Origin of the sequence: Streptomyces sp. NPDC004667 (assembly GCF_040609475.1) — a bacterium.
GTDB lineage: Bacteria > Actinomycetota > Actinomycetes > Streptomycetales > Streptomycetaceae > Streptomyces.
Map to the genome: position 1 here is coordinate 1 of NZ_JBEXKC010000027.1, position 97,592 is coordinate 97,592.

89 protein-coding genes, 3 tRNA genes and 2 pseudogenes are annotated in these 97,592 nt (G+C 71.8%); 51 read left to right on the plus strand and 43 right to left on the minus strand.

Annotation, left to right across the window (positions count from 1 at the left end; all coding sequences use genetic code 11):
• Positions 1 to 137: 137 nt before the first annotated feature.
• Positions 138 to 1,598, minus strand: coding sequence for a CCA tRNA nucleotidyltransferase (locus ABZW32_RS17240; RefSeq protein ID WP_356216579.1), 1,461 nt, complete (start codon positions 1,596 to 1,598; stop codon positions 138 to 140).
• Positions 1,599 to 1,784: 186 nt separating this feature from the next.
• Here ABZW32_RS17240 and ABZW32_RS17245 point away from each other — a divergent pair, with 186 nt between their 5' ends.
• The 7 genes from ABZW32_RS17245 (at position 1,785) to trxA (ending at position 11,350) form a co-directional block, all read left to right on the plus strand.
• The gene (locus ABZW32_RS17245; protein WP_356216582.1) at positions 1,785 to 4,052 is read left to right on the plus strand and encodes a DUF6049 family protein; all 2,268 of its coding nucleotides are present in this window, start codon (positions 1,785 to 1,787) and stop codon (positions 4,050 to 4,052) included.
• 46 nt (positions 4,053 to 4,098) lie between these two features.
• Positions 4,099 to 6,273 carry a murein biosynthesis integral membrane protein MurJ gene (gene murJ / locus ABZW32_RS17250; RefSeq protein ID WP_356216584.1) on the plus strand — a complete coding sequence of 725 codons (2,175 nt, stop codon included), beginning with the start codon at positions 4,099 to 4,101 and terminating at the stop codon, positions 6,271 to 6,273.
• Between the two features lie 126 nt (positions 6,274 to 6,399).
• The gene (locus ABZW32_RS17255) at positions 6,400 to 8,121 is read left to right on the plus strand and encodes a protein kinase family protein (protein WP_356216587.1); all 1,722 of its coding nucleotides are present in this window, start codon (positions 6,400 to 6,402) and stop codon (positions 8,119 to 8,121) included.
• Positions 8,122 to 8,147: 26 nt separating this feature from the next.
• Entirely contained in the window at positions 8,148 to 8,858 is a 711-nt protein-coding gene (gene sigM, locus ABZW32_RS17260; RefSeq protein WP_356216590.1) for an RNA polymerase sigma factor SigM, read from the plus strand.
• A complete protein-coding gene (locus ABZW32_RS17265; RefSeq protein ID WP_356216592.1) occupies positions 8,855 to 9,859 on the plus strand; it encodes a zf-HC2 domain-containing protein in 1,005 nt (334 codons plus the stop codon). Before sigM ends, ABZW32_RS17265 begins: the two co-directional genes overlap by 4 nt.
• Before the next feature lie 146 nt (positions 9,860 to 10,005).
• A complete protein-coding gene (gene trxB, locus ABZW32_RS17270; protein WP_356216595.1) occupies positions 10,006 to 10,965 on the plus strand; it encodes a thioredoxin-disulfide reductase in 960 nt (319 codons plus the stop codon).
• A gap of 49 nt (positions 10,966 to 11,014) precedes the next feature.
• Positions 11,015 to 11,350 (plus strand): thioredoxin, encoded by a 336-nt coding sequence (gene trxA, locus ABZW32_RS17275; protein ID WP_030225203.1) that lies wholly within the window; start codon positions 11,015 to 11,017, stop codon positions 11,348 to 11,350.
• Between the two features lie 89 nt (positions 11,351 to 11,439).
• On the opposite strand, the gene ABZW32_RS17280 is transcribed toward trxA, so the two are convergent.
• The 9 genes and pseudogenes from ABZW32_RS17280 to rpmH all read right to left on the minus strand — a co-directional run bounded on the left by ABZW32_RS17280 (position 11,440) and on the right by rpmH (position 17,885).
• Positions 11,440 to 12,063, minus strand: a complete 624-nt coding sequence (locus ABZW32_RS17280; protein ID WP_266840317.1) for a GNAT family N-acetyltransferase — start codon at positions 12,061 to 12,063, stop codon at positions 11,440 to 11,442.
• 78 nt (positions 12,064 to 12,141) lie between these two features.
• A complete protein-coding gene (locus ABZW32_RS17285) occupies positions 12,142 to 13,236 on the minus strand; it encodes a ParB/RepB/Spo0J family partition protein (protein WP_356216599.1) in 1,095 nt (364 codons plus the stop codon).
• Positions 13,233 to 14,360 carry a ParA family protein gene (locus tag ABZW32_RS17290; RefSeq protein ID WP_356216601.1) on the minus strand — a complete coding sequence of 376 codons (1,128 nt, stop codon included), beginning with the start codon at positions 14,358 to 14,360 and terminating at the stop codon, positions 13,233 to 13,235. Before ABZW32_RS17290 ends, ABZW32_RS17285 begins: the two co-directional genes overlap by 4 nt.
• A 243-nt stretch (positions 14,361 to 14,603) precedes the next feature.
• Positions 14,604 to 15,320 (minus strand): 16S rRNA (guanine(527)-N(7))-methyltransferase RsmG, encoded by a 717-nt coding sequence (gene rsmG / locus ABZW32_RS17295; protein ID WP_356216604.1) that lies wholly within the window; start codon positions 15,318 to 15,320, stop codon positions 14,604 to 14,606.
• Between the two features lie 115 nt (positions 15,321 to 15,435).
• On the minus strand, positions 15,436 to 15,948 hold the full coding sequence (locus ABZW32_RS17300) for a R3H domain-containing nucleic acid-binding protein (RefSeq protein WP_030225194.1): 513 nt from the start codon (positions 15,946 to 15,948) through the stop codon (positions 15,436 to 15,438).
• Positions 15,949 to 15,963: 15 nt separating this feature from the next.
• Positions 15,964 to 17,070, minus strand: a complete 1,107-nt coding sequence (gene yidC, locus ABZW32_RS17305; RefSeq protein ID WP_356216607.1) for a membrane protein insertase YidC — start codon at positions 17,068 to 17,070, stop codon at positions 15,964 to 15,966.
• A gap of 30 nt (positions 17,071 to 17,100) precedes the next feature.
• Positions 17,101 to 17,355: pseudogene (gene yidD / locus ABZW32_RS17310) on the minus strand (membrane protein insertion efficiency factor YidD); the annotation flags it as partial.
• A complete protein-coding gene (gene rnpA / locus ABZW32_RS17315) occupies positions 17,352 to 17,726 on the minus strand; it encodes a ribonuclease P protein component (protein WP_356216610.1) in 375 nt (124 codons plus the stop codon). The gene rnpA and the pseudogene yidD, both read right to left, overlap by 4 nt.
• A gap of 21 nt (positions 17,727 to 17,747) precedes the next feature.
• The gene (gene rpmH / locus ABZW32_RS17320) at positions 17,748 to 17,885 is read right to left on the minus strand and encodes a 50S ribosomal protein L34 (protein ID WP_018547628.1); all 138 of its coding nucleotides are present in this window, start codon (positions 17,883 to 17,885) and stop codon (positions 17,748 to 17,750) included.
• Positions 17,886 to 18,244: 359 nt separating this feature from the next.
• On the opposite strand from rpmH, the gene dnaA reads away from it, so the two are divergent.
• From dnaA to ABZW32_RS17375, 11 genes are all read left to right on the plus strand, one after another.
• Entirely contained in the window at positions 18,245 to 20,050 is a 1,806-nt protein-coding gene (dnaA, locus tag ABZW32_RS17325) for a chromosomal replication initiator protein DnaA (protein WP_356216613.1), read from the plus strand.
• Between the two features lie 876 nt (positions 20,051 to 20,926).
• Positions 20,927 to 22,057: a DNA polymerase III subunit beta gene (gene dnaN, locus ABZW32_RS17330; RefSeq protein WP_030225190.1), complete on the plus strand. Its 1,131-nt coding sequence runs from the start codon at positions 20,927 to 20,929 to the stop codon at positions 22,055 to 22,057.
• Between the two features lie 176 nt (positions 22,058 to 22,233).
• Positions 22,234 to 23,109, plus strand: a complete 876-nt coding sequence (gnd, locus tag ABZW32_RS17335; RefSeq protein ID WP_356216616.1) for a phosphogluconate dehydrogenase (NAD(+)-dependent, decarboxylating) — start codon at positions 22,234 to 22,236, stop codon at positions 23,107 to 23,109.
• Positions 23,110 to 23,194: 85 nt separating this feature from the next.
• A complete protein-coding gene (gene recF / locus ABZW32_RS17340) occupies positions 23,195 to 24,331 on the plus strand; it encodes a DNA replication/repair protein RecF (protein WP_356216618.1) in 1,137 nt (378 codons plus the stop codon).
• On the plus strand, positions 24,328 to 24,861 hold the full coding sequence (locus ABZW32_RS17345) for a DUF721 domain-containing protein (protein WP_356216621.1): 534 nt from the start codon (positions 24,328 to 24,330) through the stop codon (positions 24,859 to 24,861). Before recF ends, ABZW32_RS17345 begins: the two co-directional genes overlap by 4 nt.
• Positions 24,862 to 25,422: 561 nt before the next feature.
• Positions 25,423 to 27,444: a DNA topoisomerase (ATP-hydrolyzing) subunit B gene (gyrB, locus tag ABZW32_RS17350; RefSeq protein WP_356216777.1), complete on the plus strand. Its 2,022-nt coding sequence runs from the start codon at positions 25,423 to 25,425 to the stop codon at positions 27,442 to 27,444.
• A gap of 40 nt (positions 27,445 to 27,484) precedes the next feature.
• Positions 27,485 to 30,097, plus strand: coding sequence for a DNA gyrase subunit A (gene gyrA / locus ABZW32_RS17355; protein ID WP_356216624.1), 2,613 nt, complete (start codon positions 27,485 to 27,487; stop codon positions 30,095 to 30,097).
• A gap of 2 nt (positions 30,098 to 30,099) precedes the next feature.
• On the plus strand, positions 30,100 to 30,768 hold the full coding sequence (locus tag ABZW32_RS17360; protein WP_356216627.1) for a DUF3566 domain-containing protein: 669 nt from the start codon (positions 30,100 to 30,102) through the stop codon (positions 30,766 to 30,768).
• 83 nt (positions 30,769 to 30,851) lie between these two features.
• A tRNA-Ile gene (locus ABZW32_RS17365) sits at positions 30,852 to 30,925 on the plus strand.
• A 144-nt stretch (positions 30,926 to 31,069) separates the two neighbouring features.
• Positions 31,070 to 31,204, plus strand: a complete 135-nt coding sequence (locus ABZW32_RS17370; RefSeq protein ID WP_208809277.1) for a DLW-39 family protein — start codon at positions 31,070 to 31,072, stop codon at positions 31,202 to 31,204.
• A 173-nt stretch (positions 31,205 to 31,377) separates the two neighbouring features.
• The gene (locus ABZW32_RS17375; protein WP_356216629.1) at positions 31,378 to 32,721 is read left to right on the plus strand and encodes a hypothetical protein; all 1,344 of its coding nucleotides are present in this window, start codon (positions 31,378 to 31,380) and stop codon (positions 32,719 to 32,721) included.
• 49 nt (positions 32,722 to 32,770) lie between these two features.
• Here the strand turns inward: ABZW32_RS17375 and ABZW32_RS17380 are convergent, their stop codons facing one another.
• Complete coding sequence (locus tag ABZW32_RS17380) at positions 32,771 to 33,985, minus strand: serine/threonine-protein kinase (protein ID WP_356216632.1); 1,215 nt, start codon at positions 33,983 to 33,985, stop codon at positions 32,771 to 32,773.
• 38 nt (positions 33,986 to 34,023) lie between these two features.
• On the minus strand, positions 34,024 to 34,572 hold the full coding sequence (locus ABZW32_RS17385) for a transcriptional regulator (RefSeq protein ID WP_030225168.1): 549 nt from the start codon (positions 34,570 to 34,572) through the stop codon (positions 34,024 to 34,026).
• Positions 34,573 to 34,733: 161 nt separating this feature from the next.
• Between ABZW32_RS17385 and ABZW32_RS17390 the strand changes: the two genes are divergently transcribed.
• Positions 34,734 to 34,806, plus strand: a tRNA-Ala gene (locus tag ABZW32_RS17390).
• Positions 34,807 to 34,866: 60 nt separating this feature from the next.
• Here the strand turns inward: ABZW32_RS17390 and ABZW32_RS17395 are convergent.
• Positions 34,867 to 36,342, minus strand: a complete 1,476-nt coding sequence (locus ABZW32_RS17395) for an MFS transporter (protein ID WP_356216635.1) — start codon at positions 36,340 to 36,342, stop codon at positions 34,867 to 34,869.
• 115 nt (positions 36,343 to 36,457) lie between these two features.
• Here ABZW32_RS17395 and ABZW32_RS17400 point away from each other — a divergent pair, with 115 nt between their 5' ends.
• Both ABZW32_RS17400 and ABZW32_RS17405 read left to right on the plus strand, forming a co-directional pair.
• Complete coding sequence (locus ABZW32_RS17400) at positions 36,458 to 36,940, plus strand: MarR family winged helix-turn-helix transcriptional regulator (RefSeq protein WP_356216638.1); 483 nt, start codon at positions 36,458 to 36,460, stop codon at positions 36,938 to 36,940.
• 150 nt (positions 36,941 to 37,090) lie between these two features.
• Complete coding sequence (locus ABZW32_RS17405) at positions 37,091 to 37,672, plus strand: LysM peptidoglycan-binding domain-containing protein (RefSeq protein WP_356216640.1); 582 nt, start codon at positions 37,091 to 37,093, stop codon at positions 37,670 to 37,672.
• Positions 37,673 to 37,765: 93 nt separating this feature from the next.
• On the opposite strand, the gene ABZW32_RS17410 is transcribed toward ABZW32_RS17405, so the two are convergent.
• Entirely contained in the window at positions 37,766 to 38,470 is a 705-nt protein-coding gene (locus tag ABZW32_RS17410; RefSeq protein ID WP_356216643.1) for a DUF5324 family protein, read from the minus strand.
• A gap of 174 nt (positions 38,471 to 38,644) precedes the next feature.
• On the opposite strand from ABZW32_RS17410, the gene ABZW32_RS17415 reads away from it, so the two are divergent.
• Entirely contained in the window at positions 38,645 to 39,172 is a 528-nt protein-coding gene (locus ABZW32_RS17415; RefSeq protein ID WP_356216780.1) for a peptidylprolyl isomerase, read from the plus strand.
• 146 nt (positions 39,173 to 39,318) lie between these two features.
• On the plus strand, positions 39,319 to 40,194 hold the full coding sequence (locus ABZW32_RS17420; RefSeq protein ID WP_356216646.1) for a rhomboid family intramembrane serine protease: 876 nt from the start codon (positions 39,319 to 39,321) through the stop codon (positions 40,192 to 40,194).
• A 117-nt stretch (positions 40,195 to 40,311) separates the two neighbouring features.
• On the opposite strand, the gene crgA is transcribed toward ABZW32_RS17420, so the two are convergent.
• On the minus strand, positions 40,312 to 40,566 hold the full coding sequence (gene crgA, locus ABZW32_RS17425; RefSeq protein ID WP_030225155.1) for a cell division protein CrgA: 255 nt from the start codon (positions 40,564 to 40,566) through the stop codon (positions 40,312 to 40,314).
• 92 nt (positions 40,567 to 40,658) lie between these two features.
• On the opposite strand from crgA, the gene ABZW32_RS17430 reads away from it, so the two are divergent.
• From ABZW32_RS17430 to ABZW32_RS17455, 6 genes and pseudogenes are all read left to right on the plus strand, one after another.
• Positions 40,659 to 41,435, plus strand: a complete 777-nt coding sequence (locus tag ABZW32_RS17430) for a DUF881 domain-containing protein (protein WP_356216649.1) — start codon at positions 40,659 to 40,661, stop codon at positions 41,433 to 41,435.
• Positions 41,404 to 42,144: a class E sortase gene (locus ABZW32_RS17435; RefSeq protein WP_356216651.1), complete on the plus strand. Its 741-nt coding sequence runs from the start codon at positions 41,404 to 41,406 to the stop codon at positions 42,142 to 42,144. The genes ABZW32_RS17430 and ABZW32_RS17435 overlap by 32 nt, the downstream gene beginning before the upstream one ends.
• A gap of 112 nt (positions 42,145 to 42,256) precedes the next feature.
• Positions 42,257 to 42,433 (plus strand): hypothetical protein, encoded by a 177-nt coding sequence (locus tag ABZW32_RS17440; RefSeq protein WP_030225149.1) that lies wholly within the window; start codon positions 42,257 to 42,259, stop codon positions 42,431 to 42,433.
• The gene (locus ABZW32_RS17445) at positions 42,430 to 43,068 is read left to right on the plus strand and encodes an aminodeoxychorismate/anthranilate synthase component II (protein WP_356216654.1); all 639 of its coding nucleotides are present in this window, start codon (positions 42,430 to 42,432) and stop codon (positions 43,066 to 43,068) included. Before ABZW32_RS17440 ends, ABZW32_RS17445 begins: the two co-directional genes overlap by 4 nt.
• Before the next feature lie 140 nt (positions 43,069 to 43,208).
• A pseudogene (locus ABZW32_RS17450) lies at positions 43,209 to 43,898 on the plus strand (class E sortase); the annotation flags it as partial.
• Between the two features lie 78 nt (positions 43,899 to 43,976).
• On the plus strand, positions 43,977 to 44,663 hold the full coding sequence (locus tag ABZW32_RS17455) for a class E sortase (RefSeq protein ID WP_356216657.1): 687 nt from the start codon (positions 43,977 to 43,979) through the stop codon (positions 44,661 to 44,663).
• A 90-nt stretch (positions 44,664 to 44,753) separates the two neighbouring features.
• Here the strand turns inward: ABZW32_RS17455 and pknB are convergent, their stop codons facing one another.
• From pknB to ABZW32_RS17485, 6 genes are all read right to left on the minus strand, one after another.
• On the minus strand, positions 44,754 to 46,790 hold the full coding sequence (gene pknB, locus ABZW32_RS17460; RefSeq protein ID WP_356216660.1) for a Stk1 family PASTA domain-containing Ser/Thr kinase: 2,037 nt from the start codon (positions 46,788 to 46,790) through the stop codon (positions 44,754 to 44,756).
• A 157-nt stretch (positions 46,791 to 46,947) separates the two neighbouring features.
• A complete protein-coding gene (locus ABZW32_RS17465; RefSeq protein ID WP_356216662.1) occupies positions 46,948 to 48,411 on the minus strand; it encodes a penicillin-binding protein 2 in 1,464 nt (487 codons plus the stop codon).
• Positions 48,408 to 49,832, minus strand: coding sequence for an FtsW/RodA/SpoVE family cell cycle protein (locus ABZW32_RS17470; protein ID WP_356216665.1), 1,425 nt, complete (start codon positions 49,830 to 49,832; stop codon positions 48,408 to 48,410). Before ABZW32_RS17470 ends, ABZW32_RS17465 begins: the two co-directional genes overlap by 4 nt.
• 31 nt (positions 49,833 to 49,863) lie before the next feature.
• A complete protein-coding gene (locus ABZW32_RS17475) occupies positions 49,864 to 51,324 on the minus strand; it encodes a PP2C family serine/threonine-protein phosphatase (RefSeq protein WP_356216667.1) in 1,461 nt (486 codons plus the stop codon).
• 147 nt (positions 51,325 to 51,471) lie between these two features.
• The gene (locus tag ABZW32_RS17480; protein ID WP_356216670.1) at positions 51,472 to 51,969 is read right to left on the minus strand and encodes an FHA domain-containing protein; all 498 of its coding nucleotides are present in this window, start codon (positions 51,967 to 51,969) and stop codon (positions 51,472 to 51,474) included.
• A gap of 10 nt (positions 51,970 to 51,979) precedes the next feature.
• Positions 51,980 to 52,789: a DUF3662 and FHA domain-containing protein gene (locus tag ABZW32_RS17485; protein ID WP_356216673.1), complete on the minus strand. Its 810-nt coding sequence runs from the start codon at positions 52,787 to 52,789 to the stop codon at positions 51,980 to 51,982.
• A 294-nt stretch (positions 52,790 to 53,083) separates the two neighbouring features.
• Here ABZW32_RS17485 and ABZW32_RS17490 point away from each other — a divergent pair.
• The 6 genes from ABZW32_RS17490 to ABZW32_RS17515 all read left to right on the plus strand — a co-directional run bounded on the left by ABZW32_RS17490 (position 53,084) and on the right by ABZW32_RS17515 (position 58,634).
• A tRNA-Leu gene (locus ABZW32_RS17490) sits at positions 53,084 to 53,166 on the plus strand.
• Between the two features lie 174 nt (positions 53,167 to 53,340).
• Positions 53,341 to 55,035, plus strand: coding sequence for a sensor histidine kinase (locus ABZW32_RS17495; RefSeq protein ID WP_356216675.1), 1,695 nt, complete (start codon positions 53,341 to 53,343; stop codon positions 55,033 to 55,035).
• Positions 55,036 to 55,055: 20 nt separating this feature from the next.
• Complete coding sequence (locus ABZW32_RS17500) at positions 55,056 to 55,703, plus strand: response regulator transcription factor (RefSeq protein ID WP_356216783.1); 648 nt, start codon at positions 55,056 to 55,058, stop codon at positions 55,701 to 55,703.
• 68 nt (positions 55,704 to 55,771) lie between these two features.
• Positions 55,772 to 57,244 (plus strand): DUF2252 domain-containing protein, encoded by a 1,473-nt coding sequence (locus ABZW32_RS17505; protein ID WP_356216678.1) that lies wholly within the window; start codon positions 55,772 to 55,774, stop codon positions 57,242 to 57,244.
• A gap of 155 nt (positions 57,245 to 57,399) precedes the next feature.
• Positions 57,400 to 58,230, plus strand: a complete 831-nt coding sequence (locus ABZW32_RS17510) for a hypothetical protein (protein WP_356216681.1) — start codon at positions 57,400 to 57,402, stop codon at positions 58,228 to 58,230.
• 59 nt (positions 58,231 to 58,289) lie between these two features.
• Positions 58,290 to 58,634 carry a rhodanese-like domain-containing protein gene (locus ABZW32_RS17515; RefSeq protein ID WP_356216684.1) on the plus strand — a complete coding sequence of 115 codons (345 nt, stop codon included), beginning with the start codon at positions 58,290 to 58,292 and terminating at the stop codon, positions 58,632 to 58,634.
• A gap of 19 nt (positions 58,635 to 58,653) precedes the next feature.
• Here the strand turns inward: ABZW32_RS17515 and ABZW32_RS17520 are convergent, their stop codons facing one another.
• The 6 genes from ABZW32_RS17520 to paaA form a co-directional block, all read right to left on the minus strand.
• Positions 58,654 to 59,796, minus strand: a complete 1,143-nt coding sequence (locus ABZW32_RS17520) for an acyl-CoA dehydrogenase family protein (RefSeq protein WP_356216687.1) — start codon at positions 59,794 to 59,796, stop codon at positions 58,654 to 58,656.
• A 126-nt stretch (positions 59,797 to 59,922) separates the two neighbouring features.
• Positions 59,923 to 61,059 (minus strand): 2Fe-2S iron-sulfur cluster-binding protein, encoded by a 1,137-nt coding sequence (locus ABZW32_RS17525; RefSeq protein ID WP_356216690.1) that lies wholly within the window; start codon positions 61,057 to 61,059, stop codon positions 59,923 to 59,925.
• On the minus strand, positions 61,060 to 61,560 hold the full coding sequence (paaD, locus tag ABZW32_RS17530) for a 1,2-phenylacetyl-CoA epoxidase subunit PaaD (RefSeq protein ID WP_356216786.1): 501 nt from the start codon (positions 61,558 to 61,560) through the stop codon (positions 61,060 to 61,062).
• On the minus strand, positions 61,557 to 62,291 hold the full coding sequence (gene paaC, locus ABZW32_RS17535; protein ID WP_356216693.1) for a 1,2-phenylacetyl-CoA epoxidase subunit PaaC: 735 nt from the start codon (positions 62,289 to 62,291) through the stop codon (positions 61,557 to 61,559). The genes paaD and paaC overlap by 4 nt, the downstream gene beginning before the upstream one ends.
• Positions 62,288 to 62,572, minus strand: coding sequence for a 1,2-phenylacetyl-CoA epoxidase subunit PaaB (paaB, locus tag ABZW32_RS17540; protein ID WP_030225109.1), 285 nt, complete (start codon positions 62,570 to 62,572; stop codon positions 62,288 to 62,290). Before paaB ends, paaC begins: the two co-directional genes overlap by 4 nt.
• Positions 62,569 to 63,573 carry a 1,2-phenylacetyl-CoA epoxidase subunit PaaA gene (gene paaA / locus ABZW32_RS17545; protein ID WP_356216697.1) on the minus strand — a complete coding sequence of 335 codons (1,005 nt, stop codon included), beginning with the start codon at positions 63,571 to 63,573 and terminating at the stop codon, positions 62,569 to 62,571. The genes paaB and paaA overlap by 4 nt, the downstream gene beginning before the upstream one ends.
• A 135-nt stretch (positions 63,574 to 63,708) precedes the next feature.
• Here paaA and ABZW32_RS17550 point away from each other — a divergent pair, with 135 nt between their 5' ends.
• The 5 genes from ABZW32_RS17550 to ABZW32_RS17570 all read left to right on the plus strand — a co-directional run bounded on the left by ABZW32_RS17550 (position 63,709) and on the right by ABZW32_RS17570 (position 67,975).
• Positions 63,709 to 64,383, plus strand: coding sequence for a DUF5819 family protein (locus ABZW32_RS17550; protein WP_356216700.1), 675 nt, complete (start codon positions 63,709 to 63,711; stop codon positions 64,381 to 64,383).
• Positions 64,371 to 65,600, plus strand: a complete 1,230-nt coding sequence (locus tag ABZW32_RS17555) for an HTTM domain-containing protein (protein WP_356216702.1) — start codon at positions 64,371 to 64,373, stop codon at positions 65,598 to 65,600. The genes ABZW32_RS17550 and ABZW32_RS17555 overlap by 13 nt, the downstream gene beginning before the upstream one ends.
• A gap of 10 nt (positions 65,601 to 65,610) precedes the next feature.
• Positions 65,611 to 66,381, plus strand: a complete 771-nt coding sequence (locus ABZW32_RS17560; RefSeq protein WP_356216704.1) for a TrmH family RNA methyltransferase — start codon at positions 65,611 to 65,613, stop codon at positions 66,379 to 66,381.
• 557 nt (positions 66,382 to 66,938) lie between these two features.
• Positions 66,939 to 67,229, plus strand: a complete 291-nt coding sequence (locus tag ABZW32_RS17565) for a hypothetical protein (protein WP_356216707.1) — start codon at positions 66,939 to 66,941, stop codon at positions 67,227 to 67,229.
• The gene (locus tag ABZW32_RS17570) at positions 67,226 to 67,975 is read left to right on the plus strand and encodes a Crp/Fnr family transcriptional regulator (protein WP_356216710.1); all 750 of its coding nucleotides are present in this window, start codon (positions 67,226 to 67,228) and stop codon (positions 67,973 to 67,975) included. The genes ABZW32_RS17565 and ABZW32_RS17570 overlap by 4 nt, the downstream gene beginning before the upstream one ends.
• A gap of 82 nt (positions 67,976 to 68,057) precedes the next feature.
• Here ABZW32_RS17570 and paaN read toward each other — a convergent pair whose 3' ends face one another.
• Positions 68,058 to 69,740: a phenylacetic acid degradation protein PaaN gene (gene paaN / locus ABZW32_RS17575; protein WP_356216713.1), complete on the minus strand. Its 1,683-nt coding sequence runs from the start codon at positions 69,738 to 69,740 to the stop codon at positions 68,058 to 68,060.
• A gap of 168 nt (positions 69,741 to 69,908) precedes the next feature.
• On the opposite strand from paaN, the gene ABZW32_RS17580 reads away from it, so the two are divergent.
• From ABZW32_RS17580 to ABZW32_RS17590, 3 genes are read left to right on the plus strand one after another with little or no spacing between them, the layout of a single operon-like run.
• Positions 69,909 to 71,447, plus strand: a complete 1,539-nt coding sequence (locus ABZW32_RS17580) for a 3-hydroxyacyl-CoA dehydrogenase (RefSeq protein WP_356216716.1) — start codon at positions 69,909 to 69,911, stop codon at positions 71,445 to 71,447.
• Complete coding sequence (locus ABZW32_RS17585; protein ID WP_356216719.1) at positions 71,444 to 72,031, plus strand: TetR/AcrR family transcriptional regulator; 588 nt, start codon at positions 71,444 to 71,446, stop codon at positions 72,029 to 72,031. The genes ABZW32_RS17580 and ABZW32_RS17585 overlap by 4 nt, the downstream gene beginning before the upstream one ends.
• Positions 72,032 to 72,073: 42 nt before the next feature.
• Positions 72,074 to 72,709, plus strand: a complete 636-nt coding sequence (locus ABZW32_RS17590) for a barstar family protein (RefSeq protein WP_356216721.1) — start codon at positions 72,074 to 72,076, stop codon at positions 72,707 to 72,709.
• On the opposite strand, the gene ABZW32_RS17595 is transcribed toward ABZW32_RS17590, so the two are convergent.
• Positions 72,696 to 73,283, minus strand: a complete 588-nt coding sequence (locus ABZW32_RS17595; RefSeq protein ID WP_356216723.1) for an Lrp/AsnC family transcriptional regulator — start codon at positions 73,281 to 73,283, stop codon at positions 72,696 to 72,698. The genes ABZW32_RS17590 and ABZW32_RS17595 overlap by 14 nt on opposite strands.
• Positions 73,284 to 73,460: 177 nt before the next feature.
• Here ABZW32_RS17595 and pdhA (ABZW32_RS17600) point away from each other — a divergent pair, with 177 nt between their 5' ends.
• The 3 genes from pdhA (ABZW32_RS17600) to ABZW32_RS17610 are packed head-to-tail and all read left to right on the plus strand — an operon-like array spanning position 73,461 to position 76,899.
• Positions 73,461 to 74,597 carry a pyruvate dehydrogenase (acetyl-transferring) E1 component subunit alpha gene (gene pdhA / locus ABZW32_RS17600; RefSeq protein ID WP_356216789.1) on the plus strand — a complete coding sequence of 379 codons (1,137 nt, stop codon included), beginning with the start codon at positions 73,461 to 73,463 and terminating at the stop codon, positions 74,595 to 74,597.
• Positions 74,594 to 75,601, plus strand: coding sequence for an alpha-ketoacid dehydrogenase subunit beta (locus ABZW32_RS17605; protein ID WP_356216725.1), 1,008 nt, complete (start codon positions 74,594 to 74,596; stop codon positions 75,599 to 75,601). The genes pdhA (ABZW32_RS17600) and ABZW32_RS17605 overlap by 4 nt, the downstream gene beginning before the upstream one ends.
• Positions 75,601 to 76,899, plus strand: a complete 1,299-nt coding sequence (locus tag ABZW32_RS17610; protein ID WP_356216726.1) for a dihydrolipoamide acetyltransferase family protein — start codon at positions 75,601 to 75,603, stop codon at positions 76,897 to 76,899. The genes ABZW32_RS17605 and ABZW32_RS17610 overlap by 1 nt, the downstream gene beginning before the upstream one ends.
• 68 nt (positions 76,900 to 76,967) lie before the next feature.
• Here ABZW32_RS17610 and ABZW32_RS17615 read toward each other — a convergent pair whose 3' ends face one another.
• The gene (locus tag ABZW32_RS17615; protein ID WP_356216729.1) at positions 76,968 to 78,086 is read right to left on the minus strand and encodes an FAD-dependent monooxygenase; all 1,119 of its coding nucleotides are present in this window, start codon (positions 78,084 to 78,086) and stop codon (positions 76,968 to 76,970) included.
• A gap of 84 nt (positions 78,087 to 78,170) precedes the next feature.
• Here ABZW32_RS17615 and ABZW32_RS17620 point away from each other — a divergent pair, with 84 nt between their 5' ends.
• Positions 78,171 to 78,728, plus strand: coding sequence for a TetR family transcriptional regulator C-terminal domain-containing protein (locus ABZW32_RS17620; protein WP_356216732.1), 558 nt, complete (start codon positions 78,171 to 78,173; stop codon positions 78,726 to 78,728).
• 37 nt (positions 78,729 to 78,765) lie between these two features.
• On the opposite strand, the gene ABZW32_RS17625 is transcribed toward ABZW32_RS17620, so the two are convergent.
• From ABZW32_RS17625 to ABZW32_RS17675, 11 genes are all read right to left on the minus strand, one after another.
• The gene (locus tag ABZW32_RS17625) at positions 78,766 to 79,743 is read right to left on the minus strand and encodes an NAD(P)H-quinone oxidoreductase (protein ID WP_356216735.1); all 978 of its coding nucleotides are present in this window, start codon (positions 79,741 to 79,743) and stop codon (positions 78,766 to 78,768) included.
• Positions 79,744 to 79,803: 60 nt separating this feature from the next.
• The gene (locus ABZW32_RS17630; RefSeq protein ID WP_356216737.1) at positions 79,804 to 80,904 is read right to left on the minus strand and encodes a potassium channel family protein; all 1,101 of its coding nucleotides are present in this window, start codon (positions 80,902 to 80,904) and stop codon (positions 79,804 to 79,806) included.
• Positions 80,892 to 82,175: a molybdopterin molybdotransferase MoeA gene (locus ABZW32_RS17635; RefSeq protein ID WP_356216740.1), complete on the minus strand. Its 1,284-nt coding sequence runs from the start codon at positions 82,173 to 82,175 to the stop codon at positions 80,892 to 80,894. Before ABZW32_RS17635 ends, ABZW32_RS17630 begins: the two co-directional genes overlap by 13 nt.
• A complete protein-coding gene (locus tag ABZW32_RS17640; RefSeq protein ID WP_356216742.1) occupies positions 82,172 to 83,047 on the minus strand; it encodes an NTP transferase domain-containing protein in 876 nt (291 codons plus the stop codon). Before ABZW32_RS17640 ends, ABZW32_RS17635 begins: the two co-directional genes overlap by 4 nt.
• A 310-nt stretch (positions 83,048 to 83,357) precedes the next feature.
• Positions 83,358 to 83,897 carry a bacterial proteasome activator family protein gene (locus ABZW32_RS17645; protein WP_280918008.1) on the minus strand — a complete coding sequence of 180 codons (540 nt, stop codon included), beginning with the start codon at positions 83,895 to 83,897 and terminating at the stop codon, positions 83,358 to 83,360.
• 82 nt (positions 83,898 to 83,979) lie between these two features.
• A complete protein-coding gene (locus ABZW32_RS17650) occupies positions 83,980 to 86,736 on the minus strand; it encodes an ABC transporter permease (RefSeq protein WP_356216792.1) in 2,757 nt (918 codons plus the stop codon).
• Between the two features lie 101 nt (positions 86,737 to 86,837).
• Positions 86,838 to 87,629, minus strand: coding sequence for an ABC transporter ATP-binding protein (locus ABZW32_RS17655; RefSeq protein ID WP_356216745.1), 792 nt, complete (start codon positions 87,627 to 87,629; stop codon positions 86,838 to 86,840).
• A gap of 23 nt (positions 87,630 to 87,652) precedes the next feature.
• Positions 87,653 to 88,321, minus strand: a complete 669-nt coding sequence (locus ABZW32_RS17660) for a PadR family transcriptional regulator (protein WP_356216748.1) — start codon at positions 88,319 to 88,321, stop codon at positions 87,653 to 87,655.
• Between the two features lie 86 nt (positions 88,322 to 88,407).
• Positions 88,408 to 88,995, minus strand: a complete 588-nt coding sequence (locus ABZW32_RS17665) for a hypothetical protein (RefSeq protein ID WP_356216750.1) — start codon at positions 88,993 to 88,995, stop codon at positions 88,408 to 88,410.
• Between the two features lie 157 nt (positions 88,996 to 89,152).
• The gene (locus tag ABZW32_RS17670; protein WP_356216753.1) at positions 89,153 to 89,401 is read right to left on the minus strand and encodes a hypothetical protein; all 249 of its coding nucleotides are present in this window, start codon (positions 89,399 to 89,401) and stop codon (positions 89,153 to 89,155) included.
• A gap of 248 nt (positions 89,402 to 89,649) precedes the next feature.
• Positions 89,650 to 91,317 carry a protein kinase gene (locus tag ABZW32_RS17675; protein ID WP_356216756.1) on the minus strand — a complete coding sequence of 556 codons (1,668 nt, stop codon included), beginning with the start codon at positions 91,315 to 91,317 and terminating at the stop codon, positions 89,650 to 89,652.
• Positions 91,318 to 91,543: 226 nt separating this feature from the next.
• Here ABZW32_RS17675 and ABZW32_RS17680 point away from each other — a divergent pair, with 226 nt between their 5' ends.
• On the plus strand, positions 91,544 to 93,166 hold the full coding sequence (locus ABZW32_RS17680) for a protein kinase (protein ID WP_356216759.1): 1,623 nt from the start codon (positions 91,544 to 91,546) through the stop codon (positions 93,164 to 93,166).
• Positions 93,167 to 93,240: 74 nt separating this feature from the next.
• On the opposite strand, the gene ABZW32_RS17685 is transcribed toward ABZW32_RS17680, so the two are convergent.
• Together ABZW32_RS17685 and ABZW32_RS17690 are read right to left on the minus strand one after the other, a co-directional pair.
• On the minus strand, positions 93,241 to 93,684 hold the full coding sequence (locus ABZW32_RS17685) for a pyridoxamine 5'-phosphate oxidase family protein (protein WP_356216762.1): 444 nt from the start codon (positions 93,682 to 93,684) through the stop codon (positions 93,241 to 93,243).
• Between the two features lie 232 nt (positions 93,685 to 93,916).
• Positions 93,917 to 94,576 (minus strand): response regulator transcription factor, encoded by a 660-nt coding sequence (locus ABZW32_RS17690; RefSeq protein WP_356216765.1) that lies wholly within the window; start codon positions 94,574 to 94,576, stop codon positions 93,917 to 93,919.
• 325 nt (positions 94,577 to 94,901) lie between these two features.
• Here ABZW32_RS17690 and pdhA (ABZW32_RS17695) point away from each other — a divergent pair, with 325 nt between their 5' ends.
• The 3 genes from pdhA (ABZW32_RS17695) to ABZW32_RS17705 all read left to right on the plus strand — a co-directional run.
• Entirely contained in the window at positions 94,902 to 96,110 is a 1,209-nt protein-coding gene (gene pdhA / locus ABZW32_RS17695) for a pyruvate dehydrogenase (acetyl-transferring) E1 component subunit alpha (RefSeq protein ID WP_356216768.1), read from the plus strand.
• 5 nt (positions 96,111 to 96,115) lie between these two features.
• On the plus strand, positions 96,116 to 97,096 hold the full coding sequence (locus ABZW32_RS17700) for an alpha-ketoacid dehydrogenase subunit beta (RefSeq protein WP_356216771.1): 981 nt from the start codon (positions 96,116 to 96,118) through the stop codon (positions 97,094 to 97,096).
• Between the two features lie 13 nt (positions 97,097 to 97,109).
• A partial coding sequence (locus ABZW32_RS17705) for a biotin/lipoyl-containing protein (protein ID WP_356216774.1) occupies positions 97,110 to 97,592 on the plus strand: 483 nt, incomplete at its 3' end.

Here is a 97,592-nt window from a genome sequence, read left to right on the forward strand (position 1 = left end):
GCCTTGCTTTGTGGTTCTTTTTTCAAACAAAACCTTCCCCGGGCCCCCCCCCGCCCCGGCCCCCGTTGTACCCTCCCACCCCGTGAAACATCGGCGCCGGCCGCTACGCGGGACGCTCCCGGGCCATGGACTGCAGGTCAGCCCTGGGCGGCCCGGGCCTCCTGGGCCTCCCACCACTCCTTGAGGGCCACCACGGCGGCGTCGTGGCCCATCGGGCCGTTCTCCAGCCGCAGCTCCAGCAGGAACGCGTAGGCCTTGCCCACCATCGGCCCCGGGTTGATCTCCAGTACCCGCTGGATCTCGTTCCCGTCCAGGTCCGGACGGATCGCGTCGAGCTGCTCCTGCTCCTGGAGCTGCGCGATCCGCTCCTCCAGGCCGTCGTAGGTCCGGGACAGCGCGTTGGCCTTGCGCTTGTTGCGCGTGGTGCAGTCCGACCGGGTCAGCTTGTGCAGCCGGTCCAGCAGCGGGCCCGCGTCACGCACGTAGCGCCGCACCGCCGAGTCCGTCCACTCCCCGTCCCCGTAGCCGTGGAAGCGCAGGTGCAGCTCCACGAGCCGGGACACGTCCTTGACCATGTCGTTGGAGTACTTCAGCGCGGTCATGCGCTTCTTGGTCATCTTCGCGCCCACCACCTCGTGGTGGTGGAAGGAGACGCGGCCGTCGCTCTCGAAGCGGCGGGTCCGGGGCTTGCCGATGTCGTGGAGCAGGGCCGCCAGCCGCAGGACGAGGTCCGGACCGTCCTCCTCCAGCGCGATCGCCTGCTCCAGCACGATCAGCGAGTGGTCGTAGACGTCCTTGTGCCGGTGGTGCTCGTCACGCTCCAGCCGCAGCGCGGGCAGCTCCGGGAGCACCCGGTCCGCGAGGCCGGTGTCCACGAGCAGGCCCAGGCCCTTGCGGGGGTGCGCGGACAGCAGCAGCTTGTTCAGCTCGCCCTGCACCCGTTCCGCCGAGACGATCTCGATCCGGTCGGACATCTCGCGCATGGCGGCCACCACCTCGTCGGCGACCTCGAAATCCAGCTGCGCGGCGAAACGTGCAGCGCGCAGCATGCGCAGCGGATCGTCGGAGAAGGACTCCTCCGGAGTGCCCGGGGTCCGCAGCACGCCGGCGGCCAGGTCCTCCAGGCCTCCGTGCGGGTCGACGAACCGCTGCTCCGGCAGGGCCAGGGCCATGGCATTGACGGTGAAGTCACGCCGGACCAGATCCTGCTCGATGGAGTCGCCATAGGAGACCTCGGGCTTGCGCGAGGTGCGGTCGTACGCCTCGGAGCGGTACGTGGTCACCTCGATCTGGAAGCCGTCCTTCTGCGCGCCGACGGTGCCGAAGGCGATGCCGACGTCCCATACCGAGTCGGCCCACGGCCGGACGATCTTCAGTACGTCCTGGGGACGGGCGTCGGTGGTGAAGTCGAGATCGTTGCCGAGACGCCCGAGCAGCGCGTCGCGGACGGACCCGCCGACCAGGGCGAGGCGGAAGCCCGCCTCCTGGAAACGGCGACCGAGCTCGTCGGCGACGGGGGCGACCCGCAGCAGTTCGCTGACCGCGCGGCGCTGCACCTGACTCAGGGCACTGGGGTTGTCTTCATTGGCGTTCGGCACAACAGAAAAGGGTACGTGGCCCGCCCGGCAGGGGCTCCCTCGTTTCCCGGCGCCCCCCGTACCGGTACCCCCTCGGGCCGTGGCGATCATGTGGAGCAAGGCGCGGCACTCGCGCACAGCGCACCTCGTTACCATTCGTGGACGCAGAAACGACGACCACTGACACTTCGAGGGACGGGCGAGCGCGTGGCCGAGGCGGCAGACATCCAAGGGGCAGCTCCCGCCCCTGCCCGGCGCCGGTGGCTGCGGCGGGCGGTCGTCCTGCTGACCGGGACGCCGGTGCTGGCTGCCCTGATCTATGCCCCGGCCCCGCCGGCGCAGGCCGCCGACGGCTCCGTCGACGTCCAGCTGACCGAGGTCTCCCCCAGCGCTCCCGTCAAGAGCGACACGCTCACCATCCAGGGCAGCGTGATCAACAACGGCCGCGAGACGATCAAGGGCGCGCACGTCGGACTGCGGGTCGGCCCCAGGCTCGGCGACCGCTCGTCGATCGGCGAGGTGGCCGACCGGAAGGGCTTCCGGCCCGGGGTGGACCCGGGCGAGATCGATTCCGCCTTCGCGGTGAAGATCGACTCCCTGCCCTCGAAGGTCGATCAGCAGTTCACGATCAAGGTCCCGGTCAACAAGCTCGACCTGGGCGCGGACGGCGTGTACCAGCTCGGCGTCTCCGTGTCCGGTACGACCGACAGCCGTCCGCACGAGCAGGTCCTGGGCATCCAGCGGACCTTCCTGCCCTGGCAGCCGGACCCCGCTGCGAAGCGCTCCTCCCTCACCTACGTGTGGCCGCTGATCTCCACCACGCACGTCACCGCCGAGACCGGCTCGGACGAGGTGCAGACCCCCGTCTTCCTCGACGACTCCCTCGCCGACGAGCTGCGGCCCGGCGGCCGCCTGGAGCGGATGGTCTCCCTCGGCAAGGACCTGCCGGTCACCTGGGTCATCGACCCCGACCTGCTCACCACCGTCGACGCCATGGCCAAGGGGTACCGGGTCCGCAGCCCCGACCCCGACGGCAAGCCCGTGCAGGGCAGGAACAAGGCGCTGGCCGAGCAGTGGCTGAGCGCCCTGGAGACCGCCGTACAGGGCAAGAAGGTCGTCGCCCTGCCCTTCGCCGACCCCGACATCGCCTCGCTCGCCCACCGCGGCAAGGACGTCTCCGGCACCCTGGGCCAGCTGCGGCCCGCCACCGACAAGGCGAAGCAGGCCGTCGAGACGGTGCTCCACGTCACACCATCCACCGACTTCTCCTGGCCCGTGGACGGTGCCATCGACCCGTCGATCGTCAACGTCGCCACCTCGGCCGGCGCGCACAACGTCCTGACCCGCAGCGACAGCCTCCAGGAGACGGGAACCCTCGGCTACACCCCGAGCGCCGCCCGCCCGATCGGCGCGGGCACCACCGCCGTCGTCGCCGACGCCGACCTGTCCACCGCCTTCGACGGCGACATGGCCCGCGCCGGAAACTCCACGCTGGCCGTCCAGCAGTTCCTCGCCCAGAGCCTCGCCCTCAACCTGCAGAGCGGCGAAGAGCCCCGCAGCTACGTGGTCGCGCCCCCGCGCAGGCCCACCGCCAGCCAGGTGGAATCGATGGCGACCGCCCTGCGCGGTCTCCAGGCGGCCCGCTGGACCCAGCCCTCCGACCTGGAGGCGGCCGCCGCGGCGAAGCCCGACCCCGGGGCCGCGACCCAGGTACCCGGCGCGGGCCAGTACCCCGAGGCACTGAGCAAGCAGGAACTGCCGGTGTCGGCGTTCGAGCAGATCCGTACGACGCAGAACACCCTCGACCACTTCAAGGTCATCCTCACCGCGCCGGACCGCGTCGAGATCCCCTTCGGAAACACCACCAACCGGGAGATGTCGACCTCGTGGCGCGGCCGCCCGGACGAGGGCCGCGTCTACCGGGACCAGGTCCAGGACTACCTGATCGGGCTCACGGACAAGGTCAAGGTCGTCCCCAAGTCGGACGCCACCCTGTCCGGGCACAGCGCGACCATCCCGGTCAGCGTCCAGAACAGCCTCGTCCAGGACGTCCACAACCTCGTACTGCGGGTGAAGTCCGCGAATCCCACCCGTCTGACGATCGGCGACGGCGGTGAGGACGAGCAGGAGGTCTCCGTCCAGGGGGGCCACAGCCAGACGGTAAAGTTCACCGCCAACGCCACGGCGAGCGGCCCGGTCGAGGTCACCGCGCGGCTCTTCACCAAGGACGGCGTGCCGTACGGCAAGGAACGCAGGTTCACCGTCGACGCCACCGAGGTCACCCCCACCGTCATGCTCGTCATCGCGGGCGGTGTGCTCCTCCTGGTCCTGGCGGGCATCAAGATGTACGCCAGCCGCAAGCGCGTCGCCGCGCGCGCGGTCGCCGAGGAGAGCACGCAGCCGAGTGACGTGTCCACGGACACCGGACCGCAAAGCACCGAGGGGTCCGGGACCAGTGAGACAGTGGACCGTTGAGCGATGCCGTGGCCGGTCGGCCTGGGGACGATGAGGTGGGGTTGCGATGAACGCGCCGTACGACGGTGACCGCGCGCAGGGCACTGGTGGGCCGACGCCCCCCCAGGGCACTGCTCCGGGCGCTCCGGTGCCCGGGCAGGTTCCCGCGCCCGCGCCCGCGCCGGACCACGACCCGTATGTCCAGGACGCCTACGACTACGACCCCTACCGGGGACAGGACCTGTCTGCCCAGGACCCCGTCGCCGAGGTCCTCTACGACCGGGCCTCGCACCCCCCGCCGCCGCCGGGCACCTACCAGGAGCCGGGTCCGCTCTACGCGGCCCCGCAGGCCCCCTCGCACGGCCCCGACCCGCGCGTGTGGGCCCAGACCCCGCCGCCCGAGCCCGACGGCCCCTCGCGCCACCTGCCGTACGGCGACCACGCGACGACGACGCAGTTCGTCGGGGTGGACTCGCTCGTGACCGAGGCCGCCGAGGAGCAGCCGGAAGCCGACGCCTTCACCCACCTCTACCGCGACCAGCAGGCCGCTCCGGGCGCCCCGGCCCAGGAGGCGCCCGTCGCGGCCCCCGCGCCGACCAAGCCCGCCGGGCGGGCCTCCAGCCTGCTCAAGTCGAGCGCCCTGATGGCGGCCGGCACGATCGTCTCGCGCATCACCGGCTTCGCCCGCACCCTGGTCATCGCGGGCGCCATCGGCGTCGCCACCCTCAACGACTCCTACCAGGTCGCCAACACCCTGCCGACGATGATCTACGTCCTCGTCGGCGGCGGCGCCCTCAACGCCGTGTTCATCCCGCAGCTCGTGCGCGCCATGAAGAACGACGAGGACGGCGGCGAGGCCTACGCCAACCGCCTGCTCACCCTCGTCATCACGCTGCTCGGCGCGGTCACCACCGTCTGCGTCCTCGCGGCCCCGCTCTTCATCCGCATGATGTCGCCGACGATCGCAGGCGATCCGAAGCGCCTTGACGTCGCCGTGGCCTTCGCCCACTACTGTCTGCCCACCATGTTCTTCATGGGCGTCCACGTGGTGCTCGGTCAGATCCTCAACGCCCGGGGCCGGTTCGGCGCGATGATGTGGACTCCGGTCCTCAACAACATCGTCGTCATCGCCACCTTCGGCGCCTTCATCTGGGCCTTCGGCGGGTTCACCGCATCCGGCGTCTCGGAGGCGACCATCACCGCCGAGGGCGTCCGCCTCCTCGGCATCGGCACCCTGCTCGGCCTCGCGGTCCAGTCCCTCGCGATGCTGCCCTACCTGCGTGACGCCGGGTTCAAGCCGCGCCTGCGCTTCGACTGGAAGGGCCACGGCCTCGGCAAGGCGGCCGGCCTGGCCAAGTGGACGTTCTTCTTCGTCCTCGCCAACCAGATCGGCCTCGTCGTCGTCACCCAACTCGCCACCGCGGCCGGCACGGCCGCGGAGAAGCTGGGCCACGGCGGTACCGGCATCACCGCCTACAACTACGCGTTGCTGCTGTGGCAGATGCCGCAGGCCATCATCACCGTCTCCGTCATGACGGCCGTCCTGCCGCGCATTTCCCGCTCCGCCCACGACGGCGATGCCGCCGCGGTCCGCGACGACATCTCCTACGGCCTGCGCACCTCGGCCGTCGCCATCGTGCCCTGCGCCTTCGCATTCCTCGCGCTCGGCGTCCCGATGGCCACCCTGCTCTACGCGAGCGCCGGCAAGGACGCCGTCAACATCGGTTACGTCCTGATGGCCTTCGGACTCGGCCTGATCCCCTACTCCGTCCAGTACGTGGTCCTGCGCGGGTTCTACGCCTACGAGGACACCCGGACCCCCTTCTACAACACCGTCATCGTCGCGGCCGTCAACGCCGGTGTCTCCGTCCTCGCCTACTTCGTCCTGCCCGCCCGCTGGGCGGTCGTGGGCATGGCCGCCGCGTACGGCCTCGGCTATGTGGTCGGCGTCGGCGTCGCCTGGCGGCGCCTCAAGACCCGCCTCGGCGGCGACCTCGACGGCGCCCACGTGATGCGGACCTACACCCGTCTGATCGGCGCCTGCGTGCCGGCCGCCGCGGTGGCGGGCGGCGTCGCCTACGGCGTCACGCACTGGCTGGGCAGCGGAGCCGGCGGTTCCCTCGTTTCCCTGATCGGCGGCGGCATCGCGCTCGGGGCGGTCTTCCTGATCGCCGCGAAGCGGATGAGGATCGAAGAGCTCAACTCGATGGTCGGAATGGTCCGCGGACGACTGGGCCGCTGATGCGAAGACCCGTTGACGGACCGGACCCCGATCGCGTGTCGTGCAGAGCGCCGGACTGTGGGCACAATTGGCATGGCTTCGCAGACTGGCCGACAGTGCGCAACGGATGGGGAGGCAGGGACGACGGTGGCGGAACGTAGCACGGCTGCCGTCGACGTGGCCGACAACAGCGGCGAAGAGCCGCTGACCGCACACGCGGTCAAGGCCACGGCCGACGGGGTGGACACCCAGAACGGACGAGCCGCGGACGGATCCATGCCCGAGAAGGACGGCGAACGCAGAAGTACGGCCCCCACGGCCGCACCCGAACTCCACAGCGGCCACAAGCTGGCGAGGCGCTACCGGCTGGAGGAGTGCGTCACCCGTCTGGACGGATTCAGCAGCTGGCGGGCGATGGACGAGAAGCTCCGCCGCGCGGTGGGCGTCCACCTGCTCCCCGCCGACCACCCCCGGGCCCGCACGGTACTCGCCGCCGCCCGCTCCTCCGCCCTGCTCGGCGACCCCCGGTTCGTCCAGGTCCTCGACGCCGTGGAGGAGAACGACCTCGTCTACGTCGTCCACGAGTGGCTGCCCGACGCGACCGAGCTCACCGCCCTCCTCGCGGCCGGCTCGCTGGAGCCCCACGACGCCTACCAGCTGGTCAGCCAGGTCTCCCAGGCCATGGCCGCCGCCCATCGCGAGGGCCTGGCCCATCTGCGCCTGACGCCCAGCGCGATACTGCGCACCTCCACCGGTCAGTACCGCATCCGCGGCCTCGCCGTGAACGCCGCCCTGCGCGGCATCACCAGCGAGACCCCGCAGCGGGCCGACACCGAGGCCATCGGCGCACTGCTGTACGCCGCCCTCACCCAGCGCTGGCCGTACGAGGACGACGCGTACGGCCTGCGCGGCCTGCCCAAGGGCGTCGGCCTGCTCGCCCCCGACCAGGTCCGCGCCGGTGTCCACCGGGGTCTCGGCGAGCTCGCCATGCGCGCCCTCGCCAACGATGGCGCCACCGCGTCCCGCCAGGAGCCCGCCTGCACCACGCCGGAGGAGCTCTCCAAGGCCGTCGCCGCGATGCCCCGCATCCGGCCGCCCGAGCCCGCCTTCACGGCCCCTCCGGAGTACCAGCACACCACCTACCAGCAGGGCAGCTACGGCCGCCCGGCCCCCGTCGGCATGCCCACGGCACCGATCTCCGTGCCCGTGCCCCCGCCGGCCCCGCTGCAGAGCCGCACCGGCCGCGCCCTCAAGTGGAGCGTCGCCGCCCTCCTGATCGCCGCCCTCGGCCTGGGCAGTTGGCAGCTCGCGGACGCGCTCCTGGGCCACGGGAAGCAGGGCAGCGGCGAGACCACGCACACCCAGCAGCAGAAGTCGGACGACAGCCCGGAGAAGAAGGACCCCGTCCCGATCTCGGTCAAGGGAGCTGCCGAGTACTACCCGGACGGCACCCCGCAGAACGAGGACGGAGTCTCCAAGACCCTCGACGGGGACTCCTCGACGTACTGGCGCACCAAGAGCTTCGTCGACGGCCCCGAGGTCAAGATCAAGCCCGGTGTCGGGATCATCTACGACCTCGGTTCCGAGCAGGAGGTCGGTGCCGCCTCGATAGGGCTGAGGTTCGCGGGGGAGCACACCACGCTGGCGCTGTACGCGACGGACTCCATGCACCCGAAGAAGTCGGTCGACGGCATGAAGAAGATCGCGGGCACCAAGACCAACGACACCACGGTCAACCTGGCCACCGAGCACCCGGTCAAGACGCGTTACGTGCTCCTGTGGATCACCGCCATGCCGTACGCGCCCTACGACAACTTCAGCAACGCCGGCTACAAGCAGGGCATCACGGACGTGAAGTTCAAGGGCTGACGCACGCCAGGGGAGGGGGCTCACCGTTGGACGAAGCCGCGACCGGCGACCGCAGCGACCAGGAACTCCTGGCGCTGCACGTCGACGGTGACCCCCACGCCTTCGGTGAGCTCGTACGCCGCCACCGCGACCGGCTGTGGGCCGTCGCGCTGCGCACCCTCGGCGACCGGGAGGAAGCCGCCGATGCCGTCCAGGACGCGCTCGTCTCCGCCTACCGGGCCGCCCACACCTTCCGCGGCGACTCGGCCGTGACCACCTGGCTGCACCGGATCACCGTCAACGCCTGCCTCGACCGCGCACGCAAGGCCGCCTCCCGCCGTACCTCACCGCTCGACGACACGGACCGGCTGGAGCGCCTCCTGGAGCCCCACGAGTCCGCCGAGGCCCCCGCGGAACGCCAAGACCTCCACCGCCAGCTCCTGGCCGCCCTCGGCACCCTCCCGGCCGATCAGCGGGCCGCGCTCGTCCTCGTCGACATGCAGGGATACCCCGTGGCCGAGGCCGCCCGGGTCCTCGGCGTCCCCTCCGGCACCGTGAAGAGCCGGTGCGCGCGGGGCCGGGCGAAACTCCTCCCGATGCTCACTCATCTGCGCACGAATGCCGGGGATAACACCGCCGCCGAGCGGGGAAGGAACCGGACGCCGGGGACACCCGTCCCACCTGCGGCAGACTCCAGGGATTCCGGGCCGAGGGATCCGGACCCAGACGTTGTGAAGGGCGGAGGTGGACGACCGTGACCCCGACGACCGGCACTGCCGGCACGATCCGGCACCCGGAGGTCTCCGAGATCTCCGACCTGGCCGAAGGACTGCTCTCCCCGTCCCGGACCGCCGAAGTGCGCCGCCACCTCGTTGACTGCTCCCTGTGCGCCGACGTCCGCGCCTCCCTCGACGAGATCCGCTCCCTCCTCGGCACCCTCCCGGGGCCGCCCCGGATGCCTTCCGCCGTCGCCGGACGCATCGACGCCGCGCTGGCGGCCGAGGCGCTCCTCGATGCCACGGCCTCCCGCGCCGAAACTCCCGCGTCCGCCCCCGAACCCCGAACCGACGTCGAAGCCGAGGCCGAGATCGAAGCCGAGGCCGACGTAGAAGCCGAAGCCGAGGCCGATACGGACGTCCGTGGCGGTGTTTCACGTGAAACACCGGTACCCGCGGCCGGCCGGACCGGGGCCCTGCGGCCCTCCGGTCACCCGTCCGGCCCCACCGGTCCCGGCCGGCGCCGCGCACGCCGCCGGATCGCCGTCCTCGCCGGCCTGACCGGGGCGGCCGCCTGCGTACTCGGCGTCTACCTGTTCGGCGGCCTCACCGGCACCGGCTCCCACGACAACGCCACCCACGCCCCGGCCAGCGCCGCCGCCCGGTCCGCGGACACCGGCGGATACACCGCTCAGGGGCTCCGTGGGAACGTCCAGCGGCTCCTCGCCACGGCGACCGGGGGGCAGACCAACAAGACCATGGGCCTGGACACCACCGCCCCGGAGCAGGCCCCCTCCGACCGGCAGGCATCACCGGAGTCCGTGTCGGTCCCGCCGTGCGTCCAGCGGTCCACCGGCCGTGCCGAGGCCCCGCTCGCCGCCGAGCGCGGCAGCTACGAGGGCAAGCCCGTCTACCTCCTCGTGCTTCCGCATCCGGATGACCCGTCCCTGGCGGACGCCTACCTCGTGCCCGCGGGCTGCGCCGACGATCCGGCGCAGGCCCCCGGAAAGCCTCTTCTGACCAGCACCTATCCCCGGAACTGACGGATCCGGGAGCCGAACCGGGCACGTTCGCGGCCGGAGGCGGATCTGAGGGGAATGCTCGCGCCGTAGGATCCGTTGGGTGGGGTGAGAGTCCGCACCGGCCCCCGGTAGGCACCCAGAAGTCCGCAGAGACGAGGAAAGAACCCGTGAGCGACGTACGAAACGTGATCATCATCGGCTCCGGGCCGGCCGGTTACACGGCCGCCCTGTACACCGCACGCGCTTCGCTCAACCCGCTGGTCTTCGAAGGCGCCGTCACCGCCGGTGGCGCGCTGATGAACACCACCGAGGTCGAGAACTTCCCCGGCTTCCAGGACGGGATCATGGGCCCGGACCTCATGGACAACATGCGCGGCCAGGCGGAGCGCTTCGGTGCCGAGCTCGTTCCGGACGACATCGTCTCCGTGGACCTCACCGGTGAGATCAAGACCGTCACCGACACCGCCGGCACGGTGCACCGCGCCAAGGCCGTCATCGTCACCACCGGTTCCCAGCACCGCAAGCTCGGTCTGCCCAACGAGGACACCCTCTCGGGCCGCGGTGTCTCCTGGTGCGCCACCTGTGACGGGTTCTTCTTCAAGGACCAGGACATCGCCGTGGTCGGCGGCGGCGACACCGCGATGGAGGAGGCGACCTTCCTCTCGCGCTTCGCGAAGTCGGTCACCATCGTCCACCGCCGCGACAGCCTGCGCGCCTCCAAGGCCATGCAGGACCGTGCCTTCGCCGACCCGAAGATCTCGTTCGCCTGGGACAGCGAGGTCGCCGAGATCCACGGCGAGCAGAAGCTCTCCGGCCTCACCCTGCGGAACACCAAGACCGGCGAGACCTCCGAGCTGCCCGTGACCGGCCTCTTCATCGCCGTCGGCCACGACCCGCGCACCGAGCTCTTCACCGGCCAGCTCGACCTGGACGACGAGGGTTACCTCAAGGTGGACGCACCCTCCACGCGGACCAACGTCACCGGTGTCTTCGGTGCCGGCGACGTCGTGGACCACACCTACCGTCAGGCGATCACGGCGGCCGGCACCGGCTGCTCCGCCGCTCTCGACGCCGAGCGGTTCCTCGCCGCCCTCGCGGACGCCGAGCACGCGACCGCGACCGTCTGACCCCCGCTCCATCCCCACACCCCACACCCCGTATCAAGAGGAGGCCGCTGTGGCTCTCAAGACCGTGACCGACGCCGACTTCGACGCTGAGGTCCTGGCCAGCGACAAGCCCGTCCTGGTGGACTTCTGGGCCGAGTGGTGCGGCCCGTGCCGCCAGATCGCGCCGTCCCTAGAGGCCATCGCGGCGGAGTACGGCGACCAGATCGAGATCGTCAAGCTCAACATCGACCAGAACCCGGCGACGGCCGCCCGCTACGGCGTGATGTCCATCCCGACCCTGAACGTCTACCAGGGCGGCGAGGTCGCCAAGACCATCGTCGGTGCCAAGCCGAAGGCCGCGATCCTGCGCGACCTCTCCGACTTCGTCGAGGTCAAGGCCGTCTGACCCGCACCGTGTTTCACGTGAAACGGGGCCACCCCTGAGGGGTGGCCCCGTTTCACGTATGAGGAGTCTTTCCGCGCCTCCGCCCGCGTTCACAACGGACGCAGCACCGGTTCCTTCCGCGCGCGAGCGCCGCCCAGCAGCCGGTCCAGGGCCAGTTCCACGTCTTCCTTCCACGACAACGTCGTGCGCAGCTCCAACCGCAACCGGGGATGGGCCGGATGGGGACGGACCGTCTTGAAGCCCACCGCCAGCAGGTGGTCGGCCGGCAGTAGGCACGCGGGCCTCTCCCAGCGCGCGTCGCCGAAGGCCTCGATGGCCTTGAACCCCCGCCTCAGCAGGTCCTTGGCGACCGTCTGCACCATCACCCGCCCCAGGCCCTGGCCCTGGTACCCGGGCATGATCCATGCCGTGATCAACTGGACCGCGTCCGAGGACACCGGACTGGTCGGGAACGAGGCGGCACGCGGCACATAGGCCGGCGGCGCGTAGAGCACGAAGCCCACCGGGACCTCGTCCACATAGACCACCCGGCCGCAGGACCCCCAGTCCAGCAGGACGGCGGAGATCCAGCCCTCCTTCTCCAGCTCCGGGGTGCCCGCCTTCACGGCGGCTTCCCCGCTGACGGGATCCAGCTCCCAGAACACGCAGCTCCGGCAACGCCGGGGAAGGTCCTGGAGGTTGTCGAGCGTGAGCGGTACCAACCGACGACCCATGACGGCATCGTAACCACTGCACCCTGCTTCTTCGAGTGTGGACATCGTCCGAAGGAGCAGGGTGCGGAAGTGGACGGGCTACTCCCCGGAAAGGCCCTGCTCCAGCACCCGGCCCTCGCCGGGTGCCAGGGTGCCCAGGATCCGCTCCAGATCCTCCATCGAAGCGAACTCGACGGTGATCTTGCCCTTCTTCTGCCCCAGGTCCACCTTCACCCGGGTCTCGAACCGGTCCGAGAGGCGGGTCGCCAGTTCACTGAGCGCCGGGGCGACCCGGGCTCCCGCGCGCGGGCCCTTCGGCTTCACCGTGCTCGTCGGCTCGGAGCCCATCAGCGTCACGATCTCCTCGACCGCACGCACCGACAGGCCCTCGGCGACGATCCGGTGTGCGAGACGGTCCTGCTGCTCGGAGTCCTCCACCGACAGCAGCGCCCGCGCGTGCCCCGCCGACAGGACGCCCGCGGCCACCCGGCGCTGGACCGGTGCGGAAAGTCTCAGCAGACGCAGGGTGTTCGAGACCTGAGGACGCGAGCGTCCGATCCGGTCCGCCAGCTGGTCGTGCGTGCACTTGAAGTCCTGGAGCAGCTGGTCGTACGCGGCCGCCTCCTCCAGGGGGTTCAGCTGTGCCCGGTGGAGGTTCTCCAGGAGGGCGTCCAGCAGCAGCTTGTCGTCGTCCGTGGCCCGGATGATCGCGGGGATCCGTTCCAGTCCCGCCTCGCGACAGGCACGCCAGCGCCGTTCACCCATGATCAGTTCGTACCGGCCCTGGGCCGTCTGCCGCACGACCACCGGCTGGAGCAGACCCACCTCCTGGATGGAGGTCACCAACTCCGCCAGAGCGTCCTCGTCGAAGACCTCACGCGGCTGACGCGGGTTCGGCTTGATCGTGTCCAGCGGAAGCTCCGCGAACGTCGCACCCGCCGTCGGGGCGGCCTCCGCCTTCACCTGCTCCGGCACCGCGGCCGCCGATGTTTCACGTGAAACATCGGCGGCGACCACTGAGGGTGCCGTCTCCTGCGCCAGCACGGCGAGCTTCGCCGCGGCGATGCCCCGCTCGGACGCCGGCGTCGGTACCGCCGACGGGGACATCGCCCCGGCCATGGGCGTCGCTTCCTGAGGAGCCGCCGGAATCAGCGCGCCGAGCCCCCGTCCCAGACCCCTACGTCGCTCACTCACTGGATCCCCTCCGCCATGCTCTGCGTGCTGTTCATGCCCGCGCCCGGATGGGCGTCCTGGGCGTCGTAATGGATTCCGGCTCCCCGTAGGGCCATCTCCCGCGCCGCCTCCAGGTAGGAGAGGGCACCGCTGGAGCTCGGGTCGTACGTGAGGACCGTCTGCCCGTAGCTCGGCGCTTCGGAGATGCGCACCGACCTCGGAATGCTGGTGCGCAGCACCTCCTTGCCGAAGTGGGTGCGCACCTCCTCGGCCACCTGGGAAGCGAGCCGCGTCCTGCCGTCGTACATGGTCAGCAGGATCGTCGAGACGTGCAGGTTCGGGTTGAGATGGGCCCGCACCAGGTCGACGTTGCGCAGCAGCTGCCCCAGTCCCTCCAGTGCGTAGTACTCGCACTGGATCGGGATCAGTACCTCCGCGCCCGCGACCATGGCGTTCACGGTCAGCAGGCCCAGGGAGGGCGGGCAGTCGATCAGGATGTAGTCGAGCGGCTGCTCGTAGGCCTGGATGGCCCGCTGGAGGCGGCTTTCGCGGGCCACCAGGGACACCAGCTCGATCTCCGCTCCCGCCAGGTCGATCGTGGCCGGGGCGCAGAACAGCCCTTCCACGTCCACCACGGGCTGGACGACCTCCAGGAGGGGCCGGCTGTCCACGAGCACGTCGTAGATGGAGGGCACTTCCGCGTGGTGGTCGATACCCAGGGCCGTCGAGGCGTTGCCCTGCGGGTCGAGGTCGATCACCAGGACCCTGGCACCGTGCAGGGCCAGCGAGGCCGCCAGGTTCACGGTCGTCGTGGTCTTGCCCACGCCGCCCTTCTGGTTGGCCACCACCATGATCCGGGTCTGTGCGGGCCGCGGCAGAGCGGCGCCGGTCCGACCGATCGGCTCGACCGCGAGCTGCGCGGCCCGCTCGACGGGAGTGTCCTCGTGGTCGTCGTTGTCGACGAGGGGCGGAGGCAGGTGGCCCACCCCAGCAGTAGCCGGGAATGTTTCACGTGAAACATCCTCGCCCGGCGATTCAGAGCGGGGACCGGGGACCGGATCGGCCATCGGCCCCGCAAGGTTGGCGTCGGACCGCACGGTGTCACTCTCCTCGGCAGTGGGCTCGCGATGAACAGAGCCTGCCATGGCACCGGGGTCGCGAACCAGCGGGGCCCTTACTCCTGTGGATGAATCCACCGTTGTGGAAAACTCCGTACCCCCCGCGCCCTTGCGGGGGCGGGGGGCCGCAGCAGCACGGCCGCGGCTGATGATTCCGTGCAGCAGAGAGCGATGTTTCACGTGAAACACGATGCCCGGACGGAGTCTTCAGGCCGCTACGACACTCCGAAATCCAGACCTATCAGGCTCAACAGCCCGAAAGGGACAAGATCAACGGCGTCGGCGTACCCGCCCCACACGGGCGGCCTTAGCCCGCTTGGCGGCGAACCTCACCCCACCGGGGCTTTCTCCGACCTCCACCCGGACCACCGTGGAGAGGGGGTCCACGACGCCCTCTCCCACCTGAAGCACCGAGGTCTTCACCACACCGAGCTTGCTCAGCGCGACCTTCGCCGACACCAGCTCCTCTTCGGCGGTGTCGCCCTTGAGCGCCAGCATCTCCCCGTACGGACGCAGCAGGGGAACGCCCCAGCCGGCCAGCCGGTCGAGCGGGGCCACGGCACGGGCCGTGACCACGTGCACCGGCTGAACCTTGCCGAGCACCTCTTCGGCCCGGCCGCGCACCACGGTGACGTGGTCCAGACCCAGCAGCTCCACGGCTTCCTGGAGGAAGTTCGTACGGCGCAGCAGGGGCTCCAGCAGGGTGATCTTCAGGTCCCGCCGGACCAGTGCGAGGGGGATGCCGGGCAGACCGGCCCCGGAGCCCACGTCGCACACGGTGACGCCCTGGGGCACCACCTCGGAGAGCACCGCGCAGTTCAGCAGGTGCCGCTCCCACAGGCGGGGAACCTCACGCGGCCCGATCAGACCGCGCTGGACCCCCGCATCCGCCAGCAGCTCCGCATACCGCACAGCTTCCGGGAAAAACTCACCGAACACCGCGCGCGCCTCTTCGGGCGCCGGGGGAAGCTCAGCTGCCTCCGTCACGGGGACCGTCCTTCCGTACAGAACCGCTCACGCCAATACCGTGCCGTTCACATGTCAGGCTTACAAACATCGGCCCCGCCTGCGACACAGACGGGGCCGACGCACAACGTTCCGGTCAGGCCGGGAGCACAACGACGAAGCGCTGCGGCTCCTCGCCCTCGGACTCGCTCTTGAGACCGGCGGCCGCCACGGCATCGTGGACGACCTTGCGCTCGAAGGGGGTCATCGGAGCCAGCTTCAGCGGCTCGCCCGAGGACTTCACGTCTTCGGCGGCCTTGGCACCCAGCGCCGCGAGCTCCTCGCGCTTCTTGGCCCGGAAGCCGGCGATGTCCAGCATCAGCCGGCTGCGGTCCCCGGTCTCGCGGTGCACGGCGAGGCGGGTCAGCTCCTGCAGAGCCTCCAGGACCTCACCGTCGCGGCCCACGAGCTTCTGCAGGTCGCGGCCGGCGGAGTCGCTCACGATCGACACCGCGGCACGGTCGGCCTCGACGTCCATGTCGATGTCGCCGTCCAGGTCCGCGATGTCCAGCAGACCCTCAAGGTAGTCGGCCGCGATCTCACCCTCCTGCTCCAGGCGGGTCAGGGTGTCGCCACTCTCAGCGGCGGCGGTGGTGGTGCCTTCCGTCACGGGAGGGACTCCTTCTTACTTCTTGGAGGGCTTGCTGGGGGGCGTCTGTCGCTTCGACTTCGTCTGCCGCTTGGGCTGCTGCCGCTTCGTGGCGACACCGCCACTCGCGGCGTCCGCATCGGCGGTGGCTTCGGAACTCTTCATCACGGAGCCGTCCGCCTGCGCGGCCATGCCCTGCTTCGTCAGCGAGGTGATGAACTTGCGCTCGTTGTCGTTGCGGTCCGGACCCTTGGCCACGATCGCCGCGACGATCTTCTTCTTGCTCCGGCCCTTGACGTCCCCGTGGGTGGAGACGTGCTTCAGGAGACGGGTCAGGTACTCGTCCTGCGCCTTGCTGCCCGGCGTCGGGTTCTGGTTGATCACGTACATCTGCTGACCCATGGTCCACACGTTCGTGGTCAGCCAGTAGACGAGGACACCGACGGGGAAGTTGATGCCCATCACCGCGAAGATCAGCGGGAAGATGTACATCAGCATCTTCTGCTGCTGCATGAACGGCGTCTTGACCGAGAGGTCGACGTTCTTCGCCATCAGCTGGCGCTGGGTGTAGAACTGCGACAGCGACATCAGGATGATCATGACCGCGGTCACGATGCGCACGTCGGTGATCGAGGCGCCCAGCGAGGCGACCTTCTCGGCGCTGTCCGTGAACTTGGCGGCCAGCGGGGCGCCGAAGATGTGCGCCTGGCGGGCGCTCTCCAGCAGCGACTGGTTGATCACGCCGATGGTCTGGCCGTTGGCGATGGCCGAGAGCACGTGGTACAGCGCGAAGAAGAACGGGGACTGCGCCAGGATGGGAAGGCACGAGGAGAGCGGGTTGGTACCCGTCTCCTTGTACAGCTTCATCATCTCTTCGGACTGACGCTGCTTGTCGTTCTTGTAGCGCTCCTGGATCGCCTTCATCTTCGGCTGGAGCGCCTGCATGCCCCGCGTCGCCTTGATCTGCTTCACGAAGAGCGGGATCAGGCAGATACGGATCAGTACCACCAGGGACACGATGGACAGGCCCCAGGCCCATCCACTGTCCGGGCCGAAGATCGCCCCGTACAGCGAGTGGAACTGGACGATGACCCATGACACGGGGGTGGTGATAAAGCTGAACAGACTGGCAATCGTGTCCACTAATCAGGCTCCTTGAGCATTGCGAGATCTACGCAACGCACTGCGCAGCTGCTCGTGCCAACGCGGGCGTTTCCGGGGTGGGACATGATCCACACCACCCGGGGACCACGGATTGCACCGCAGGATCCGCCAGGCGGTCAGAACCGTCCCCTTCACCGCACCATGCCGGTCGATGGCCGTGAACCCGTAGTGCGAGCACGACGGGTAATAGCGGCACACCGGCCCGAGCAGCGGACTGATCGTCCACTGGTACAGCTTGATCAAGGCGAGCAGCGGGTACTTCATCGAGCGACGCCTCCCAGTAGCCGCGCCAGGGCGGCATCCAGGTCACGAGCCAGCTCGTCGACGCCGGCATCACCCGCTCCGGGCAGGGCCCGCACCACCACCAGGCTACCTGCGGGCAACTGGGCCAGCCGGTCGCGGACGAGGTGACGCAGGCGACGCTTGACCCGGTTGCGGACGACCGCTATGCCGACGGCCTTGCTGACGACGAAACCCGCACGCGGCGAGGGAGCGATCTCCCCCGGCTCGTGCGGGTCCGTTGCACCGCTGGTACGTAGGTGGACGACGAGGAGCGGGCGTCCTGCCCGCCGGCCCCGTCGTACCGCGCTCGCGAAGTCTTCACGCCGCCTCAGCCGATTTTCGGGAGACAGCACAACGTCACGACCTGCGTGTTGTTACGCGGAGAGGGCGGCGCGGCCCTTGCTGCGACGGTTCGCGAGGATCGCGCGACCGGCACGGGTACGCATCCGAAGACGGAAGCCGTGGGTCTTGGCACGACGGCGGTTGTTCGGCTGGAAGGTGCGCTTGCTCACTCGGGGGCTCCAGAGAATGAATCGTGTGTGGCGTTACATCGCCTGGCTGTCACCGTGCGCCCACGAGGAACTCGCGTGTTCGCCCGAGTGGACACCGCTAAACGATCACAATCAGTGATCTTCGCCCATCGGTAGGCAGGCGGCAGCAGCCATCGACAACTCGACCTCGTTACGGTACGCGCGGCTACGCCATCCGGTCAAACCGAGCCCGCCCTGCCGCACACTGTGCACAGGCTGTGGACAACGACTTGAACCGTACCCACCGGCCTGACTACCGTTGCCTGATCCCGGATTTTTGTCCCGACCGTCCCAAAGAACCACACATTCGTGGGACCGGGACCTGTGAGAGAGCGTGCTCTGTGGCTGACGTACCCGCCGATCTTGCCGCAGTGTGGCCACGCGTGCTCGAGAAGCTGCTCGGGGAGGGTCAGCAGGGCATCGAGCCCAAGGACAAGCAGTGGGTGGAACGATGCCAGCCACTGGCCCTCGTCGCCGACACCGCCCTGCTCGCCGTCCCCAACGAATGGGGCAAGCGGGTTCTCGAAGGCCGTCTGGCCCCGCTCATCAGCGATGCCCTCAGCCGTGAGTGCGGCCGGCCCATCCGGATCGCGATCACGGTGGACGACTCCGCGGGCGAGCCCGCGCCCCCGGCGCCGTCGGCCCCGGGGCAGCGCGAGGGCTACGAGCCGTACGGCGGCCAGCGCCCCGGCGGCCCCACCGGCCCCGGCGGCGAGGACCAGCTCCCCACCGCCCGCCCGGCCTACCCGGAGTACCAGCAGCAGCGCCCCGAGCCCGGCGCCTGGCCGCGCGGCGGCCAGCAGGACGACTACGGCTGGCAGCAGCCGCGCCTGGGCGGCTTCCCCGAGCGCGACCCCTACGCCTCCCCGCAGCCCGGCTACCTCCAGCAGCAGGAGCCCGGCGGCTACGAGCAGAACTCCTACGAGCAGGGTTCCTACGAGCAGCAGCAGTACGAGCAGTCCCCGTACGAATCCCAGAAGTACGAACAGCAGCAGTACGAACAACAGAAGTACGAGCAGCAGCAGTACGAGCAGCCCGCCCCGCGCCCGGCCCCCGGCCGGCCCGCGCCCCCGCCGGCCCCGTCCGGCGGTTCCACCTCGGGCCCGCTGGAGCCGACCGCCCGGCTGAACCCCAAGTACCTCTTCGACACCTTCGTCATCGGCGCCTCCAACCGCTTCGCGCACGCGGCCGCGGTGGCCGTCGCCGAGGCGCCGGCGAAGGCGTACAACCCCCTCTTCATCTACGGGGAGTCGGGCCTCGGCAAGACGCACCTGCTGCACGCCATCGGGCACTACGCGCGCAGCCTCTACCCCGGTACGCGGGTGCGGTACGTGAGCTCGGAGGAGTTCACCAACGAGTTCATCAACTCCATCCGCGACGGCAAGGGCGACGCCTTCCGCAAGCGCTACCGCGAGATGGACATCCTGCTGGTCGACGACATCCAGTTCCTCGCGAGCAAGGAGTCGACGCAGGAGGAGTTCTTCCACACCTTCAACACGCTCCACAACGCCAACAAGCAGATCGTGCTGTCCTCCGACCGGCCGCCCAAGCAGCTCGTCACCCTGGAGGACCGGCTCCGCAACCGCTTCGAGTGGGGCCTGATCACCGACGTCCAGCCGCCCGAGCTGGAGACCCGTATCGCGATCCTGCGCAAGAAGGCCGTCCAGGAGCAGCTCAACGCCCCGCCGGAGGTACTGGAGTTCATCGCGTCCCGCATCTCGCGCAACATCCGCGAGCTGGAGGGGGCGCTGATCCGGGTCACCGCCTTCGCGAGCCTCAACCGGCAGCCGGTCGACCTGGGCCTGGCGGAGGACGTCCTCAAGAACCTGATCCCGGGCGGCGAGGACAGCGCACCCGAGATCACCGCCTCCGACATCATGGCGGCCACCGCGGACTACTTCGGGCTCACCGTGGACGACCTGTGCGGCTCCTCGCGCAGCCGCGTCCTGGTCACCGCCCGGCAGATCGCCATGTACCTGTGCCGGGAGCTCACGGACCTGTCGCTGCCCAAGATCGGGGCCCAGTTCGGCGGCCGCGACCACACCACCGTCATGCACGCCGACCGCAAGATCCGCGCTCTCATGGCCGAACGGCGCTCCATCTACAACCAGGTCACGGAGCTCACCAACCGCATCAAGAACGGCTGACGCCGGCCCCCGGCAGCGGCGTCAGGGGACTCCGCGACCCCGGGCAAACCCCCAGACAGGGCGCTCCCGGATTGAACCGGGGGCGCCCTTCTTCGTCCGTGCGCCCCCACCTTGTTCGAATGCGCCCCCCAGGGAGCAAGTCATCCACAGATTCCCCAACTTTCTTCCGTCCACAGCCTGAGGACAGTTTCCGTCGCCCACAATCCGTCCACAGGAGCCCTGGTTGAGGGCCCATCAGGCCAGGTCAGGCGCCTGTGGAATTGTGCGCAAGGATCATCCACAGGCTGTGGACAGAAATTTCGTCCACAGGGTCATCCACTCCTTTGTCCACCGGAGACCCACAGGTTCCCGCGTCCTGTGCACAGGACGCGAGGGGTTCTCCACACCGTTGTCCACTGTTCGGCAACGAGGCACCCCCGGTCACCGTCCCGAGTGAAAGCCGTCACACGGATGTCGACGTTTGGTGTGTGGACCGCTGGGGAAAAGCTGGGGACACAGCTGTGGAGTAGTGCGGGTCACCTGGGGACGGCCTGTGCAGAAGTTTTCGTTCTCCACAGAGACACCGTGTTGTCCACCGGTGCCACCCACAGGGTGTGGGGATAAAAAACAGGGGTTGACCTGGGAAAACGGGCTTATCCACCGTTTCCACAGGCCCTACTACTACCCCCATGGAGAGTTAGGCCGGTTTCGGTTTTCAAGCAGGTCCTGTGCACAACTCGTCGATCGGCCGTCCCGACACCTCGCTCCCGACTTGACCGCCAGCCGCGACGACTGTCGGCGCCGTACGTCAGACTGGTCCCCGGCAACGGTCGAGGCATCGACGAGCCGACGACGAAGGCCGGCAGACGAGCGAGCAACAGCAGGAGGCGGTTTCCGGTGAAGATCCGGGTGGAACGCGACGTACTCGCGGAGGCGGTGGCCTGGGCTGCACGCAGCCTCCCGGCCCGGCCGCCGGTGCCCGTGCTCGCGGGCCTGCTGCTGAAGGCCGAAGAGGGCACCCTGTCGCTCTCCGGCTTCGACTACGAGGTCTCGGCCCGCGTCTCCGTCGAGGCGGACGTCGAGGAGGACGGCACCGTCCTCGTCTCCGGCCGGCTCCTCGCAGACATCTGCCGCGCCCTCCCCAACCGCCCGGTGGAGATTTCCACAGACGGTGTACGGGCGACCGTGGTCTGCGGCTCCTCCCGGTTCACACTCCACACCCTGCCTGTGGAGGAATACCCGGCGCTGCCCCAGATGCCGACCGCGACCGGCACCGTGCCCGGTGAGGTCTTCGCCTCCGCCGCCGCCCAGGTCGCCATCGCCGCCGGCCGCGACGACACGCTGCCCGTGCTGACCGGTGTCCGCATCGAGATCGAGGGCGACCGCGTCACCCTGGCCTCCACCGACCGCTACCGCTTCGCGGTCCGCGAGTTCCTGTGGAAGCCGGAGAACCCGGACGCCTCGGCCGTGGCCCTGGTGCCCGCCAAGACCCTCCTGGACACCGCCAAGTCCCTCACCAGCGGCGACACCGTCACCCTGGCGCTCTCCGGCTCCGGCCAGGGCGAGGGCCTCATCGGCTTCGAGGGCGCCGGCCGCCGCACCACCACCCGCCTGCTCGAAGGCGACCTGCCGAAGTACCGCACCCTCTTCCCGACGGAGTTCAACTCCATCGCCGTGATCGAGACCGCGCCCTTCGTCGAGGCCGTCAAGCGCGTCGCCCTGGTGGCCGAGCGCAACACGCCGGTCCGGCTCAGCTTCGAGCAGGGCGTCCTCATCCTGGAGGCGGGCTCCAGCGACGATGCACAGGCTGTGGAACGCGTCGACGCGAAGCTGGAGGGCGACGACATCTCCATCGCCTTCAACCCGACCTTCCTGCTCGACGGCCTCAGCGCGATCGACTCGCCCGCGGCCCAGCTCAGCTTCACCACGTCCACCAAGCCCGCGCTGCTCAGCGGCCGTCCGGCGGTCGACGCGGAGGCCGACGAGGCCTACAAGTACCTGATCATGCCGGTGCGCCTGTCCGGCTGACACCCCCCGCACAGCGCCGTCGGGCCCGGTCTCGCAGCCTGCGGGACCGGGCCCGACGCCGTTCGGAGCGGGCCCCGCACCACGGCCCGGCGTAGGCTCGGATCCGGTGGGCCACCCCCGAACCCGGGGAGCCCCGGTACAGCCAAAGACGGCCACAACGCGTAAGGAAGCACCTGATGGAGCTCGGTCTCGTCGGTCTCGGCAAGATGGGCGGCAACATGCGCGAGCGCATCCGCCGCGCAGGCCACACCGTCATCGGATACGACCGCAACCCGGACCTCGCGGATGTCCACAGCCTGCGGGAACTCGTGGACAGCCTGCAGTCCCCCCGCGTGGTGTGGGTGATGGTCCCCGCCGGTGCGGCCACGCAGTCCACCGTCGACGAGCTCGCGGAGCTGCTCGCGCCCGGCGACATCGTCGTCGACGGCGGCAACTCCCGCTGGACCGACGACGAGAAGCACGCCGAGGAGCTGAAGGCCAAGGGCATCGGCTTCGTCGACTGCGGTGTCTCCGGCGGCGTCTGGGGCCTGGAGAACGGCTACGCGCTCATGTACGGCGGCGACGAGAAGCACGTCGCCGCGGTCCAGCCGGTCTTCGACGCCCTCAAGCCCGAGGGTGACTTCGGCGCCGTACACGCCGGCAAGGTCGGCGCGGGCCACTTCGCGAAGATGGTCCACAACGGCATCGAGTACGCCATGATGCAGGCCTACGCCGAGGGCTGGGAGCTCCTGGAGAAGGTGGACTCGGTCACCGACGTCCGCGAGGTGTTCCGCTCCTGGCAGGAGGGGACGGTCATCCGTTCCTGGCTGCTGGACCTCGCCGTGAACGCGCTGGACGAGGACGAGCACCTGGAGCAGCTGCGCGGCTTCGCGCAGGACTCCGGCGAGGGCCGCTGGACCGTCGAGGCCGCGATCGACAACGCGGTGCCGCTGCCGGCGATCACCGCCTCGCTGTTCGCCCGCTTCGCCTCGCGCCAGGACGACTCCCCGCAGATGAAGATGATCGCGGCGCTGCGCAACCAGTTCGGCGGCCACGCGGTCGAGAAGAAGTAGTCCCACGGGGCGACACCGCCCCACGGACGACAGCACCACAGCACCACAGAGCAAGCAGCAGGAAGCCGGGGGAGGTCGGCGCCGTATGCACGTTTCGCATCTCTCGTTGGCCGACTTCCGCTCGTACGCCCGGGCCGAGGTTCCCCTCGCCCCGGGCGTCACGGCTTTCGTGGGCCCCAACGGCCAGGGCAAGACGAACCTCGTCGAGGCCATCGGCTACCTGGCCACCCTGGGCAGCCACCGGGTCTCCTCGGACGCCCCGCTCGTCCGGATGGGCGCGGAACGGGCCGTCGTCCGGGCCGCCGTCACCCAGGGCGAACGTACGCAGCTCGTGGAGCTGGAACTCAACCCGGGCCGCGCCAACCGGGCCCGCATCAACCGGTCCTCGCAGGTCAGGCCCCGGGACGTGCTGGGGATCGTACGCACCGTGCTGTTCGCCCCCGAGGACCTGGCGCTGGTCAAGGGCGACCCGGGGGAGCGCCGGCGCTTCCTGGACGAGCTCGTCACGGCCCGCTCCCCGCGCATGGCGGCCGTCCGCTCCGACTACGAACGCGTCCTCAAGCAGCGCAACACCCTGCTGAAGTCGGCGGCGATGGCCCGTCGGCACGGAGGCCGCTCCATGGACCTCTCCACCCTCGACGTGTGGGACCAGCACCTGGCCCGCGCGGGCGCCGAACTCCTCGCACAGCGCCTCGACCTGATCGCGACCCTGCTGCCGCTCGCCGACAAGGCCTACGAGCAGCTCGCACCCGGCGGCGGCCCGCTCGGGCTCGCCTACCGCTCCTCGGCCGGCGAGCCGGTCGACAGCGGGGAGGCACGCACCCGCGAGGCGCTCTACGAGGTCCTGCTGGCGGCCCTGTCCGAGGTGCGCAAGCAGGAGATCGAACGCGGCGTCACCCTCGTCGGACCGCACCGCGACGACGTCCTGCTGCGCCTGGGCGAACTGCCCGCCAAGGGGTACGCCAGCCACGGCGAGTCCTGGTCGTACGCACTGGCGCTGCGCCTGGCCTCGTACGAGCTGTTGCGCTCGGAGGGGACGGAACCGGTGCTGATCCTGGACGACGTCTTCGCGGAGCTCGACGCGCGCCGCCGGGAGCGGCTCGCGGAACTGGTGGCCCCGGGCGAGCAGGTCCTGGTCACGGCGGCGGTGGACGACGACGTTCCGGGGGTGCTGACCGGCACCCGGTTCGCGGTCTCCGGAGGCGAGGTGACCCGGCTGTGAGCGCGGGCGAGGGCGGGCAGGACAAGCCGAGGACCCCGGAGCCGTCCGGGGTGGACCTGGCGCGGCAGGCGCTGGCCGCCGCGCGGGAGCAGGCCCGTGCCCGCGGGAACGCGGTGAGCGGGCGCCAGCGCCACCGGCAGCCGGGCCTGCGCTCCGGCGCCCGTGCCGACGGCCGGGATCCGATGCCGCTGATGGCGGCCCTGGACCGGCTGCGGACGGAACGCGGCTGGGAGATGCCGATCGCGGTGGCCGGGGTGATGGAGCGCTGGGCGGAGATCGTCGGCCCGGAGATCGCCGCGCACTGTGAACCGGAACGCTACGAGGACCGTGAGCTCCTCGTACGGTGCGACTCCTCCGCCTGGGCGGCGCAGCTGAAGCTGCTGGCCCCGCAGCTGGTGGCGCGGCTCAACGCGGACCTGGGCCAGGGCACGGTCCGGCTGATCAAGGTCCAGGGTCCCGGCGGCCGCCCCAAGCGGCACGGCCCCTGGCGCGCCCCGGGCAGCAGCGGGCCCGGGGACACCTGGGGCTGAGACCGGCCCGGCCCCGCGCCGGCGGTCCCGGACGGCCCGTACCACCCGCGCCCGAGGCCCCGTACCGTCCGCCCCGGCGGCCTCGTAGGGCCCGCCCCCGGCGGCTCCGTACCGTCCGCGCGGAGGTCCCGTACCGGCCGCCCCGCAGCCGCGTGCCGGTACCGGCCGGCCGCCGTCCGCACGGGCCGGCTCCCGGGCGGTTTCCGGCCCTTTCCACCCCGCGCGGGCCCCCTCTTCCCGTCCCCGCGCCCCGCCCGCGCGCCCCCGGGCCCGGCCCCGCCGGGTGCGGTGTCCCTCACGGTAGCCGCGGGTTGACAGGCCGAAGCGCTGGATGCCCGCGTGAGCCTCTTGGAGCCCCACCCCGAATATGGGGAGTCGGAGAGAGGAGGTTCAGGGCGGCACATGCGGACTCAGGTACCGGCAAACCCCCATTCATGTCAGTGGTACCGGTAGACTGGAGACAATCCCGCCCGTTCGCGGGGTGACAGCTACAAACGCAGACAACGCAGATCGACGCGGCCGCTCCCCCGGCGCACATGCTGGTCCGGAGTACGGGCTGCGCTGTGCCAGAAAGGGCGCTTCGTGGCCGATTCCGGCGACTCCAACGAGAAGAATTACGACGCCAGTGCGATCCAGGTCCTCGAGGGCCTGGACGCGGTCCGCAAGCGGCCGGGTATGTACATCGGCTCGACGGGTGAGCGTGGTCTGCACCACCTCGTCTACGAGGTCGTCGACAACTCGGTCGACGAGGCGCTGGCCGGGCACGCGGACACCATTGACGTGACGATCCTCGCCGACGGCGGGGTGCGCGTGGTCGACAACGGCCGCGGCATCCCGGTCGGCATCGTGCCGTCCGAGGGCAAGCCGGCCGTCGAGGTCGTGCTGACCGTCCTGCACGCGGGCGGCAAGTTCGGCGGCGGCGGCTACGCCGTCTCCGGCGGTCTGCACGGCGTCGGTGTGTCCGTCGTGAACGCCCTGTCGACCAAGGTCGCGGTCGAGGTGAAGACGGACGGCCACCGCTGGACCCAGGACTACAAGCTGGGCGTGCCGACGGCCCCGCTGGCGCAGAACGAGGAGACCGACGAGCACGGCACGTCGGTGACCTTCTGGGCCGACGGCGACATCTTTGAGACCACCGAGTACTCCTTCGAGACGCTGTCGCGGCGCTTCCAGGAGATGGCCTTCCTCAACAAGGGCCTGACCCTGACGCTGACCGACGAGCGCGAGTCGGCGAAGGCCACGGCGGGCGCCGACGACCCGGAAGCGGACGCGACCGAGCCGCAGGCGCGCACGGTCAAGTACCACTACGAGGGCGGCATCGTCGACTTCGTGAAGTACCTCAACTCGCGCAAGGGCGAGCTGATCCACCCGACCGTCATCGACGTCGAGGCCGAGGACAAGGAGCGCATGCTCTCGGTCGAGATCGCGATGCAGTGGAACTCGCAGTACACGGAGGGGGTCTACTCCTTCGCGAACACGATCCACACGCACGAGGGCGGCACCCACGAGGAGGGCTTCCGCGCGGCGCTGACCGGCCTGGTCAACCGCTACGCGCGGGACAAGAAGCTGCTCCGCGAGAAGGACGACAACCTCGCCGGCGAGGACATCCGCGAGGGTCTGACGGCGATCATCTCGGTCAAGCTGGGCGAGCCCCAGTTCGAGGGCCAGACGAAGACCAAGCTGGGCAACACGGAGGCCAAGACCTTCGTGCAGAAGGTCGTCCACGAGCACCTGAACGACTGGTTCGACCGCAACCCGGTCGAGGCCGCGGACATCATCCGCAAGTCGATCCAGGCGGCCACGGCCCGCGTCGCGGCCCGCAAGGCCCGCGACCTGACGCGCCGCAAGGGTCTGCTGGAGAGCGCCTCGCTGCCGGGCAAGCTGTCCGACTGCCAGTCGAACGACCCGATCAAGTGCGAGATCTTCATCGTCGAGGGTGACTCCGCCGGCGGCTCGGCCAAGTCCGGCCGCAACCCGATGTACCAGGCCATCCTGCCCATCCGCGGCAAGATCCTGAACGTCGAGAAGGCGCGCATCGACAAGATCCTGCAGAACACCGAGGTCCAGGCGCTGATCAGTGCCTTCGGCACCGGTGTGCACGAGGACTTCGACATCGAGAAGCTCCGCTATCACAAGATCATCCTGATGGCGGACGCCGACGTCGACGGCCAGCACATCAACACCCTGCTGCTGACCTTCCTCTTCCGCTTCATGCGGCCGCTGGTCGAGGCCGGGCACGTCTACCTGTCCCGCCCGCCGCTCTACAAGATCAAGTGGGGTCGCGACGACTTCGAGTACGCGTACTCGGACCGCGAGCGCGACGCCCTGGTCGAGCTGGGCAAGCAGAACGGCAAGCGGATCAAGGAAGACTCGATCCAGCGCTTCAAGGGTCTGGGCGAGATGAACGCCGAGGAGCTGCGCGTCACCACCATGGACGTGGACCACCGCGTGCTCGGCCAGGTCACCCTGGACGACGCCGCGCAGGCCGACGACCTGTTCTCGGTGCTGATGGGTGAGGACGTCGAAGCCCGGCGCTCCTTCATCCAGCGCAACGCCAAGGACGTTCGCTTCCTCGACATCTGAGTCGGCTCAGCTGACCGCCTGAAAGGACTTCTGACCAGCAATGGCCGACGAAACCACCCCCACCGCGGAGAACCCCGCGGAGGAGCAGCCCGTCATGCGCATCGAGCCCGTCGGGCTCGAGACCGAGATGCAGCGCTCCTATCTCGACTACGCGATGTCCGTCATCGTCTCCCGCGCGCTGCCCGACGTACGGGACGGCCTCAAGCCGGTCCACCGTCGTGTGCTGTACGCGATGTACGACGGCGGCTACCGGCCCGAGAAGGGCTTCTACAAGTGCGCCCGCGTCGTCGGCGACGTCATGGGCACGTACCACCCGCACGGTGACAGCTCCATCTACGACGCGCTGGTCCGTCTGGCCCAGCCGTGGTCGATGCGCATGCCGCTGGTGGACTCCAACGGCAACTTCGGTTCCCCGGGCAACGACCCGGCGGCCGCGATGCGCTACACCGAGTGCAAGCTGATGCCGCTGGCCATGGAGATGCTCCGGGACATCGACGAGGAGACCGTCGACTTCACGGACAACTACGACGGCCGCAACCAGGAGCCCACCGTCCTGCCGGCGCGGTTCCCGAACCTGCTGATCAACGGCTCCGCCGGCATCGCCGTCGGCATGGCCACCAACATCCCGCCGCACAACCTCCGCGAGGTCGCGGCGGGCGCGCAGTGGGCGCTGGAGCACCCGGACGCCTCGCACGAGGAACTGCTCGACGCGCTCCTGGAGCGCATCAAGGGCCCCGACTTCCCGACCGGCGCGCTGGTCGTGGGCCGCAAGGGCATCGAGGAGGCGTACCGGACCGGGCGCGGCTCCATCACGATGCGCGCGGTGGTGGAGGTCGAGGAGATCCAGAACCGCCAGTGCCTGGTGGTCACGGAGCTCCCGTACCAGACCAACCCGGACAACCTCGCGCAGAAGATCGCCGACCTGGTCAAGGACGGCAAGATCGGCGGCATCGCCGACGTCCGCGACGAGACCTCGTCCCGGACGGGTCAGCGCCTGGTGATCGTGCTCAAGCGCGACGCCGTGGCGAAGGTCGTGCTGAACAACCTCTACAAGCACACCGACCTGCAGACGAACTTCGGCGCGAACATGCTGGCGCTGGTGGACGGGGTGCCGCGCACCCTGTCGATCGACGCGTTCATCCGCCACTGGGTGCAGCACCAGATCGAGGTCATCGTCCGGCGCACGCGCTTCCGCCTGCGCAAGGCGGAGGAGCGCGCCCACATCCTGCGCGGTCTGCTCAAGGCGCTGGACGCGATCGACGAGGTCATCGCGCTCATCCGGCGCAGCAACACGGTCGAGATCGCGCGCGAGGGCCTGATGGGCCTCCTGGAGATCGACGAGATCCAGGCGAACGCGATCCTGGAGATGCAGCTGCGGCGCCTCGCGGCCCTGGAGCGGCAGAAGATCGTCGCCGAGCACGACGAACTCCAGGCGAAGATCAACGAGTACAACGCGATCCTGGCCTCGCCGGCCAAGCAGCGTTCGATCGTCAGCGAGGAACTGGCGGCGATCGTCGAGAAGTTCGGCGACGACCGGCGTTCCAAGCTGGTGCCCTTCGACGGCGACATGTCCATGGAGGACCTGATCGCCGAAGAGGACATCGTCGTCACCATCACGCACGGCGGCTACGTCAAGCGCACCAAGACCGAGGACTACCGCTCGCAGAAGCGCGGCGGCAAGGGCGTGCGCGGCACGAAGCTGAAGCAGGACGACCTGGTCGACCACTTCTTCGTCTCCACCACGCACCACTGGCTGCTGTTCTTCACCAACAAGGGCCGCGTCTACCGGTCCAAGGCGTACGAGCTGCCGGACGCCGGCCGTGACGCGCGCGGGCAGCACGTGGCGAACCTGCTGGCCTTCCAGCCGGACGAGAAGATCGCCCAGATCCTCGCGATCCGCGACTACGAGGCCGCGCCCTACCTGATCCTGGCCACCAAGGGCGGCCTGGTGAAGAAGACGGCGCTGAAGGACTACGACTCGCCCCGTTCGGGTGGCGTCATCGCGATCAACCTCCGGGAGACGGAGAGCGGCGCGGACGACGAGCTGATCGGCGCCGAGCTGGTGTCCGCCGAGGACGACCTGCTGCTCATCAGCAAGAAGGCGCAGTCGATCCGCTTCACGGCGACCGACGACGCGCTGCGCCCGATGGGACGGGCCACGTCCGGTGTGAAGGGCATGAGCTTCCGCGAGGGCGACGAGCTGCTGTCGATGAGCGTCGTGCGGCCCGGTACCTTCGTCTTCACCGCGACCGACGGCGGCTACGCCAAGCGGACGGCCGTGGACGAGTACCGCGTCCAGGGCCGTGGTGGTCTGGGCATCAAGGCCGCCAAGATCGTGGAAGACCGCGGTTCGCTCGTGGGCGCGCTGGTGGTCGACGAAACGGACGAGATTCTCGCCATCACGCTCGGCGGTGGTGTGATCCGTACGCGCGTCAACGAAGTCAGGGAGACGGGCCGTGACACCATGGGCGTCCAGCTGATCAACCTGGGCAAGCGCGATGCCGTGGTCGGCATCGCTCGGAACGCCGAGGCCGGTCAGGAAGCTGACGAGGTCGACGAGATCGAGACAGAGATCGAGGCCGGGGCAGCCGACGGACAGGCCGCCGAGGCGGCCGGGGGCAGTGAGTCCCCGGCAGGGGAGCACGAGGAGTAAGCGTGAGTGGAGCCACGGGCGCCGGACCGGCCAAGACTGGAGCGAACGGTGCCCGTGGCCCCGCCGCGGACTCCCAGGGGGGACAGGGGGCAACGGTGACGGACACCCGAGGACCGGAGTCGGAGCCGGCACCGGCCGCGCAGCCGCAGGCGAAGGCGAAGTCGAAGGCGAACGGCAAGCAGAAGGCCGGGGCGGGCCAGGAGCCGGGCGCGCAGCCGTACCAGCCCCCGCAGGCCTACGCGGCCCCCAAGGGCCCCGGCACGCAGCGGGGAACGGGTCCGGTCATCCGTACGACGCCGAGGACGCGCAAGGCGCGGCTGCGGGTGGCCAAGGCCGACCCGTGGTCGGTGATGAAGGTCAGCTTCCTGCTGTCGATCGCGCTGGGCGTGTGCACCGTCGTCGCGGCGGCGGTGCTGTGGATGGTCATGGACGCCATGGGCATCTTCTCGACCGTCGGCGGCACGATCAGCGAGGCGACCGGTTCCAACGAGAGCAACGGGTTCGACCTCCAGTCGTTCCTTTCGCTGCCGCGCGTGCTGATCTTCACCTCGGTGATCGCGGTGATCGACGTGGTGCTGATGACGGCTCTGGCGACGCTGGGTTCGTTCATCTACAACCTGTCGGCGGGCTTCGTGGGCGGCGTGGAGCTCACGCTCGCCGAGGACGAATGACCTGCGCGGACGCCCCCTAGAGCGCGATTTTGGCTCGACCGCGTCTGTGCGCTAATCTTCAGGAGTCAGCGCGCAGCGCGGATGGGGCTATAGCTCAGTTGGTTAGAGCGCATCCCTGATAAGGATGAGGCCACAGGTTCAAATCCTGTTAGCCCCACAGTGTCGAAGACCCCCAGGCCATGGCCTGGGGGTCTTCGACGTTGGGCCCTTTGAGGGGTTGCCAGGTAACCGATCGGTATCGGCCGGTGTGTATTGTTGGCCGCCAGAAGTCCCCTACGTCAACGAAAGACGAGGTCGCGCGGTGAAGAAGCTGCTCCTGGTCGCACTGGCCGCCATCGGCGGGCTCCTCGTGTACCGCCAGATCCAGGCGGACCGCGCCGAGCAGGACCTGTGGACGGAGGCAACCGACTCCGTGCCCTCTGGTTCCGGCGTGTGAGACCCGCTTGATTCCATGAAGCCCCGGCTGCCGCTGCTGCCGGGGCTTCGTGCTGTTCCGTGCCGGGAAGTTCCGTGCCTGGAGGTTCCGTGCCGGGAAGTTCCGTGAAATTCCGTTCTGCAACGATTTAGCTTGCAATGGCAAAAACGGGATGGTGTGGGGTGGACGTGCGCGTGCGGGTGCGTCGGGGACGCGGGGCGGGCGCGGTCGTGCGCCCCGTACTGGCCGCGGCACTGGTGGCGTTCTGGCTGCCGGGGGCCGCCCGCGCGGAGGCCGGGCCCTCCCCGGCCCCCGCCCCGCCGCCGCGCTACCTGGCGGCCGAGGGGGCCCGGCGGGTGGAGGGCGGGCCCTCCACGGCGGACGCCCCGCTGCTGGAGACCGGCGTGGTCTACGAGGACACCGTGGCCCCGGGCGAACGGGTGTACCGGCTCGGTCTCGACAGCGCCTCCACCGTGTACGTGTCCGCCGTGCTGCGCCCACCCGCCGGGAGCAGGGTCGGGTACTCCGACGGGGTCGAGGTCGAGGTCATGACCAACGCCGGCCGCGCCTGCCCGTACAACCCGGGCCGTGCCTCCTTCGGCACCGACCCGGTCCCGCTCGCGGCGGCGGGCCAGCGGCGGCTGGAGGAGGACGCCGAGTGCCAGGCCCCGGGGACGTACTACGCGAAGGTCACCCGGTCGGCGGACAAGGACTCCGACCGGGCGGCCTGGCCGGTGGAGCTCCTCGTCCTGCGCGAACCGGCCCCGGCCGCGGGCGGCGCCCCGGTCTCCCCGCCCGCGGTGCTGCCCTCCCCCTCCCCGGCCCTGCCGGGCACGGACCCGGTCCCGCGGACCGGCGGGACCGGCTTCAACGACGCGCGGGCCCTGGGCTCCGGGGTGTGGCGCGACGACCTGAGGCCCGGACAGACGCGGTTCTACCGGGTCCCGCTGGACTGGGGGCAGCGGCTGGCGGTCGGCGCCGAGATCGCGAAGGCCCGGATGACCCTGCCGTACGGCTCCGCCTCCGACGGGCTCACCGTCTCGCTCTACACGCCCTACCGGGGGATCGTGGACTCCGGGGACACCTCCTACGACGGGCAGCAGGCCGCCGTGACCCTGCCGGGGACGGTGCCCGTGGCGTACGCGAACCGCTTCTCCGACCGGGCGGAGGTCCGGCCGCTGCGGGTGGCCGGCTGGTACTACGTCGCCGTCACCCTGGGCGGCAGGGTGGGGGAGTTCACCGAGGACGCCTCGCCCGTGCCGCTGACCCTACGGGTGGACGTGGGCGGCGTCCGGGCCGCGGAGCCCGCGTACCGGGAGGGGCTGGCGGCGGCGGGCTTCGGGGTCGGCGCCGCCGAGCGGGCCGCCGCGAAGGACGGGCTCACCGTCCCCGAGGCCGCCGCCCGGGAGGAGGACCGCTCCCTGATGCGGACCGTGGCGGGCGCCGGCTTCGGGACGGGCGCGCTGCTGCTGCTCGGGCTCGGCGGCTGGCTCCTGCTGGCCCGGCGCACCGGAGCGGGGGCGGGCGGGTCGGCCTAGGCCGTCTCTTCCGGATCTTGCCTGGCCGGCAAGATCCGAAAGAGACGACCTAGATGCGGGTCAGCGCCCAGGCGCCGACCGCGAAGCACAGGAGCGCCGCCGAGAGGATCGCGGCGGTGACCCCGGCCGGGGGCGGGGGGATCCGGCGGCGCGCGGGCACCACGGGCGCCGGGACCGGTGCCGGCCCCGCGGGCGCGGGCTCCGGGGAGGACGGGGGCGTCGGGGAGGACGGGGGCGCGAGGTGGAAGCCGTCCGTCTCCTCGGGGCCGTGGCCGGGCGGCGGGGGCCCGAAGGCAGCGGCGGCGGGCGGCCCGTGCGAGGCCCTCGGGGAGGGCGTGGGAGCGGGCTCCGGGGAGGGCGCGGAGGCGGCGGCGGAGCGTGGGTCCGAGGGGCCCGCGGGGCCGAAACCGGCGGGGAGCGGACCGAGTTGGTCGAACACCTCCACCGGATCCTCGTCCGGGTCGGGTGACGGTAGCAACTGGACGGCCTCGGCAAGGGCCTTGCGCGCCCCTGTGGCGGTCCGGAACCGCTTGCGGGGGTCCGGGTGCAGGAGGTTGGCGATCACGTCCCACAGGGGCGCGGGGACGCCCTCGGGAGGTCCGGGGACGCCCTGGGCCGGGAACTGCCGTGCCGGCGCGAGGGAATCGGGCTTGCGGCCCTGCAGCAGGTACAGCGCGACGAGTCCCGCCGCGAAGAGGTCGACGGGGAAGTCGGGCTCGGCGCCGGTCAGTTGCTCGGGGGCGAAGTAACCCGGGGTGCCGACGACCAGGTCGGTGCCGGTGAGCCGCGGCTCGCCCTTGCGCATCGAGATGCCGAAGTCGGACAGCCGCAGGTGCGGCCGCCCGGTTCCGGTGGCCTCCAGCAGGATGTTGGCCGGTTTGACGTCGCGGTGGACGACGCCCTCCGCGTGCACCGCCGCCAGCCCCGCCAGGAGCTGGTCGAGCAGCGCGCACGCGAACCGGGGCGGCAGGGCCCCGTAGTCGCCGATCAGATGGGCGAGGGAGCCGCCGGCGACGAGGTCCATGGTGAACAGGACCTTGTCGTCGTCGGCCGCCCAGCTGGCCGGTGCCAGCACGTGCGGGTGGTCGATGCGCAGGGCCTGCTCGCGAACGAAGCGCAGCAGGGCGTGGGCGTCGCCGTGCAGGAGGACCTTGGCGGCCACGTACCGGCGGCGGCGGTGGTCCCAGGCCCGCCAGACGGCGCCCGCCCCGCCGCGCCCGATCGGGTCGGCCAGTTCGTACCGGCCGGCGAAGACCTCACCCATCGCTGCGCCCGTCCCCCGTCCCCCGTCACGCGTGCGCGTCAGTTCTGGTGGGCCTCGTAGTGGGCCACCGCCTCCGCGGTGCGGCCCGCGCCGTAGACCCGAAGGAACTCTGCCAGTTCCGGATGGCTGGGTGCGAGGGAATCCGCCGCGTCGATGATGTCCCCGGCGGCGGAGACCGATCGCAGCAGCGACTGGATCTCCCGGACGACCCGCTTGACCGTGGGCGCGCCGGAACTCGTCGTCGTCTGACCGCTGTTGCTGAGGACGGAGCCTCCCTGGGTGTTCTTGATCTCGTCCATCCGGTCGGTGGCCTCGGCCGCGCTGACGCTTCCGTCCGCAACCTGTCCGGCGAGGTCCTGGAGGGCCTGGACCCGCTGGACCACGGCCGGGTTACCGATCTTGGCGCGCTGCCCGCTCATCAGCTGGGACAGCATCGGCGCCGACAGCCCGAGGACGGCAGCGAGGCGGGCCTGGTTCAGGCCGAGGTCATCTATGAGCCGTCGGAACAGCGCGCCGAGCGGCTCCCCGTACCAACTGCGCTGCAGTTCCCTGGCTCTGGCCGTGGCCTCTTGCTGTACTGCGTCCACTCTGACTACTCCCCTTCGCTGGTGCGAACCTCGCGAGCATCTTACGGAGCGTGGTCGCGGGGCGGGAGTCCCTATCATTTTGCGGGATGCGGGGGTACACCGGGTACTCTGTGCTGCGGAACGGTCGTTGCCTCACGGGGTACGGTCGCGTCCGGTTGCTCGGGGCCTTAGCTCAGTTGGTAGAGCGCTGCCTTTGCAAGGCAGATGTCAGGAGTTCGAATCTCCTAGGCTCCACATTCAAAGACCCCCTGACCAGCGGAAACGCCGGTCAGGGGGTCTTTCGCGTGCCGGCCCTCAGGGGGTGCGGGGGCGGCGGAGGACGGTGGCCGTCACGGCGCCGGCGGTCAGCAGGAGGGCGGCGCCGAGGGCGAAGGCGAGGTGGTGGCCGCCCGTGAGGGATTCGGCGGGGGTGCGGCCGGCCGCGGTCAGGGACCCGGTGCGGGAGGCGGCCACGGTGGACAGGACGGCGACCCCGAGGGCCATGCCGATCTGCTGGGTGGTGTTGAAGAGGCCCGAAGCCAGGCCCGCGTCCCGCTCGTCGGCGCCGGACATCCCCAGGGCGGTGAGCGCCGGCAGGGCCAGGCCGAAGCCGGAGGCCAGCAGCATGACGGGCAGCAGGTCGGTGACGTAGTCCGCGTGCACCGGCAGCCGGGTCAGCAGCCCGAGGCCGGCCGTCAGCAGGCCGAGCCCCGCGAGGAGTACGGCGCGCTCGCCGAAGCGGGCGTTCAGGCGGGCCGAGACGCCGAGCGAGACCGCGCCGATGGAGAGGGCGGCGGGCAGCATCGCGAGGCCGGTCTCCGCGGCTCCGTAGCCCTGGACCCGCTGGAGGTGGAGGGCGAGCAGGATCTGGAAGGAGAACAGCGCGGCCACCATCAGCATCTGGACCAGGTTCGCGCCGGCCACGGTGCGGGAGCGCAGGATCCGAAGCGGCATCAGGGGGACGCGGGCCTTGGCCTGGCGCACGGTGAAGGCGGTGAGCAGGGCCAGGGAGAGGCCGCCGAGGCCGAGGGTGTGCGCGGAGGTCCAGCCGTACGTCTCGACGGTGACGACGGCGTAGATGCCGGTCATCAGTCCGGCGGTGACCAGGACCGCGCCGAGGGCGTCGGCTCCGGCGCGCAGGCCGAGGCCGCGGTCGCGGGGCAGGGCGGGGAGGGCGGCGAGCAGGGCGGCGATGCCGATGGGCAGGTTGATGAAGAAGATCCAGTGCCAGTCCAGGGCGTCGGTGAGGACCCCGCCCAGCACCTGGCCCAGGGAGGCTCCGGCGGCTCCGGTGAAGGAGAAGACGGCGATCGCCCGGGTGCGGTCGCGGGTTCCGGTGAAGAGGGTGACCAGGATCCCGAGGCTGACGGAGGAGGCCATCGCGCTGCCCAGGCCCTGGAGGAAGCGGGCGGCGATCAGCAGGGCGGGCGATCCGGCGAGGCCGGCGAGGAGCGAGGCGGCCGTGAAGACGGCGGTGCCCGCCAGGAACATCCGCTTGCGGCCGATCAGGTCGCCGAGGCGGCCGGCGAGGAGCAGCAGGCTGCCGAAGGCGATCAGGTAGGCGTTGACCACCCAGCTGAGGCCGGCGGGGGTGAAGCCGAGGTCGTTCTGGACGGCCGGCATGGCCACGGTGACGATGCTGCCGTCGAGGACGGTCATGAGCATGCCGGTGGAGAGCACGGCGAGCGCGGTCCAGCGGGAGCGGAGCCGGGGTGCCCGGGGTGCGGGTGCGGCGGCAGTGGCGTCGGCGGCTGTGGGTGCGGGTGCGCTGGCCTGGAGCGTGGCGGGCATCGGTTTCTCCGGTCGCGGTGAGGCGGCAGGTCGTCGTATCCGGCGACTGGTGCGACCGTAGCAGATGGTTTTGTTGCAGACTATATTTCTCGGATCGAATTGTTAGGCTGAGGTCATGACCGCCATGGCGCCCACCGCGCGGACCGAGCCCGACCTGTCCTTCCTCCTGGACCACACCAGCCACGTCCTGCGCACCCGCATGGCCGCGGCCCTCGGGGAGATCGGGCTGACGGCCCGTATGCACTGCGTCCTCGTGCACGCCCTGGAGGAGGAGCGCACCCAGATCCAGCTCGCCGAGATCGGTGACATGGACAAGACGACGATGGTGGTGACCGTCGACGCCCTGGAGAAAGCCGGCCTGGCCGAGCGGCGGCCCTCCGCCGCCGACCGCAGGGCCCGGATCATCGCCGTGACCCCCAAGGGCGCCGAGGTCGCCGTCGAGAGCACCCGGATCGTCGACCGGGTGCACGCCGAGGCCCTCGCCCCGCTCCCCCCGGCCGACCGCGAAGCCCTCCTGCGCACGCTGCGGCTGCTCGCCGAGGACGCCCTCGCGATCCCCTCGGAGACCCCCCGCCCGGCCCGCCGCGCCCGCCAGTAGCCGCCCCGGGGCGTCCCGCGCGGGCGGCCCCGGGGACACCGCCGGGCGTCCCCCGGACGGCCCCGTCACTGGGCCGTTCGGCCCCGGGTGGCGGACAGTGGGGAGAGGCATCGAGACCGGGGGGCAACACCAGGCCGGAGGCGTACGCACATGGGACTCTTCGACTTCCTGAAGTCCGACAAGAACAAGGAACACGAGGCGGCCGCGAAGGCCAAGGAGCAGGCGAAGGAGCAGGCGGAGCAGCAGGCCGCGGCGGGGTCCGCGGCCGGCGGCATGGGCGGCAAGTACGTCGACGCCGCGCCGGCCGGCGAGCGGACGGCCGCGGCCGCGCCGCCGCGGCACCCGGTGTCCGGTTCGGCCATGCCCAGCCCGATGTCGGCCGCGCACAAGGCGGTACCGGTGCCACCGAAGCCGCCCCTGGCGGGCCCGCCCGGGCCGCCCCTGGCCGCCGCGCCCCGGACGCCCGCGGTACCGCCGCCCCCGGCGTCCGGTCCGGCCATGCCCAGCCCCGCGTCGGCCGCGCACAAGGCGGTACCCGTCTCGCCCAAGCCGTCGCCGACGGCCAAGAAGCGCATGTACACGGTCAAGGCGGGCGACTCGCTCTCCGAGATCGCCCGCCGCGAGCTCGGCAACGAGGCCCGGTGGCGGGAGCTCTACGCCATGAACAGGACCGTGGTCGGCCCGAACCCCGACATGATCCTGCCCGGCATGGTGCTCACCCTGCCCGGGTAACCCCTCCCCCGGCAGCCGGAGCGGCGGGACGCGGAAGGGGCCCGGATCCAGGTGGTGGATCCGGGCCCCTTCCGCATGCCGGGCGGGCGGCCGTCAGTGCCGCTCGTCGCCCTCGGAGCCGTTGGCCGAGCCCGCCTGGGCCTCGCGCTCCTTCTCCGCCAGCTCGTCGTCGAAGCTGGCTGGTTCGGCGGCGCGGGAGACCTCGGTGGCCGCCGGGGGCTCCACGAGCCAGTCCGGGTTCGACTGCCGGTCCCACCACTTCCACACCACGAAGGCGGCGCCCGCCACGAGGCCGACGAGCGCGACCCCGCGCAGTGTCCGGTGGCAGCGCGCCCGCCGCTCGTTGCGCCGGACCAGCCGGTGCACCTCCTTGGCCGAGACCTGACCGCGCAGGGCCGCCAGCGCCGCCGTCGAGCGGGCCGCGGCCTCCTCGGCGACCGGCGTGGCCGCCGCCACGGCGCTCTCGATGCGGGGCTGCGTGTAGTCGGCGGCCTGGCGCGCCGCACGGCGCGTCTGCTCCAGCGCCTGGACCGCCGCCCGGTCGACGGGGGGCGGTACGTGGGCGCGCGCCGCCACCATGGCGGGATACAGATGGGTGTCGTAGGCCGTCCGCGCGTGGAGCGAGGCCTGGCCGGCCGCGTACGAGACCTTCGGCGCCAGCCGCTCGTTCGCCTCCTGCGCGTAGTGCACGGCGGCGTTCCGCGCGGTCTCCGCGTACGGCGCCACCGCTTCCGCCGCGTGCCTCACGGTGTCCCTGGCGCTCTCGGCGGCCAGGCGCACGCTGTCGTTGCGTGTCACGGGATCCTCCTCCTCGGTGGCGGACACAGTTCACCTTTCCACCCTTTGTCGGATCATGCCTGCCATAGCGCCGCCGGGCATGCGTGACAGGGCATACGGGTGGAGGATTTCTGTGCCGCGCTGCCCTCCGTGGGAGGATCGGGACCGACAGTGATGACTATGGAAGGCAGACCCGTGGCCGAGAAGCTCTACGCCACCCTGAAGACCAACCACGGCGACATCGAGATCGAGCTGCTGGAGAACTTCGCGCCCAAGACCGTCCGCAACTTCGTGGAGCTGGCCACGGGCGCCCGCGAGTGGACCCGTCCCACCGACGGCCAGAAGACCACCGCTCCGCTCTACGACGGCACCGTCTTCCACCGCGTCATCAGCGGTTTCATGATCCAGGGCGGCGACCCGCTCGGCAACGGCACCGGCGGGCCGGGCTACCGCTTCGCCGACGAGTTCCACCCCGATCTGGCCTTCACCAAGCCCTACCTGCTCGCGATGGCCAACGCCGGCCCGGGCACCAACGGCTCGCAGTTCTTCATCACGGTCGCGCCCACCGCCTGGCTGACCCGCAAGCACACCATCTTCGGCGAGGTGACCGACCCCGCCAGCCAGAAGGTCGTGGACAAGATCGCGGCGGGCGCCACCAACCCGCGCACCGAGCGCCCCCTGGACGACGTGATCATCCAGTCGGTCACGGTGGAGAAGCGCTGACCGCGGGGAAGCACTGACCGCCTCCCGCCGGCCGGCGCGCCCCGCGCGGCCCCGGGAACCTTTGCGCCCCGCCCGTCCGTCCTGGTTGTGTACCCGGACCGGCGGGGCACCTCCCCCGCCGGCCGCGCCGCCGATCGAGGGGACCGATGGACACCGACCGTCTGCCGGGCTGCTACCGCCACCCGGACCGCGACACGGGCATCACCTGCACCCGCTGCGACCGCCCGGTCTGCCCCGAGTGCAGGGTGAGCGCCGCGGTCGGCTTCCAGTGCGTGGAATGCGTCCGCGGGGGTTCCGGCACCGGACACGCCCCCGCGGCGAACGCCCCGCGCACCCTCGCGGGCGGCCGGGTCGCGGCCGATCCCCAGCTCGTCACCAAGATCCTGATCGGGATCAACGTGGCCGTCCTCCTCGCCACGTACGCCGTCCCGGGACTGGCCGTCCAGCTGGAGCTGCTCGGCCGCTACGTCGAGTACTACGGGGCGCCGCTGGAGGGGATCTCCACCGGCCAGTACCACCGGCTGCTGACCTCGGTGTTCCTGCACGTCGAGTGGTGGCACATCTTCAGCAACATGCTGGCCCTGTGGGTGATCGGCGGCCCGCTGGAGGCCGCCCTGGGGCGGGCCCGCTACCTCGCCCTCTACCTGCTGTCGGGGCTGGGCGGCAGCGCGCTCGTCTACCTGCTGACCGCTCCGAACACGCCGACCCTCGGCGCCTCGGGCGCCATCTGCGGGCTCCTCGGCGCCACCGTGGTCCTCGCCCGCCGGCTGCGCTACGAGATGCGGCCGGTCCTGATCACGCTCGGGCTGATGCTGCTGATCACCTTCGTGCCGCTGGGCGGCAGCCTGTCGGTGTCCTGGCAGGCGCACATCGGCGGCCTGGTGACCGGCGCGCTGGTGGCCCTCGGCATGCTGGCTCCCGCCACCGGCAGGAAGCGCATACTGGTACAGACGGGTACCTGTGTGGCCGTGTTCCTGGTGGCCGTCGTGCTGGTCGTGGTCCGGACCGCCGAACTCACCTGATCACACCGGCGTCAACTCTCCACAGAGTTATCCACAGATCTTCTGTCTTTTCCTCAGGTGTGGATGACGCTGTGGATAACTCCTGGGGAGAGCTTGCGCCGCGGCGTTATCCGCGCATCACTTCCACTGCGTGGAGACGCCGAATCCGGCAGCGATAAATCCGAAACCGACCACGATGTTCCAATTGCCCAGGGCCTCGACGGGCAGCTGGGTGTCGGTCACGTAGAAGACGACGATCCACGCGAGACCGATGAGGAAGAACGCCAGCATGACCGGGGCGACCCAGCTGCGGTTCGTCAGCCTGATCGTCTGCGCCTGCTTCGCCGGCGGCGGCGTGTAGTCGTCCTTCTTGCGGATACGTGACTTCGGCACGAGGGGCTCTCCTGTCGATGCGCTGGGGACCTGGCCTGCCCCGGGCGTCCGTTAGCGTAGTGGACCTACTGGCGTTGAAGGAGAAGGGTACGTTGAGCAAATCCGACGACTCCTCCGCGGGTCCCCGTCGCCGGACCGGGGTGGCCCGGCTGCTGACGGCCGCCGTCTTCGCCCTGGCAGGCCTCATCTTCGTCACCAGTTTCAACACGTCCAAGGGTACGAACATCCGGACGGACGCATCGCTCCTGAAACTCTCCGACCTCATCCACGAGCGCAGCGCCAACAACGCCGAGCTGGAGAAGACCGCCGCGCTCGCGCGGGACCGGGTGGACGCCCTCGCCGAACGCGACGACGGCAGCACCAAGGCCGAGGACGCCAAGCTGGCCGCCCTGCGCACCGCCGCGGGCACCGAGGAGCTCTCCGGCAAGGGACTGAGCGTCACCCTCAACGACGCGCCGCCGAACGCCACCGCCCGCGTCCCCGGCGTCCCCGAGCCCCAGCCCAACGACCTGGTCATCCACCAGCAGGACCTCCAGGCCGTGGTGAACGCCCTGTGGCAGGGCGGCGCCCAGGGCATCGAGGTCATGGGCCAGCGGCTGATCTCCACCAGCGCGGTCCGTTGCGTGGGCAACACCCTGATCCTCCAGGGCCGGGTCTACTCGCCCCCGTACAAGGTGTCGGCCGTCGGCGACCCGGGCGCGTTGCGCAAGGCCCTCGCGGCCTCCCCCGCCCTGCAGAACTACCAGCTGTACGTCAACGCGTATGGGCTCGGCTGGAAAGTGGACGAGGACAAGAGGCTGACACTGCTGGGGTACTCCGGCACAGTGGACCTCCACTATGCGAAGCCGCTGGAGTCCGCCGCGCCCTGACGTCGTACTGCGCCTGGTGGTACGGACGTTCAGCGAGGTGTGCCTGACGGCCGGGACGCTGATCGTGCTGTTCACGGCCTACGTGCTGCTGTGGACCGGGGTCAAGGCCGACCGGGCCATGGAGGGCGAACGGGACCGGCTGCGCGACCGCTGGGCGGCCGCGGCCCCTGCCGCCGCCCAGGCTCCGCCGGCCGCCCCGTCCCCGGGGCCCTCCGGGACACCCGCACCCCCGCAGCGGGCCGCGCAGCCGCGGCCCCGCCCCGCCGGGCAGGCCTTCGCCGAGATGTACGTGCCCCGCTTCGGCCCGGACTGGAGCAAGCCGGTCCTGGAGGGCACGGACCCCGGCGTGCTGAAGAAGGGCCTCGGCCACTACGCGGGCACGGCCGGGCCCGGGGAGGACGGCAACTTCGCCGTGGCCGGGCACCGGCGCACCTACGGAGACCCCTTCAAGGACGTCCCGGAGCTCCGTCCGGGGGACGAGGTGATCGTCCGCGACGCCACCCACCGGTACACGTACACCGTCCGCGCCGCACCGCTGCGCACCCTGCCCACCGAGGTCGCGGTCGTCGACCCGGTGCCCGCGCGGTCCCCCTTCACCGCCGCGGGCAGATATCTGACGCTGACCACCTGCGATCCCGAATGGGGCCACAGCCACCGGCTGGTCGTCTGGGCGGAACTCACCGCGACCGGGCCCGCCGCACCCGGCTGAACGCAGGGATTGCCCCGGTGACCCCCAACGGCGGGGTCCTGGCCTTTAGGCTGTTGCGGTACCGCCCCCGCGGTGCGTGGAACGATCGTGGACGACGAAGGAAACAGACGGAATGTACGGCTGGATCTGGCGGCACCTGCCGGGCAACGCGTGGGTTCGCGCGCTGATCTCTCTCGTACTGATCCTGGCGGTGGTTTTCGTACTGTTCCAGTACGTATTCCCGTGGGCCGAGCCGCTGCTTCCGTTCAACGACGTGACGGTGGACGAGGGATCGGGAGCGACTCCGTGAGCGCGCGCATTCTGGTTGTCGACAATTACGACAGCTTTGTCTTCAATCTGGTCCAGTACCTCTATCAGCTCGGCGCCGAATGCGAGGTGCTGCGCAACGACGGGGTCGAGCTCGCCCACGCGCAGGACGGCTTCGACGGCGTGCTGCTCTCGCCGGGGCCGGGCACGCCGGAGGAGGCGGGCGTCTGCGTCGACATGGTCCGGCACTGCGCGGACACGGGCGTCCCGGTCTTCGGCGTCTGCCTCGGCATGCAGTCCATGGCCGTCGCCTACGGCGGCGTGGTGGGCCGGGCCCCCGAGCTGCTGCACGGCAAGACCTCGCCGGTGGTCCACGAGGGCCTCGGCGTCTTCGCCGGACTGCCCTCGCCCTTCACCGCCACCCGGTACCACTCGCTGGCCGCCGAACCGCTGACCCTGCCGGACGCGCTGGAGGTCACCGCGCGGACCGAGGACGGGATCATCATGGGCCTGCGGCACCGGGAGCACGACGTCGAGGGCGTGCAGTTCCACCCCGAGTCGGTACTGACCGAGTGGGGGCACCGGATGCTCGCGAACTGGCTCGTGCGCTGCGGAGACGCCGGAGCGGTCGAGCGGTCGGTGGGGCTGGCCCCGGTGGTGGGCAAGGCCGTCGCGTGACGACGGTCGCGCCGTCCGCGCCCACCGAGGGCCGGGCCGCGCGGCGCAAGGCGGACCGGGAGGCCGCGAAGCGCTCGCACGCGCGGGCACGCAAACGGGGAGGGCGGGGACGGCGGCGCGCCCGCCCCCGCTCCGGCGGCCCGGTGGTGGTGCTGAGCCGGGCGGCCGGTGAGCTGTTCATCACGGTGGGCCTGGTGATGCTGCTGTTCGTGACCTACCAGCTCTGGTACACCAACCTGCTCGCCGAACGGACGGCCAACGGGGCCGCCGGCTCGCTGCGGCAGACCTGGGAGCGGGCACCGGGAGCGGGTACGCCCTCGGCGCCGCCGGTGGCCGCCTTCGAGCCGGGACAGGGCTTCGCGATCCTCCACATCCCCAAGCTGGACCTCAAGGTCCCGGTGGCGGAGGGGATCAGCAAGGCGAAGGTGCTCGACCGGGGCATGGTCGGCCACTACGGCGAGGGCGTGCTCAAGACGGCCATGCCGGCCGACAAACAGGGCAACTTCGCCGTCGCCGGCCACCGCAACACCCACGGCGAACCGTTCCGCTACATCAACAGGCTCGTGCCGGGCGACCCGATCGTGGTGGAGACGAGGGACGCGTACTACACGTACGAGATGACCTCGGTGCTCCCGCAGACCTCCCCGGCGAACGTCTCGGTGATCAAGCCGGTCCCGGAGGGGTCCGGGTTCACCGGGCCGGGCCGGTACATCACGCTGACGACCTGCACCCCCGAGTTCACGAGCACCTACCGGATGATCGTATGGGGCAGGATGATCGACGAACGCCCGCGCAGCCAGGGTGTTCCGCCCGCGCTGAACAGCCGCTGACCAGCCCGTAAGGACGAACCCGCAGTGTCTCGTGCCCGCCGCCGCCGTCGCTCCGCACCGCCGCCTGCCGATCGCAGCGTGATCGCAGGGTTCCTGAGCCTGCTGGGAGAGCTCCTGATCACGGTGGGCCTGGTCCTGGGCCTGTTCGTGGCCTACTCGCTGTGGTGGACGAACGTCCTCGCGGACCGGCAGGCCTCGGCCCGGGGCGACCAGGTCCGCAGGCAGTGGCAGTCGGCCCCCGCGCAGGCCCCGAACGCGCCCGCCCAGCCGGGCGCCCTCGACACCGGGGACGGCATCGGCTTCCTGCACGTGCCGTCGATGGACAACGGCGAGGTACTGGTCAAGCCGGGCACCGCCCCCGACGTCCTCAACGACGGCGTCGCCGGCTACTACACGGATCCGGTGAAGTCGGCCCTGCCCTGGGACGACAAGGGCAACTTCACGCTCGCCGCGCACCGCGACGGGCACGGGGCGAAGTTCCACAACATCGACAAGGTGAAGAACGGCGACGCGGTCGTCTTCGAGACCCGCGACACCTGGTACGTCTACAAGGTCTTCGCCGAGCTGCGCCAGACCTCGAAGTACAACGTGGACGTGATCAACCCGGTCCCGAAGGAATCGGGGAAGACGGCTCCGGGCCGGTACATCACGCTGACGACCTGCACCCCGGTCTACACCTCGAAGTACCGCTACATCGTCTGGGGCGAGCTGGTGCGCACGGAGAAGGTGGACGAGAAGCGCACGCCCCCGGCGGAGCTGCGCTGACCGCGGGGCCGCGCTGACCGCCCGGCTGCGCTGCGGAACGGGAACAGGCCCGGCCCCCGTCGGGGGCCGGGCCTGTTCGCACGCGCTCCGCTAGCGGCGGCCGCCGGTGAGGCCCCCGAAGAAGCCTCCGCCGTCGTTGTTGCCGTCCTGGGCCTTCGGGGCGGTGCGGACGTTGATCACGGTGCCGCCCGGCACCTGGGTGCCGACGGGCGGGTTGGAGTCGATGATCACCGCGTTGTCGTCGGTCGCGCCCGCCAGCACCGCGCCGAAGACCAGGTTGGCCGCCTGGAGCGTCAGCTTGGCCTGGGCCACCGTCTGACCCGTCAGCGCGGGCACCGCCGTCGGCGTCGCGGCGGCGGCCTTGGAGATGCTGACGTTGACCGGGGTGTCCTTCGCCAGCTCCGTGCCCGGCGCGTACTGCTGCTGGACGACCGTCTTCGGCGGGGCTCCGGGGGAGTCGACCTCCGTGGTGCTGCCCAGCTTGAGCTTCACGGCCTGGAGGGCCTTGGCGGCCTCCTCCTTCGTCTTGCCGGAGAGGTCGGGCACGAGACCCTTCGCGACCTCCTTGGCGACGGTGAGGGTGATCACCGAGCCCTGTTCGGCCTGGCTGCCGGCCTTGGGGTTCTGGTCCGTCACGGTGCCGGGGGTGGCGGCGTCGGACTCGACGAGCTTCTTCTCGACCTGGAACTTCTTGGCCTTCAGCTGCGCCTCGGCTTCCGCGAACGGCAGCCGGACCACGTCGATCACCGGCACCTTGGGCGCGCCCGTGGAGACCTTGACCTTGACCGTGGAGCCCTTGTCGACCTTGGTGTCGGCGGCCGGGTTCTGCGAGCAGACGGTGCCCTTGGGCTGGTCCTCGCAGGGTTCCTCGGCCTCCTTCTCCACGGTGAGGCCCATGTTCTTGCCGCTCTGCTGCGCCGAGTCGAAGGTCTGGCCGACGAGCTTGGGCACGGCGGGGCGGTTGTCCGCGCTGGTGTCGAAGAGGGTCCGGCCGATCAGGATCGCGCCGACCAGCACGAGGACGCCGGCGAGGACCAGCAGGATCGTCGAGGCCCGGCTCTTCTTCTGCTGGCGACGGCCGTGCCCCTGGTCGTAGCCGCCGTGTCCCTGGTCCCCGTACCCGTAGCCGCCGTCGCCCCCGGGGGGCATCGGCGGGAGCATCGAGGTCTGGCCCGCGTCGGGGGAGCGCAGCGCGGTGGTGGCCTGGTCCTGGCCCGGGTGTCCGTAGCCGCCCTGGTCGGGGTAGCCGTAGCCGGCCGCTCCCATGGAGGCGGTGGCGGCCACGGGCTGGCCTTCGAGGCAGGCCTCGATGTCGGCCCGCATCTCGTCGGCGGACTGGTAGCGGTAGTCGGGGTCCTTGACCAGGGCCTTGAGGACGATGGCGTCCATCACGGGCGTGATCTCGGGGTCGAAGTTCGACGGCGGCTGCGGCTCTTCGCGCACGTGCTGGTAGGCCACGGCCACGGGGGAGTCGCCGACGAACGGCGGCCGGACGCAGAGCAGCTCGTAGAGCAGGCAGCCGGCCGAGTACAGGTCGGAGCGCGCGTCGACCTGCTCGCCCTTGGCCTGCTCCGGGGAGAGGTACTGGGCGGTGCCGATCACGGCGGCCGTCTGCGTCATCGTCATGCCGGAGTCGCCCATGGCGCGGGCGATGCCGAAGTCCATGACCTTGACCTGGCCGGTGCGGGTCAGCATGACGTTGGCGGGCTTGATGTCCCGGTGCACGATGCCGGCGCGGTGCGAGTACTCCAGCGCCTGCAGGATGCCGATGCACATTTCGAGGGTGCGCTCGGGCAGCAGCTTGCGGCCCGAGTGCAGCAGCTCGCGCAGGGTCGAGCCGTCGACGTACTCCATCACGATGTACGGGATGGAGATGTTGTCGACGTAGTCCTCGCCGGTGTCGTACACCGCGACGATCGCCGGGTGGTTCAGCGACGCGGCCGACTGGGCCTCGCGACGGAACCGGGCCTGGAAGGACGGGTCGCGGGCGAGGTCGGCGCGCAGGGTCTTGACGGCGACGGTACGGCCGAGCCGGGTGTCGTGGCCGAGGTAGACCTCGGCCATGCCACCACGGCCGAGCACGTGGCTCAGCTCGTACCGGCCGCCGAGGCGACGCGGCTCTTCCATAACGTTTGCAGCCCTCTCCGTCAGTCCCGACCGCACCCGTGTGTGGTCCGGCGGTGTGCTGTTCGCGGCAAGGCTACCGGCCGATCGTCAGTGATCGGTTCGTGACCACAGGCTGATATCGGACCGGTACCGAGCGCTCGGATCCTGTCTCCGCTTGTCATCCCTTGTTCTTCAGTACGGCTTCCATGACCGCCTTGGCGACCGGGGCGGCCAGGCCGCCGCCGGTGATGTCCTCGCGGTCGGCGGCGCTGTCCTCGATGACGACGGCCACGGCGACCGGGGAGGTCCCGTCGGGGTTGTCGGCGTAGGCGATGAACCAGGCGTAGGGGCGCTTGGCGTTCTTCTCGCCGTGCTGGGCGGTGCCGGTCTTGCCGCCGACGGTGACGCCCTTGATCTTCGCGTTCTCGCCGGTGCCGTGCTCGACGACGTTGACCATCATCTGCTGGATCTTCTGCGCGTTCGCGGCGGAGACCGGGCGGCTCATCTCCTGCGGCTCGTGCTTCTCGATCGTGTCGAGGTTCGGCGCGGTCAGCTGATCGACCATGTACGGCTTCATCAGCTTGCCGTCGTTGGCGATCGCCGCGGTGACCATGGCCATCTGGAGCGGGGTGGCGGCGGTGTTGAACTGGCCGATGGAGCTCTGGGCGTTGCCGTCCTTGCCCATGGTCTTGTCGTAGACGCTCGCGAAGGCGCGGACCGGGGTGTCGATCTTGTCGTTGTTGAAGCCGAACTTCTGGGCGGTCTCGACCATCTTGTCGCGGCCGACCTTGTCGCCCATGTTCGCGAAGACCGAGTTGCAGGAGACCTGGAGCGCGAAGTTCAGCGTCGCCTTCTCGCAGCCGCTCGCGTGGTTGACCATCGGGGTCTTGGTGCCCGGCAGGATGTACGGCTCGGGGGTGTCCGTGGGGGCGTTGATGTCGCTCACCACGCCGTTCTCCAGCGCGGCCGCGGCGGTGACCACCTTGAAGGTGGAGCCCGGCGGGTAGGTCTCGCGCAGGGCGCGGTTGACGAGGTTCTTGTCCTCGCTGTCCTTCAGCGCGACCCAGGCCTTCTCGTCGGTCTTGGAGTTGCCGGCGAAGGTGGACGGGTCGTACGAGGGGGTGCTGACCAGGGCCAGGATGGCGCCGGTGCGCGGGTCGATCGCGGCGACGGCGCCCTTCTTGTTGCCCAGCTTCTCGTACGCGGCCTTCTGGGCGGCGGCGTTCAGGGTGGTGACGACGTTGCCGCCCTGCTTCTTCTCGCCGGTGAACATGCCGATGGTGCGGTCGAAGAAGAGCCGGTCGTCGTTGCCGGTGAGGATGCCGTCGTCGAGGGACTCCAGCTGCGTCGAGCCGAAGGCCTGCGAGGCGTAGCCGGTGACGGGCGCCCACAGGGGTCCGTCGAGGTACGTCCGCTTGTACTTGTAGTCGCTGCCGTCGGTCACGGCCGAGCCGGTGACGGGCTGGCCCTGCACGATGATGTTGCCGCGTTCGGTGGCGTACTGGGCGATCTGGACCCGGCGGTTCTCCTTGCGGGTGCTGAGGTCCTCGGCCTGCACGTACTGCAGCCAGTTGGTCCGGATCAGCAGGGCGAGGACGAGCAGCCCGCAGAACAGCGAGATGCGGCGCAGGGGCTTGTTCATGACGGGCGGACCACCTGGGTCATCTCGGAGTCGGGGGACGGGGCGGGGGCCGGGGCAGGTCGGCGTGCGGTGTCGCTGATCCGGATGAGGATGGCGATGAGGACCCAGTTCGCGAGGACGGAGGAGCCGCCGGAGGCGAGGAAGGGCATGGTCATGCCGGTGAGGGGGATGAGGCCCATGACTCCGCCGGCGACGACGAAGATCTGCAGGCTGAAGGCGCCGGAGAGCCCGATGGCGAAGAGCTTGCCGAAGGGGTCGCGGGCGGCGAGGGCGGTGCGGACGCCCCGCTCGATGATCAGCCCGTAGAGCAGGAGGAAGGCCATGACGCCGGTGAGGCCGAGTTCCTCGCCGACGGTGGAGAAGATGAAGTCGGAGTTGGCGGCGAAGCCGATGAGGTCGGAGTTGCCCTGTCCCCAGCCGGTGCCGAGGACCCCGCCGGAACCGAAGCTCATGATCGACTGGCCGACCTGCTCGCAGGCGCCGGAGGTGCTGTAGCAGGCGAAGGGGTCCAGCCAGGCGGTGACGCGGACCTTGACGTGGCTGGCGAAGGTGCCGACGACCACGGCGCCGCCGACCGACATCAGCAGGCCGATGACGATCCAGCTGGTGCGCTCGGTGGCCACGTACAGCATGATCACGAACATGCCGAAGAAGAGCAGCGAGGTGCCGAGGTCGTTCTCGAAGACCAGGACGAGCAGGCTCATCGCCCAGATCATCAGGATCGGGCCCAGGTCACGGCCGCGCGGCAGGTAGAGACCCATGAAACGGCGGCTGGCCAGGGCCAGGGCGTCGCGCTTCACCATCAGGTAGCCGGCGAAGAAGATGGCGATGACGATCTTCGCGAACTCACCGGGCTGGATCGAGAAGCCACCGACGCTGATCCAGATCTTGGCGCCGAAGACGTCCGCGCCCAGACCCGGGACCACCGGCAGGATCAGCAGGATCAGCGCGCCCGCCATCGAGATGTACGTGAACCGCTGGAGCACGCGGTGGTCCTTGAGGACCAGCAGCACGACCGCGAAAAGGGCGAGGGCCAGCCCCGTGTACATCATCTGCCGCGGCGCCGACTCGGTGAAGACCCCGAAGCTGCGCTTGGCGAGGGTCTGCAGCCGCTCGGACTGGTCGAGCCGCCAGATGAGGACGACGCCCAGACCGTTGAGCAGGGTGGCGATCGGCAGCAGCAGCGGGTCGGCGTACTTGGCGTAGCGCCGTACGACGAGGTGGCCGATGCCGGCGAGGACGGCGAAGCCGAGCCCGTAGAGGAACATGCCCGGGGGCAGCTCGCCGTGGATCGCCAGGCCCACGTTGGCGTAGGCGAAGATCGGGATGACCACGGCGAAGGCGAGCAGCAGGAGCTCGGTGTTCCGCCGGCTCGGCGCCTCGATGGCGCCGATGGTGGTCGTGTTGGTGACAACGCTCATGGTGTGGCAGGCCCCCTGTGCCCGCGTATGTCTACTGCTTTTCGCACTGGCCGACGAGAGCTTGCTCCGCGGGAGTCAGGCTGGGGCCGGGCGTCTGGGTGTTCTGCGCTTCCGCGGCGCGGCGGGCTTCGTCCTTCTTGCAGGCGGACACCTGGGTGCCGAGATCGTCGATCTTCTTGCGGGCCCCGTCGATGCTGCCTTCGCTGATGGTGGCCTCGACCTGCTTGCGCTTGAAGGACGGCAGGTACTTCAGTTCGATCTCGGGGTGATCCGTATCCACCTGCGAGAGGTGGATCCAGGCCAGGTTCTGGCTGATGCCGCGGTACAGCGCGACGTGGTCACCCTTGACGCCGACGTAGTACTGGGTCTGCGTCCAGCGGTGCGCGGCGTAGAGCCCGCCGCCGACGACACCGGCCACGAGCAGCAGGATCAGCGTGCGCGTGGTCCACTTGCGCCCTTTGCTGCGCCGCCTGCGGGGGTGGTCGTACGTGTCCTCGTACGGGGCCTCGGCCTCGTAGCCCTCGGGTTCGCCGAAGCTGCCGTACGCGCCGCCGCCCTGGCCCTGGTCGGGGTAGCCGTAGCCGGGGGCCTCGCCGCTGCCGGGAGGGCCGAAGGCGCCCGCCGGCGGCGGGGCCTGGCGGCCGAGGCCCGAGGCCCGGCCGGCCGGGGTCTGCATGGCGTTGCCGTCGAAGAGCTGGTGCTGGTTCTCGGCGACCGCGCCGATGACGACAGGGGTGTCGCTCAGCTGGGCCGCGAGGGTGTCGCCGCTGTCGGTGTCGAGGACGTCCGCGACGATGCAGGTGATGTTGTCCGGGCCACCGCCGCGCAGGGCGAGCTGGATCAGCGTCTGCACGGTCTCGTGCGGGCCGTGGTAGTCGGCGAGGGTCTCTTCCAGGGTCTGGTGGGAGACCACGCCGGAGAGGCCGTCGGAGCAGATCAGGTAGCGGTCGCCGGCCCGGACCTCGCGGATGGAGAGGTCGGGTTCCACGACGTCGCCGCTGCCGAGCGCCCGCATCAGCAGCGAGCGCTGCGGGTGCGTGGTGGCTTCCTCTTCGGTGATCCGGCCCTCGTCGACGAGGCGCTGCACCCAGGTGTGGTCCTGCGTGATCTGGGTGAGGACGCCGTCGCGCAGGAGGTAGGCGCGGGAGTCGCCGACGTGGACGAGGCCGAGCCGGCGGCCCGTCCACAGGAGGGCGGTGAGCGTGGTGCCCATGCCTTCGAGCTGGGGGTCCTCCTCGACCATGACGCGCAGCTGGTCGTTGGCCCGCTGCACGGCGCTGCCGAGGGCGGTGAGGATGTCGGAGCCCGGGACGTCGTCGTCGAGCTGCACGAGGGAGGAGATGACCTCGGAGCTGGCGACCTCGCCGGCCGCCTGGCCGCCCATGCCGTCGGCGACGGCGAGGAGCCGGGGACCGGCGTAGCCGGAGTCCTCGTTGCCCTCGCGGATCATCCCCTTGTGCGATCCGGCGGCGAACCGCAGGGACAGACTCATGCGCACCTGCCCTGTCGACGATGCCTCGGGGTACAACCGGTCTCGACGAGCCACACTGCCCACCCTCCGGTCGGGAGCGCGCGCGGGTCCGGGTCCCCGGTGGGACGGACCGCCGCGGCTCGCTCGCTCCGCTCGCTCATTCTCGTACTACTTCCGCAGCTCGATGACGGTCTTGCCGATGCGGATCGGGGCGCCCGGCGGAATGGGCGTCGGGGTGGTCAGCCTGGTCCGGTCGAGATAGGTGCCGTTCGTGGACCCGAGGTCCTCGACGATCCACTGGCCGTCACGGTCCGGGTAGATCCTGGCATGCCGGCTGGAGGCGTAGTCGTCGTCCAGCACGATCGTCGAGTCGTGGGCGCGGCCCAGCGTGATCGTCTGGCCGGCGAGGGCCACCGTGGTTCCCGTGAGGGTGCCCTCGGAGACGACCAGCTTGGTCGGCGCACCGCGGCGCTGGCGCTGCTGCGGTGGCGCGGACTGCCGCCCCGGCTGCGGCGGAGAGGCGGTCGCGCCGCTGCGGCGGGAGCCGCGCTGCGTGACTCTCGTGCCGAAGAGATCACTGCGGATGACCTGAACGGCCACGATGACGAACAGCCACAGAACGGCCAGGAAACCCAACCGCATGACCGTCAGGGTCAGCTCTGACATTGCCCCCGCTTCACCCTTCGGCTTGCCGGTAAATGATGGTGGTGCTGCCCACGACGATCCGCGAGCCGTCGCGGAGCGTAGCGCGGGTGGTGTGCTGCCCGTCCACCACGATGCCGTTGGTGGACCCGAGATCCTGGATCGTCGGGGGTGTTCCGGTCCGGATCTCACAGTGCCGGCGCGAGACGCCGGGGTCGTCGATCCGCACATCGGCCTCGGTGCTGCGGCCGAGTACGAGCGTGGGGCGCGAGATCTGGTGGCGGGTGCCGTTGATCTCGATCCAACGCCGGGTGGTGCCCGGTGCGCCGGGGGGTACGGGACCCCCGCCGGCGCGAGCGCCCGGTCCGCCCGGAGGCGGTCCGGACGGCATGGGCGGGGCGGCGGCCGGCGGGTAGCCGTAACCGCCCTGCTGCTGGCCCTGGGGGGCCTGCGGCGCGTCCTGGGAGGTGCTGGAGGCGAGGGTGCGACTGCGGACACGGTACAGACCGGTGTCGAGGTCGTCGGCCTTCTCCAGGTGGACCTTGATGGGGCCCATGAAGCTGTAGCGCTGCTGCTTGGCGTAGTCGCGGACGAGGCCCGCGAGCTCGTCGCCGAGCTGGCCGGAGTACGGGCTCAGGCGCTCGTAGTCGCCGGTGCTGAGCTCCACGATGAAGTCGTTGGGCACGACGGTCCGCTCGCGGTTCCAGATGGTGGCGTTGTTGTCGCACTCCCGCTGGAGGGCTCCGGCGATCTCCACCGGCTGGACCTCGGACTTGAACACCTTGGCGAAGGTGCCGTTCACCAGACCTTCGAGTCGCTGCTCGAACCGCTTCAGAACTCCCATGGGGCACCTCCTCCGTCGCTGTCGCCCTGTACTGCTTACTGATCGTATCCACGCGTGGCGGATTCGGCTGGTTCCCCTACGGTCCCGTGTACAGGAGTGTTGGTACTCACAAGGGATCGTAGGGGCGCTCCAGGGACAGTGTCCCGCACCCGGAGGGGACTCCGGGAGGGGCCGGTCCCGGAGGGTGCGAGGGGGGTCCGGGAAAGGGATGTGAATCCACCCCGGATGACGTGCTAATCTTTCGTTCGTCGCCAGGGAAACGGCCCGAAAGGGAAGTCAACTGGGGAGCTGCTCGGGCGAGTGGCGGAACGGCAGACGCGCTGGCTTCAGGTGCCAGTGTCCTTCGGGACGTGGGGGTTCAAATCCCCCCTCGCCCACATCGGGAGAACCCCCGCTTCGGAGAAATCCGGAGCGGGGGTTCTTCGTTGTGCGCGTGCTTGCGGCCGTGCCCGTGCCTGCGGCGGTGCCCGTGCCCGCGGCCGACTTTCGTCGGGCGGGACGCGACGAAAGTCGGCGGACGGGTGTGTGGATCGGTGTCTAGGGTCGTTCGGGTGGATGCCAAGGCGGGAGTGCGGGTGGGCTGGGTGTGGCTGAAGGGGGCCGAGCCCTGGTCGGGTCGCGCCTTCGCGGGGGACCTCACGATCGCCGCCGTACTGTCCCTGCTCGGCCTGGGCATCGACGAACTCAGCAACAGCTCCGGTCAGAAGATGGTCCTCGGAGTCCTGGCCATCGTGGCGCTGGTGCTGCTGCGGCGCAGGCTGCCGGCGGCCACCCTGGTGCTGGGTGCGGCGGCGAGCGCCTTCCTGCCCGGTGTGTTCCTCGTGACGATCGTGCTGGGCTGGTCGGCGGGCCGGCGGATCGTCGGCGTGGGGCGGGCCCTGACGGCCTTCGTGCTGGCCTTCCTCGCCGAGGTCGGCCTCGGCCTGTACGACCAGTGGTCCCAGACCCGGCCGCTGCTGATCGTCGTCTTCTCCACCCTGCTGTTCCTGGCGGCGACCGTCATGCCCGGCCTGGCCAGCCGCTACTGGCACCAGCGCCGGACGCTGATCAGCGCCCTCCAGGAGCGCAACGACCAACTGCTGCGCGAGCGGACGATGGTGGCCGGGCAGGCCCGGCTGCGCGAGCGCCAGCGGATCGCCCAGGACATGCACGACAGCCTGGGCCACCAGCTGGCGCTGATCTCGGTGCACACCGGGGCGCTGGAGGTGGACCCCGTGCTGACCGACCGCCAGCGCGAGGCCGTCGGGGTGCTGCGGCAGGCCTCCGTCGCGGCGATGCACGAGCTGCGCGAGGTCGTCGGGATCCTGCGGGACGGGGTGGAGGCCCCGCCCGCGGTGGAGGAGGCCCAGCCGGCGGCGCGGGGGGTCGCCGGGATCGCGGGCATCGTGGAGGCGGCGCGGGCCGCGGGGACCGACGTACGGCTCGGTACGGCGGGCACCCCCCGGCCGCTGGTCGCGGCCTGCGACCACGCGGCGTACCGGATCGTGCAGGAGGCGCTGACCAACGCCTACAAGCACGCGCCCGGGTCGGCGATCACCGTGGAGCTGCGCTACGAGGACGACTCGCTGGTCGTGGAGATCGCCAACGGTCCGGCCGCCGCCCCGGGGCCCGGCGAGGTGATCTCCGGCGGGCAGGGCCTGACGGGGCTGCGGGAACGGGCCAGGCTGGTCGGCGGAATGGTGCACGCGGGCGCCGCCGAGGGCGGCGGCTTCCGGGTGGCCGGTGTGCTGCCGTACGGGTCGGAGCCGGCCGGGGTGGCCGAGGAGGACGTGGCCGACGACTTCGGTCAGCGCTCCCAGGCCCGTGCCTCGGTACGGCGCACCGCGCCGCCGATGGACTGGGCGGCGGTGGACCGCGAACTGGCCGTGCCGGCGCGCAGCCGGACCGGCGGCATCGCGACGGGCTGCGGGATAGCCGTCGCGGCGGTGGTGCTGCTGATCATCGTGCTGGGAGCCGGGATGACCCTGCTGCTGGGCACCGTGAACAAGGCGATGATCAGCAAGGAGGAGTACGACGCCGTCAGCGTGGGCGACGTGGAGAAGTCCGTCCGCGACCGGCTGCCGGACGGGGACAGCGTCCTGACGTCGGGGCTGGACCGCAAGGGGCCGCCGCGGCCGGAGGGCTCGGACTGCCTGGCCCTGCTGTCGACGGAGGACTCGTCGGCGCTGACCAACGACTCCGTTTTCCGCTTCTGCTTCCGGGACGGCAAGCTCGTGGAGAAGCAGGCGTACGAGGTCAAGCAGTAGGAGCGCGGGTGACAGCCAAGGTGATCCGAGTGGTGATCGCTGACGACGAGCCGCTGATCCGGGCCGGGATCAGGATGATCCTGACCTCGGCGCCGGACATCGAGGTCGTCGCGGAGGGGGCCAACGGCCGGGAGGCGGTGGAGCTGGCCCGCTCGCACGCCCCGGACGTGATGCTCCTGGACATCCAGATGCCCGTGATGGACGGACTGACCGCGCTGGGCGAGCTGGGGCGGGCGGCACCGGGCGTGCGGGCGCTGATCCTGACCACCTTCGGGGAGAAGGAGAACGTGCTGCGGGCCCTCGGCGAGGGCGGTGCGGGCTTCCTGCTGAAGGACTCGGCGCCGGGCGAGCTGATCGGAGCGGTCCGGGCGGCCGCGGCCGGGGACGCCTACCTCTCCCCCGGCGCGACCCGGCACGTCGTGGACCAGCTGGCGACCGGGCGGGTCGCCGGGCGCGGCGAGGCGGCCCGGCGGCGGGTGGCCGGGCTGAGCGAGCGCGAGCGCGGTGTGCTGGCGCTGCTGGGCGAGGGGCTGTCCAACGCGGACGCGGGCCGCCGGCTCCACATGAGCGAGGCGACGGTGAAGACGTACGTCAGCCGGATCCTGGCCAAGCTGGAGTGCGAGAACCGGGTTCAGGCGGCCCTGCTGGCCAGGGACGCCGGGCTCTAGGTACGGTTCGGGCCGACTTGATCGGCTACCGAGGCCGATGGGGCGCGAACAGTGCGGGGGCAGTGCGGATGGCGACGGTACCGAAGCAGCAGACGGCGGACGCGGCGAACGCGGCGTACGCGGGTGGTGCGGCCGGTGCGGCGGCGGGGCGGGGCGGCGGGCGGATACCCCGCGTCGAGGGCTTCGCGTCGAGGGCCCTGCCGGGCTCGCAGAAGGAGGCCGGGAAGGCGCTGCGGGCGCGGGTGCCGCGGGCGGCCCACGCGCACTTCGAGGCTCCCGCCGGGCGCCCCGACGCGGTGCGCGCGGTGGAGGAGTCCAACGTCGGCCGCGTCGCCGAGCTGACCCCGATACGCGTGGGCCGGATGGCCGCCAACCCCTTCGCGTTCCTGCGCGGGGCGGCCGGCCTGATGGCCCACGACCTGTCCGGCGGGCCGGTCACCGGGGTGGGCGCGCAGCTCTGCGGCGACGCGCACGCGGCCAACTTCGGTCTCTACGGGGACGCGCGCGGGCACCTCGTCATGGACCTCAACGACTTCGACGAGACGGTGTTCGGCCCCTGGGAGTGGGACGTCAAGCGGCTGGCGGCCTCCCTGGTGCTCGCCGGGCGCGTGGCCGGAGCGGACGAGGACACCTGCCGGGCGGCCGCCCGGGACGCGGTGGGCGCCTACCGGCGGACCATGCGGCTGCTGGCCAAGCTGCCGGCCCTGGACGCGTGGAACGCCATCGCCGACGAGGAACTGGTCTCGCACACCGATGCCCGCGATCTGCTGGGCACGCTGGAACGGGTCTCGGAGAAGGCCCGCAACAACACCTCCGCCCGGTTCGCCGCCAAGTCGACCGAGGCCGGGGACGACGGCTACCGCCGCTTCGTGGACGCGCTGCCCGTGCTGCGCAGGGTCGGCGACGGTGAGGCCGCGGCCGTGGCCGCCTCCCTGGGCCCGTACCTGCAGACCCTCTCGGGGGACCGGCTGCCGCTGCTGGCCCGGTACGCGGTCCAGGACGTGGCGTTCCGGGTCGTGGGCACCGGGAGCGTGGGCACCCGGTCGTACGTGGTGCTGCTGCAGGACCACCGGGGTGAGCCGCTGGTGCTCCAGGTGAAGGAGGCGCGGCCGTCGGTGCTGCTGCCGTACCTGCCGGGGCTGGGCTTCCACGCGCCGGGGGAGGAGCACGAGGGCCGCCGGGTGGTGGCCGGGCAGAAGATGATGCAGGTGGTCTCCGACATCCTGCTGGGCTGGACCACGGTGGAGGGCCGGCCCTTCCAGGTCCGCCAGTTCCGCAACCGCAAGGGCAGCGTGGACCCGGCGGCGCTGGCCGTCGACCAGATCGACGACTACGGCCGGATGACCGGCGCCCTGCTGGCGCGGGCGCACGCCCACAGCGCGGATCCGCGGGTGCTGGCCGGGTACTGCGGCAAGAACGAGGAGCTGGACGAGGCCGTCGCCACGTTCGCGGTGGCCTACGCCGATCGCAGCGAGGCCGACCACGCGGACCTGGTGGCGGCGGTCAGGGCGGGCCGGATACCGGCGGAGTTCGGGGTCTGAGGGTCTGAGGGTCGGCTCGGGCGCGTCGTGTTTCACGTGGGCCGTGTTTCACGTGGGCCGTGTTTCACGTGGGCCGTGTTTCACGTGAGCTGTGTTTCACGTGAGCTGTGTTTCACGTGAAACATGCCGCCCCGCGCTGGCCGTAGGCTGGCCGGGTGAGCGAGCAGACCGAGCAGACAGTTCCCGAAGAGCCCGGCGCCTCCGGTGACGAGCGGCCCGAGGCGCGGCTCGAGCGGGCCGTGCGGGCCGCCGAGCAGGCGCTGATCGAGTTCGAGATCGCCGTGGAGACCTTCCGGGTGGAGGTCGAGAACTTCTCCCGGCTCCACCACCAGAAGCTCGGCCCGATGTACTCGCGGCTGGACGAGCTGGACGCGCTGATCGCGGAGGCGAAGGCGGCCCGCAGCGGTGACCCCGAGGACCTGCGGATGGCGCGGGAGGCGCGGGCGCTGGTCATGCCGATGCCCGGGGTGGAGGAGCTCTTCCACGACTGGCTGGACTCGGACGGCATCTCCGACGACGCGTCGGCGATGCTGACCGACCGGTCCGTGAAGCCGCCGGAGCGGGTGCGGCCCTCGGAGGAGGTGCGCCGGTTGTACCGGGAGCTGGTCCGCCGGGCGCACCCGGACCTGGCCCAGGACGAGCAGGAGCGGGCCCGCCGGGACGCCTTCATCGTGCGGGTCAACGCCGCGTACGGGCGGGGCGAGGAAGGGCTGCTGCGGGAGCTGGCCGAGGAATGGGCGGCGGGCCCCGCGCCGCAGGCCGCGCGGCCGAGCGAGAGCGAGGAGCTCTACGCCCGGCTGGAGTGGCTGGCGCGGCGCAAGGAGATGCTGTCGATGGTGGCCGGGGAGCTGGAGGAGAGCGCGATCGGGGCGATGCTGCGCATGGCGCCCGACGACCCCGACCGGCTGTTGGAGGAGATCGCGGAGCAGCTGCTCGCGCAGGTCTCCGAACGCGAGGCGGAGCTGGCGGCCTTCGGGACCCTCTAGCGGTGTACGGGGTCCTATAGGTTGGCGGGCGAGACCCGCGAAGAGAGAAGGCGACAGTTATGAACCTCGGACCGCTTCCCTCGGTGGACGCCGCCTCGGTGCCGGCCGAAGGCTTTGTCCTGGACGTCCGTGAGGACGACGAATGGGCGGCCGGGCACGTCGAGGGTGCGCTGCACATCCCGATGAGCGACTTCGTCGCCCGCTTCGGCGAGCTGACCGAGGCCATCGAGGACGGCCGCCGGGTCCACGTGATGTGCCGGGTCGGCGGACGTTCCGCGCAGGTGACCCAGTACCTGGTGCGCCAGGAGATCGACGCCGTGAACGTCGACGGCGGGATGCAGGCGTGGGATGGCGCGGGGCGCCCGATGGTGACGGACAGCGGGAACCCGGCCTTCGTGCTCTAGGCCGACGGGGCGTGGGCCGTCACGCGAGGGGATGGGCGGCCAGCAGGTCGCCCAGTGCCTCCTCGTGCGCGGCGGCCGGGCCCAGCTGGAGTTCCAGTTGCTTGGCCCAGGCGTGGTAGCGGTGCAGCGCGTACTCGGTGTCGGCGCCGAAGCCGCCGTGGAGGTGTTGCGCGGTCTGTACGACCCGGCGCACGCCCTCCGAGGCCCAGATCTTGGCGACGGCGACATCGCCGGCGGCCGGCAACGGGCCGCCCGCGCCGTCGGTCGCCGCGTCCAGCCGCCAGGCGGCCTGCCAGAGGGTGACCTCCATGGCGCGCAGGTCGATGTAGCGGTCGGCGGCCTGGACCGCGACGGCCTGGAAGGTGGCGACCGGGAAGCCGAACTGTTCGCGCTTGCTCGTGTACCGGCCGGTCATGGCGAGCACGTTCTCGCCGAGTCCCATGGCGAGGGCGCAGGTGCCGGTGGCCAGGATCCGGTGGAGCCGGTCCCAGGCTCCGGGGGCGTCGATCAGATGGGCGGAGGGGACCCGGACCCCGTCCAGGGTGAGCTCGGCGAGGCGTTCCCCACTGGTGGAGTACTGGTCGGCGAGTGTGAGCCCGTCGGTGACGCGCGGGACGAGCGCGATGAGGGCCCCGCCGTCCCCGCCGTGGGCGGGCACCGCGATCCAGTCGGCGCTGTGGGCCCAGGGGACGCAGGTCTGGACCCCGTCCAGGATCCATGTGCCGTCCTCGTGGCGGGCGGTGACGGCCAGTTCGGCAGGATCGTGGCCGGTGCGGCCGTGGGCGGCGACGGTCAGGACGAGCGCGCCGCGCCCGGCGTCGGCCAGCAGGGCGGCGGCCAGTTCGGGGCCGCCGTGGGCCTGTACGGCCATGGCCGTGGCACAGTGCTCCAGCAGCGGAACCCGGGCCAGCACCCGGCCCGCCTCGCGCAGGACGAGGCACAGGGCGATGACGTCCAGGCCGGCCCCGCCGTGTTCCTCGGCGAGGACCAGGCCCAGCAGGTCGGAGCCGGCCAGTGCGGCCCACAGGGGCCGGTCGAACTCCTCCGCGACGGCACCCGGGGTGAGCGCGGGGCTGGGCACGCGGTCGGGGGCGACGTCCGCGAAGACGGCCTTCGCCGCCTCGACCGCGGCCTGCTGTTCCTCGGTGAAGGTGAAGTCCACTGCCTGTCCTCCCGCGCGCACCGGATCCCGGTCGTGTCCGTTCAGATCTGACGGTGCGTCAAGATAGAACACGGCGTGGGAAAAACACAGCCCGGTGGGGGATCCGGCGGCGGGCGGCCGGAAGGCTCAGCGGTCGAAGTCGATCTCCACTTCCTCGGAGACCGCGTGGGACTGGCAGGCCAGCACGAACCCGGCCTCGGTCTCCTCCTCCTCCAGCGCGAAGTTGCGGTCCATCCGCACCTCGCCCGTGACGAGGAAGGCCCGGCAGGTGCCGCAGACCCCGCCCTTGCAGGCGTACGGGGCGTCCGCGCGGCCCCGCAGCACGGCGTCCAGCAGGGACTCGCCGTCCTGTACCGGCCAGGTGCCGGAGCGGCCGTCGAGCCGGGCGGTGACCCGGCCGTGGGCGGGCGCCGCGGCCGTCCGGGCCGCGGCCGCCGGGGCGGTGTCCTCGACGTGGAAGACCTCCTCGTGCACCCGGGTCCGGGCGACGCCGAGGGCGCCCAGGGCCCGCTCCGCGCCCTCCACCAGTCCGTACGGCCCGCACAGGTACCAGCCGGTGACCTCGGAGACCGGCAGCAGCGCCGGCAGCAGGGACGTCAGTCGCGCCTCGTCGAGGCGGCCGGAGGGCAGACCGGCTTCCTGCTCCTCCCGGGAGAGCGCGGTGACCAGCTGGAAGCGGTCGGGGTAGCGGTCCTTGAGGTCGGCGACCTCCTCCAGGAACATCGTCGACGCGGCCGTGCGGTCGCCGCGCACCAGGCAGAAGCGGGCGTCGGGCCGGGCCGCCAGCAGGGTGGCGGCGATCGACAGGACCGGGGTGATGCCGCTGCCGCCGACGATCGCCGCGTAGTGCGCGCCGGCCGGGGCGCCGGCCGGGTCCAGGATGAACCGTCCGGCCGGGACCATCACGTCCAGCACGTCCCCGGCCGCGATCTCCTTGTGCGCGAAGGTGGAGAACTCGCCGCCCTCCACCAGCCGCACGCCCACCCGCAGCACCGCCGGGCCCGGGCCGTCGGCGGCCGGGGCGGGGGAGCAGATCGAATAGGTGCGGCGGACCTCCGCGCCTTCGCCGGCGGTGCGGCGCAGCGTGAGGTGCTGGCCGGGCGCGTGCCGGTACTCGGCGCGCAGCTCCTCGGGGACGGACAGGGTCAGCGCCACCGAGTCGTCCGTCAGCCGGTCGACCGCGGCCACCGTCAGCGGGTGGAACGCGCCGTGGCGCGCGGGGCGCGCGCTGCCGGCGGACGCCGGGGGCACTGACACGGCCATCTACAGCTCCTTGAAGTGGTCGAACGGTTCGCGGCAGGCCACGCAGCGGCGCAGCGCCTTGCACGCGGTGGAGGAGAAGCGGCTGAGCAGCTCGGTGTCGGTGGATCCGCAGTTCGGGCAGCGGACCGACAGGGTGAGCGGCACCGGTCCGCCGGCCGAGTGGGGGCGCGGCGGGGCGATGCCGAACTCGGCCAGCTTGCGGCGGCCCTCGGCCGTGATGTCGTCCGTCGACCAGGCGGGGGACAGGACGGTCGTCACGCGGACGTCGGGTATGCCGTGGCCGTTCAGGGCCAGCTCGATGTCGGCGGACATGGCCTCGATGGCCGGGCAGCCGGTGTAGGTGGGCGTGAGGGTGACCTCCACGTGCCCGTCCTCGTGCATCCGGACGCCGCGCATGACGCCCAGCTCGGCGAGGGTGAGCACCGGCAGCTCCGGATCGGGCACGGAGCCCGCCAGCTCGGCCAGCTCCGTCTCCAGACGGGTCTGCGCGGCGGCGGTCACCACGAGGCCCCCGGGTGGCTGCGGTGCAGGTGCTGCATCTCCGCGAGCAGCCGCCCGAACGGTTCGGTGTGCAGGCCCTGCCGGCCCGCCCCGGCGGCCCAGGCGCCCGTACGGGGCCCCTCGGGCAGGGCCAGGCCCGCCCGGTCCAGTACGGAGCCCAGGGCGGCCAGCCAGCGGGTCTCCAGGGCGGCCGGGTCGACGTCCAGGCCCTCGACCGGCTGGAACATCTCCCCGGTGAACTTCCACAGGGCGTCCAGCGCGGCCCGCATCCGGGACCGGCTCTCCTCGGTGCCGTCACCGAGCCGCAGCGTCCACTGCTCGGCGTGGTCCCGGTGGTAGGCGGTCTCCTTCACGGCCTTGGCCGCCAGCGGGGCGAACGGGCCGTTCCCGGCGGCGAGTTCCACGTAGAGCTCGTGCTGATAGAGGGAGAAGTAGAGCTGCCGGGCGATGGTGTGGGCGAAGTCGCCATTGGGCTGCTCGACCAGCTGGAGGTTGCGGAAGGACCGCTCCTCGCGCAGGAAGGCCAGCTCGTCCTCGTCGCCCGCCATGGACAGCAGGATGCGGGCCTGCCCGAGCAGGTCGAGCGCGATGTTGGCGAGCGCGACCTCCTCCTCCAGGACGGGGGCGTGGCCCGCCCACTCGCCGAGGCGGTGGGAGAGGATCAGCGCGTCGTCGCCGAGGGCCAGGACGGCCGCGCCGGCGGTGGTGCTCTCGGTGCCGGTGCTGCTCACAGGTGACGCACCCCCTCGGGGATCTCGTAGAAGGTGGGGTGCCGGTAGGGCTTGTCGGCGGACGGGGCGAAGAACGGGTCCCGCTCGTCCGGGGAGGAGGCGACGATCTCGGTGGAGGGCACGACCCAGATCGAGATGCCCTCGCCGCGCCGCGTGTAGAGGTCGCGGGCGTTGCGCAGGGCCATTTCCGCGTCGGGGGCGTGCAGGCTGCCCGCGTGCGTGTGCGAGAGGCCGCGGCGCGAGCGCACGAACACCTCCCACAGGGGCCAGTTCTGCGTCATGCCTGTACCTCTCGTCCGGTGCTGGTGTGCTTCTCGGCGTACGCCGCGGCCGCGTCGCGGACCCAGGCGCCTTCCTCGTGCGCCGTGCGCCGCTGGTCGATCCGCTGTTCGTTGCAGGGGCCGTTGCCCTTGAGGACGTCCCAGAACTCGGCCCAGTCGATGGCGCCGAAGTCGTGGTGGCCGCGCTCCTCGTTCCACTTGATGTCCGGGTCGGGCAGGGTCAGGCCCAGCGACTCGGCCTGGGGGACGGCGATGTCGACGAAGCGCTGGCGCAGCTCGTCGTTGGAGTGCCGCTTGATGCGCCAGGCCATCGCCTGCGCGCTGTGGACGGACTCGTCGTCCGGCGGGCCGAACATCATGAGCGAGGGCCACCACCAGCGGTCGACGGCGTCCTGGGCCATGGCGTGCTGGGCCTCGGTGCCCCGGGAGAGGGCGAGGAGCAGCTCGTACCCCTGGCGCTGGTGGAAGGACTCCTCCTTGCAGATGCGGACCATCGCGCGGGCGTAGGGGCCGTAGGAGCAGCGGCAGATCGGCACCTGGTTGGTGATCGCCGCGCCGTCCACGAGCCAGCCGATGGCGCCGACGTCCGCCCAGGTCAGGGTGGGGTAGTTGAAGATCGAGGAGTACTTCTGCTTCCCCGAGTGCAGCTTGTCGAGGAGCTCGTCGCGGCTGGTGCCGAGGGTTTCGGCGGCGCTGTAGAGGTAGAGGCCGTGGCCGGCCTCGTCCTGCACCTTGGCCATCAGGATCGCCTTGCGGCGCAGCGAGGGCGCGCGGGTGATCCAGTTGGCCTCGGGCTGCATGCCGATGATCTCGGAGTGGGCGTGCTGGGCCATCTGGCGGACCAGGGAGGCGCGGTACTCGTCGGGCATCCAGTCGCGCGGTTCCACCCGCTCGTCCGCCGCCACGGCGGCGTCGAAGGACGCCCGCAGCTGATCCGCGAGGTCCCCGGACCGCGCGTCCGCTGTGCTTGACGTGCCCGTTTCCGGGGTCACTGCGACCATCCCGGCCCCCTGTCAGAGTGTGCCGTCCGCCCGACCGACCGATCGTTCGGTTCATCCGCTTCAATGGTGAGACGGCGGCCCGTAGGGTGTCAACCTCTGTGGGCAACCCTGTGGACGCCGGATGATCGGGGCGGGATGGATTCGAACGAGCACGAGCCCGTGGAAGAAGCCCCTCCGGAGCCCCGGAAGGCGCCGCCCCGGGCGCCCGGGATCGCCGGGCTGTCCGCCCCGTACCGCGTCCTCGCGGCCCTCGCCCTCGCGGCCGTGTCCCTCGCCGCCTGCGCGCACCTGGCGCTCGTCTTCCTGCACGTCGCCCCGTCCAACACGGTGAGCAAGCGGAACGCGGCGCTGATCGACGGCTGGATCTACCCCGAGTTCGAACAGAACTGGAAGCTCTTCGCGCCCAACCCCCTCCAGCAGAACATCGCCGTCGAGGTCCGCGCCCAGGTCCGCACCGGGGGCGGCGAGCTCGTCACCAGCGGCTGGCGCGACCTGTCCGCCGAGGACGGCGCCGCCATCCGGCACAATCCGCTGCCGAGCCACACCGAGCAGAACGAGCTCCGCCGGGCCTGGGACTTCTTCACCGGCTCCCACGACGACGACAACAAGCCGACCGGCGAGCGCGGCGCGCTGTCCGAGGAGTACCTGCGGCGCATCGCGCTGGAGCGGCTCGCCCCCGTCTACCGCGACGGCCGGATCCTGCGCGTCCAGCTGCGCTCGGCGACCCGGTCCGTACCCGCGCCGAGCTGGAGCGACGAGAAGACCGACACCCAGACGTACTACCGGGAGCTGCCGTGGTGGACCGTGTGAGACGGGCGCTCGCGAAGGTCACCGGGCAGGCGCTGGGGCCCTACCAGAGCGCCGTGGTCCGCATCGGCTTCGCCGGGACCTGGCTGCTCTTCCTCCTGTGCGAGTTCCCGAACCGGCACCAGCTCTACGGGCCCGACGGGCCGTGGAGCTGGCGGCTGGCGGAGCGGCTGGTGGCCTCCAACGACGCCTTCACCGTGCTGATGTGGTCGAGCTCCACCTTCTGGTTCGAGCTCGTCTACGCCGTCGCCGTGCTCGCGAGCGGGCTGCTGCTGCTGGGCTGGCGGACCCGGGCGACGTCCGTCGTCTTCATGGTCGGCGTGCTGTCGCTGCAGAACCGCAGCGTGTTCATGGGCGACGGCGGGGACAACGTCATCCACCTCATGGCCGTCTACCTGGTCCTGACGCGCTGCGCGCAGGTGTGGTCGCTCGACGCGCGGCGGGCCCGCCTGCGGGGCTCGGCCTCGGCCGGGGCGGCGGGGCCGGTGCTCTGGGGGGTGCTGGGCGCGGTCCTCGCGTACGGGGCGGTGACCGGACGGTTGGGCGCCGGCTGGCTCGCGGTCTTCGCGGCGCTGTGGGCGGGGCCGGCGCTGTGGTGGGTGGCCGACCGGCACGAGCGGTCGGGAGCGGGCCCGGGAGGAGCGGCCGGCGAGGGGCGGGCCTTCCTCGACGTGCTGGCGAACCTGCTGCACAACGCCGGAATGCTGGTCATCATGGCCGAGGTGTGCCTGATCTACGCGACGGCCGGCTGGTACAAGATCCAGGGCTCGCGGTGGCAGGACGGGACCGCGCTGTACTACCCCCTCCGGCTGGACTACTTCGCGCCGTGGCCGGAGCTGTCGGACGTGCTGGCGGGGAGCGGGGTGATGGTGATGCTGCTGTCGTACGGGACGGTGGCGGTGCAGGTGGCGTTTCCGTTCACGCTGTTCAACCGCCGGGTCAAGAACGTGCTGCTGGCGCTGATGATGCTGGAGCACGCGGGGATCGCGGTGCTGCTGGGGCTGCCGTTCTTCTCGCTGGCGATGATCGCCGCCGACGCGGTGTTCCTGCCGACGGGATTCCTGGTGTGGGTGGGGGCGAGGGCCGTGCGTGGCCGGTCCCCCGACCGCGCCCGGGCAGTGCCCGGACTGCGTCCCCTGACCCCCGCGCCCCGGACCCCGGTGGAGCCGGAAGCGGTGGAGCGTGACGGCGCGGTCGGGGCGGGCGGCGCGGGCTCGTAAGGTCGGCGGTATGAGTGAGCAGCGGGAATTCGGTGAGGCCGGCCGGGAGTGGCGGGAAGCGGTCGGGCGGGACGGGGTGGTCCTGCTCGACGGGTTCCACACCCTCAAGCACGCCCTGCGCTTCGGGGCCGAGGTGCTGGTGGCCGTCGCCGACGACCCCGCCGCGGTACGGGCGCTCGCCGACGGCCTGGCCCCCGACGTGGCCCCCGAGGTGGCCCGGCTGGTGCGGCCCGGCGCGCTCGGGGAACTGCTCCCCCGCGTGCACCCCACCGGGGTCGCCGCCCTCGCCGTGCGCCCCGACCGGGACGCCGGACGGGCCGCCCTCGCCAGGACTCCCCGCCCGGCTCCGATCGTGCTGCTCGACAACCCGCGCAACCTCGGCAACGTCGGGGCGGTCGTCCGGCTCGCCGCCGGTTTCGGCGCCACCGGTGTGGTGACCCGCGGCGACCTCGACCCGTGGCACCCGAACGTGGTCCGGGCCGGGGCGGGACTGCACTACGCCACCACCGTGGACCGGATGGAGCTGGAGGAGCTGCCCTCCGGGCCGCTGTACGCGCTCGACCCGGAGGGCGAGGACATCCGCTCCCTCACCCTCCCGGACGACGCCCTGCTCGCCTTCGGGTCGGAACGCCACGGCATCTCGCCGGAGTTGCGCGCCCGCGCCGACCACCTGGTGTCCCTGCCGATGCGCCCGCAGGTCTCCAGCTACAACCTGGCCACCAGCGTGGCCATGACGCTCTTCCACTGGGGCGGGCCCCACGAGGGTGTTACGGACCGGTAGCGCGTGGCCGGAAAACGCGCCCGTGCGTGACGTCGGGCGGGTCCGGGGGGCCACCCCGGAAGCTCCGCCCGACCGCTGCGCTGCACCTACCAGGCTCAACTCAGCTCGACGTATCTAACGACAGGGCCCCGGCGAAGATTCCCTCACCTTAGGGAGAAGGCGCGGTAACGGCCAGGAAATTCCCCAGAGCTGGGGCATGTACCGGCGTTCGAGTACGCATTTCGACACCCCTGTGGCCGGAATTGGGTGCACGGAGCCGTGGAATTCAGGAAGTCGTCCCGGCACTCGATGACAGGCCGACGGGCGACCGTCCGGGCGCCCGCGAGGGTCCGAAGACCGGACAACATGTGTGCCCACCTGGGGGCAAGTCGCCCTGGAATCAAACAGGATGATCGATTCCGTGATCATAGGGAGACGTTACGTGATGACCGGCGGCGTCCGTTATTCTCCCTTCGGAGTACAAGGGCCGCGCTCTCGCCAAGCGCTTCGTGCCCGCGCCTGCCAAAAAGCTGCACCTACCAATCAAACTGAATCAGCAAAGTAAAAGGGATGCTCATATGCTTCTCCTCAGCGCTGTCATGATCACCGGCCTGGTGGCTGCCGTCCTCGGAGTCGCCGTCTGGCGCCTCACCTCCACCCCGCGCTGGATTCCCGCCGTCATCGGCTCGGTCGGCGGCGTGCTGCTCTCGCTGCCCCCCGTCTTCGCCTCGTTGCAGCCGGCCGTCCCGCGCCCGGCCGCTCCGGAGGCCTACGCGACCGTCGCGCCCGCCGCCCCCCGGGTGCCCGTCGCTCCCCCGGTGGCGCCGGGGCGGTCGGGTGGTGCCGGTACGGGTTCGCCCGTCCTGTGACCCCCGCCCGTCGCTTCAAGCGGCACGAACTGGGCTTCGGCGACTACCCGTTCTTCCGGTCGCTGAGCACCGAGCTGTGTCAGGAGATCTTCCAGGCGTCGCGCGTCCGCCAGTACGGGCGCGGGGCGCGCATCCGGGGCATGACGGTCCGGGGCGGGGACTCGGTCCACATCGTCCTCAACGACACCGGCATCGTCTCGGAGGAGCTCGTGCACCACGAGGCGTCGACGCTGCGCTTCCGGCACCAGGGCCACGTCCTCGGCGACCTCGACGTCTTCGCCTCGTCCAGGGCGCCCCTCGCCATGGCGCTGACGACCACGGTCACGATGGCCGTGCCGATGAACGTGATGCGGTCGATGGTGGGCAAGCACCCCACCCTCATGCGGGCGGTGAGCGTGGCCATCACGGAGCGCCTGCGCACCGGCGACCGGGTCTACGGGATGTTCGCGCGGCCCGCCGAACAGCGGCTGTGCGGGCTCTTCCTGGAGCTGCTGGACAAGTCCGGCTTCATGACGGAGGACGGCTACCGGGTCGAGGGGCCCTCCCAGCAGGATCTGGCCCAGGCGCTCATGCTCTCCCGCGCCACCGTCGAGAACGCGCTGCGCTCGCTGCGCGCCAAGCAGGTGGTGAGGACCTCGTACCGCTCCTACACCTTCCCCGACCTGAAGCTCCTGGAGAAGGTCGAGGCGTCCGGCGCGGCCACCGCCGCCGCCGCGGGCGCCGCGGGCTCCGCGGAGTGCGCCTGAGGCGGCCCCGGCCGGCCCCGGGGTCGCGGACCCGGGCCCCGGAGCGGGGCCGCGGGCGGGTGACCGCGGGGCCGTCGGCCGGCTACGCCTGGCGGCGGACCTCCACCACGCGGAAGCGGTTCGAGACGAAGGCGCCGTCACAGAGGGCCGCGTTCGCCGCGGGGTTGCCGCCCGAGCCGTGGAAGTCGGAGAAGGCCGCGGTCTGGTTGACGTAGACCCCGCCGGTGAGGTTGAGGGACAGCTGCGCCGACTCCTCCAGGCAGACCTCCTCGATGGCCCGCTCGGTGTCCGGGGAGGTGGTGTACGCGCCCACCGTCATCGCGCCCTTCTCCCGCACCGTGCGGCGCAGCAGGTCGAGGGCGTCCGCCGTGGAGTCGACGGCCACCGCGAAGGAGACGGGGCCGAAGCACTCCGAGAGGTACGCGGCCTCCGGGTCGGGCTTGGAGGCGTCCAGCTTGACCATCACCGGGGTGCGGACGACCGCGTCCGGGAACTCGGGGTTGACCACCTCGCGGGAGGCGAGGGCGACCTCGCCCAGCCCGGCGGCCGCCTCCAGGCGGGACTTGACGTCCGGGTTGACCAGGGCGCCCAGCAGTGCGTTGGCGCGGGCGTCGTCGCCCAGCAGGCCGCCGACGGAGGCCGCGAGGTCGGCGACGACCTCGTCGTACGTCTTGTGCCCGGCGTCCGTCGCGATGCCGTCGCGCGGGATCAGCAGGTTCTGCGGGGTGGTGCACATCTGGCCGCTGTAGAGGGAGAGCGAGAAGGCCAGGTTCGACAGCATCCCCTTGTAATCGGAGGTCGAGTCGACGATGACGGTGTTGACGCCCGCCTTCTCCGTGTAGACCTGCGCCTGGCGGGCGTTGGTCTCCAGCCAGTCGCCGAACTCGGTGGACCCGGTGTAGTCGATCAGCTTGATCTCCGGGCGGACCGCGAGGGTCTTGGCGATGCCCTCGCCCGGCCGCTCGACCGCGAGGGCCACCAGGTTCGGGTCGAAGCCGGCCTCGGCGAGGACCTCGCGGGCCGCCTTCACGGTCAGCGCCAGCGGGAGCACCGCGCGCGGGTGCGGCTTGACCAGGACGGCGTTGCCGGTGGCCAGGGAGGCGAACAGGCCCGGGTAGCCGTTCCAGGTGGGGAAGGTGTTGCAGCCGATCATCAGGGCGATCCCGCGCGGGACCGCCGTGAAGGTCTTGCCCAGCTCCAGCGGGTCGCGCTTGCCCTGCGGCTTCGACCAGTCGGCCTGCCCGGGGACGCGGGTCTGCTCCTCGTAGGCGTAGGCGACGGCCTCCAGGCCGCGGTCCTGCGCGTGGGGGCCACCCGCCTGGAAGGCCATCATGAAGGCCTGGCCGCTGGTGTGCATGACCGCGTGCGCGAACTCGTGGGTGCGGGCGGAGATGCGGGCGAGGATCTCGACGCAGACCAGGGCGCGGGTCTCGGGACCGGCGTCCCGCCAGGCGGCGATGCCGGCCTTCATCGCGGGCAGCAGCACGTCGGGGTCGACGTGCGGGTACTCCACGCCCAGTTCCGGGCCGTACGGGGACACCTCGCCGCCCGTCCAGCCGTCGGTGCCGGGCTGGTCCAGGTCGAAGCGGGTGCCGCGGACGGCCTCGAAGGCGGCGAGGCCGTCGGCCGGGGCGGTCTCCCCGTAGGCCTTGGGGTGCTCGGGGTGCGGGGACCAGTAGGCCCGGCTTCGGATGGCGGCGAGCGCCTGATCCAGGGTGTTCCGGTGCTTCTCGGTCAGCTGGGTGAGGGTGAGCTCGGCGGCCATCAGGGACCAACTCCTCGTTGAGCCGGGCAGGATCAGGCTGGTTCGCAGGCTGAGATCGATGCGGGGGCGGGTGAAGAAGAGCAGACTGGAGCTAGAGTAACCGAACGATCGGTCGGGACAAGAGGGCCCGGCGGACCTGTGGACAACCCGGTGCGGGAGGATCAGGACATGACAGCAATCGAGCGGTCCGGCACTGTGGCGGTCATCGGCGCCGGAACCATGGGACAGGGCATCGCCCAGGTGGCCCTTCTCGCAGGTCACCGCGTGCTGATCCACGACATCGACCACGACCTCGCCGCCGCCGGGGCCGCCCTCGTGCGCGAGCGCGTCGAGCGGATGGCCGCCAAGGGCCGTCTGGATCGAGCCGGGGCCGACGACGCGATCGGCCGGATCGGTGCGGCCGACGGCCTCGCCGCCCTCGCGGACGCCGCGCTCGTCATCGAGGCGGTCGTCGAGGACGTCGCCGTCAAGCGGGCGCTCTTCGCCTCGGTCGAAGCGGTGGTCGCGCCGGACGCCCTGCTGGCGACCAACACCTCCTCGCTCTCCGTCACCGAACTCGCCGCGGGCCTCGCCCACCCCGGCCGCTTCCTCGGCCTGCACTTCTTCAACCCGGCCCCGCTGCTCCCGCTCGTCGAGGTGGTGAGCGGTTTCGCGACCGCGCCGGCCGCCGCCGAGCGCGCGTACGACACGGTCCTGAGCTGGGGGAAGACGCCCGTCCGCTGCGCCGACACCCCCGGCTTCATCGTCAACCGGATCGCCCGTCCCTTCTACGCCGAGGCCTTCGCGGTGTACGAGGAGCGGGGCGCCGACCCGGCCACCATCGACGCCGTCCTGCGCGAGAGCGGCGGCTTCAAGATGGGCCCCTTCCAGCTGACCGACCTGATCGGCCAGGACGTCAACGAGGCCGTCACCCGGTCCGTCTGGGAGTCGTTCTTCCGGAGCCCCAAGTTCACCCCCTCGCTCGCGCAGCGCCGGCTGGTCCAGTCGGGCCGCCTCGGCCGCAAGTCCGGCCACGGCTGGTTCCCGTACGGGGAGGGCGCCGAGGTGCCCGCGCCGCACACCGCCGGCCCCGAGGAGGCGCCGGACAAGGTCACGATCGTCGGCGACCTCGGTCCGGCGGCCGAGCTGGCGGAGCTCCTGGAGGAGGCCGGCATCGCGGTGACGGCCACCGGCCACGGTGGTCCGTACATCCAGCTGCCCGGGGAGGGCCAGCTGGTGCTCGCGGACGGCAAGACCGCGGTCGAGTTCGCCGACGTCGTCTACTTCGACCTCGCGCTCGACTACCGCGGCGCCACCCGGATCGCGCTCTCCGCCAGCGAGGACACCACCGAGCGGACCCTCGCCGAGGCGGTTGGCCTCTTCCAGCGGCTCGGCAAGCAGGTCTCCGTCATCGGCGACGTCCCGGGCATGATCGTCGCCCGGACGGTCGCGATGCTGATCGACCTCACCGCCGACGCCCTGGCGCGCGGCGTGGCCACCGCCGAGGACATCGACACCGCGATGCGGCTCGGCGTCAACTACCCTCTGGGCCCGGCCGAATGGCACGACCGGCTCGGCCGCGACTGGGCGTACGACCTGCTGCACCACCTGGACGAGCGCTGTCCGGGCGGTCGCTACGCGCCCTCGCTGGCCCTGTTCAAGCTCGGATACGCCGACGGCGGGGACGACGAGGCGGATGAGGCGGACGAGGCGGAGGAGACCGGATGACCACCGCGAGGCGGGACACGTACACCCCGGAGACGCTGCTGACCGTCGCGGTCCAGGTCTTCAACGAGCGCGGCTACGACGGCACCTCCATGGAGCACCTCTCCAAGGCCGCGGGCATCTCCAAGTCCTCCATCTACCACCACGTCGCGGGCAAGGAGGAACTGCTGCGCCGGGCCGTCAGCCGGGCCCTGGACGGGCTCTTCGCGGTCCTGGAGGAGCCCGGGGCGGTACGGGGGTCCGCGGTCGCGCGCGTCGAGTACGTCACGCGCCGGACGGTCGAGGTGCTGGTCGCCGAGCTGCCGTACGTCACCCTCCTGCTGCGCGTGCGCGGCAACACCCGGACCGAGCGCTGGGCCCTGGAACGGCGCCGCGACTTCGACCACCAGGTGGCCGAACTCCTCAAGGCCGCCGCGGCCGACGGCGACCTGCGCGCGGACGTCGACATCCGGCTGGCCACCCGCCTGCTCTTCGGCATGGTGAACTCCCTGGTCGAGTGGTACCGCCCGCACCCGGGCACCACCCCCGACCAGCTGGCCGACGCCGTGGTCAGCATGGCCCTGGACGGCCTGCGCACGGCGCGGTAATCCCTGTGCGCGCGGCCCTCCCGGGCTGCGAGCATGCGGCGCATGAGCCCGCACCCGCACCCCGCCCCGCCGCTGCCCACCCTGACCGCCCGCAGGTCGCCCTGGGTCACCTTCACCCCGTCGGCCGACCCCTGGGTCGCCGCCGCCGAGGAGGAGCTGCGGGCCGCGGGCGGGATCGTCCTGCGCCTGGACGGCGAGGAGCTGCACGAGGCGGGCTGCCTGCACCGGGCGTTCGCCCGTGAGCTGGGCTTCCCCGGCTACTACGGGCACAACTGGGACGCCATGGTGGACTGCCTCGGCGACTGGCACGGGCCCGGCCACGGCAAGCAGGACGTCGCGGTGCTGATCGACGGCGCGGACCCGCTGCTGGGTGCGGAGTTCCTGGGCGTCTTCGTGTGGGCGCTGGCCGCCGGGGCCTGGCGGGCCAACTTCATGGTCGACGCCGACGGGGACCCGCACGAGGAGTCGTACGGCACGCCCTTCGCCCTGCACTTCGTCTTCCTGCTGGACCGCACCCCGCCCGAGGCGTTCGCCGGGGCGGTGGCGGCCGCCGATCCCGATCTGGCCGCGGCGGTGGTCGACGGGCGGCTGGTCGTGACGCTGACGGACGCGGAGTGGCCGGGCGGGGACCCCGTATGGCCGCCCGTCGCAGAGGTGACCGCGCTCAGTCCTCGCTGAGCGGCGGAGGCGGGGACGGGGACGGGGCGGTGGGCTGGTTCGGGCCCTGGTCCAGGAGGTCCGTCTCCTCGAAGACCAGCAGGGTGCGGGTGGAGAGCACCTCCGGGATGGCCTGGAGGCGGGTGAGGACCAGTTCGCGCAGGGTCCGGTTGTCCGGGGTGTGGACCAGCAGGAGGACGTCGAAATCCCCGCTGACCAGGGCGATGTGGGCCGCGCCCGGGAGCTCGCGCAGCTGCTCGCGCACCGTCCGCCAGGAGTTCTGGACGATCTTCAGGGTGATATAGGCGGAAGCGCCCTGACCTGCACGTTCGTGGTTCACGCGGGCCGTGAACCCGCGGATCACCCCGTCGTCGATCAGCCGGTTGATCCGGGCGTAGGCATTGGCCCGGGAGACGTGCACCTGCTCGGCCACCGACCGTATCGACGCACGGCCGTCCGCCTGGAGCAGCCGCATGATTGACCGGTCGATCGGATCCAGGGGGCGCGGCGGGACGGCCGGTACCGGTGTGGCCCCCGGGGCGCTCCCCGGCGGGACCGGTGCGGAGCCCGCTCCGGCCATTTGTTCATCCGGCATTGGCCACTGCCTCCCTCTCCTGGACGTCCTGCACCCATCCCAGGGGTCCGTCGCCACTTTGTCCACAGCCTGGAGCCGCCTGTAGCCAAATTGCGTCGACGACCGAACAATCGGTAGGTGAGGCGCCTCACACCCGGGGCGTCCCTGCCCGCTTCCCACGAGGAGGTGTACGCCGCCATGACGGTCCAAGAGCTGCCCGGTGCCGGTGCGTCCCACCGTGCCACCCCGCCGCCCGCCTGGAGGCCCCGTACGGAGGCCGCCCCGCTGCTTCCGGACCCCGAGCCCTACCGGGTGCTGGGCACCGAGGCGGCCGCCTCGCTCGACCCCGAGCTGATGCGCCGGTACTACGCCGAGCTGGTGCGCGGCCGCCGCTACAACGCGCAGGCCACCGCACTGACCCGGCAGGGCCGTCTCGCCGTGTACCCCTCCACCGTCGGGCAGGAGGCCGCCGAGATCGCGGCCGCCCTGGTCCTGGAGGAGCAGGACTGGCTCTTCCCGAGCTACCGGGACACCCTCGCGGCCGTGGCCCGCGGGCTGGACCCCGTACAGGCGCTGACGCTGCTGCGCGGCGACTGGCACACCGGGTACGACCCGCGCGAGCACCGGATCGCCCCCCTGTGCACCCCGCTCGCCACCCAGCTGCCGCACGCGGTGGGCCTGGCGCACGCCGCCCGCCTGCGCGGGGACGAGGTCGTCGCGCTGGCCATGGTCGGCGACGGCGGCACCAGCGAGGGCGACTTCCACGAGGCGCTGAACTTCGCGGCCGTCTGGCAGGCCCCGGTGGTCTTCCTGGTCCAGAACAACGGCTTCGCGATATCCGTCCCCCTCGCCAAGCAGACGGCCGCCCCGACCCTGGCCCACAAGGCAGTGGGCTACGGGATGCCCGGCCGGCTGGTCGACGGGAACGACGTCGCCGCCCTCCACGAGGTCCTCACGGAGGCCGTCCAGCGGGCGCGCGCCGGCGGCGGGCCGACCCTGATCGAGGCCGTCACGTACCGGATGGAGGCCCACACGAACGCCGACGACGCGACCCGCTACCGCTCGGACGCCGAGGTGGAGGCCTGGAAGGCGCACGATCCGGTGCAGCTGCTGGAGAACGAGCTGACCGCCCGCGGGATCCTGGACGAGCAGGGCATCCGGGAGGCCCGCGACGCCGCCGAGGCGATGGCGGCGGACCTCCGCGAGGGGATGAACGCCGACCCGGTCCTCGACCCGATGGACCTCTTCGCACACGTCTACGCGGAGCAGACCGGCCGGCTGCGCGAGCAGGCGGACCAGCTGCGCGCCGAACTGGAAGCCGAGGGCGACGCATGAGCACGGTGACCCGGCCCGGGGTCAAGCCCGCGACGATGGCCCAGGCGCTGACCCGGGCCATGCGCGACGCGATGGCCGAGGACCCGACCGTCCACGTCATGGGCGAGGACGTCGGCGCGCTCGGCGGGGTCTTCCGGATCACCGACGGGCTCGTGAAGGAGTTCGGCGAGGACCGCGTGACGGACACCCCGCTCGCCGAGGCCGGAATCCTCGGCGCGGCGGTGGGCATGGCCATGTACGGGCTCCGGCCGGTCGTGGAGATGCAGTTCGACGCGTTCGCGTACCCGGCCTTCGAGCAGCTCATCTCGCACGTCGCGAAGATGCGCAACCGCACCCGGGGCGCGATGCCGCTGCCGATCACCATCCGCGTGCCGTACGGCGGCGGCATCGGCGGTGTGGAGCACCACTGCGACTCCTCCGAGGCGTACTACACGGCCACCCCCGGCCTGCACGTGGTGACCCCGGCGACCGTCGAGGACGCGTACGGGCTGCTGCGCGCGTCCATCGCGAGCGACGACCCGGTGGTCTTCCTGGAGCCCAAGCGGCTCTACTGGTCGAAGGCGCAGTGGTCGCCCGAGGCCCCGGAGGCCGTCCCGGGCATCGGCAAGGCCCTGGTCCGGCGGACGGGTACGAGCGCGACCCTGATCACCTACGGTCCTTCGGTGCCGGTCTGCCTGGAGGCGGCCGAGGCGGCCCGCGAGGAGGGCTGGGACCTGGAGGTCGTCGACCTGCGCTCGCTGGTGCCCTTCGACGAGGAGACCGTCGTGGCCTCCGTGCGCCGGACGGGGCGGGCGGTCGTGGTCCACGAGGCGGCCGGCTTCGGCGGGCCCGGGGCGGAGATCGCCGCGCGGGTGACCGAGCGGTGCTTCCACCACCTGGAGGCGCCGGTGCTGCGGGTGACGGGCTTCGACATCCCGTATCCGCCGCCGATGCTGGAGAAGCACCACCTGCCGGGAGTGGACCGGATCCTGGACGCCGTGGCCCGGCTGCAGTGGGAGAACTGATGCCGCAGGTACTGGAGTTCAAGCTGCCCGACCTCGGTGAGGGGCTGACCGAGGCGGAGATCGTGCGCTGGCTGGTGGCCGTGGGCGACGTCGTCGAGATCGACCAGCCGGTGGTCGAGGTGGAGACCGCCAAGGCGATGGTCGAGGTGCCGTGCCCCTACGGGGGCGTGGTCACCGCGCGCTTCGGCGAGGAGGGTACGGAGCTTCCCGTGGGGGCTCCGCTGATCACCGTCGCGGTGGGGTCGGTGACGGAGCCCGCCCGGGCCGCGGAGGCCGAAGCCGAGGGCTCCGGCAACGTGCCCCGGCCCCTGATCGGTTACGGCACGGACCATTCGAGCCCAGCGCGTCGGCGACGGGTGCGACCCGTCACCGCCGCCGTGTCGGCTCCCGTCGCCGCGGTTCCGGCGGCTGCCCCGGCTCCGGCCGGGCCGGTGCCCGTCATCTCGCCGCTGGTGCGCAAGCTGGCCCGGGACAACGGCATCGACCTGCGGGCGCTGCGCGGGAGCGGGCCCGAGGGCCTGATCCTGCGCGCCGACGTGGAGGCGGCGCTCCGTCCGGCGGCCCCCGCGGCGGCTCCGGTTCCCGCGGCGGCGGTAGCCGTCGCCGCCCAGGGCGAGCGGATCCCCCTCAAGGGGCTGCGCGGCGCCGTGGCGGAGAAGCTGTCGCGCAGCCGGCGCGAGATCCCCGAGGCGACCTGCTGGGTCGACGCGGACGCCACCGAACTGATGGCGGCCCGGGCCGCGATGAACGCCGTGGACGGACCGAAGATCTCGGTGCTCGCCCTGCTGGCCAGGATCTGCACGGCCGCGCTGGCCAAGTACCCCGAGCTGAACTCCACCGTGGACCTCGCGGCGAACGAGATCGTCCGGCTCCCGGCCGTACACCTCGGCTTCGCGGCCCAGACCGAGCGCGGGCTGATGGTCCCGGTCGTCCGGGACGCCCAGACGCGCAGCCCCGAGTCCCTGTCGGCGGAGTTCGCGCGCCTGACGGAGCTGGCTCGGGCGGGCAGGCTGACGCCGGCGGACCTCACCGGCGGCACGTTCACCCTGAACAACTACGGGGTGTTCGGGGTCGACGGCTCCACGCCGATCATCAACCACCCCGAGGCGGCGATGCTCGGAGTGGGCCGGATCATCCCGAAGCCGTGGGTGTACCGGGGTGAGCTGGCCGTGCGCCAGGTCGTCCAGCTGTCCCTGACGTTCGACCACCGGGTGTGCGACGGCGGAGCCGCGGGCGGGTTCCTGCGGTACGTGGCCGACTGCGTCGAGAACCCGGCGGTGCTCCTGAGGGAGCTGTAGGGACCACCCCCGTCCGCGTACCCGCCCGCTCCCCCGGGGTTCCACCCGGGGGAGCGGGCGGCCGTGCGTCAGGTCAGGGGTGGTGGGGTCCAGGCGGCGTGACGGAGGATCATGGCGACGGCGGCTCCCGAAGGGGCCAGGCGCAGGGCCGTGTCGCGGGCCGACACCGCGAGCGGGTGGGACAGGCGGTGGCCCAGCCGGCCGGCCCGGCGGGCCGCCTTGGCGACCGCCCCGGCGCGCGGCCGCCGCACGGCGTTGTAGCGGGCCAGGGCCCTCTCCGGGGTCGGCCCCGCGGCCAGTTCCGCCGCCAGCACCACCGCGTCCTCAAGGGCCTGGCACGCCCCCTGTCCGAGGTTCGGGGTCATGGCGTGCGCGGCGTCGCCGAGCAGTGCGACCCGCCCGACCGCGTACGAGGGCGGCGGGGTCACCAGCTCGTGGACGTCGTGGTGCAGGACGTCCTCGGGCCGGGTCGCCGCCAGGAGTTCGGGGACGGGCCGGTGCCAGCCTGCGAAGCGGCTCCCGAGGGCGGCGAGGGGGTCCGGGTGGCGCAGGCCCGGCGGAGCCGTCAGGACGGCGTGCCACTCGGCGCGGCCGTCCGCGAAGGCGATGTGCCCGAACTCCGCGCCCGGCCCCCAGGTCAGCTCGAAGTCGGAGTCCAGCGGCACCGGTCCGGCGGTGACGGCCCGCAGCACGGTCGAGCCGCTGTAGACCGGCCCCGGGTGCTCCGGGAACAGTTCCGCGCGGACCCCGCTGCGCACGCCGTCGGCGGCCACCAGCAGATCCGCGTCCCACTCGGCAGCCGAGGCCACCGTGCCGGTCCCGATCCGCAGGCATCCCGTCGGCAGGGCCTCGCGCAGCACCCGGTGGAGTTCCGCGCGCGGGATGCCGCACACCGGGGTGCCGAGGGCGCGTTCCAGGGCGGCGCCGTCCATACGGGCCAGCCACAGGCCCGCCGGGGTGCGGGTCCCGCCCGTGTACTGGGGGCGCGCGGCCGCCCTCACCGCCGGGCCCACCCCCAGCGCGTCCAGGGCCCGGACGCCGTTGGCGGCGAGCGAGATCCCGGCGCCGGCGTCCTCCAGTGCCGGGGACCGTTCCAGCACGGTCACCTCCCAGCCCGTGCGGTGCAGCCCGATCGCCGCCGCCAGCCCGCCGATGCCGCCGCCGATCACCAAGGCCTTCCGGCCCATGAGGCACCCCCTTCTCGCTTCTACACCTGTAGAAGCCCAGGGGTGCAGAGTACCGCCCTCTTTCTGCAGGTGTAGAAAGAGGGGGTGAGTGAAGAACGTCGCATCGTCCTGGCCGATGCCGCCATCGGGGTCCTGGCCGACCTGGGGATGCGCGGGCTGACCCACCGCGCCGTGGACCGGGCCGCCGGCCTGCCCCCGGGCACCACCTCGGCCTACCTGCGGACCCGGGCCGCCCTGCTGACCGCCCTCGTACGCCGCCTCGTGGACCGGGACCAGGCCGAACTCCAGTCCGCCGGAGAGCGGTTCCCCTTCCCGCGCACCCCCGCCGAGCTGACCGACGGGCTCGCCGCGCTGACCTCCGCCCGGCTCACGGGAGAGGGGCGACGGCGCTCCCTCGCGCGGTACGCGTGCGCTCTGGAGAGCGTCCGCGACCAGGAGCTGCGCGAGATCCTCGTTCCGCGTGAGAACGCCGGCCGGGACACCGTGCGGGCCTTCCTGGCCGCGCACGGGGTCCCGGACCCGGAGGGCCGCACCCTGGCCCTGCTCGCCTGCGTGGACGGTCTGGTCCTCGACCGCCTCCCCACCGGTGAGCAGGTGCCCCGTGAGGCGCTGGAGGGGCTGGTCGCGGCGGCTCTGCGCTGACCCCCGACGGGCGCAGGACGGGCGGGCCGTCAGGCGGTCAGGTCGTCAGCAGGATCTTGCCCACGTGGGCGCTGGACTCCAGGACGCGGTGGGCCTCGGCGGCCTCCCGCATCGGGTACGTCGCGTGCACCACCGGGCGGACGCGGCCCGAGGCGATCAGGGGCCACACGTGCTCCCGTACGGCGGCCACGATGGCCGCCTTCTCCTCCAGCGGCCGGGTCCGCAGAGAGGTCGCCGTGATCGCCGCCCGCTTGGCCAGCAGCGCACCCAGGTTCACCTCGGCCTTCACCCCGCCCTGGAGCCCGATGATCGCGAGGCGGCCGTTCACGGCCAGCGCGTCCAGGTTCCGCGCCAGGTACTTCGCGCCCATGATGTCCAGGATCACGTCCGCCCCGGCCCCGCCCGTCGCGGCCCGCAGTTCCTCCACGAAGTCCTGCTCGCGGTAGTCGACCAGGACGTCCGCGCCCAGCTCCGCGCAGCGCGCCAGCTTCTCCTTGCCGCCCGCCGTGACCGCCACCCGCGCCCCGACGGCCTTGCCCAGCTGGATCGCCATGGTGCCGATCCCGCTGGACCCGCCGTGCACCAGCAGGGTCTCGCCGGGACGCAGCCCGGCGACCATGAACACGTTGGACCACACGGTGCACACGACCTCGGGCAGCGCGGCGGCCGCCACCAGGTCGACGCCCGCGGGCACCGGCAGCAGCTGACCCACCGGGACGGCCACGCGCTCCGCGTACCCGCCGCCGACCAGCAGCGCGCACACCTCGTCGCCCACCGACCAGCCGGACACCCCCGGACCCAGGGCGACGATCCGCCCGGAACACTCCAGGCCCGGGTGGCGCGGGGCGCCGGGCGGAGGATCGTAGAACCCCTGCCGCTGAAGGACGTCGGCGCGGTTCACGGCGCTCGCCGCGACCTCGACGAGCACCTCCCCCTCGCCCGCCACCGGATCGGGTACCTCGGCCCAGACGAGGGCCTCGGGGCCGCCGGGCTGCTCGATCGTGATCGCATGCATGGCCCGGAATCTACGCGACCCGGCGCGCCCCGCCCAGTACGGTCCGGGCCGACGCCCCGGTCAGTCCGCCGGGCCGAGCGTGACGTGATGGGCCGTCGGGGGCACGGCGCGCACGATGGTGATCAGCCGGTCCGTCAGCTGGAGCGGGCTCGCGTGCGGGTCGTCGTAGGCGAGGAGCCGGTGCCCGCGCAGCACGCTGACCACCAGGTCCTCCGTCTCCCGTACCCCGCGCCCGACTTCGGCCTTCCGTACGGGCCGTTCGATCAGGTCCAGGCCGCTGCCCTGGTGGATCAGGTCCTCCATCACGGTGCCCGCGCTCGGACTCAGCACGGACAGGCCCAGGAGCCGCCCGGCCGCGCTGGCGCTGGTGATGACCGCGTCCGCGCCGGACTGCTTCAGCAGCGGGGCGTTCTCCTCCTCGCGGACCGCCGCGACGATCTTCGCCCCGCGGTTGAGCTGGCGGGCCGTCAGCGTCACCAGCACCGCCGTGTCGTCGCGCTGCGTGGCGATGACGATCTGACGGGCCTTCTGGACCTCGGCCCGCAGCAGGACGTCAGAGCGGGTCGCGTCGCCGACGACCCCCGTGAACCCCTCCGCGTTGGCGGTGTCGATCACCTTGGCGCTGGGGTCGACGATGACGATCTGCTCCTTCTGGAGGCCGGTCGCCAGCAGCGTCTGAAGGGCCGAGCGGCCCTTGGTGCCGAAGCCGACGACGACCGTGTGCTCGCGCAAGTTCTTCCTCCAGCGGCTCAGCCGCCACTCTTCGCGGGTGCGTTCCGTCAGCACCTCCAGCGTGGTGCCGACCAGGATGATCAGGAACAGCACGCGCAGCGGGGTGATCACCAGGATGTTGATCAGCCGCGCGCTGTCGCTGTACGGGACGATGTCGCCGTAGCCCGTCGTCGACAGGGTCACGGTCGCGTAGTAGAAGCAGTCGAGGAGGTCGACCGTCTCGTTGGCGTTGTCGTGGTAGCCGCCGCGGTCGAGCCAGACGATCAGGACCGTCAGGAACAGCACGCCCAGCGCCATCAGCAGCCGCTTCGCGACCTGCCGCAGCGGCTTCTCGACCACGCGTTTGGGGAGCTTGATCCGGCGCGCGGCGAGCTTCTCGTCGGCGCCCCGGGCCATGGCGTCGTCGCCGTGCAGTTTCACGTGAAACATCCTCCCGAGGCCCAGGGCAGGTCGAGGACCTCCACGTCCTGCCCGGACCGCGCGCCGTGCGGCGGTACGACGGCCAGTGCGTCGGCGGCGGCCACTCCGCGGAGCATCGCCGGGCCGTTGTAGTGCAGCGGTACGGCGTGCTCGTCGGTCAGCAGGACCGGAACCAGCCGGGTGTCGTACGGGTGGCCGTGCACGTCGCCCTCGATGGACACCGTGTACCGGGGCCGCTGGCGGCGGCCGGCGAGGGCCCGCAGCAGCGGCTCGGCGAGGGTCAGCAGCCCGGAGACCGCGGCCAGGGGATTGCCGGGCAGCCCGACCACGTGGCGGCCGTCCGCCCGGTCGCCCAGGCGGGCCAGCAGCATCGGATGGCCCGGCCGCACGGCCACCCCGTCGACGAGCAGCTCGGCCCCGGCGCGCTCCAGGACGGGGTGCACGTGGTCGACGGGGCCCGAGGCGGTGCCGCCGGTGGTGACGACCAGGTCCGCGGTGGACCCGGTGACCGCGGCGAGCAGGGCCTCGGCCCCGTCCGGGTCGTCGCCGAGCCGGCGCGTGCCGATGACCTCGGCGCCGAGCCGGGTCAGCCACGGCCCGAGCATGGGGCTGAGGGCGTCCCGGATCAGGCCGTCGTGGGGAAGGCCCTCGGTGAGGAGCTCGTCGCCCAGCACCAGGACCTCGACCCGGGGGCGGGGCCGGGTGAGGAGTTCGTCGTACCCGGCGGCCGCGGCGAGGCCGAGGACGGCCGGGGTGACGAGGGAGCCCGCGGGCAGCAGCAGGTCGCCGGAGCGGCATTCCTGGCCGCGCGGGCGGATGTCCTGTCCGGTGCTGACGGGCCGGGCGGGGTACAGCTGGGTGCCGGACTCGCGGGCGTGCTCGCTGCGGATGACGGCGCTGGTGTCGGAGGGGATCCGGGCGCCCGTGGCGATCCGTACGGCCTCGCCGTCGGCGAGGGGGGCGGGCGGCTCGGCTCCGGCCAGGACCCCCTCGCCGGGGCGGATGGTCCAGGGGCCGGGTCCGGCGACGGCCCAGCCGTCCATGGCGGAGGTGTCGAAGGACGGCAGGTCGCCGAGGGCGTCGAGGGGCGCGGCCAGCACCTCGCCGTGCGCCTCCGCGAGGGCGACCCGGTGCGTGCGGGCCCGGACGCCCGTGCCGGCCCGGGCGGCGGTCTCCCGGGCGCGCTGCCAGGGCGCGGCGCGGTGGCCGCCGCCGTCGGGAGTGCGGCTGACCAGTGCGAGGGCCTCGTCCAGGGCGTTGTCGGCGTCGGTACGGGTCATCCGGAGCCGGTCTCCTCGGGGTGTGGGGGCTGGGCCTCGGCGGCCCAGCGCAGGGCCAGTTCGGCGGCCTTGCGGGAGGCTTCGGCCACGGCCTGGGCGGGGTCGGCGCCCGCGGCCTCCGCGCGCGCGGCCGCGTAGCCGACCAGGAAGGTCGTCAGCGGGGCGGCGGGGCGGGCGACGCCGTGGGCGGCGTCACGGGCGACGTCGAGCAGGGTGGTGATGTCGACGTCGACGTCGATGCCGAGTTCGTTCTTGGCGGCGGTGATCCATTGCTCCAGCACGCTTCCATGCTCCCTGATCCGGGCACGGGCCGCCGCCAGGTCTTCCCAGGTGTCGCAGTCGAAGGAGGCGAGGGGGTCGGCCGCGGCGACGGTGGTCAGCCGCAGCTCGGCGGTGAGCGCGCGCAGCGGGAGTCCGCCGAGCCGGCCGTGCTCGGCGGCGAGCAGGGCCGCCTCGCGGCGCAGCGGTTCGGCGCGGTACGCGGCGACCAGGGGCTGGTCGCGGCCCTCGGGGTCCCTCAGCAGGGCCCCGTCGCCGGGGCCGGCGGACGCGGCGGCGAGCAGGGTCCGGACGGTGTCCCGGTCGAGGAAGGGCAGGTCGGCGGAGAGCACGAGGACCAGCTCGGCGGTGGTGGCCCGCAGCCCGGCGTCCAGCGCGGCCACGGGGCCGCCGCCGGGCGGGTCCTCCAGGGCCCAGCGGACGGGCCGTGCGGTGGGCCTGCGGGTGCCGACCACGACGGTGGCGGTGGCGTCCGCGCAGGCGGCCAGGACGCGGTCGAGGAGGGAACGGCCGCCGACGGGGAGGGAGGGCTTGTCGGCCCCGCCGAGCCGCCGGGCGGCGCCGCCGGCCAGGACGATGGCGTCGTAGGTCATGCCCTTGAGTATGGGGGTGTGGTGTCTGCCGTGCGGGGGCCCGCTTACCCGGGCCTTAACCGGGGCGCCCGGTGCCGTCCGTTCCGCTGCGCGGCCCCTCCCCGCCCCACCCTTCGCCCGTTCCCCGGGGCTGCACCCCGGACCTCCTTGGGGCTGCGCCCCGGACCCCTTTGGGGCTGCGCCCCGGACCCGCTCGGGGCTGTGCCCCGGGCCCGCTTGGGGCTGCGCCCCGGGCGCCCGTTCAAGGCGTTGGGGTCGGGGACGGCAAAAGGGCCGGAACGGTGAGTCGTTCCGGCCCCGTTGGGGGTGGTTACAGGTACGGGCCCGAGCGGATCGCTCCGTGGGGGCCTTCCTCGTCCTCGTCGTGCGAGGCGCCCGCCGGCAGTGCGCGCCGCATCTGCTCCAACTGGGCCCGCGCCGCCATCTGCTGAGCGAACAGGGCCGTCTGGATCCCGTGGAAGAGACCCTCCAGCCAGCCCACCAACTGCGCCTGGGCGATCCGCAGTTCCGCCTCGGACGGAATCGCCTCCTCCGTGAAGGGGAGGGACAGGCGCTCCAGTTCCTCGACCAGCTCCGGGGCGAGGCCGTCCTCGAGTTCCTTCACCGAGGCGGCGTGGATGTCCTTGAGCCGGACCCGGCTCGCCTCGTCGAGGGGTGCGGCGCGCACCTCTTCCAGGAGTTGTTTGATCATGCTGCCGATCCGCATGACCTTGGCAGGCTGTTCGACCATCTCCGTCACCGGGACCTCGCGCGACTCGTCATCGGCGCCGCCGACCGCCGTCCCGTCCTGTCCCACGATCAGGACGTGCGGGGGACTGTCCTGCGACCGTTCACTCCTCGGCATCTCCATGCCGTCATTCTCTCGCACACCGTCTTACTCACACGGTGTGCCCCCGTACGGGCGTGATCCACCCTGTACGGGGGCCGCAACCTCAGCCCGCCGCCCGGCGGGCCAGTGCGCCGTTCGAACGGGTCACCAGGGCCGCCAGGAGGGCCGCGCCGAGCGGGACCAGGACGAGCAGTCCGGCGATGGTGTCCCACGGCACCGAGATCGGCACGTAGATCTCGGCGTCGCGCGCCGTGGCGTAGCCCAGCTCCAGGCCGTGCTCGACCAGGCGCCGCTGCTCGTTCTCCTGGGTGAGCCGGAGGCCGACGGCCGGCAGGATGCCCGCCGCGGCGCCGAGCACCACGCCCATCAGGGCGACCACCCCGCACTGGAAGCCGCTGAGCGTGCGCCGCACCCGCGGGGCCGCGCCGACCGCGGCCAGCGTCTTCAGGTCGGCCTCGGAGTCCGCCTGGGCCAGGCCGGTGGCGATGCCGGCCGCGCCGATGGTGACCAGGCCCGCGAAGACGCTGAGCGCGAGGACACCCACCGTGCTCTGCCCCTGGTAACCCGTCTCGATCCTGACCTGGGCGTCGGCGCCCAACCGGTCGATGTCCCCGTCGAGCCGCTGCCGCTGCTCGCCGGTGGCCTTCCCGTCGAGGGTGAAGTACGAGCCCACGGGGGCGGTGGCGATGCCGGCCCCCTTGGCGGCGGCGGGCGGGACCACCAGGCGCACGCCCCAGGCGTTCGTTCCGGCCGGGGCCGTGTGGACCGTGAGCCGCTTGTCCTCACCGGGCGGATCGGCGCGCTTCTCGAGGGCCGCGTCGGCCGCCACCGGGTCGGTGACGATCCGCAGGGTGACCTTGCCGTCCTTGACGATGCGCGGGTCGAAGGCCACGGCCCGGCCGTCCTTCAGCGCCGTCACGGACCCGGGGTCGGTGACCGCCAGCACGGACATCAGCTTCTCGTCGGCGACGACGGTCTCGGGGAGGTGGTTGAACTCCGGTATCGCGCAGCGCGGGTCCTGCCGCAGCCGCTTGGCCTCGTCCGGGGGGAAGGAGGCGGGCCCGTGTTCGGCCTCGTTGAGCGGGCAACGCTGTTCCTTCGGGGTGATGACCTCGACCCGGCCGCAGCCCGGTTCGTCGGAGCCCCGGGAGCAGCCCGGGTTGCCGACGACGAGCCGCTGCGCATCGGCCCGTACGGCCAGCGGCAGGTCCTTCGAGAGGGTGTCGCGCAGGGCCGGTACGTCCTTGTGGCCGCGGTTGTCACTGGCCATCAGGTAGCCGGATCCGGAGGGGAGTTCGGCGGTGTACTCGTGGCGGGCCTGGACGTCCTTGCTGTGCTGGTACGTGGAGACGGCCACGGTTCCGGCGACGGCGGCCAGGACGGCCGCCACGGCGGGTGCCGTACGCCCCCGGTTGCGGACGGCGTCGCGCAGGGCGAGCCGGGGCGACAGCGGCAGCAGCCTGCCGAGCCGTCCGAAGAGCCCGACCAGCACCGGGGTGAGGGCGACGACGCCCAGTTCGGCGAGGGCGCTGCCGCCCGAGACGAAGGTGGGGCTGACCCGGTACTCGGCGCCGTAGAGGGCGATCGTGACGCCGGCGGCGATGGCGAGCAGGCCGAGGACGGGCAGCACCCGGCCGGCCCGGCGGACGCCGCGGCGGCCGGTGAGGGAGGCCAGGACGGTCTGCCGGGAGGCGGTGACGGCGGGGGCGATCGCGGAGAGCAGGCCGGTCAGCACGGCGAGCAGGGCGATGCCGAGGAGCTCCGCCGGGCGGACGCCGAAGCCGCCGAACCGGCTGCCGATCTGCTCTTCGAGCACCGGCCGCAGCCCGAGGGTCAGGGCCGTGCCGATCGCGGTGCCGAGGAGGGCCGCGGCGGCGCCGATCACCAGGCCGCCGGAGAGGACGACGGCGCGGATGTGCCGTCGGTCGCCGCCGTTGGCGCCGACCAGGCCCAGCTGGCGGCGCGAGCGCCGGGCTCCGACCGCGAAGGCGGGTCCGGCGAGCAGGCAGATCTCCAGCATGGTCAGGGCCACGACGGTGGCCAGGACGGCCCGCTCGGTGACCCTGCCCCCGTCGCCGTCCTCGGTGTAGCGGTCCTTGGGCTCCTGCTTGAACAGGGGGACTTCGGAGTCGGCGGGCGGGCGCAGGGTCACGGCACGGGAGTTGACCAGGGCGCCCTTGGCGTTGGCCGCCGTGACCGCGTTCCACGTGAAACCTTCGCCGCCGATGGAGACGAGGTAGGAGGTGTAGGTGTGGAGCCCGGTCCCGGAGTCGGCCCGCAGGGCCCGGTCCAGCGGGGCGAACAAGGTCCCGGGGAGGGCCAGGAGTTCGGCGCGCCGCAGCTCGGACGGGAGCTCGTAGGCGCCCACGATGCGGTAGGAGGAGGGGGAGCCGCGCGGGGTGGCCGCGGAGCCGACGTGCAGCCCGGACTCCTTCAGGAAGGCGCTGGTGGCGATGACCTCGCCGGGCCCCTGCGGCAGCCGGCCGCGGTCGAGCGTGATCAGGCCGCGGGTCAGCGGGTTGTGCACGTCCAGTTCGCGCAGTTCGGTCTGGAGCAGCCCGTGGACGGTGTGCACCTTGATGCTGCCCTTGCCGTCCTCGGCGACCTGGGCTCCGGCCGGGATCGCGGCCTTCAGCGTGGACTGCTTCTTCTCCGGGTCGGGCCGGTACTTGTCGTAGCCGCCGACGGGCGCGTAGTGCTCGCCGTCGGGGTGCTGGAGGATCGGGCCGTCGAGGCCGGTCTCCGAGAACCGGGCGTCGGCGGCGCCGATCTGACGGGCCAGCCGCTGCTCGGTGGTCAGCTCGGAGCTGCGCAGGGTGAGGTCGGCGGCGCTCACTCCGACGATCGGCAGGGCGATCATCGACAGCACCAGGACGCTGCGGCCCTTGGCGCGCCAGGCGTCGCGGCGGGCGATGCGCAGGGCCGCGACCCAGGGGTGGTACCAGGAGCCGAACAGTGAGCTCACAGGCCGGCCGCCCGCCCGGAGAGCAGCGAATCGGCCTGGCTGCGCAGGGTTTCGTCGACGACGCTGCCGTCGCGCAGGAAGACGACCCGGTCGGCCCAGGCGGCGAACCGGGGTTCGTGCGTGACGAGGATCCCGGCGGCGCCCGCGTCGCAGCGGGAGCGCAGCAGCGCGAGGACGGATTCGCCGGTCTCGGAGTCGAGGGCGCCGGTGGGTTCGTCGGCGAGGACCAGGCGGCGGTCGCCGACCAGGGCGCGGGCGAGGGCGACGCGCTGCTGCTGGCCGCCGGACATCTCGTCGGGGAAGCGTTCGGCGAGGGGGCGCAGGCCGATCTCGTCCAGGGCGGCGAGGGCGGCGGCGCGGGCCTTGCGGGCGGAGGTGCCGTCGAGTTCGAGGGGCAGGGCCACGTTCTCGGCGGCGGTGAGGGCCGGGATGAGGTTGTAGTCCTGGAAGACGTAGCCGATGCTGCGGCGGCGCAGGGCGGCGAGCTGCCGGCGCCCCGCGGTGGTGATGTCCACGCCTTCGACGATGACGTGGCCGCTGGTGGGGGTGTCGAGCCCGCCCGCGAGGGTGAGCAGGGTGGACTTCCCCGAGCCGGAGGGGCCCATGACGGCGACGAGTTCTCCGGCGTGGACGCTCAGGTCGATGCCGCGCAGGGCGTGCACCTCGGTGGCGCCGCTGCCGTGGGTGCGGACGAGCCGGTCGAGCTGGAGTACGGGCCGGTCCGCGGACCGGGGTGCGGTGTGGCCCCCGGTCCGGGGTATGGCGTGGGAACGGTGCTGGTCGGGCATGAGGGATCCCCCTGGGAGGGTGGTCAGCCGCGCCGCGTACGGGCGCTGCGGGGCCGGACGGCGGTGGCGTCTGCGGTGGCGTCTGCGGCGGGGTCGGCGGTCCGGGGCGCGTCCGGGGCGGCCGGCGGCGCGGGCTCGGCGGCGGCGCGGGCGGCCAGCCGGACCAGCCGGGACTCGGAGTGGTCGAGCCAGCGGGCCTCGGCCTCGGTCTGGAAGATGAGCTGTTCCAGGACCAGCAGCCAGGCCAGGTCGTCGCGTTCGTCGGAGCGGCCGCTCTCGATGGCGGTGACGGCCTGGGCCTTGAGCCGGGTGTAGTCCTGCATCGCCTTGATGGTGGCGTGCCGTTGGGACTGGATGACGGCGCGGATGTCCACGCCGGGGGCGCCCACGGCCATGGCGAGCTTGATGGAGAGCTCGTCGCGGGGCGGGTTGGTGCGGTCGACCGGGCGCTCGTACCACTCGCGGAGTTCGGCGCGGCCGGTGTCGGTGATGGCGTAGAGGGTGTGCCCGGCGGTGTCCTCGCCGCCGGGGGCGACGAGCCCGTCCCGTTCCAGGCGGCCGAGGGTCGTGTACACCTGCCCGACGTTGAGCGGCCAGGTGGAGCCGGTGCGGGATTCGAATTCGGAACGCAGCTGGGACCCGTAGCGGGGGCCCCGTTCCAGTAGGGCGAGAAGCCCGTGACGGATCGACATACTGAGTATGTATACCGTGGCATACCCAGTATGTATACCCGGTATGGTCCGCGTGGTCCCGTCGGTGCCTCCTGGTGGTGCCCCGGTCAGCGCCCCTGGCGCAGCCGCACGCCCATGTATCCGAGGCCCAGTCCCATCAGGGCCAGCCCGGTGCCGAGCGGCAGCATGTGCGCGGCCAGGTCGGCGGCCCGTCCGTTGGGTTCCGCGCCGACCGCGGCGGCCGCCGAGGGGTCGCTCGGGGCGGGGCTGCGGGGGGAGTTCCGGGCGGGGCTCCGGGCGGGCTTAGCGGTGGCGCCCGGGGTGGTGCCCGGGGTGGTGCCCGGGGTGGCGCCCGGGGGTACGTGGGCGGACGGGGCCGGATCCGGGTTCTGGGACCTCGGGCGGGCCGGGTGCACCGCGTGGGGGGCGGCGGCGAACTCGGCGGCGGGGGGTTCCTCGGGGGGCCTGCCGGGGTGCTCCCGGCCGACGCCGGCCGCACTGCCGGCGAGCTCCTCGTAGGCCTCTTCCGGTACTTCGGCCACCACGGAGGCCGCCTTGGCCCCAGCCGCCGTCGCGGCGAGGGCCGCGGGGGCGCGGGCGGGGGGCGGCGCTCCCGCGGGCGCGGCGGCCAGCAGTGCGGCCCCGGCCAGCAGGGCCCCGGCGGTCCAGCGCGGCGCGCGCGGGCGTCGAGTCACGGGGAGCCCCTCCCCTTCCGTGCGGCCGGGACGCGGGGACGCCGGGGCGGCGGGACCGAGGCGTCGGAATCGAGGCGTCGGAATGACGTCCTTAGATTTGCATAATGGGGCAAACCTGGCATCCCGGGCGGTCCGTGAGGGTGGCCCGGGGCGGAGCTCAGTCCTTCGGCGGTGCCTCGGCGCCAGGACCTGGGCCCTGGCGCAAGGGGCTGGCGGGCGAGGCGGCCCCGCGCAGCTGCCGGTAGCCGTGGTCGTCCAAGGCCGCGGCCTCCACGCCCGCGCGGGAGATGCCCCGGGCGTCGTCCGGCGAGGGGGGCCGGCTCCGGCTGCTGCCCGAACCGTTGGCGTTCAGGCGCCACTGCCGGTAGCGGGTGTGCCCGGCGGCGTCGGGCGTGTGGAGGCGCACGCCCGCGAGTCGTCGGCGGCGGCCACGGCCACGGCCACGGCCGAGACGGTCAGGGAACGGGAGACGGTGGGCACGGTGGGCAAGGGTTCCTCCATCGTGTGGTGGAGGAACCCTCCCGTGACCGGGGTCCCGGCGCGCGCGGGGCGTACGGCCCCGTCCCGGGGCGCGCGCCCGCGCCGAGCCCGAGCAGCCCGGGCGCTCCCGGCGCGTCCCGGGGAGCACGGCCGCGGGACGCCCCGCGGGACGTCCTACTGCGGGTCGCCGGTGGAGACGACCAGGGTGAACTCCGTCCCGTCCTTGGCGACGTCCGAGTTCGCCGCGGGCAGCTGCTCCAGGACGGTGTCCTGCCCGTAGACCGCCTCGTCACGGTTCTGGATGACGAACCTCCAGCCCGCGGCCTGGATGCACTCCTTGACCGAGCGCAGGTTCTTGTAGCGGAAGTCCGGTGCCACGACCTTCGAGGCGTCCTTGTAGGACTTCGTGGGGCTCTTGCACTTCTCCAGGTCGATCGTGCGCGAGGTGTCCGGCCCCTTGTGGCCCGCCGCCGCGGGAGCGGACGCGGACGCCGACGTGCCCGGCGCGGCCGTGTCGCCGTCGCCCTCGTCGCCGCCGCCCATGTTCAGCACCGCGATCAGGCCGCCGATGGCCAGCAGGGCCACCGCGATCGCCCCGACCACCACCGGGGTGTTCCGCTTCCCGCCGCCCGACGAGGAGCCCGACGGGGCGGGCGCCGGGGAGGGGGAGATGGTGAACGGCGGCGGGGTCTGCGGGGCGTACTGCTGCTGCGGCGCCGGGGTGTGGGGGTACGCGTAGCCGCCCTGCGTGTGCTGCTGCGGCGGGGGCGTCGGCGCGTACGGGGACGGCGGCGGGGTCTGCGCGCCCGGGTACGGCTGCTGGAGCGACTGCGCCGGCGGTGCCTGGAACCCGGAGTCCACCGGCGGGAACACCGCCGAGCTCACGCCCGCCCCGCTGCCGCCCGGGCCGGCGCCCGGGACGATGACCGGAGCCCCGGTCTGTCCGGCCGACATGATCCGCGAGATCTCGTCCCGCATGGCCGCGGCCGTCGGGAAGCGCTCGTTCGGGTTCTTCTTCAGGGCCCGCGCCACCAGGGCGTCCATGGCCGGGGTGATCGAGCGGTTGATGCTCGACGGAGCCACCGGCTCCTCCTGGACGTGCGCGTACGCGATCGCCAGCGGGGAGTCCGCCTCGAACGGGATCCGGCCCGTCAGCAGCTGGAACAGCATGATGCCGACCGAATACAGGTCGGACCGGGCGTCCACGCCCCGCCCCAGCGCCTGTTCCGGCGAGAGGTACTGCGGGGTGCCGACGACCATGCCGGTCTGCGTCATCGAGGTGACCCCCGACTGCATGGCCCGCGCGATGCCGAAGTCCATGACCTTGACCACGCCGCGCTTGGTCATCATCACGTTGCCGGGCTTGATGTCGCGGTGGACCAGGCCCATCTCGTGGCTGGTCTCCAGCGCGGCCAGCACGTCGGCCGTCACCTTCAGGGCCTTGTCGGCCGGCATCGCCCCGTACTGGTGGACGTCCGCGTCGAGGACGGAGCCGAGCGGCTGCCCCTCCACGTACTCCATGACGATGTACGGCATGACCGTGCCGTCGGCGCCGGAGGAGCCGAACGTCACCTCGCCCTCGCCGGTGTCGAAGACCGAGACGATATTGGTGTGCGACAGTTTCGCAACAGCCTGCGCCTCACGCCGGAAGCGCTCGCGGAAGGAGGCTTCGCGCCCGAGTTCGCTGTGCAAGGTCTTGATGGCGACCTGGCGGTCGAGCGCGGAGTCGTACGCGAGGTAGACCGAGGCCATGCCCCCCTCGCCCAGCAAATCCCTTAGCTGGTAACGGCCACCGGCCAGGGAACCGCCTGCGTACCGGCCCTGTGTGCCGTCCTGGCTCATGACTGTTGCTTCCCCTCGAGCTGTGTCCCTACGCGTCTGGCTGAGCGCATGTCGCGCCCAGTCTGCCGGAGGGCAAGCACACGTCAAGCCGGTGCCCGCTGCGTGACCATGGGGCCACAGGGTGTCTGTGTCCGAACGGTGACCGGTTCGGAGGCTGTAGCGTTCATCGGAGCACCCGATGAGGACCCACCGCTAGTGCGGACGAGAGAGACGACGGCGAGGACTGATGGCACCCGAACCCGAGGGAAACGGCGCCGGGATGGCCGACGGTCCTGAGCACTGGGGCGCCGGCGGCCTGGTGGGCGACGGACGTTACCGTCTCACCCACCGACTGGGCCGCGGCGGCATGGCGGAGGTCTTCGCCGCCGAGGACGTGCGGCTGGGCCGCACCGTGGCCGTGAAGCTGCTGCGCGCGGACCTCGCCGAGGACCCGGTCTCCAAGGCCCGCTTCACGCGTGAGGCACAGTCGGTCGCCGGACTGAACCACCACGCGGTGGTCGCCGTGTACGACTCGGGCGAGGACCAGGTCGGCCCGAACGTCGTCCCCTACATCGTGATGGAGCTCGTCGAGGGCCGCACCATCCGGGACCTGCTGATCAGCGCCGAGGCCCCCGGGCCCGAGCAGGCGCTCATCATCGTCTCCGGCGTGCTGGAGGCGCTGGCGTACTCGCACCAGCACGGCATCGTGCACCGCGACATCAAGCCCGCCAACGTCATCATCACCAACACCGGCGCGGTGAAGGTGATGGACTTCGGCATCGCCCGCGCCCTGCACGGCGCGCAGTCGACGATGACCCAGACCGGCATGGTCATGGGCACCCCGCAGTACCTGTCGCCGGAACAGGCCCTCGGCAAGGCCGTGGACCACCGCAGCGACCTGTACGCGACCGGCTGCCTGCTCTACGAACTCCTCGCGCTGCGGCCCCCCTTCACCGGCGAGACCCCGCTGTCGGTGGTCTACCAGCACGTCCAGGACGCGCCGGTGCCGCCGTCGCAGCTGCCCGAGGGCCACTCGATCCCGCAGGAACTCGACGGCCTGGTCATGCGGTCGCTGGCCAAGGACCCGGACGACCGCTTCCAGAGCGCCGAGGAGATGCGCGGGCTCGTCCAGTACGCGCTCCAGATGCTCCAGGACCAGGGGCCGAACACCGGCACCTGGAACACCGGCCCCGTCACCATGTCGCTCCCGCACGGCCAGCCGGGCGGCGCGGCCACCACGGCCATGCCCGCGGGCGGCAACGGCGGCCCGCGTCCGCAGTACAACGCGCACGCCACGACCTCGCAGTTCCAGCAGCCGATGGTGCCCCCGCTCAACCCCGACGACGGCACCGCCTTCCCCGGCGGCGGCGGTCACGGCGGTCACGGCGGTCCGGGCAACGGCCACGGCGGGTACAACGGCTACGACGGCGGCTACGACGGCCGTCGCGGCGGCCGGTGGAAGATGTGGGTGTTCGCGCTGCTCGCGGTCCTCGCGATCGCCGGCGGTGTCGCGTACGCGGTGAAGACCGTGGGCAACACCGGCAAGGGCGACGGCGGGAAGCCGGGCACCAGCCAGAGCTCCCCGGGCACCACGCAGAGCAGCCCGAACTCGACGCCGGACACCCCGTCGAACCCGCCGAGCACCGACTCCGGCGGTACGCGCGAGGAGACGTTCACGCCGACGCCGACCCGCACCAAGTACACGCCGACCACCAACCCGACGTCGTCCTCCGCGACCACCCCGCCGCCGGACACGAAGTCCCCGACGGCCCCGCAGACGACGCCGCCGACCAAGCCGCCGACGACGCCCCCGAAGACGGTGCCGCCCACCACCGGTGGCGGCGAGAACCCGGCCGGCGAACCGCAGTAACCGCGCGATCGGATGTACGCAAAAAGGCCCGGCGGGAATTCACCCGCCGGGCCTTTTTTACGTGAATGCGCTGATCAGAGCATGTGCTGGTACTGCCGGTCCCGCTGAGGCCGCCGGTCCCGGCCGTCCGGACGTCCCGCCAGGGTGTGCACGGTGACGAACTGGGGCTCGATGCGCATGTAGACGGGGTCGAACACCGCGCCGTCCGCGAAATGCGGTGCTGGACCGAATAGTTCCAGTTCCGCGGTGGTCGGTTCGACGATCCGTGCGGTCCCGGTGAACTGCACCGACCAAAGGTGCGGGTCCGGGGAATTGGAGTTGTCCGCCCCGTACGAGACGACACTGCCGTTGCACGCCTGGTGGTAGCCGAATCCGGCGTGCATTCTCAGCACGACCTCGCCGCCCACCACGATGTGGCGGGCCAGGGCGAGGAAGGGCAGCGCGCGCATGCTCGTGGCGACCCGGCCGTAGGGCACACGGTGCAGCAGTTCGATGGCGTGGAGTTCCTCCGGTGACATGGGGACCACTCTCCGGCACCGACCGGACGTCGGGGAAGAGGATCCAGCCCCGATGATCGGGGACGTTCGTCCCGAATGACACGGTCCGCCCCGTGGCACCGCACCTCCGCCGCCCGCCGCCGGCTCGAAGGACGGTCGGGCCGCGCCGGAGGAACGCCGGAGGCCGGCGGCTCGAAGGACGGTCGGGCCGTGCCGGAGGCCAGGGCTCCTCCGCCCGGAAGTCCGCCGGAGGCTAGCGCTTCTCCGCCTGGAGGCGCGCCACGTACGCGGCGGCCTGGGAACGGCGCTCCATCCCCAGCTTCGACAGCAGGCTGGAGACGTAGTTCTTGATGGTCTTCTCCGCGAGGTGCAGCCGCTCCCCGATGACGCGGTTCGTCAGGCCCTCGCCGATCAGGTCGAGGATCTTGCGCTCCTGCTCGGTGAGGTTCGAGAGGCGGTCGTCGCCCTTGCCGTTCTTGCCGTCGCGCAGCCGCTCCAGCACCCGCGCGGTCGCGACCGGGTCCAGCAGCGACTTGCCGGCCGCCACGTCCCGTACGGCGCTGAGCAGCTCGTTCCCCCGGATGGCCTTCAGGACGTAACCCGAGGCACCGGCCATGATCGCGTCGAAGAGGGCCTCGTCATCGGCGAACGAGGTCAGCATCAGGCACTTGATGTCCTCGTCCTGGGAGCGCACCTCGCGGCAGACCTCGACCCCGCTGCCGTCCGGGAGCCGTACGTCGAGAACGGCCACGTCGGGGCGGGTGGCCGGGATGCGCACGAGCGCGTCCGCGGCGGTGCCGGCCTCACCGACGATCTCGATGTCGTCTTCCACCGACAAGAGCTCATGAACACCCCGGCGTACCACTTCGTGGTCGTCCAGGAGGAATACCTTGATTTTTCCGTCTTCGCGCACAAAGTCATCTTCACACACTCACCTCTTCCCTGAAGGGGTTACCCGGGATAACGTGCCGTTGTTCCGGCCCCCTGCAAGGCTGTGACCAGTCGTTGTTCCCACAGCCGCCGATTTACTTGGATATCCAAGCAAAATGCCAGGTCAAGTGGGGTTTCGCAGTTATGCGACGCACTGGGTAACGTGCATTGCGCAGGGCACTCGCCGGGGCACCTGTCACGCCTGAATCCCGTACGTGCCGTGCACCCACCCCGTGCGCGGGTACGGATACAGGTGAGCCGCACTGGTCCCCGGAGAACCCGGGTGCCGGACCGACGGAGGAGCACACGTGACCGTGGAGAGCACTGCCGCGCGCAAGCCGCGACGCAGCAGCGGCACCAAGCGGGCGGCCGGCGCGGCGAGCGCCCGCAAGACCGCCGCTGCCACCGCACAGCCGCACGACGCCGAACCTCAGCTCGTACAGCTGCTGACGCCCGAAGGCGAACGGATCGACGCCGGGGACCACCCCGACGTCGCCGAGTTCGCGCCCTTCGTCGCGGACATCACCACCGAGGACCTGCGCGGGCTCTACCGCGACATGGTCCTGACCCGCCGCTTCGACGGTGAGGCGACCGCTCTCCAGCGCCAGGGCGAGCTGGGCCTGTGGGCCTCGCTGCTCGGCCAGGAGGCCGCGCAGATCGGCTCCGGCCGGGCCCTGCGCGACGACGACTACGTCTTCCCGACCTACCGCGAGCACGGTGTGGCCTGGTGCCGGGGCGTCGACCCGACGAACCTGCTCGGCATGTTCCGCGGCGTGAACCACGGCGGCTGGGACCCGAACACCAACAACTTCCACCTGTACACGATCGTGATCGGCTCGCAGACGCTGCACGCGACCGGCTACGCCATGGGCGTGGCCAAGGACGGCGCCGATTCCGCGGTCATCGCGTACTTCGGCGACGGCGCGTCCAGCCAGGGCGACGTCATGGAGGCCTTCAACTTCTCCGCCGTGTACAACTCGCCCGTAGTGTTCTTCTGCCAGAACAACCAGTGGGCGATCTCCGAGCCGACCGAGCGCCAGATGCGCGTGCCGCTCTACCAGCGCGCGCAGGGCTTCGGCTTCCCCGGCATCCGCGTCGACGGCAACGACGTCCTCGCCTGCCTCGCGGTCACCCGCTGGGCCCTGGAGCGGGCCCGCCGTGGCGAGGGTCCGACCCTGGTCGAGGCGTTCACGTACCGCATGGGCGCGCACACCACCTCCGACGACCCGACCAAGTACCGGCGGGACGAGGAGACGGCGGCCTGGGAGTCCAAGGACCCGATCCTGCGCCTGAAGGCCCACCTGCTCGCCTCCGGCGGCGCCGACGAGGCCTTCTTCGAGGAGCTGGAGGCCGAGAGCGAGACGCTCGGCAAGCGCGTCCGCGAGGTCGTGCGCTCCATGCCCGACCCCGACACCATGGCGATCTTCGAGAACGTCTACGCGGACGGGCACGCGCTCGTCGACGAGGAGCGCGCGCAGTTCGCCGCCTACCTCGCGTCCTTCGAGGGTGGGGAGTGACCACCATGGCCATCGAGAAGATGTCGATCGCGAAGGCGCTCAACGAGTCGCTGCGCAAAGCCATGGAGACGGACCCCAAGGTCCTGATCATGGGTGAGGACGTCGGCAAGCTGGGCGGTGTCTTCCGCATCACCGACGGACTCCAGAAGGACTTCGGCGAGGAGCGGGTCATCGACACCCCGCTCGCCGAGTCGGGCATCGTCGGCACCGCCATCGGCCTGGCCCTGCGCGGGTACCGGCCGGTCGTGGAGATCCAGTTCGACGGTTTCGTCTTCCCCGCGTACGACCAGATCGTCACGCAGCTCGCGAAGATGCACGCACGCGCCCTCGGCAAGATCAAGCTGCCGGTCGTCGTCCGCATCCCCTACGCCGGCGGCATCGGCGCGGTCGAGCACCACAGCGAGTCCCCGGAGGCGCTCTTCGCGCACGTCCCGGGCCTGAAGGTGGTCTCGCCGTCCAACGCCAGCGACGCGTACTGGATGCTCCAGCAGGCGATCCTCAGCGACGACCCGGTGATCTTCTTCGAGCCGAAGCGCCGCTACTGGGACAAGGGCGAGGTCGACGTCGACGCCATCCCGGGCGAGCTGCACAAGGCGCGCGTCACCCGTTCCGGCACCGACCTGACCCTGGCGGCCTACGGCCCCATGGTGAAGGTCTGCATGGAGGCGGCGGCCGCGGCGGCCGAGGAGGGCAAGTCGGTGGAGGTCGTCGACCTGCGCTCGATGTCGCCCGTCGACTTCGACGGACTGCAGGCCTCGGTCGAGCGCACCCGCCGGCTCGTGGTCGTCCACGAGGCGCCGGTGTTCCTGGGCGTGGGCGCGGAGATCGCCGCCCGCATCACGGAGCGGTGCTTCTACCACCTGGAGGCTCCGGTGCTGCGCGTGGGCGGGTTCCACGCGCCGTACCCGCCGGCCCGCCTGGAGGACGAGTACCTGCCGGGCCTGGACAGGGTGCTCGACGCCGTCGACCGCTCGCTGGCGTACTGAGGAGAGCCCTGCCATGACGATCCGCGAATTCAAGATGCCCGACGTGGGCGAGGGCCTGACCGAGGCCGAGATCCTCAAGTGGTACGTCCAGCCGGGTGACACCGTCACCGACGGGCAGGTCGTCTGCGAGGTCGAGACCGCGAAGGCGGCCGTGGAGCTGCCGATCCCCTTCGACGGGGTGGTGCACGCGCTGCTCTTCGAGGAGGGCGTGACGGTCGACGTCGGCCAGGTCATCATCTCCGTCGAGACGGCTCCGGGTGCGGGCGACGCGGCGGAGACCGCCGTGGCCGCCCCGGCCGAGGCGGCCCCGGCCGCCGCCGTCGCCGTCGAGGAGGAGCCGGCCCCCGAGGGGCGCCAGCCGGTCCTGGTCGGCTACGGGGTCTCCACGGCCTCCACCAAGCGCCGCCCGCGCAAGGCGGTCGCCGGCGTGCCCGCGGCCAACGGCACCGGCGCCCCGGCGCCCGCCGTGGGCGCGGGGGACGGCACCCCGGCCCCG

Excerpts from the sequence above, each read along its gene's own strand:
- murJ (WP_356216584.1), top strand. The coding sequence starts at position 4,099 with ATGAACGCGCCGTACGACGGTGACCGCGCGCAGGGCACTGGTGGGCCG.
- ABZW32_RS17280 (WP_266840317.1), bottom strand. The coding sequence starts at position 12,063 with ATGGGTCGTCGGTTGGTACCGCTCACGCTCGACAACCTCCAGGACCTT.
- ABZW32_RS17290 (WP_356216601.1), bottom strand. The coding sequence starts at position 14,360 with ATGGCAGGCTCTGTTCATCGCGAGCCCACTGCCGAGGAGAGTGACACC.
- gnd (WP_356216616.1), top strand. The coding sequence starts at position 22,234 with ATGGAGCTCGGTCTCGTCGGTCTCGGCAAGATGGGCGGCAACATGCGC.
- recF (WP_356216618.1), top strand. The coding sequence starts at position 23,195 with ATGCACGTTTCGCATCTCTCGTTGGCCGACTTCCGCTCGTACGCCCGG.
- gyrA (WP_356216624.1), top strand. The coding sequence starts at position 27,485 with ATGGCCGACGAAACCACCCCCACCGCGGAGAACCCCGCGGAGGAGCAG.
- ABZW32_RS17380 (WP_356216632.1), bottom strand. The coding sequence starts at position 33,985 with ATGGGTGAGGTCTTCGCCGGCCGGTACGAACTGGCCGACCCGATCGGG.
- ABZW32_RS17395 (WP_356216635.1), bottom strand. The coding sequence starts at position 36,342 with ATGCCCGCCACGCTCCAGGCCAGCGCACCCGCACCCACAGCCGCCGAC.
- ABZW32_RS17400 (WP_356216638.1), top strand. The coding sequence starts at position 36,458 with ATGACCGCCATGGCGCCCACCGCGCGGACCGAGCCCGACCTGTCCTTC.
- ABZW32_RS17405 (WP_356216640.1), top strand. The coding sequence starts at position 37,091 with ATGGGACTCTTCGACTTCCTGAAGTCCGACAAGAACAAGGAACACGAG.
- ABZW32_RS17420 (WP_356216646.1), top strand. The coding sequence starts at position 39,319 with ATGGACACCGACCGTCTGCCGGGCTGCTACCGCCACCCGGACCGCGAC.
- ABZW32_RS17435 (WP_356216651.1), top strand. The coding sequence starts at position 41,404 with ATGCGAAGCCGCTGGAGTCCGCCGCGCCCTGACGTCGTACTGCGCCTG.
- ABZW32_RS17440 (WP_030225149.1), top strand. The coding sequence starts at position 42,257 with ATGTACGGCTGGATCTGGCGGCACCTGCCGGGCAACGCGTGGGTTCGC.
- pknB (WP_356216660.1), bottom strand. The coding sequence starts at position 46,790 with ATGGAAGAGCCGCGTCGCCTCGGCGGCCGGTACGAGCTGAGCCACGTG.
- ABZW32_RS17465 (WP_356216662.1), bottom strand. The coding sequence starts at position 48,411 with ATGAACAAGCCCCTGCGCCGCATCTCGCTGTTCTGCGGGCTGCTCGTC.
- ABZW32_RS17470 (WP_356216665.1), bottom strand. The coding sequence starts at position 49,832 with ATGAGCGTTGTCACCAACACGACCACCATCGGCGCCATCGAGGCGCCG.
- ABZW32_RS17475 (WP_356216667.1), bottom strand. The coding sequence starts at position 51,324 with ATGAGTCTGTCCCTGCGGTTCGCCGCCGGATCGCACAAGGGGATGATC.
- ABZW32_RS17480 (WP_356216670.1), bottom strand. The coding sequence starts at position 51,969 with ATGTCAGAGCTGACCCTGACGGTCATGCGGTTGGGTTTCCTGGCCGTT.
- ABZW32_RS17485 (WP_356216673.1), bottom strand. The coding sequence starts at position 52,789 with ATGGGAGTTCTGAAGCGGTTCGAGCAGCGACTCGAAGGTCTGGTGAAC.
- ABZW32_RS17505 (WP_356216678.1), top strand. The coding sequence starts at position 55,772 with ATGGCGACGGTACCGAAGCAGCAGACGGCGGACGCGGCGAACGCGGCG.
- ABZW32_RS17515 (WP_356216684.1), top strand. The coding sequence starts at position 58,290 with ATGAACCTCGGACCGCTTCCCTCGGTGGACGCCGCCTCGGTGCCGGCC.
- ABZW32_RS17525 (WP_356216690.1), bottom strand. The coding sequence starts at position 61,059 with ATGGCCGTGTCAGTGCCCCCGGCGTCCGCCGGCAGCGCGCGCCCCGCG.
- paaB (WP_030225109.1), bottom strand. The coding sequence starts at position 62,572 with ATGACGCAGAACTGGCCCCTGTGGGAGGTGTTCGTGCGCTCGCGCCGC.
- paaA (WP_356216697.1), bottom strand. The coding sequence starts at position 63,573 with ATGGTCGCAGTGACCCCGGAAACGGGCACGTCAAGCACAGCGGACGCG.
- ABZW32_RS17550 (WP_356216700.1), top strand. The coding sequence starts at position 63,709 with ATGGATTCGAACGAGCACGAGCCCGTGGAAGAAGCCCCTCCGGAGCCC.
- ABZW32_RS17560 (WP_356216704.1), top strand. The coding sequence starts at position 65,611 with ATGAGTGAGCAGCGGGAATTCGGTGAGGCCGGCCGGGAGTGGCGGGAA.
- ABZW32_RS17565 (WP_356216707.1), top strand. The coding sequence starts at position 66,939 with ATGCTTCTCCTCAGCGCTGTCATGATCACCGGCCTGGTGGCTGCCGTC.
- paaN (WP_356216713.1), bottom strand. The coding sequence starts at position 69,740 with ATGGCCGCCGAGCTCACCCTCACCCAGCTGACCGAGAAGCACCGGAAC.
- ABZW32_RS17580 (WP_356216716.1), top strand. The coding sequence starts at position 69,909 with ATGACAGCAATCGAGCGGTCCGGCACTGTGGCGGTCATCGGCGCCGGA.
- ABZW32_RS17585 (WP_356216719.1), top strand. The coding sequence starts at position 71,444 with ATGACCACCGCGAGGCGGGACACGTACACCCCGGAGACGCTGCTGACC.
- ABZW32_RS17590 (WP_356216721.1), top strand. The coding sequence starts at position 72,074 with ATGAGCCCGCACCCGCACCCCGCCCCGCCGCTGCCCACCCTGACCGCC.
- ABZW32_RS17595 (WP_356216723.1), bottom strand. The coding sequence starts at position 73,283 with ATGCCGGATGAACAAATGGCCGGAGCGGGCTCCGCACCGGTCCCGCCG.
- pdhA (WP_356216789.1), top strand. The coding sequence starts at position 73,461 with ATGACGGTCCAAGAGCTGCCCGGTGCCGGTGCGTCCCACCGTGCCACC.
- ABZW32_RS17605 (WP_356216725.1), top strand. The coding sequence starts at position 74,594 with ATGAGCACGGTGACCCGGCCCGGGGTCAAGCCCGCGACGATGGCCCAG.
- ABZW32_RS17610 (WP_356216726.1), top strand. The coding sequence starts at position 75,601 with ATGCCGCAGGTACTGGAGTTCAAGCTGCCCGACCTCGGTGAGGGGCTG.
- ABZW32_RS17615 (WP_356216729.1), bottom strand. The coding sequence starts at position 78,086 with ATGGGCCGGAAGGCCTTGGTGATCGGCGGCGGCATCGGCGGGCTGGCG.
- ABZW32_RS17625 (WP_356216735.1), bottom strand. The coding sequence starts at position 79,743 with ATGCATGCGATCACGATCGAGCAGCCCGGCGGCCCCGAGGCCCTCGTC.
- ABZW32_RS17630 (WP_356216737.1), bottom strand. The coding sequence starts at position 80,904 with ATGTTTCACGTGAAACTGCACGGCGACGACGCCATGGCCCGGGGCGCC.
- ABZW32_RS17635 (WP_356216740.1), bottom strand. The coding sequence starts at position 82,175 with ATGACCCGTACCGACGCCGACAACGCCCTGGACGAGGCCCTCGCACTG.
- ABZW32_RS17640 (WP_356216742.1), bottom strand. The coding sequence starts at position 83,047 with ATGACCTACGACGCCATCGTCCTGGCCGGCGGCGCCGCCCGGCGGCTC.
- ABZW32_RS17645 (WP_280918008.1), bottom strand. The coding sequence starts at position 83,897 with ATGGAGATGCCGAGGAGTGAACGGTCGCAGGACAGTCCCCCGCACGTC.
- ABZW32_RS17650 (WP_356216792.1), bottom strand. The coding sequence starts at position 86,736 with ATGATCGCCCTGCCGATCGTCGGAGTGAGCGCCGCCGACCTCACCCTG.
- ABZW32_RS17655 (WP_356216745.1), bottom strand. The coding sequence starts at position 87,629 with ATGCCCGACCAGCACCGTTCCCACGCCATACCCCGGACCGGGGGCCAC.
- ABZW32_RS17660 (WP_356216748.1), bottom strand. The coding sequence starts at position 88,321 with ATGTCGATCCGTCACGGGCTTCTCGCCCTACTGGAACGGGGCCCCCGC.
- ABZW32_RS17675 (WP_356216756.1), bottom strand. The coding sequence starts at position 91,317 with ATGAGCCAGGACGGCACACAGGGCCGGTACGCAGGCGGTTCCCTGGCC.
- ABZW32_RS17680 (WP_356216759.1), top strand. The coding sequence starts at position 91,544 with ATGGCACCCGAACCCGAGGGAAACGGCGCCGGGATGGCCGACGGTCCT.
- ABZW32_RS17685 (WP_356216762.1), bottom strand. The coding sequence starts at position 93,684 with ATGTCACCGGAGGAACTCCACGCCATCGAACTGCTGCACCGTGTGCCC.
- ABZW32_RS17700 (WP_356216771.1), top strand. The coding sequence starts at position 96,116 with ATGGCCATCGAGAAGATGTCGATCGCGAAGGCGCTCAACGAGTCGCTG.